The following is a 109182-nucleotide window of genomic DNA, read 5'->3' as shown; positions in this document are numbered from 1 at the left end:
TGAGATACCCAAACGGCGGCACCAGCGATCCACAGCGCGGGCGGTGGGACTCCAAGGCTGACCCGGCAGCGAGGCCCGCAGCTCGCCGAAACAAGATGATCATCCTCCGCACAACGCTCGGGGCATATGAGCTTTCGGCACAAGGCCGCAGCCTCGCCGTCGTCCCTCGACGCCAGCTCGAGCTTGTGGTCTCGTCCAACCGCATACGCCTCCTCGGGCCCGCGCGACGATCCTTGACTCCTATGGGTCATCATCAGCGCGACTGGCAAGGACCCTGTCCCTTGCACCATGCTGCCGGCCGCAGCAACGTGATCGCCGACGTACGTGATAATGGCCGCTTATCCCGTACATGAGCGATCATGGCCCCGCCTCGACCAGGAGAACCTCGCCCCCGGAGGGCACGCGACGCCGGCACGTTATCCGGTGCACCACTGAAGACATCAAGCGGCAGCCAACCTGAGCACCGCGCCGGAAGACCGCCGCGCTACGCGGCGGACAGGTCACCCCCCCACCTCGGCCGCCGATCGCGCCATGGACACACCAGGCGGTCAAGATCGGCCCACGTGCCTTACGTGCCAGACAAGGTCATATGGCTCTGACCTGCGGGAAGATGCAAACAACCCAAGATAACTATCGCCGTGACCCGGCCCAGCTGCCACGCGATCTTGATGACCTGGCGCAGCGCGGTGGCGCCAGCGACGGCGAACATGCCCCGGTACTCGACGGCTCCAGAATGAGGTTGAGCCCGGTGCGCCGGTCAAACAGATGGACGCCGAACGAGGTCTGGCCGAACCTTGAGTGGAAGCACCGAAATATCCTGCCAGAACCGACCTTGAGATGACCATGGCGCACGGCCGCCGTCCGCGTTATGCGAGGCCGGCTGGCGGTGCGTCGCCCGGCTTGGAGCCGTCTGAGGTGGGGCTTCGACCGGATGACGGACGTGCCGATTCGATGACATCGGCGGTAGCGGCGGGATCACCTGTACCGGGGCCGGCGTGTTCGGGCAGGCGTGAGCTCTCCTGCTCGTGCAGCAGGGCCTGCGCCACGGCGGCGGCTGTGATGGCCTCCTCGCGCTGGTTCTGCGCGGTCTTGAGGGCGCGCGCGGCGTCCCTGAGTTCGGCACGCAGCCGGTCGGCCTCATTGGCGGCGTTGGCCTGGGCCCGGGCGGCGGCCTCGCGGGCCTGCTCGGCCACGGCCGCCGCGGTGACCGCCCGCTCGCGTCGCCCCTGTTCGCTGGCCAATGCATCGCGGAGCCGCTCCAGCTCATGGGCATGCGCGGCAGCGGTGCCACGGGCCAGGTCGCGTTCCTGCTCGGCTTTTCGGGTCCGGTCCGCCTGTTCCTGCAGTTGGCGACGGAGGTCGGCGAGCTCGTGCTGCTGGTCGCTGGCCTGCTGTTCCAGTTCGGTGGTGCGGGCGGTCATCGTGGCGTTCAGCTCGGTGAGCTCGGTGGTTCGCCGAGTGGCGGCGTCCCGGTCGTGCTCGGCTTGACGCTGCCGGGCGGCGGCGCCAGCGGCGGCCTGCTCGGCTTGGATGCGTGCGTTCTGGTGCTCGCCGACCTTTCGCCAGGCGTCCTGCTCGCGCTCTTCGGCACGGTCGCGGGCGGCCTCGGCCTGCGTGCGGGCGCGTTCGGCGTCCGCGATCCGGATGGCGGCGGTGTTGGTCGCGGTCGTGGCGCGTTGCTCGGCCGCCGCCGCGGCGGCGCGTGCTTCTTCGGCGGCCTGTTCGGCGGCTTCGACCTGGGCCAGCGCGCCGCTGCTCAGCTCGGCCAGCTGGGCGCGCAGTGCCTCCTGGGCGGCCTGCCACTGCTCGCCCGCCGTCAGCAGCGGCGCGAGCAGATCGTGGGCGCGCAGAAGTGCGTTGGCGACGGGGACGGTGTGGAGGGTGGTACGCGCCCGGTAGGCGGCCGCCCGGCAGGCGTCGCTGCAGTATTTGGCGCGGCTGCTGCGTCCGGGCAGGGCTTTCGCGCAGCCGGGGCCGGCACATCGCAGCTGCTCAATCGTTCTGATCGTCCCGCTATCGGCCTTGTCGTCATGTTCGGCCGGTGCGTCCGCCGGCACGGTTTCCTGATCGTTCGCCACAAGCAGCAGAGTAGCGTTCGCAGCGTTCGATCGCAGTATTTCCGTGCGTTCGCAAACGCTTGTGTCGTGAGCGCTGACCCGTGATAACCTTCCTTATCGCGGGTCAGAAACGCGGCACCGGACCGGTGCCACAGCGGGCGGGAGACGGGGCGTGCACGACGAGCGGGACGAGCGGGAGGCGCTGCCGGCCCCGGTGGCGGGGGAGCGGCCGCCGATTTACCCGCTTGCAGAGAATACGGCGCACGACGGCGGGCATACCGCCGCCGACTACACGCTCAGCGCCCGCACCCGGGAGCGGATCGCCGACGGCGTGCCGGCCAACACCCGCCGCGCCTACACCCGGCAATGGGCCGCCTTCACCGCCTGGTGCGCCGAGCATGGCCGGATCGCGCTGCCCGCCACCGCGCACACGCTGGCCGAATACACCTCGGCGCTGTGCGAGGGCGGCCAGGCCCCGGCCAGCATCGAGCAGGCCATCGCCGCCGTGCGCACCATGCACCGGCTGGCCGGCCACCCCGCACAGCCCGCCACCGACTCCGCCCGCCTGGCGCTGCGCGCCTACAAACGCCAGCGCGCCGAGGCCGGCGGTCGCGGCCAGCGCGAGGCCCCGCCCGTCACCATCGACGCGCTGCGCGCCATGGTCAGCGCCTGCGACCTGGCGACGCTGATCGGGCGGCGCGACCGGCTGCTGCTGGTGCTCGGCCTGGCATTGATGGGCCGGCGCAGCGAACTCGTCGCCCTGCAGCGGGAGGACGTGCGCGAGGTCGCCGACGGCATCGAGGTCACCATCCGCACCTCCAAGACCGACAAGGACTCGGCCGGCGAGACCATCGCCATCCCGCGCGGCAGCCATCCGCTGACCGACCCGGTCGCCGCCTGGCGCGACTGGCTGCACGTGCTGGACCAGGCCGGACACACCTCCGGGCGGCTGCTGCGCCGCATCGACCGGCACGGCACGATCGGGCCCTCGCTCGGCGCCGACGCCGTCAACACCATCGTCCGCGACCTCGCCGTCCGCGCCCGCGTGCCCTCAGCCGACACCTTCACCGCGCACAGCCTGCGTGCCGGCGGCGCCACCGTGGCCTACGCCGCCGGCGTCCCGGTCGCGGTCATCGCCAAACACGGCCGCTGGGCGCCCGCCTCACCGGTGGTCTTGCGGTACATCAGGGCCGTGGACCGCTGGCGCGACAACGCCATGCGCAACGTGGGGCTCTGACCAGCAAAAACGCACAGAACAGCAGATGCGCAGGACCGAGTCAGGCTCATCCACCGCCCCCATCGACACCACCGGTATCGTGCACCTGGCCTGACCCGGGCAACCCTTCCAGGCGCCACCTGACCAGGCGTTAGGCTGCCTCGCGAGCACCCAGCCGCGAGGAGAGGCCAGCCGTGAACACCACACCGGAACCCCAGCCGGACAGGACACTGCCGGCGATCCGCCAGGCCCTGTGCCATCCCCGCGACCGGGCAGGGTTCGACGCAGAACTGCCGGTGGCCGTCGAGAAAGCCCGAGCCGCCGGCGACTGGCGCGAAATCGAAAGATTCACCCACACATAGTGGATCACCGCCTACGTCAGCAGGAAAGACCCCGCGGACCGGCAACGAGCCTGGGACATCCTCGACGACATCCGACGCAGCATCGAGCGCGGCGAGGAGATCCCCGGCGTCCCGCTGGAGGAGGTGCTCGCCTGGCGGAGCCGCCCGACGACAGACGCCCCAGCCGGACGGCGGGCACCCATGACCTGTCAGGCGCCCGAACCCACGAACGCCTGGCACGCGAATGGGCCGGGCACCACTGAACAACAACCGTGACGGATAACTGCTCGCGTCAACAGGCGGGATCCGCGCCCACCTTGATGGTACGACGGGCACCCTTTCTGCCCGTTCGGTCGTCCGTGGGCCACCTCAGCCCCCGCCGTCAACCCAGCGGTAACGCCCCCTCAGCAGCTGCCGCGCACCTTCCGACAACCCGGACACGGACAGGAACTCCTCCGGAGATGTCCGCACGCGGCCGGGACTGTGCCGCCAGGCGTATTCGACCAGGTCATCACGCCGACAGGCTCGTGCTCGACGGGCACAGGCTTCACGCGTTCGCTCACCCGGGGTCATGGGACTATCCGGCGGAAATTGAACGCTAAGCCTCCCACCACAGGTCAGGCGGAGTGAGCCGGGGTATTGCGGTGTGCATGTCCTGTCTGTAGATCATCGGCTGGATACGACCCGGTACGCTCGCGGTGAGATCGCCAGTGTTGTCCATGGGTGTTCAAGGAGACGGGTTGAGCGACAGCAGGGCTGCCGAGGCCGAGGGCGAGGCCGGTGAGAGGGTGGCGCCGCCGGCTCCTCCGTACGAACCCGTGCGGGTGGTACCGACGCGGCCGGATGGCTGGCCTGATTGGCTGGGCCGCAGGCCGATCAGTTCGGCGGACTCGGGCAGGATCCTGAAGGAGCTCAAGGGGTGCCACCGGAATACGGCAGAAACGGGCCGCGCTGTTGATCACCGGTCGATAGACTTGCTAGGTTTGCGCTGGTTGGTGGCAGTTTCCGGGGGTCTGGGTGGCGTCGATCGATCGGACGGCGTACCCAAGGTTCGCGCGGGCGGTGTCGGCGCGGGAGTTGGCGGAGGTGTTCACCCCGTCGGCTGACGAGGTGGATTGGGCGCGCGGCAAGACCCAGGACGACCAGCATCTGCTGGCGTTGCTGGTGTGGTTGAAGACCTACCAGCGGCTGGGGTACTTCCCGAAGCTGGCCGACGTTCCGGCGGTGGTCGCCGAGCACATCCGCGGTGTGGTCGGCCTGTCGGACGGCACAGTGCTGGCCGAGGCCGCGGAGCGGTCGGCGAAGCGGCACAGGAGCTTCGTGCGCTCCAAGATGGGCGTTACTTATGACGCGGCTAGGGTGCGGGCGGTGGCCGCCGAGGCGATCCGCAAGGCCGCGCAGGCGAAGGACAACCCGGCCGACTTGATCAACGTGGCGTTGGACGAGCTGGTCAAGGCCACGTGCGAGCTGCCGGGCTTCACGACGCTGGACGAGCTGACGAAGAAGATCCGCACCGAGGTGAACCGCGGGTTCTTCACCTCGGTGTCCGAGCGGGTCGACGTAGCCGCCCGAGCGAGGTTGGGCCGGCTGCTGGTGGTCGACCCGGTGACCCGGCGCAGTGAGTACGACGGGCTGAAGGACGTGGCGCAGGCCGCCTCTTTGGGAAAATTCAAAGGCCGCCTGGCGTTCCTGCAGGACCTGGATGCGTTCGGCCCGACCGAGGTCTGGCTGGAGGGCATCCCGCCGGGCAAGATTGCGCACTTCGCGGGCGAGGCGCGGGTGACCGACGTCGCGGACCTGCGCAAAGTAGTGGATGAGGACAAGCGCCTCACCCTGATCGTCAGCCTGCTCCACACGGTGCGGACCGGCGTCCGCGATGACGTGGTGACGATGTTCTGTAAGCGGATCTCAGCGATCCACAAGAAGGGCCGCGACCAGCTGGAGGCGCTGCGGGAGATCCACCGGGCGGAGTCCGAGCGGCTGCTGGGCGTGTTCGGCGACGTCCTGAACGGCGTTCGGGAAGCCATCACACCCGCCGACCATCAGGCCGACGAGGCGGCCGCCAAGACAGAGGACGCAGGCTCCCCGGAGGCGGTGGCCGAGCGGGCCGGACACCTGGTGCTCAAAGCGTTGGAACAGGCGGGCGGACTGGAGGCGCTGTCGGCCGCCCACGAGGCGGTCTCAGCGCATCACGGCAACAACTACCTGCCGCTGCTGGACCAGCACTACCGCTCCCACCGGTCGGCGCTGTTCACCTTGGTGGAGTCGATTGATCTGGAGTCGACCAACGCCGACCGGTCGGTCTTGGACGCGGTCGACTACCTGCAAGCCCAGCGGGGCGCCCGAGCCGCGTTCGTTCCCGAGCAGATCAAGGTGGAGCGGGACGGCCCGGACGGTGTCGAGGCTGTGACCTTGTCGGTCGACGTGGACGCGTTCACTTCGGCGATGTGGCGGAAGATCCTCAAGGACCCGGACCGGCCGGGGATGCTGGTGCGCCGCCACCTGGAGGTGTGCGTGTTCTCCTATCTGGCCGCAGAGCTGCGGTCGGGCGACATCGCGGTGGCCGGGTCGGACTCCTACGCCAACCTGCACGACCAGCTCATGAGCTGGGGGGAGTGCGAGCCGCAGGTCGAGGAGTTCTGCGCCGAGGCCGGGCTGCCGACAGACGCCGCCGAGCTGGCCGGCTATTACAAGCGGCTCCTAGCCGAGGTCGCCGCGGGCGTGGACGCCGGCTACCCCGGCAACACCGACCTGGTCCTGGAGGGCGGGCGGCCCGTACTGCGCCGCCGCAAGGGCGCCGAGCGGAGCAAGGAGGCCCTCAAGCTGGAAGAGGCGGTGCACGACCGGCTGCCACAGCGGGACCTGCTGGACATCCTCACCCGCACCGCCTACCAGCTCGGCTGGCACCATCACTTCGGACCGGCGTCCGGCTCCGACCCGAAGATCAAGGAAGCGCTCGGCCGATATGTGCTGACGGTCTTCACCTACGGCACCCTCCTCGGCCCGGCTCAGGTCGCTGCGCACATGCGCGGCAAGGTCAGCGCCGCCGAACTCGCCCGGGGCGCGAACCAGCACGCCACCAGCGAGAAGATCGCCAAAGCCTCCACCACGGTGATCAACGCGTTCAATCAGCTCGACATCTCCTCGGTATGGGGCGACGGCAAGACCGTGGCCGCCGACGGCTCTCAGATCGAGACCTGGGAGAACAACCTGCTCGCCGAGAGCCACATCCGGTACGGCGGCTACGGAGGCCTCGCCTACCGGCACATCTCCAACACCTATGTCGCGCTGTTCAGCCACTTCATCCCGTGCGGGGTGTGGGAGGCGGTCTACATCATCGAGGGGCTGCTGAAGAACGCTTCGGAGATCCAGTCGGACACCATCCATGCCGATACCCAAGGCCAGTCGCTTCCGGTCTTCGGCCTCGCCGCGCTTCTGGGGTTCGACCTGCTGCCCCGCATCCGCAACTGGCACGACCTGATCTTCTCCCGGCCCACCCTGGACACCGCCTACCAGCACATCGACTCACTGTTCGGCGACGAGGCGATCGACTGGCGACTCATCGAGACCCACTGGACCGACCTGCTGCGCACGGCGATCTCCATCAAGAAGAACCGGCTCTCCTCGGTCACCCTGCTACGCCGGCTCGGCAACCACTCCCGCAAGAACCGCCTCTATCGCGCCTTCCGCGAACTTGGCCGCGCCGTCCGCACGATCACGCTCCTGCGATACCTATCCGACCCGGACCTGCGCGAGCAAATCACCCAGGTCACCAACCGCAACGAGGCCTTCCACGGCTTCGCCGACTGGCTCATGTTCGGCGGCAAGCTCATCGGCCACAACGACCCCGACTACCAAGAAAAGATCATCAAGTTCAACGAGCTGCTCGCCAACTGCGTGATCTACTCCACCGCATGCGACCTCACCGACGCTGCCAACGCCATCGCCGCCGAAGGCCGCCCCGTCGACCCCGACGACCTGGCCACCATCTCGCCCTACATCACCCACGTCATCCGCCGGTTCGGCAACTGGATCCTCAACCTCACCCCGCCGACCGTCGCGCCCACGACGCACCTCGATCTCGAATCCCGCGTCTTGTTCGCCCCCTGACTGATCCGTGCAGCCGACTTCGGCGTCGTAGATAGTCAGCGATCCGGGCTCCTGGGGCTTCCATCCGGGGAGAGGGAGAGCAGAACACGACGTCGGGCAACATCCACTTCGGCGATTGCCACGGTGAGAATGTCTCCGACATCCACAGGGTGCCCAGTCGGAAGCTCGGCTTTGGGCACGAGGCCCTCGAAGCCGTCGGGGCGATCTTCGACGCGGACGAAAGCACCGAACGGCACTACCTTGGTGACGGGGCCCACGACGACGCTACCGATCCGGTGCTCGAGGTCGGTGAGTGGGTCGCGTTGGAGTGCTCTGAGGGACAGCGAGACCCGTCCGCGTTCGAGGTCGATGTCGAGGATCTCGGTGGCGATCGTCTGTCCGACGGCGACGACGTCGCCAGGGTGGTGGATGGGACGCCAGGACAGCTCAGGAATGTTGATCATCGCTGTGTAACCGCCGATGTCCACGAAGGTCACGCCAAAAGAGGCGATCTCGGTGATCGTGCCCGTGATGGTCTGGCCCCGCTGCAGGCTCTGCAGGAAGTCGATGTCGCGGTCGCTCAGCTCGGCCATTTCATTGCCGCTCAGTCACGAAGCTGAGCGTGCTGCCAGCCGCCCGATCCAGGACCCGGTAGACGGTGGCGCGGCCGACCGAGAACACCTCCATCAGTTCGGCGATGGTGTAGTCGCCGGTGGCGTGCATCCGGACGAGCTCGGCCTGCTGCCGAGCCGTCAACTTGGGCGCGCGGCCTTTGAGCCTGCCGCGGGAGCGTGCGATGGCCATGCCCTCGCGGGTGCGCATCTTCAGCAGGTCGGCCTCGAACTCGGCGAACACCGCGAGCATGTTGAAGAACATCTTCGACATCGGGTCGGACGGGTCATAGACACTGCCGCCCAGCGACAGCCGCACTCCGCGGGCGAGCAGGGTGTCGCCGATGTCCCGGGCGTCGGGCACGGACCGGGCGAGCCGGTCGAGTTTGGGGACAACCAGGGTGTCGCCGGCACGCACAGCCGCCAGTGCTTGATCGAGTCCGGGCCGGGCCCGGTTGGTGCCGGTGAGCCCCTTGTCGAGGTAGATCCGGTCGTCGGCGACCCCGAGGGAGGCGAGGATCTCGCGCTGGGCGGTGAGGTCTTGCAAGACGGTCGAGCATCTGGCGTAGCCGATGAGTTCTCCCACCCGCCAACCGTACCGAATAGCCTCCCCTCACCGGACAGATTCGCGGACAACCTATCTGAGACGACCATGTGAGCGGTGGAGCTGCGGCCCGGCCTTCTCCGCGTCCGGCTGTGCGGGTGTCCGGTTGAGGATCCCCTAACGGACAGAAGATGAGGCGCAGTCAGTACCCTGGCGAGGTGACGATGGACGCCGCCATGTCGAGGGCCACGAGTGGCACAGTCGACTCTCCTCTGATCCCTCTGCCAGAACATATCGCGGAGCTTCTGTCCGACGTGGGAAGCCCGCTGCGACTGGTGGCCCACCTGCGGGCCGTCCACGATGTCGCGCACCAACTGGTCGCCTGGTTGGAGAAGCACCGTCCCACCTTGATCTTCGACCGTGAGGCGGTGCTGTTCGGGGCCGCGACGCACGACATAGGAAAGGCCGTCCATCTCGGCGAGCTCTCCGGCCCGGGATCGGCGCATGAGGAAGCGGGGCAAGCTCTTCTGCTCGGCCGCGGCGTCAACCCGGAGCACGCCCGCTTCGCCGCAACGCACGCATCCTGGACGCGGCAGGATGTCGGCCTGGAAGACCTTCTTGTCAGCCTCGCCGACAAGATCTGGAAGAACAAACGCGTCCCGGACCTGGAGGACCTCATCGGTGGCCCGCCTGTCCGAGGCCACTGGCCGAGCGACGTGGGAGGAGTTCATCGACCTCGACGAGATCCTCTCTCACATCGGCGACCGGGCCGACGAACGACTGGCGTTTCAGGCATCCTTCCCGATCCACAGCTGAAAGCCGGCGACACACCATGACGATGAACTCCGGCGCCTCCGGTCGGATACCTCGGATTCCGCCGAGGCCAGAGCTTCCCGATCTCGCCGCTGCCCGCAGGCTCGGCCCCGCGGTGACCGTAGAGGCGCGCTGGCAGCAGTTGCTGCTCGTCTGGCGCTGGCATCACGAGCGGCATGAAGCCTTGCACCCCGGCAACGCCTACCCAGGCATCGTGGCTCTGATCGAGGCTGCCAGCGCGGAACCGAAACTCCGGCAGCTCTATCCCTTCACCAGCCATTTCAGGGTGCTGTTCAGCAGCTGCACGAGTTACCCGTGGTCGGTCCAGGCGCCGTCGATCGAACCGCTACGTGACGGCCGGTTTCGTGTCCGTCGTCCTCGAAGCTCCGAAGCCATCGGGGTCACCCACACCGCGGGCATCGCAGTGGCCCTCGCCGTCGACAACCTCCCGGCCGGGCTCGGCCCAGCTGTCGACTCTCGAGGAGATGGCAATCGTGATCTTTGAGGAAAATGCGAAGCAGCGATTCCTGATCTTGCATGACTACGGCATGGGTGGTTCGTGGTGGTGGGTCCGCGCCCATTCGGCTCGCGAGGTCCTGGAAACGTTCGCGGAAGTCGAGGTGATCGAGGCCCCGGAAGAGATCGAGCGGGCTGAGGGATGGAACCTGGACGAAGCCGATGTCGACGCGCCGACGATGCCTGCGGGCTTGGACTGCTTGCACGCCCAGCGGCAAGCACACCGGCACCTGCCCGGCTTCGGAGCGCTTGCCGATCGAACCATCGTCTACCTTCGGCGCCGCTGGGACGGAGACGACGGAGTCGACCCGGCCGACTACCTGATGGAGATCGGATCCGACGGCCGCCGGCTGAGGCAGGTAGAGCTGACCGACAACGGGGACATCTTCAAGAGCGATCCAGACGACTGGCCGTTCAACCCGCCCGTCGTGGACCTCTTCGACCCAGAACTGAAGGACCAGGAAATCAGCAGCGAAGACTTCGAGACGGCCTGGCAGCGCGCCCGCAAGGACAACCGTGACCTTTGATCACCCGCCCGGCGCCTCAGAAGCGCAGAGGTACAGTGCGGCCGATATCACCGTGCTCGAGTTCGACGCCGCCGTCCTCAAACGGCCGGGCATGTACTTCGGGGTAGGACTGGACGACCCCAGGCTGCCAGCCTTGGCGCTGTCGGCTGCGACGCGGCACGCACTACACCCAGCAACGCGAGTCGCAGAAGATCACTCCCTGACCTCAGAGATCGTTGTCCTCGGAGACCTCTGCTTCACCGTGACCATCGACCAGCAGCACTCTTGGTCAGCCTCCCCGCCCCTCGGCTACTTCGACTCCATACTCGGCCCCGAGTGGTGGCTCTTGGCAGCTATCGCGACCCTCTGCACATCGACAACGGTCGAAATGTGGAGCGACGGCCGAGGCTTCCGCCAAGAACTCGCTGGCCTGCACCCTCTCAGCCCCGTGCAGAGGGTCGACCCGCAGCCCGGAAGCGGGACTGGCATCACCTTCGCCATCGACGGCCACAACCTCCCGCCCAGCGCTGCCTTTCCCACAGACCTCGGCACCATCGACGCCCACGGCACGGACTGCACCGCAGCAGACGGACCCGGTTACGTCGTCATCCGCGACGACAGGCCGGGCAACCAGAGCAGCACCCGCCTGGCCTAGGGATCCACTATTCGCCCCATGGTGCGGCGATCCCGAGCAGGACCACCCACACCGGGTTGACCAGCGGCGATACGCCCGCCACCCAGCCCGCGGCCCGTTTCTGCCGTATTCCGGTGGCACCCGCTCAAGGCCGATCAGGATGAGCTGGATGCGGTCGGCCGGCGGGATGGTCTACGGCTGGCGCCGCTGTTCTCCTGCCTGACGATCGAGGGGTTCGGCGACCGGGGTGATCGGCGGAAGGCCGTCCGGTGGCGGGCGGCCATCAATGCGGCGTGCCGGGTCGCGGCCGGTGACCGACGCACCAGTTTCCACGCCACCGATGAGCGGATCACGATCGGGATCGCCGGGCCAGACGCGCGTGAGCGGATCGGCGTGCTTCACCAGCAGCTCAGGAAGATCAGCGGTGGTCGCGGTTGGACGATCACCGAAGATCTGAACTGGCCGGGTGCGTCGCCGCGCGGGCGTGTTCCCCTACTGCCGGGCGGAATGCGAGAGAAAGGGCCTGTGGCCGGCCTGGTGTAGCTGCAGGTCAGTGGGTTCGGCGGCGTGCTGCTGGGTCGGCCTCTGCGGTGACTTTGGCTGAGGTTTCTTCGCCGAGTTTGACGTAGCGGCCGAGGCCGGCCAGGTGCTGGTGGCGGGATTTGGCTTGGAGTTCGGGGGCGGTGCGTCCGCCTGCTGCCAGGTGTTGTAGGGCGCTGTGCCGGAGTTGGTGGAGTGTCCAGCCCTTGCCGTGTGGGTCGAACTTGGCGGTGGCCTGTTTGAATAGGTATTCGGCGCGTGGGTAGGACAGCCGTCCGCGTCCGCTGGTCAGGCAGACGTCGGCGGCCGCGGGGGCACGACGCCCTGAGGTGGGGGGCTCGCCGGTCTGCGAGGAACACGGGGCCTGAGGTCCGGCCACGCAGCAGCCGGGGCAGGGCGGTGCCGGTGGCCCAGTGCACGTATTCGACGGCGCCGCCCTTGGAGGTGACGCGGCCGCGCCGGAACTCCAGGTCAAGATCTTCGATGTTCAGGGACAGGATTTCGTCGGCTCTGGCTGCGGTCTCGTACAGCATGCGCCACAAGACCCGCTCGCGGAGATCGTTCCCATCGTCGGTGAACAGCTTCTCCAGGCGGGTGAGCGGGATCGATCTGTCGCCGCGGCGGGCGGGTTTGCGCCTCTCCAGCCGTCGTCCGGGGTTGACGGCGAGGATCTCCTGGCGTTGCGCCCAGGCGGTGAAGGAGGTGAGCGCGGACAGGTGCCGGTTCCAGGTGGCGACCGCCGCGCTGTCCCATCGGGCCATCACCGCGGCGTAGTCGTCAGGGGTCAGGGAGCCGGTGTCGCGGGCACCGGCGTGCGCGGTGAGGCGGGCGAGAGTCTCGGCGTAGCCGGCCCGGGTGGTCTTGGTCTTGATCCCGTCGAGGTAGCGGTCGACAGCGGCCGCGACGCTCTCGCGGCCCTGCGGGGTGTCCGGCGGCGGGGGGTCGGCGGGCGGCGTCGGGAAGGGGACGGCCGACACGAGGACCTCCGGAGCGTCGATGTGACACATAACGTTGCCGAGTCGGCTCCGATCCACGCGTCGCCGAGCTGGGCGTTTGTCCGGCCGAGTGGGCCAGTGTGACAGATAATCCAAGTTCTGGGGCATGACGAGCATCCGAACGAAAGTCCCGTTAGCAGAGCGGAGTTGAGCGGCTTGCCGTGACTTTCCGTTCGGATGTGTCTCGCCGAAGGGTTTTCCGCAGGTCACGGCCTATGCGGCTGGGTGGCCTCAACGGCGCAACGCGGGCGGCGTACACCCGGTGCGCCCTGCGTTCAGCCAGGCCGGCGCTGTCGGCGGCGGCAGCACTTTGCTCCAGCATGGCGCGGTGAAGTGCAAGCGGGGCCACTATGCGAACCGAAGCCGGGCCGCGGCGGATGTTCCGTCCTGAGATGCGCGGCCTTTGAGGAGAGCACCGGTAGGCTCCGAGGCCATGGATCTTCGTGGCCTTACCGTCGTCGTGGCGGGCCGATACCGTACCGAGTCCATCAAGAAGCTGAAGATGCGCCTGCAAGGCGCCGGGGTGAACGTCGTGGACGAGGTGTCTCCCGCAGTGGACGCCGTGATCGACGGCATCGACGTCACTTAACTCAACGAGCGTGTCCGCGCTGCGGAACGGCTGGGTGTGCCCGTGTTATCGGCGGAGGAGGTGCTGACCATCCGGCGGCGCGAGCCCGGCGGCTCATTCCCCGCAAGCGTGGCCCTGGAAGCGGCCCGGCACGACCCCGAAGCCTTGCTCGCACTGCTGGAGGAGGCCGACTGGCAGGCATTCGAGCCGGAACGGGATCTGCCCCCGCTGCGAGACCTGCTGGCCGACGTGGAAGCGCGGCACGGCGTCACCGACGCGCACCGGCTGGCCACCGACCGCCTGCGCGAGCGTGGCGCGCGGCTGCGTCACCCCTACACCACGTCCGGCGGCGACTTCCATGACTACGCGCTCAGCCCGTGCGGCCGCTACCTCGCCACCGCCCGGGGCATGCGGGAGAACGAGTACGACGGCGACGGCCCGTTGCAGGTGTGGGAGCTGGCCACCGGCCGCCTCGTCAACGGGTTCGACCTCCGGTACGGCGCCGGCTGGCCCGGTTACCGCGACACGGTGCAGTGGGCGGCGGACGGCACCCGGGTCGCGACGGCGTACTGCACGAACAACGTCGGCGTGTGGAACCCGTTCGGCGCGCGCCTCAACCCCTTCGGCAGCGCCGACGTGACGGATGGTCACGACGCCGCGGCGACCTTCGCCCTGGCCCCCGACGGCAGGCGGGCCTACATCATGATGCACAGCGGGCACGAGGTGATGGGCTGCGTCGCGGCGCTGGACCAGGGCGATGTCTTCTACAACGACTACCGCCTGCACAACAAGGGCCCAGAGCCCGGCATGCTGACCGCCCCACTGCCGGAGGAGGCGAAGGAACGGCTGAAGGACGACGGGTTCGGCTTCCGCCGCGTGCGGTGGTCCCGCGACGGCGGGCGGTTGCTGGGGCACGGTGGGGCGTGGGCCGCCGCCATCGACCTTCCGGACGGGCGGCTGCGCTGGCTGACGCTGACCGTCGGCGATGTCGCGTGGAGCCCGGACGACCGGCGCGCCGCAGCCCTGAGACCCGGCCGCTCGGCGCTGCTGACCGTGCTCGACGCCGACACAGGGCAGCCGACGGGCGACCCCGTGATACAGGCCGAAGGGTCCCTGCACTGGGGTATGCGCGGGGCCGAGGCCCGGCTGGCGGTCGTGGTGGACGACGGCGGCGGGGTCGATGTCTACAACGAGAACGGCGGGCACCGCTACCACCTGCCCATCGCCACCACCAGGCGCAACGGCAAGGGTTTCTTCGACGGGCAGGAGCGTCCCTGGGCCTGGGAGCCCGCGGGGGAGTTCGGCGCGTGCCTGACCGGCGACGGACGGCTGGAGGTGTGGTTCCTTGGCGACGAACCGGCCCTGGCCCGTTCGTCCGAGACGCCCGAGGGGACGAAGGCGGTGCTGTGGGGCGCGGGCGGTGTGCTCGTCCTGATCGGCGAGCGGACGCTCCGCTTCACCGACGCGTTCACCGGTGCCCTGATCGGCGACTTCGTGTTCGGCCGCTACTTCGACGGCGAACGGAGCTCCCTCGACGAGGAGTTCGCGAAGCTGTTCGGGATGTTCCACGCGGACGCCTTCCCCCTGACCGACTCCTCCTGGTGCGCCATCGCCGACCCCGCCATCGAGCCCGCCTCCGCTCTGGTGATCGCCGACGAGAACCAGCTGGACGGCCTCGACGGCGTCCTGGCCTGGACCATCGACCGCCGCTTCGCCTGGCCGGTCCGCTGGGGCTGGCTCGACGTCGTCTCGGACGTCGAGACGGCGAGGGCGTTCCTCTGCCGGTGACAGGGCATGAGCATCCGAACGAAAAGTCCCGTTAGCAGAGCAGCGTTGAGCGGCTTGCCGTGACTTTCCGTTGAGATGCGTCTCGCCGACGGATTCTCGCAGGTCATGACGGATGCAGTCGGGTGGTCTGAACGGCTGTGACACGGGCGGCGTACACGCGGTGCGCCTTGCGCTCGGTCGGGCTGGCATCGGCGAGGGCAGCGCTCTGTTCCAGTGCGGCGCGGTGGAGTGCGAGCGGGGCCGTGATGCGGACCGAGTAGCCGTGGCCGCGGCGGATGGTCTGCCCGGAGGCGAGGGTCTGGCGGACGGTTTCATCACCAGTGGTACGCAGGTGATCGGCGAGCAGTCCCGGCAGATCGAGGGTCGCGTCCGGGTCCAGCGCGGGCACGCGGTGCTGCTCGCCGGTGTCGGTTGGCGGCGCGTCGAGTTGGTTGGGCAGGTTGCGGGCGCCGGCGGCGTCCAGGACGCGGCGGATGGTCTTGGGGGCGACTTGGTGCTTCCGGGCCAGGGCCTTGATGGCGGCGCCCTGCCGGTACTCCTCGACGATGGTGGCGGCCTTGTTGGGGTCGATGGCGACGGGGCGGCCGAGGGTCTTGCCGGCGGCCTTGGCGGCGGCGACGCCTTCGCGCGTGTTCTCACTGATCATGTCGCGTTGGAACTCCAGGACGGCGGCCAGGACGGAGACCATCATTTTGGTGCCGGGGTCGTCGCTGGCCAGGTCGATGCCGGAGAGCAGTCCGGATTCGACGCGCAGGTGGAGGCCGCGGCGGATGAGCACTGGGCGCAGGGCGAGGATGTCGGCGACGGAGCGGAACAGGCGGGCGGCGTAGGCGATGCGGATGGTGTCGCCGACGGCGGCCTCGTGCAGCAGTGTGGTGAAGCCCACGCGGTCGAGGGAGAGTTGCCGACTGGAGGTGGCGGGATCTTCGTAGACCGGGGCGCCTGCGGCCAGCAGGGCGGTGAGGGCGTGCCGCTGGCGGGCGTCGGTCTGCTTGTCGGTGGAGTGCCGCAGATAGACCAGGTCAGCCACGCCTGGCATTCGCGGAGTGGTTGCCGGTGAAGGGGATCTCCGTGCCGTTCCAGTCGTTCTGCTTGAGCAGGGCCATTGTGTCTCTTCCCGAAGGCCGGCCTTGTGGTAGCCGGTGAGTGTCTGCGACCACTTTAGGGGGCGGAAAGGGGAGGCGGAAGTCTGGACCGGATTCCATTGGATCGACCGGCCGTTTCCGCAGGTGGCGGACGGCGGTTTGATTGGATCCACCTATGGGGGCGCAATCAACCGATATCGCCCCCGCGCGGACCGGACGTCTGAGGGTAGTTCGTAAAAACGATGATCACCGAGCGGGTACCGAGTACATGTGCGAACATCGGGCGATGCTGACTGAAGAGACGGTGGTTGACGCGCAGATGCCCGTTGTTCCGGTGATTTCGCCGGATGGGCGGTGGGTGGCATATGGCGTGATGCCAGGCAAGACGGTCTGGGTAGCGGGGGTGGATGCGAATGCGCCATCGAGGAAGCTGGGGAAAGGGATCGACCCCAAGTGGTCAGCTGACTCACAGTATGTCTACTTCCGGACAGAAGCGCAGCTGCATCGGGAGCGGGCCGAAGGGGGCGATCGTAGATCGTGGAAGGGCGAGGTAGGCACCTACCTGCCGCTCGCCGACTCCTACACTGTGGTCGTGCTCTCGCCGGACCCCAGCGAGAGCGATCCGTGGGTGTGGAGCGAGGCCGGGAACCATAGCCGGCTGCGGCTGCTCGATCTGCGGAGCGGTGCGGTCAAGACCCCAGAGGTCTTCCTGGGGCGGCATGTGGTCGAAGTGGCCGAGCGGCCCGGGGGCGGGATGCTCGCAGTACTCACGCAGGAGTCGGCCGATCCCGGCGAGCTGACGCCACGCCTGCACCTGTTCGACCCGGCCACCGGCGAGGTGCGGGAGCTGGGCGCGGCGGCCGTGTCGGCGGGCTCGCTCACCTGGTGGGAGGGAGCGGACGGGTGGCATGTGGCATACGTCGCGACGACACCGCCCGGTATCGCCGGCGGGAACGCTGTGCTGGACGTCGCGCTGACGGAAGGAGAGCACCGTAATCTCACCGAAGGTCTACCGGTCTGCCCGCTCAACCTGACCTCTGGCGGGTTGACTCTGGTCGCGAACGGGCTGGACTCCGCGATCCATCGCCTTGACCCGGCCACGCGAAGGCTCGTCGAGGTTCTGCCCCTGCGGGGGCTGGCGTGGTGGCTGACGGCCAGCGCGGACGGCGCGACGGTCGCGGTGGCCAGGAGCGAGGCGCACGAGGCACGATCGGTCTTCGCGGGTCCTGTCCAAGGTCCGTTGGTACGGCGCAGCGACACCGCACCCGAGCTGCGCACCATCGAGTGGGGCGCCCAAGAACGCCTTTCCTATCGCGCGAAAGACGGGCTGGAACTGGATGGCCTTCTCGTCCTGCCCCCCGGCAAGTCCCGCAAGGACGGCCCGTTCTCCTTGGTTACGATCGTGCACGGCGGGCCTTATGGACGCTGGGCCGACCAGTTGCTCCTGCACCACTACGAGCCCGCGCAGTGGTTGGCCGCCGATGGTCACGCCATCTTCCTGCCCAATCCCCGGGGCGGCCAGGGCCACGGGCACGCCTTCGCCACGAACGGCACTCTCGGCAGGGAGGAGTGGCATGACCTGCTCACCGGCATCGACCTGCTGATAGAGCAGGGGGTGGCTGACCCGGACAGGTTGGGCATCGGCGGCTACAGTCACGGCGGGTACATGGCCGCTTGGGCAGTTGGCCAGACCGACCGCTTCAAAGCAGCACTCATGGGTGCGGGGATCAGTGACTGGGGCATGCTCGCCGCGACGGGCGAACTCGGCGCGTTCGAGGCGGCGCATGGCGGCAGCACCGGCTGGGAGGGGGTGGGCCCGCACCCACATGACGAGCGGAGCCCCATCTCCTACGCCTCCAAGATCCGCACCCCGGTCCTGATCGTTCATGGCGCAAAGGACACCAACGTCCCGCTCAGCCAGGCAGAGTTCCTCCACCGGGCCCTGCGCAGCTTCGACGTCGAGCACGAGTTCGTCGTCTACCCGCGCGAGGGCCACAACATCGTCGAGCGAATCCACCGTATCGATCTGCTACGCCGTACCAGAACGTGGTTCAGCCGCCTCAACGGGTCTTGATCAGTCCAGTCGATCTCACGAGACCACCGTTTTCCAGCCCACGAAAGTACCTACTTGGGGCTCTGGGGCTAGAGAATCTCATCCTCCCAGTCCGGCTCGTCGGGGTTGCGGAGCCGCCGGACGCCGGCGGGGCCGAGATCAGGCTGGGCGAAGGAGTAGGTGCCGATCACGTTGATGTGCTGGCGGACGAAGGGTGACAAGCGTGCGACGTCTTCTTCGGCCATGGGGTAGTTCTCGGCTTTGAGCTGATCGAGAGCCCGGTCCATGTAGAAGGTGTTCCACAGCGTGACGCAGTTGAGCATCAGGCCGAGCGCGCCGAGCTGGTCTTCCATGCCCTTGTAGTAGCGCTGGTAGATCTCGCCCTTCCTGCCCTGGAAGATCCTCCCCGCCAGTGCATGGCGGGACTCTTGCAGGTTGCGCACGCCCTTGATGTCGCGCCGGTAGGGCTCCTCCACGGCATAGGTGAGGATATGGAGGGTCTTGAAGATCCGCCCGTAGTGGGCGATCGCCTCCCCGAGCGGGGTCGGGTTGCCGTCCCGCTGGATCATGCGCATCACGTCGTAGGCGCGGATCTCACCGGTGTAGATCGACACTACGACGCGCAGGATGTCGCTCCAGTGACGCTTGATCTTTTCCAGGTCGATCTTCCCGCGCGCAAACCGGGACAGGCTGCCGTAGTCGGCGTTCTGGATGCGCCCGCCCTTCTGATCGGGGATATCGGCCAGCGCGGGCCGGTACTGCATGCCCAGCAGGTGGACCAGACCGAACACGACGTCGCTATAAGATCCAGTATCGGTAACCAGCACCTCAGGGCGCGGTCCGCCATCTCTCCGGAACGCCACATCGATCATGTGGAGCGAGTCGCGCACAGTCCCGGTGACAACCTTCGCCCCGAGCCCCACCCCACGGTCGTTGATCATGTTGAGCCACGTGACACCGCGCGAGCGGCCGAAGTACTTCTTGTTCGGGCGGGTGTAGATCGAGGGCACCGGGACCACGAACCGCATCCCATCGATCGCCGCGACCAGCCCACCGCCGAGTGCCTGGGCGAAACCGATCTTGCCCTGCTCATCGATGAGCGGACCGTTGGCCAGGGTGTAGGTCTCCGCCGACAGGTAGTTCTGCACCACGTGCGACAACCGTCCGCGTTCCAACGCCGGGGTGCCCGCCTTCACCACCGGCGCGTACCCGATGTTCAGCGCTTGCGCCGTCAGGCAGGCCGCGACCGAGACGTGGAAGTCGGCGAGCTTGCTCACCCCGCCGGCCACCGAGATGAACGCGGCCTCGAACTCCGGAACCCGGCCCATCACCTCCAGCAGCAGCTCGGGCAGGTCCACCCGCGGCAGCATCGCGAGTACCCGCTTGCGCAGGTCGATCAGCGACGGCGGCTCCGGAAGGGCGGCCGGCTTGGCCACGTGCAGCCTGCCCTCCCCATCCACGCTCACATCCACACCGTCCTGTCCGACCCGGCCCGCGACATCGTTGAGCGCCAGATGCAGCACCAGCGCGTGCTCGGCGAGCAACTGCCCGGGATCCTCAGGTAGCTGCAAGTCCACCAGCGCCGGACCCTTGGCCGCCTCCCACTTCGCACCGTCCAGCAGTTGCCCGCGTGGATCCCGCCAGCGCGCCGAGGCCTCGGCATAGACGTCGCGGCGCTTGAGGTGCCGGTGAAACTGGGTGAGCACGCACATGGTGTAGGCGTTCTTATCCACGGTGCTGCCGTTCGGCAAGCTCTTGAACACCAGCCGCTTCCAGGACCCAGTCACCAGCCCGGGGTCGATGTCCGCCTCGGTCACCTTCTTCTTGCGGCCGTCCAGCAGCCGGGGCAGCTGCTTCATCGCCGCGAGCACCCGCGCGCCTTCGGCGTTGGCGCCGAATTCGATCACCGTGGTCAGCGTCTTGAGGAACCCCGACACTGTGGCGATCCGCGAGGCCAGCAGCGCCCGCATCTCCCCGTCGGCATCGACGTCGGGCGGCGGCACCATCTCGGTCACCGCCGCGACGGCGTCCCGCAGCTCCCGCCGGGGCACGATAGCGTCGATCGCCTCCCACACCTGATCCAGCCGGAGTTCCTCGCCGTACTCGGTGACCTCCAGCAGGGTCTCCACCGCCGCGGCGAGCGTGGCCGAGTGCTTGGCCAATTTCGGATGCTGGCGTACCCGCTCCTTGTCGGTCGCGGTCTCGGCCTTGCCGACCAGTTCGGTGGTGACCAGCAGGTCCAGCATCTCCAGACAGTCGTCGACCGCCTTGCCCTCCAGATAGATCACCGTGGCCAGCAACGTGGCCAGCTGGCGGGAGGGGCCATGGCGGCGCAAGGCGGTCGCCGTGGCCTGCATGCCAAGTCGACCATCCGCCGGTGCGGAACCTCCGGCGGCAGCGGCATGGCCCCCAGCCCCACACCGAGGATTTCCGCAGCGAGCTCCAGCGCCTTCTCCAGATTCCTGCCCGAGGGTGCCGCCGGGGCCCTTGCGCCAGCGCTCCAGGTCCGAGGAACGCCGGCCCTCGGGCACCTCCAGCAGCATCTCCAGGATCACCCGCTGCCGCGGGCGACAGGACCCCGCGTAGCGTGTCATAGAGACGGTCGGTGGCCTCATCCCGCACCCGGGCGACCAGCCGGGCCAGCGTGGTCACACCCGGGAGCAGCACCTTGTTGGTGCTGCAGCCACGTCACCCCGCGATAGAAGATCGTCTTCTTGCCGTCGCCGGTGTTCCACGCCCGCGCGCTCGCCCACACGATGAAATCCGCCTCCGCCTGGGAGAACTCCTTCAGCGCGTATGCCTTGCGTGTCGCCTCCTGGTGCTCGAACGGCGTGCTGCGCCGCTCGGTGTACTGGTTGATCTGCGAGACATCCTCGATCCCGAGTTGCTCGCCGAGGTACACCAGCACCTCGTCGGGCACGTCCAGCGGGTCGGTCGGAAAGCGCCCGACGTAGCGGGCTGTCGTTAATTGGAGGGCGAAGCCGAGGCGGGCGTGTGTCCCACGCCGTTCGGCGATCTGCGCCCGATCCGCGTCGTCCAGGTAGAAGAACCGTTCCAGCTCCGCCTGCGACGGAGCGCCCGAGAAGCGGCCGTACGCGGCCGCCTCACCATCACTCAAGAACTCAACCGGCATAGACGCCGAAGGTAGGGCAAGCCGGGCAAGCAGGACGAGCGGAAGATCAAATAGTTAGCTGTGGCACCCGCTAACGGCACTTTTCGTTCGGATGCTCGTCATGCCCCGTTCTGTGTCACAACTGGGATGGGCCGAAGGCTCTGCCGCGAGCACGTGTTCCTGAGTGGAGTGACGCATGTCACGTCGCGTCCTGTCATGCAGCTGCGATCCCCGGTGTCTTGAGGGCATGACCGAACACAACACATCCCACAAGGTCGTGGTCGTCGGTGGCGGCTACGCCGGAACGCTGGCGGCCAACCGTCTGCGGATGCGCGACAACGTTGACATCACTCTGGTCAATCCCCGCCCGGAGTTCGTCGAACGCATCCGGCTGCACCAGTTCGTGGCCCGTACCGGCGACGCCACGATTGACTACGGCACGCTGCTCGGCGAGGGCATCCACCTGGTCGTCGACAGCGCAACGCGCATTGACACCGCCGCCCGCACCGTGCGGCTGGCGTCGGGCCGCACGCTGGACTACGACTACATCATCTACGCCGTCGGCAGCACCGGCGCGGTCCCCTCGGTGCCAGGCGCGGCCGAATTCGCTTGGCCCATCGCGGAATTGGAGTCCGCGCAGCGGCTGCGCGCCAGGCTGGATGAGTTGCCTCTCGATGCTCCGGTCACTGTGGTCGGCGGCGGGTTGACCGGCGTCGAGACGGCCGCCGAACTGGCCGAACAAGGGCGCGAGGTCACGCTGGTGTGTGGCCGGACCCTGGCGCCCTACCTGAGTGCAGGGGGGCGCCGATACGTCGCCAAATGGCTGACCCGCCATGGTGTCGCCGTGCTCGAGGGCGGCGCGGTGACCGAGGTTCGGCCGGACGCGGTCGTCCTGGCCGACGGTTCTGCCGGCAGTGTGGTACGTCCGAGCGCGCTGACCATCTGGACGGTCGGTTTCGGCCTGCCGGAGCTGGCGGCGGCGAGCGGGCTGCGCACCGACGCGCTCGGCCGGCTGCTCACCGACGAGACGCTGACCAGTATCGACGACGACCGCATCGTCGCGGCCGGGGACGCCGCCGCACCGTCGGGCCAGCCGCTGCGGATGAGCGGCTACGCCGCCGGGCCGCTCGGGGCGCAGGCCGCCGACACCGTGCTGAGCCGCATCGCGGGGACCGAACCGGCGGTGATCAACCTGGCCTTCACGGGCGCGTGCGTCAGCCTGGGCCGGCACGCCGGCATCAGACAGATCGCCGGTAAGGACGACACCGCAGTGAACGTCTACATCCCCGGTCGCATGGGCGCAATAATCAAGGAAGTGACCTGCAAGTTGGTGGTGTCGAAGAGGATCCGCGGCGAGGCACGCAAGCCCGGTTCCATGGGCTGGCCCAAGGGTGGCCCGCGCCCCGACCAGTCGGCCTCCGCTGCGCGGGCGGTCACCTCCCCGTGAGCGCCGACGAGCACGCCGAGCGGTTCACCGTGTTGCGGCCGCTGCTGTTCACGATCGTGTACGAGATCCTTGGCTCGGCGACCGAATCCGACGACGTGCTGCAGGACAGCTATCTGCGGTGGGCCAAGGTGGATCTCGCGGCGGTGCGGGACACCAAGTCGTATCTGGCGCGGCTGGTGACCCGGCAGGCGCTCAACGCCTTGCGGGCGAGCACGCGCCGTCGCGAGGAGTACATCGGCTCCTGGCTGCCCGAGCCGCTGCTGCTGGAGGAGAACGACGCGTCGGCCGATGTGGTGCTCGCCGAGTCGGTGTCGATGGCGATGCTGGTGTTGCTCGAAACGCTCACCCCCAATGAACGCGCGGTGTTCGTGCTACGTGAGGTGTTCGGGTTCGACTACGACGAGATCGCCGCAGCGGTGGGCAAGTCCGTGGCGACGGTGCACCAGATGGCGCACCGCGCCCGCGGGCACGTACAGGCGCGGCGTAGACGTTTCGACCCCGTCGACGCTGGGACGACCACGCGGATCACCGAGCAGTTCATGTCCGCGGCGGCGACCGGTGACATGGAGGGGCTGCTGTCGCTGCTCGCGCCGGACGCCACGTGGACCGCCGACAGCGGCGGCAAGGTCACCGCGGCGCGCCAGCCGGTGGTGGGCGCGGCGAAAGTGGCCGTGCTTGTCATGGAACTGTTCCGCGTGGGGCGCTTGCCGGACTCGCGGATCGAGATGGTCAACTGCAACAACGCGCCCGCGATGGCCGCCTACGACGGCGATCACCTGGTAGGCGTCTGCCTGTTCGAGGTCGGCGACGGGAAGATCACAAACTTCTACGTCATCCGCAACCCGGACAAACTCCTCGCCCTGACGGTTCCGCGTCAGATCAGCCGGTAGGAGTCGGCAAGCCACAGCGCAGTAGGTCGCGATCGCGCATGTCTGGCGCAAGCGGAGTTGCCGCTGCAGATGCGCCGCCGCTGGTGACACGTCCTGTGGCGGTCGATGAACGCGTCTCTTTGCGGGTGTTGACCAATTCGACTGAAGGACGACCAAGGAGTTGACCATGACCGATACACAGGTAGTGATCGCCGGAGCGGGGCCGACCGGGCTGATGCTCGCGTGCGAGCTGGGGCTCGCCGGCATCGATGTGCTCGTCCTCGAGCGGCTCCCGGAGCCTCGAACGGTGGAATCGCGGGCCGGAGGCCTGCACATCCGCACGATGGAGGTGCTCGATCAGCGGGGTCTGCTCGACGGGTTCCTCGAGCGCGGACGGCCGCGGCAGGACGTGCACTTCTCCGGACTTGGTCTCGACCTATCCGATATGGCGACGCGATATCCGTACGCTCTGCTCATCTTGCAGGCCGAGGTGGAGCGGCTGCTGGAGGAGCGCGCGGCGCAGTTGGGGGTACGGCTGCGCCGCGGCGCCGAGGTGACGGGGTTCACCCAGGACGAAACGGGTGTCACGGTGGAGCTCGCGGACGGGTCGCGCGTCCGGGCGGACTACCTGGTCGGCTGCGACGGCGGCCGTAGCGTCGTGCGCGGGCTCGTCGGCATCGCCTTCCCCGGCACCCCGGCCACGATGACCGCGATGCTCGGCGACGTCGAGCTCGCCGAGCCGCCCGCGGCCGACATCTTCCAGGAGCGGCGCGAGCACGGCAGATTCTCGGTGCTGTCGTACGGCCCGGACTGGTACCGGGTGCTGACCAACGAGTTCGATCACGTCGCCGACCGGGACGAACCGATGACCCTGGAGACCCTCCGCAAGTCCTTGCTCAAGATCGCCGGGACGGACTACGGGATGCACTCACCGCGCTGGCTCTCCCGGCACGGCGACGCAGCACGCCAGGCCGACCGTTACCGAGTAGGCCGGGTTCTCCTGGCCGGCGACGCTGCGCACATCCACTTCCCGGCGGGCGGTCAGGGCCTGAACACCGGCGTGCAGGACGCGGTCAACCTCGGCTGGAAGCTCGCCGCCGTCGTCCGCGGCCACGCCCCCGACCTGCTGCTCGACACCTACCACGCCGAACGCCACCCGGTCGCCGCCCGCGTCCTGCACAACACCCGCGCCCAGACCGCCCTGTGGCGGGTGGACGACCACACCTCCGCTCTACGCCAGATGCTGGACGATCTCATCGGCATCGACGAGGTACGGCTCCGCCTGGCCGGCATGATCACGGCAACCGACCTCCGATACCCGATGGAGGGGACGGACGACCTCCTCGGCCGGCGAATTCCGGATCTCGACCTCGACCACGGCCGCGTCTACGAACTCCTGCACCGCGCCCATGCGGTTCTGCTGGATCTTGGCGGTCTTCCCCCGCTGGACGCCGTCGTGACCGGCTGGGCGGACCGAGTCGATCTCGTCCGCGCCCGTCCCGCCGAGGGCTCCGAGCTGGGCGCGGACGCCGTACTCATCCGTCCCGACGGACATGTCGCCTGGGTCACCCGCGCCGGCGAGCGGCCAGACCTGGACGCTCTCCAGACCGCCCTCACGACGTGGCTCGGCCCGGCCGGTCATCACGGTGCGCAGGTACGCCACCGGCCCGTCCGGCGGCCCACGTCAACTCCGGATTAGTGCGCAAATCCCGCCCCATGACGACGAAACCACACAGCTCAACAAGCTGACCACAGGATTGCGCCCCAACGTGTCCGCACCTGCCTGCGGACATTGTCAGCAGGGTTGCTCGCGGACGGTCCAGCCGTGTTTGGTGATGAGCTGGCAAGTGCGGCGCGTAGCTGGTCGATCCGCTGCTGGGCGTCCGGCCCGGCGATGCCGATGGTCAGGGTGGAGTCGGTGGTGTGGTATGTGGTGTGGAGCCGGCCGTCCTTGACCGTGATGGCGGGATTGGCGTCCAGGCTTTCGGCCAGCTCGCGATAGATCCCGCCCAGATCGCCGGACAGTTTCCGCAGATGCTCGGCCGGGTCGGCCGGAAGCCCGAGCGCGGTCAGGATGCTCGGCGCGTGCACGCTCCACAAGGCGTCCGGGATCAGCTTGGCCCGCGGGTCGCCGGACTTGTCCGCGCCGACGGCGTACACATCCTTGCTGCGCAGAGCCGACCACAGCCCCTCCAGGATGCAGAAGGTGTAAGCGTGCCGGTCGATCAGCCGCTCGCCGAGCTCAGGGTTGTCATACACCAGCCGCCGCCACGACCCCGCCACCAGATCCTTGTGCGCCTCGATGTGCTGCACCCCGGCGTGCTTGCCGTACGCGAGTACGCGAGGCAGACCCCGCAACGCCGCGATCACGCCGGCACCGGCGTCGGTGCCGCCCCAGGGAATCGTGTCAGCCGGCAGCTCCACGAACCCGCGCACCGAGGCGAACCGGTTCGTCAGCTCCGCCCGCCACGCCAGATCCTCATCCTCCTCCGCCGGAGGCACCAACTCCTTGATCACCGCGAGCGCCGCCTCCAACTGCTCGATCGGCACCACCGACGCCATCCGCGCGATCATCTCCAACGCGGTCGTCTCCCGCACCACCGGCCCAGACCCGGCACTCTCCCCAGCCTGACCATCGAGCTGCGCAGGCTGTTCCTGCTGGGCCATCGGGGTGTCCAGCGCCGCCCGCAGCGCCGACTCGGCCTGCAGCGCGGCCTTGCGCAACCTGGGCAGCGACTTCAGCTTCGCGTTCTTCTCATCCCGACTCGCCCTCGCCAGCAACTTCGTCGACAGCCCGTAGGCGGCCAGCTCCGTCAGCTTCACCGGAGCGACCCCGCCCACGTCGCCCGCGCCCGCACCGAACGCCCACACCGCGACCGACCGGTTCAACGCCTCCTTCATCCCCGCCCCGGACACCAGCGCCACCGCGGTGCGCATCCACTCCAACGGCGACACCTTCTTGCCCGCCGGCACAACCAGGGTCTCCAGCAGTTCCCGCCGCATCTCCACCGGCGTCTGCTCCACCAGATGCTCGTTGACCGCAGCCAGCTGCTCCGCCCGCACGTTCGTGACCAGCGGCGCCAGCGTCGTGACCCCCGGCAGCAACAACTTCGAACGGATGCACCGCAGACCGCCGGCACCTCGACCTGGGCGGGCCCGATTGGATCGGCACAGGCCGGCTTCGCCGGCCATCTACCCGTCTCGGCGAAGGTGACCGTACAGGAAGGTGTGGATGCCCGCGGTGACCGTCGCGGTGAGCTCATCGGCGGACAGCGCGGCGTGGTGGGCCGGCAGTCCGGCTGAGATCAGCAGCAGCAGGTGCAGGGCCGCGCGGTCGGGGTCGTCGATGCGCAGCAGCCCCCGCTCGGCCAGCGGTCGCAGATGGCTGGCCAGCTCGCGGCGGACGCGTCGCGGCCCGGTCTCCTGCCAGGCGTCGATCACTTCCTGAGGGATGTGGCCGGCTTCGGCGTTGATCTGGCCGACCAGGGAGAAGTGTGCGGCGCTGTCGGGCCTCGGCGTCACCCAGTCCAACCCGAACTCGACGAGGTCGGCCTCGAGGTCGGTGACCTTGCGCAGGTGACGGTCGATGACGGCGATCTGGACGTCGGCCGCCCGGGTGGCGCTCTCCTGGATCACGGCCAGGAACAACCCGGCCTTGTCGGTGAAGTGGTTGTAGATCGTCCGGGTGGACACGCCCGCCTCGTCGGAGATCGCGTCGATGCTGGCGCGGGTGTAGCCGTCGCGGGCGAACACCGCCAGGGCGCCATCCAGAATCGCCTGCCGCTTGCCTACCAGCCCCCCGCGCGGGCGCGGCTTGGTGGCGTTTTCCCTGGTCATTCCAGCTCCTCCAGCATGTTTGCAGTCATCGTTTTACTTTTTGCCATGCACGTTGTACTTTACCTCATGCTGCACCCCAGCGGCACGCCTGGAGGAGAGACACACATGATCAGGATCGCCATCGTCATCGGCAGTACCCGCCCGCGCCGCCGTACCGCAGTCGCGGCCCGCTGGGTCGCCGAGATCGCCGCCCACCACCCCGCCGTCACCGCAGGAGAGGCCGCCTTCGAGGTCGTCGACCTGGCCGAATACGGCCTGTCGGTCCTGGACGAGCCCCTGCCCGCCCTATTCGGTGACTACCACCACCCCCACACCAACCGGTGGGCCCAGACCATCGCCTCCTTCGACGGCTTCGTCTTCGTCACCCCCGAGTACAACCACTCGGCTCCGGCCGCGCTGAAGAACGCCATCGACTTCGTGTTCGCCGAGTGGAACAACAAGGCCGCCGGCTTCGTCAGCCACGGCGTGCACGGCGGCGTGCGCGCCGTGGAGCACCTGCGGCAGATCATGACCGAGCTTCAGGTGGCCAACGTGCGCACCCAGGTCGCGCTGTCGGCCTTCACCGACTTCGAGATCATCGACCCGGCCGAGCCCGGCATCATCGCTCCCGGACCGCACCAGGAGCCGACCCTGAACGAGCTGCTGGATGAGGTCATCGCCTGGTCGCGGGCGCTCAAGCCGCTGCGGGAAGCCGCCGGTCAGACGGTGGCCGCGTGAGCATGCGCTACCGGTTGCTGGGCCGTACCGGGCTGCGGGTCTCCGAGGTCTTCCTCGGCGCGATGACGTTCGGCGAGGAGCAGCTCGACGCCTACACCGAGGCGGACACGCGCGGCGGGCACGCGCACCTGGCGGCCCCGCACTCCATGCCCGCCCGGCTCACCGGCCTGTGCGCCCGCCCGCCGGTCCACGCCGGCCTCGCCGACGCCCTCAACGCGATCACCCGACCCACGCCCGACATCCTGGAGAGAACGTACGCCGACATCCTCCACTCAACGACGATCACGCACTACCGGTGAGCTGGGCGTATGGGCTTGGCGTACGCCTTCGTTCCTCCACATTCCGAGGGCCGTTTCCGGGCTGTTCCGAGGTGATGCCACCAGTTGCGGTGGAGTACGTGGCATCGCTGGTGAAGGTGGAGGCGGGGCTGCCGGCGCAGCGCTCCTGGCGCCGACCGTCAGTGGTGGAAGGCCGTGCGCTCGGCTTTGGTCGCCCGACCGCCGGTCAGCCGGTCGAGTGCGTGCCGGAGGTCGGCGACCAGCAGGGAGATCTCATCGCGGCCGATGCCGTGCCGGATCATGACTCGCTGGATGACGGTGTCCTGCTGGTCGGCCGGCAGGCGGTAGGAGGGTACCTGCCAGCCGCGCATGCGCAGCTGATCGCTGAGATCGAAGAGGCTGAAGGGAGCGTTCACCGGATCCTTGAGCGTGTACGAGACGGCCGGCAGCGCGCCCTTCCCGTCGTACAGAAGCCGGAAGGGACCCATCGCGGCGATCTCCTTGGCGAGGTACTGCGCCGTGGCGGCGCACGCCTCGGCAATTTCGCGGTAACCCTGCTTGCCCAGGCGCAGGAACAGGTAGTACTGGGCGATGATCTCCCCGCCGGGCCGGGAGAAGTTCAGCGCGAACGTGGGCATGTCGCCGCCGAGGTAGTCCACGTAGAAGATCAGGTCCTTGGGCAGCATCTCCGGCTGCCGCCAGATGATCCAGCCGACGCCCAGCGGCGCCATGCCGTACTTGTGCCCGGAGGAGTTGATGGAGACGACGCGCTCGACGAGGAAGTCCCAGGGCAGCTCCGGGTGGAGGAACGGCGCGATGAACCCGCCGGAGGCGGCGTCCACGTGGATGGGGATGTCGAGGCCCGTGCTCGCCTGGATACGGTCGAGCTCGTCAGCCAGGGCTTTGACCGGCTCGTAGTCGCAGGTGAACGTGACGCCCAGGATGGCGACGACCCCGATCGTGTTCTCGTCGACGTACTGCTCCAGCTGGTGTGGGCGCAGCCCGGTCGCGCCGCGCTCCAGCGGCACCTGGCGGAGCTCGACGTCGAAGTAGCGGGCGAACTTCTCCCAGCAGACCTGGACGGGCCCGCACACCAGGTTGGGCCTGTCGTACGGTTGGCGTTCGGCCTTACGCCGTTCCCGCCACCGCCACTTGAGCGCCAGCCCGCCGAGCATCGCGGCCTCGCTGGATCCCGTCGTCGAACACCCCATCGTGTCGTGCCCGCAGGGGGCGTGCCAGAGCCTGGCGAGGATGGCGACGCAGCGGGACTCGATGGCGGCCGTCTGGGGGTACTCGTCCTTGTCGATCACGTTCTTGTCGAGGCATTCGGCCATGAGCCGCCGCACCTGGTCCTCTGACCAGGTCGTGCAGAACGTGGCGAGGTTCTGGGCCGCGTTGCCGTCCAGCGACAACTCCTGGTGGATGGCCTCGTAGACGGCGTCGGGCCGTGCGTGTGCCTCGGGCATCGTGTCCTTGGGCAGGGGTTGAGAGCTCACGGGGCCGACGAACAGGTCACTGGAGTCGTCGATGTCCTCGGTGAATTTGACGCGGTGCAGCGCCACCAGTGCCTCCCCTGTCTGTGACCGCTAAGCGAGCGATGCCCCGATCTTGAGCAGCAAAAAGCTACACACAGGCAAAAAACGGACGATCGCTGTGAGGGGCCGCCGCCATGGCGGAGCGGCCCGTCGAAGGACTTCCAGGGGACCGCCCAGCGGAAGCGCGAAGCGATGAAGGCCCTCAGCCGAGGCGGTGCGGTGGGGGTGCGAGCTTCGTACCCCCACCGCCTCAAAGCATTCCGTGCGGGATCCGGTCGGCCTCCGGGACCGGCTGCAGGACGTCCCAGTGTTCGACGAGTTGCCCGTCGGCCAGCCGCCAGATGTCGACGACGGCGACGCCCCGCGGGTCGTCGGCGGTGGTCATGAGGTAGTGCATCACCACGAAGTCGTCTTCGGCGATGACCCGCTTGAGGTCGAGGCGGGCGCTGGCGACCGGGGCCTGGGTGATGTATGCGATGAAGGCGTCCCGCCCCGAGGGGTTGCCGGGGCTGTGCTCGATGAAATCCTCGTGCAGGAGGGTTCGGAGGACCTCGGTGTCCCCGGCGGCGAAGCGGGCGAAGCCGTCGAGGACCAGTTGCTTGTTGCTGTTCATGACGGTAACCGTCGCAGCCGCCGCCCGGCGGTGTCGATTACATGTCATGTAATCGTGCAGGCCGGGGCGGTGCCGGGATAATCATCCGCGTGACTTCCGACCAGCCGATCGGTGCGCTGCTGCGCGAGTGGCGACACCGGCGCGGGCTCAGCCAGCTCGATCTGGCGCTGCAGGCGGAGGTGTCGGCCCGGCACGTCAGCTTCGTGGAGACCGGGCGGACGATCCCCAGCAGCGCGATGGTGCTGCGGCTGGCCGAGCACCTTGGCGTGCCGCTTCGCGAACGCAACCGGTTGCTGGTCGCGGCCGGTCACGCGCCGGCCGTCCGCGAGCGGCCCCTGCAGGATCCGCAGTTGGCCGCGGCGCGCGAGGTGCTCGAACGGGTGTTGCGCGGGCACGAACCGTATCCGGCGCTGGCCGTGGACCGCCGCTGGAACCTGTTGTCGGCCAACACGGCGATCGACGTCTTCCTGGAGGGCGTCGACCCGGCGCTGCTGCGGCCGCCGGTCAACATGATGCGGCTCGGCCTGCACCCCGGCGGATTCGCGCCACGTCTGCTCAACCTCGGCCAGGTCCGCGGCTTCCTGCTGCCCCGGCTCGCCCGCCAGGTCGCGCACAGCGGTGACGCGGAGCTCAGCGTCCTGTATGACGAGGTGCTGTCTTACGGGGCCCCAGCGGAACCGCCGCCGCCCGATCCGGCCGAGATCGCGCTGCCCATCCGCATCCGCCATCGCGGAGCGGAGCTGTGCTTCATCAACACCATCACGACCTTCGGCGCCGCCTTCGACGTCACCCTCGAGGAGATCGCCGTCGAGGCATACTTCCCCGCCGACGACGCCACCGCCCGCTTCTTCGGGACGGGGGCCGCAGTGGCCTCACCCTGATATCTCACTGGCGAGTTCGGGGGCGGTGCGGCAGGCCACGACCACCACGGCCGCCACCGTCACCGCTTCTCGAGTATCTCATCGGCCAAGCGCCGCCGCGCCGAGGCCGCCGCGCCGAGGCCGCCGCGCCGAGGCCGGCGCGCGCGGTCGGCGCGAGGTGCCGGCCTTTCCGTCGCCTTCCGCACCGCATGGAAAAGGAGTCGGGCAAGCGCGGTGTCGCGCGGCCGGCATGGGAGTCGCTCCTGGCGCTGCCCAAGGCGGGCGACACGCTGAAGTTCTGGAAATCCGACCGGTGGGGCCGCACAGCGGGACACGTGCTGACCACGGTCAACGAGCTGCGCGATCACGGTATCCACGGCCGTCCGACGGTTCCTCAACCCCGGGCTTCGCTGGAGGCGCGGCCGAGGCGGCGGCGGGCGGCCTCGACGGAGACGGCGGCGTTGGCCGGATCGGTGCGGAGGTCGTCGAGATGACGAGCGAGGGTAGGTTGAACATTTGCATGGCGACCAATACGTTTGTATAGACTCTTGGACGTGCGACCAATTTCTGAAGAGGACCTGACGACGCGCGCCCGCATCCGTGACGCTGCGATGGCGCTGTTCGCCGAGCAGGGGGTCAAGGCCACCACCATCCGTGGGATCGCCGAGGCCGCGAAAGTCTCGCCCGGCCTCGTGCAGCACCACTTCGGCACCAAGGAAGCGCTGAGGCAGGCTTGCGACGAGTACGTCCTCGGCTACCTGCGCGAGCAGGTCACCGCAGGCGTCACCGACCACAACCTGGACAAGCCCGAATTCATCGAGAACGTCCATCGAACCGCGCCGCCCCTGATGAAATACCTCGGCCGCGCGCTCGTGGACGGTTCCCCCGCGGCCGCCGCCATGTTCGACGGACTCGTCCGTGTGACGGAGGAGCATCTCGCCGACGACGACCGCTCCGAGGCCGACCATCGCGCCCGCGCGACCGTGCTGACCGCGATGAAGCTCGGCATCACCGTGCTGCACGAGCACGTCTCCCGCGCGCTGGGCACGGACCTGTACGCCCCGCAGGGCGCAGTACGCGTCGGCAAGGCCCAGCTCGATCTGATCAGACCGGAATTCGTCGGCCGCGAGCTGTTCGACCAGGCGCGGACGGGCCTTGAGAAGGTCGAGGGACAACGATGAACGCCGCAGTGCACGTGGGCGGTCTGGTCAAGAGCTTCGGCCGGGCCAAGGCCCTGGACGGGCTCGACCTCACCGTCAAGACGGGCGAGGTGCACGGCTTTCTCGGGCCCAACGGCGCCGGCAAGACCACCACCATCCGTATCCTGCTCGGCCAGATGCGCGCCGACGGCGGCCAGGTCGCGTTACTCGGCGGCGACCCCTGGCGCGACGCCACCGAACTGCACCGAAGGCTCGCCTACGTGCCCGGCGACGTCACCCTGTGGCCCTCGCTGACCGGCGGCGAGGTCATCGACCTGATGGGCAGGGCCCGCGGCGGCCTTGACCCCGGGCGGCGCGCCGAGCTGCTGGAGCGCTTCGAGCTCGACCCGCGCAAGAAGTGCCGTACCTACTCCAAGGGCAACCGGCAGAAGGTGGCGCTGGTGGCCGCGTTCGCGTCCGACGCCGAACTGCTGATCCTCGACGAGCCGACCTCGGGTCTGGACCCGCTCATGGAGGCGGTCTTCAACGAGTGCGTCCTGCGGGAGAAGCGCGGCGGCCGCACCGTGCTGCTGTCCAGCCACATCCTGTCGGAGGTGGAGACGCTGTGCGACCGCGTCAGCATCATCCGCGCCGGCCGTACCGTCGAGTCCGGCAGCCTGGCCGACCTGCGCCATCTCACCCGCACGTCGGTGACCGCCGAGCTGGTCGGGCCCGCTCCCGGGCTGGCCACCCTGCCCGGCGTGCACGATCTGACCGTGGACGGCGCGCGGCTGCGCTGCCAGGTCGACGGTGACGCGCTCACCGCCGTGCTCGCCGAGCTCGCCAGAGCGGGCGTACGCGCCTTGACCACGCAGCCGCCGACGCTGGAGGAACTGTTCCTGCGCCACTACGAGGGAGCCGCCAGATGACCGGCACCATGACCGGCACAGGGACACTGATCCGGCTCATTCTGCGCCGGGACCGCGTGCTGCTGCCGGTGTGGATCGTGATCAGCGCACTGCTGCCGGCGGGCATCGCCTCCGCCACCACCGACCTGTACGCCGACCAGCCCGCTCGCGACTCCTTCGCGGCCGCCTCGGCGGGCAACCCGGCGCAGCTGGCCATGCGCGGCCCCATCTACGACGCGAGCGTCGGCGGCCTGACCGCCTGGACGCTCGGCTCCTCCCTCGCGCTGTTCGGCGGGCTCGTCAGCATCCTGCTGGTGATCAGGCACACCCGGGCCGAGGAGGAGACCGGCCGACGCGAGCTGCTGGCCTCGGCTGTCATCGGCCGTCATGCCCCGCTGACCGCCGCGCTCGCGGCCGTGCTGGCCGCCAACCTGCTCCTGGGCCTGCTGTCGGTGCCCGCCCTGGTCGCGGGCGGCCTGCCCGCGGGTTCCTCGCTGCTGTTCGGGCTGTCCACGGCCGCGGGCGGCTGGGCGTTCGCGGCCGTGGCCGCCGTCACCGGGCAGCTCACCGCCTCCTCCGGGACGGCGCGCGGCATCGCGATCGCGGTCGGCGGCCTGCTGTTCGCGCTGCGCTCGCTGGCCGACGCCGGTCACGTCGGCTGGCTGGCTTGGGTGTCGCCGTTCGGCTGGGTCCGGCTGACCAGACCCTACGCCGGGGACCAGTGGTGGGTGCTGGGGCTGATCGCGGTGTTCGTCGCCGCGCTGACGGCGGTCGCGTTCGCGCTGTCCACACGGCGTGACGTGGCCGGCGGCCTGATTCCGGTCCGCCCCGGACCCGCCGGCGGGACCCTGCCGGGCGCGTTCAGCCTGGCCGCTCGCCTGCACCGCGGCACGCTCGCGGGCTTCGCGATCGGATTCGGAGCGCTGGGCGCTCTGCTCGGCGTGGCGGCACGCGGGCTGAACACCCAGCTGGACACGCCGCAGTTCCGGGAGCTGGCCGCGACTCTCGGTGGCGCCGAGGCTCGGCTCCCGGACGTGTTCTTCACGTTCGTGATGTACGTGCTCAGCCAGCTCGTCGCGGGAGCGGCACTGGTGTCGGCGCTGCGCGCCCGTACGGAGGAGGCGGCGGGCCGGGCCGAACTGCTGTTGTCCACCCCCGTCGGCCGGCTGCGCTGGGCGCTGAGCCACCTGGTACTCGCCGTCGTGAGCCCGGTGCTGCTGCTGACCGTGCTGGGCGCGGCGGCGGGGCTCACCTTCGACGGCGACGTGGCCCGCGTCATCGGGGCCACACTGGCCTACCTGCCCGCGGTCTGGACCATGACCGGGATCGCGACGCTGATGTTCGGCCTGCTGCCACGGCTGGCTGCGGCCGTGAGCTGGACCGCGCTCGGCCTCTTCCTGGTCGTGGACCTGCTGGCGGAATTCGAACTGGCCACCGGGATCGTTCTGGACCTTTCGCCGTTCGTACACGTGCCGGCCCTGTTGCTGAGCGGTGCCTCGTCACCGGTTGCGTCGCTGCTGGGGCTGACCGTGGTAGCCATCACCCTGACCACGGCGGGGCTGGCGTTCCTGCGCCGCCGCGACCTGATGCCCTCCGCCTGAACAGCCCGGGGAGGCGCTGATGGCCGACAGCCGGCTGTGTTCATCCTGTCGATGCCGGTGAGAAGTGACGACTGGCTAGGAAGGTCCTCGCGGCCCCGGCCGACCCGGCGAGACTGCTGGCCGTGCGTGCCCTGGACCAGGTGGGGGAATCGCCCTGCACCCGGCTCCAGCAGGCGGCCCGGCCTGACGATCAGCCGGTCCACCTTCTCCCACCACCAGCGGGTGCTGCGCGAGGCCGGGGTGATCCAGGTCAGGGTGCGCGGCTCCCAGCGCATCCTGAGCCTGCGCCGCGACGACCTGGACACGTGCTTCCCCGGCCTGCTGGACGCCGTGCTCGACACCACCCCCGGACTCATCGAGACCTGACCCGGACGATCACGAGAGATCGAAGGGGGCGGGGAAGTGGCCTTCCCAGATCTGGCGGGAGGCCTGTTCGGGGTAGGGCAGAGTCTTCGGCTCGGTGTCCAGGACGCGGGTGAGGTGCTCGCCGGGCCGGTGGGCGGACCAGCCCGCGTCGCCGGTGGTGACGAAGCGGACCCATGCCTCCTGCAGTTCGCGGGAGAGCGCGACGGCCTCGGGAGTGGGCTCCTCGCCGATGAGCTGGGTGCCGACGGGGCTGTCCAGCGTGCCGAACGCCAGCGGCACGTCGAGGCTGTGGCAGGCGCCCAGGATGCCGCCGAGGGCCGGGGCGACCCAGCACAGTTCGAACAGGTACGAGGTGCCGCCGGTTGCGGTGTTCGCCTCGGCCAGCTTCTGTGACGGCATGCGGAAAAGGGCGTCGGAGTACACCGTCTCCACCAGCTCCTCCGGGCCTGCCTGCGGGAACGCGGCACGGTAGGCCCTGGCGCCGTCCGGCCGCGGGGCGAGCAGTTCCAGGGCCGCGTGGGCGTCCTCCTCGGTGAAGGTGCCGTACCGTCCGCTCATGACGCTGAAGTACCGGAATTCGTCCCGGGCGTGGCCGACGAGCAGTTCGGTCCCGCTCGCGCGCGCGCCGGTCAGCGCGGGCCAGGGCGTTTCCGGGAGGACCTCGCCGTCGACGACGGGGCACAGCGCGGTGCCGGCCTCCGTGAGGCGTCCCCAGCTCTCCCGGTGCGCGTGGAGGCCGGCGTTGAAGGAGGTGAGCTCGGCGGCCAGGTGCCATGGGTCGATGTCGCGCAGGGCCTCGGCGGTGGGGCCCGCCGCGCCGAGCCGGTCCGCGAACGCGGCGGTGACCTGCCGTGCCAGCGCGGGGGTGCTGTGCAGCCCCGGCACCGAATGGGCGATGGCCCGCCGGAACAGGCCGCGCGCGGACTTCATCGTCAGCAGGGCGGCGACCGACCCTGCCCCGGCGGACACCCCGGCCACGGTGACCCGGCCGGGGTCGCCTCCGAAGGCGGCGATGTTGCGCTGCACCCACTCCAGCGCCGCGATCTGGTCGAGGAATCCGCGGTTGGGCGGCGCGTCGTCGAGGAACGCGAAACCCTCCGCGCCCACGCGGCAGTTGATGGTCACCACGACGAGTCCCGCCTCGGCCAGCGCTGCCGGGTCGAACATCGGGTCGCTCGACGCCGCCGAGAGGTAGCCGCCCACGGGGATCCACACCAGCACCGGCAGTCCCGCGCCGCCGGGATCAGGAGTGCCGATGTTGAGCGTCAGCCAGTCGGGGCCCTGCGGGGGCACGTCGATCGGCAGGGACAGCGGCACCACGGGGCCGAACTCGACCGCCTGCCTCGTCCCCTCCCAGCGGTGCGGCGGTGCGGGCGCGGCGAAGCGGAGCGCTCCGACCGGGGGCCGGGCGTAGGGGATGCCGCGGAACACCGCGTGCCCCTGCCGCCGGAGCCCCTGCACCACGCCTTCCGTGGTCCGCACCTTTGGCTGTTCGGACATGACGACTCCTTCCCTCAAGCGGACCCCAGGATTATGGGTCAGGTGTATTATGTCAACTGTATTGGAAAGGGGCGCGAGGGAGGGACCGGCGATGCCGAAACAGGTGGATCACCGCGAACGCCGCGAAGCGATCGCCCGCGCACTGTGGCGGGTCGTGGAGCGGCGCGGTGTCACACAGCTGACGATGCGCGTGGTGGCGCAGGAGGCGGGCATGTCACTCGGGCAGCTGCAGCACTACTTCGCCTCCCGGACCGCCATGCTCTCCTTCGCCATGGACTTCGCGTCCGAGCAGACCTCGGTGCGCGTACAGCAGGGGCTCGAAAAGCTCGGTGACCGTCCGCACCCCCGTGACGTGCTGCGACTGACGCTCGCGGAAATGCTCCCCCTGCATGCCGACGCCCGCGCGACCAGCCGGATGAGCGCCGCCTACGTCCTGGAGGCGCTGCACGACGAGGCCGTGCACGAGCGGGCGCGCCGCGGTCTGGTCCAAGGGCGGGCCCTCGTCGAGCAGCTGGTCCGCCAGGCGATCGCCGACGGGCACATCGACTCCGGCCGCGACCCGGCGACCGAGACCAACCTGCTTCTCGCCCTCACCGGCTTCACCACCCTGATCGAACTCGAGGTGATCGAGCCCCAGGACGCGCTCGCCGCGATCGACGTACATCTGGACCGGCTGTTCAGGAGTACGTGACCTGCCCCCGGACACGAGGGCAGGTGGGGACAAGATCGGCTTTGCACGCTACGGGTTGCGAGTTCGCGAATCAGGATATGGGCGGGTCTGCACGCTTCGACGGGAGCGTGTGCGTCGCGGCTTGTTGTTAGCGGTCCGGCGTGGGTCGGCCGGCTTGTGGGTTGGGGCCGGGCATCCGGGTGACCTGGTGTTTGGCCAGTTCGGGGATGAGGGTGGCGAGTTCCTCGGGGCCCCAGATCGGTGCGGGCTTGCCGGGCACGGGATCGATGCCGTTGTCGAGCCAGAATTGTTCGTGACCGGCGGGGAGCATGAAGGTGAGCAGCCGGCCGGGCAGTTTTCCGGTGTTGGTGAAGCCGTGTCGGTTGCCGCGGGGGACGAAGATGGCGTCTTTGCGCGTCCAGCGCGGGTCGTCCTGATCGGGGATGGGAGGCGGGGTGCAGGTCATGCCGTCTCCTCGGTGGTGTCGAGCAGCCGGCGTAGCCAGGTTTTGCGTGCGTCGAGCATGCGGGCGGTGAGCGCAGCATGGGGTGCCATGGTGTCGAAGGTGTGGAAACCGCCCGGCCAGACGTGCAGTTCGGCTTGGACGCCGGCCGCCCACAGCGCGGAGGCGTACGCGACGTCCTCGTCCCGGAAGACTTCGGCCGAGCCGCAGTCGAGAGAGGTGACCGGCAGGCCGCCCAGGTGCTCGGCGCGGGCCGGGGCGCGTAGATGGAGACTTCGCCGGTGCCGCGGCGCTCGCCCGCAGGTCGGAGCCGGCTGATCCTGTCAGCCGCGTAAGGCACGTTGACGCTCATCCGTTCCCCTGATAGTCGGTGGTGGTGTGGCCCGTGTCGAAGGTTCGCTGCCCGCCTTCGAGGTGCTCGGCTCGTTGCGGGTGTGGATGGACGGCCAGGAGCGTGCGGTGTCCCGGCCGGCGGTGCGTCGACTGCTGGGCGCGTTGCTGCTCACGCCGGGCCGGCTGGTGGATCGGGCGCGGTTGATCGCGTTTGTCTGGGGGCCGTCGGGGTGTGAGCCTGCGGCGTTGCACAGCGCTGTGTACCGGCTGCGGGAGTGGCTGAGGCCGACCGGTATCGCGATCGTGCGGGAAGGCGATGGCTACCGCATCCAGGCCCCGCCGGAGCGGGTGGACGCGTCCTGTTTCCGTCTCGCCGTCGCCGGCGCGCGCGAGGAAGCGGATCCGGATCGCCGGACGGATGTGTTGCTGGCAGCGCTCGATTTGTGGCGGGGGCCGGTGCTGGGCACGGACCTGGAGTGGCCCCACGAGCTACCCGCGGTCGCGGAACTGCGGCAGGCCAGGATCGATGGTGCGCGGGACCTGGCGGAGGCCGCCATCGGTTGCGGGCGTGCCGCCGATGCCGTCGACCCTCTGCGGCGGCTGGCCGAGGCGTTGCCCTACGACGAGTCCGTTCACACCCAGCTGATCACGCTGCTCGGGCACGCCGACCGGCGTGCCGAAGGGTTGCGCCGCTATGAGCAGATCCGGCGCCACCTGGCCGACGACCTCGGGGTGGACCCGGGCCCGGGGCTGCGCCGGGCACATCTGGCCCTGCTCGGCGACGATCTGCCGACGCCCGGCCCGCCGCCGTCGTCGGTCTGCCTGCTACCGGGCGACCTGCCCGACTTCACCGGCCGCGAGGCGGAGCTGGAGCGCATCACCACGGCGTTGTCGGCCGAGCCCGGCACCCTGTCCACCCCGTCCATGGTGGCGATCTGCGGCATGCCGGGGGTCGGCAAGACCGCCCTGGCCCTGCGAGCCGGCCACCGGCTGCGCGGCCGGTTCCCGGACGGGCAGCTGTTCGCCGATCTGAGCGGGGCCGACGGCCGCTCTGCCGACGTGGCCCAGGTGCTGGGACGCTGGCTACGGGTGCTGGGCGAGCAGCCGCACGCCATCCCCGACGACCCGGCCGAGCGCGCCGAGTTGCTGCGTGTGCGGCTGGCCGGTCGCCGAGTGCTGGTCGTGCTGGACAACGTCGCCGACACGGTCCAGATCCAGCCGCTGCTGCCTGCCGGCCCCTCGTGCGCGGCCCTGCTGACCAGCCGGTCCGATCTCGCGGCGCTGTTCGGCATGACCCGCATCAAGTTGCCCGTCATGCCGCTACCGGAGGCGGTCGCGTTGCTGGGGCGTCTGATCGGCGGCGCCCGTACGGAGGCCGAGCCCGATCAGGTGCGGCGGCTCATCGAGGGGTGCGGCCGCCTGCCGCTGGCCTTGCGGATCGCCGGGGCGCGGCTGGCGGCCCGCCCGCACTGGACTGTGGCGCGCCTGGCCGACCAGCTCGAACGGGCCCATCGTCCGCTCGATCACCTGGCCCTGGGCGCGATGGAGGTGCGCGCTGTCCTGGCCGTCGGCTACCGCGCGCTCGATGCGCCCGAGCGCCGCCTGCTCCGGCTGTTCGGCCTGCTGGAGGCGCCCGATATCGCGGCCTGGGTCGCCGCCGCGCTCCTGGACGGACCGCTGGCCGAGGCCGAGGAAGTGCTGGAGCGCCTGGCGGACGCGCAGTTACTGGAGGCGGTACGGTCCCCGGCGGGTGAGCAGGTCCGCTACCGCCCGCACGATCTGGTCCGCGCGTTCGCCCGGGAACGCGCCGAGGCCGAAGAACCGCCGGCGAGCCGAGAAGCCGCCCTGCTGCGCGCCCTGGGCGGCTGGCTGGCGCTGACCGAGGACGCCTACGACGCGCTGTGGGGTGGCGGCTATATCGCGCTGCATGGACAGGCTGCCCGGTGGCGGGCGCGGGAGGGCGTCGACCTGGTGGCCGACCCGCTGGGCTGGTACGACAGCGAGCGGGTCAACATCGTGGCGGCGGTCGAGCAGGCCGCGCGGATCGGAGCCGTCGAGTTGTGCTGGGATCTGGCCGGTTCGGCTGTGCCCTTGTTCGAGGCCCGTTCGCATCACGACGAGTGGCGGCGGACGCACGCCGTCGCTCTGGCGGCGGCGCTGCGCGCGGGTGATGACTGGGGCGCGGCGCTGACGAGCGCGAACGAGGCGATGCTGGACAGCCACCACCGGGGCGACTATGAGCGTGCCCGCGCGAAGCTGGCCACGGCCATGAAGCTGTGCGAGCGGACCGGTAACCGAGGCGGCTGGGTTCTGGCGCACACGTTGGACGCCCGGATCGATCTGATGCAGGGCCGTTTCGATGACGTCCTGGCCCGGTACGAGCGGACCCTGGCCCACATGCGGGAGGTGGAGGACCGCGGAGGCCAGTTTCTGTCGCTGGGCGACATCGGCGAGTTGCACCTCGTCCAGGGCCGCCCGGATCTGGCTCTGCCCGTCATGGAGCGGGCCTTCGAACTGGCCCACACCGCCCCTGCGTTCGGCCCGCACCTGCGTGCCAGGTCGCTGTGGTTCGTCGGGGAGGCCAGGCTGGCGATGGGTGACCTCGACGGTGCCGAGGACGTTCTGACCGAGGCCCGCCGGCATGCGGAACAGGTGCGCACTCCGCGGTTGCTGGTGTTCGTGCTGCACGGCCTCGGGCTGATCCGGCTGCTTCGCGACCGCCTGCCGGAGGCCGAGCCGCTGCTGAGCCGCGCCCTCACCTTGTCCGTGGACATCGGCGAGCCGGTGGCCCAGGTGCGCGTTCTGCGGACTCTGGGCAAGCTCCATCGCCGCCGGGGCGACGCCGACCGGGCCGCCCACTGCTTCACCGAGGCCCTGGCAGTGAGCCGGAGCATGCGGGCACTGCTGTGGGAGGTGCGTGTGCTCAGCGACTTCGCGGCCCTGCACGAGGAGACGGGCGATGTCGAGGCCGCGGCGGCCGAACGGCTCCAGGTCCAGGCCCTGATACAGCGGAGCGACCACTACGCCGCCGGGTGAGAGCCTGGTCAGTTCTTGGTGAGTCCGGCTTGCCAGCATCGTCAATGCACACCTGAACGAGCGAACGCCGGATCGGTCAGCGCACATGGCGCAGGTGAGGGCGCAGGTCGCCGGCGTCCCAGCGTCGCGAGCATGTCGGCGTGCGCACGTACGGCTTTTCGTTCCGACCCTGACGACCATCCAGGAGAGCACCATGCATCCAGACCTGTACCTGTGGGCCGAACGCGTGCGCGCCCGTGAGCTGCGGGAGGAGGCCGACCGGCAGCGCAGAGCGCTCCTGGTCGCCCGCCCGTCGGTCATCAGCGCCATCGCCGAGCGGCTCGGATGGGTGCTGGTGAGGACGGGCCTTCGGCTGGTGGACCGCCACGCCTGCGGGCCACCAGGGTCCGGCTTCGGAAGCCCGCAGCCCGATTCGAGGAGATGATTGCGATATATCACAGGGAGTTACCTGGGCTCATCGCACGAACCCTGAACTGAAGGCCCAGTCCCGTGCCTGCCGCCGAACCCGGAGCTCGCGGGCCGGACCGGGGCGCGGCCGGTCACGGAAGGGATTTGGCGAGTACGAGCGGCTATGGCAGGCTCATGCCGCATGATCGATGATTTCGCGAAAGATCACCTGCACGGGAGACTGCGGCGGGATCGCAAGGTGCTGGTCTGGAAGCTCGACGGGCTGTCCGAGTACGACGCCCGCCGGCCCCTGACGGCGACCGGCACCAACCTCCTCGGCCTGGTCAAACACGTGGCCAGCATTGAGGCCAGGTACTTCGGCGAGGTCTTCGGCCGCCCTTCACCCGAGCCGCTGCCCCGGTGGCAGGACTCCGACGGCAGCGATCTGTGGGCGGCCGAGGACGAGACCCGCGACCAGATCATCGGGTTCTACCGGCGTACGTGGGAACACTCCGACGCGACGATCAGCGAGCTGCCCCTCGACGCCCCCGGCCACGTGCCGTGGTGGCCGGCGCCTCACGACGACACGAACCTGTTCGCCGTCCTAATCCATGTCCTCGGCGAGTCCATCCGGCATGCCGGGCACGCCGACATCCTGCGCGAGGGTCTCGACGGCCGGACCGGGCTGCGTCCCGAGCACGACACGCGGATCGACGAAGCAGCCCGTGCGGCCTACCGGGCGAAGATCGACCAGGCCGCCAGGACGGCCTGGTCAGGCGTACGCGGCCTCTAGGCAAGAGCTACTTGCCCGTTCGGGGCAGCACCATCCTGGACGCGTCGACCAGGAGGAGGCCGGCGACCCCGATGATCGGGAGCAGGGTGAGCTGCCAGAAGCCGGCGCCGTCCCAGCCGAGCGAGCCCACCAGGCGGGCGAACAGCAGCCCGGAGAAGGCGGCGGCGACGTAGTACGTGAGGATGAACAGGCCGGCGCCGCGCCCGACGTGGTGCGGGCGGACGGCTCGCTGCATGGCCGTGCTGCAGTTGGTGAACAGGAAACCGCTGGCGAACGTCCCCATCAGGAACGACAGCAGGTACTGGGTGGGTGCCGAGGTGGCGATCTGGTACATCAGGTACGCGGTGACGCCGGTGGCGACCATGGCGAACATCAGCAGGCGGGCCTGGTTGAACCGGTCGCCGAGCCAGCCGGCCGGCAGGGCCATCATGGCGCCGAGGCCGCCCATGGACACGGCGAACGCGGCCTGGTCGGGCGCGAAGCCGAGCGCCTCGCGCAGGAAGGTCGGGTAGAGGCCGAGGTAGCCGTAGAAGACCAGGCCGGAGACGGCGCAGGCGATGCCGATGCCGAGCGTGTTGCGGTTGTACGGGGAGGCCGGCACGTGCTCGTACGACGCCCCGGTCGTCTCCGCGGCGGTGCCGGTGACCGCCTCGGTCATCCGGCGTGAGACCGTCGCCGCGATGAGCAGGCTCATGAGCAGGCCGGCGGCGGCGAACAGGAAGAACGGCGCCCGCCAGGTCCCCCAGCTGTCGGCCAGCCCGTTGCCGAAGAGCGGGCCGAGGAAGACGCCGAGGCCGAAGGCCACGCCGACGACGCCGGCGGCCAGCGCGCGGCGGTGGAAGAAGAACGCGCCGATCACGGCGTACAGGGCGGTGGCCTGGATGCCCTCGCCGACGCCGGAGACCAGCCGGTAGATGCTCATGTCGACGAATCCCACGGCCAGCGGTATGGCGAGGGTGCCGAGCGAGTAGATGAGCACGCTGACGACCACGATGGCCTTGCGGGAGAGCCGGTCGGCCAGGTAGCCGGCCGGCGGCCCGGCGAGGGCGAGGCCGAGGGTGAAGCCGGTGGCCAGGAGCCCGCCCTGTTCGAGGGAGAAGCCGAGCTCGTTCCGGATCTCGGGCAGGAGGGGGTAGAAGATCTGCCGGTCCATCGCGTTGAGCATGTACGAGGCGCACAGGACCGCGAAGCCGATCGCGATGGAGGCCTTCGTCAGATGGTCGGAGTCGGAGCTCGTAGGGGCGCTCCCGCCCTCGGTGGCGCTGCTCATCAAGTGGCTCCTCTGTGGCGCAGGGGGTGAACCCTCGTCCGGCCCAGCTCCACCGGACAACCGTCCGTAGAGCGGTCGGCATTGGGTTGGCCTCAGAATGATGCGTGGTGAGGCGCCTGTCAAGGGGGTGTTGGGGCTTGTGAGGGGCACAAAGGGCACTGGGGCGGACGGGTGTCCGCCCAGCGGCACACCCAGCGCTAGGCATGGCGTCGCGCGGGCGGGAACCGGCTGCGCCCCGGAGACGGCGTCATGTACGCCGATTTCGACTATCACAGCGGCCAGTACGCCATGAACTGGCTCAAATGTCGCCGCGGCGTGCACGTCGTCGCCATCGTCACGCCCGAGCCCGCGACCCGCCAGGCCGTGCTGGACACCTACGAACGCGCCCTGCGCGACCACCCCGCGGTCAAGCTGCTCCCGCTCAGCCACATGAACAACCGCACCGGCCTGGTCGCCCCCGTCCGCGAGATCGTCGCCATGGCCCGGCGCCGCGGCGTCGACGTGATCGTGGACGCCGCGCATTCTTGGGTTAGCTCGACTCCACCCTCGCCGGCCTCGACGCGGACTTCGCCGTGTTCTCCCTGCACAAGTGGATGGGCGTGCCGCTCGGAGCCGGGTTCCTCCACATCCGCGAGCCCCGCCCGGCCGACATCGATCCCGCCTACGCCGACGAGACCTATCCGGCCACCGACATCCGCTCCCGTGTGCACCCCGGCACCGAATCTTCACCGTCGCCCGCAAGGGCATGATCGGTGGCGACGCCGTCCGCGTAGCCCCGGCCCTGTTCACCTCCGAGGCCGACGTCGACCGCCTCACGACGGCCCTGCGGGACCTCTCACGGCGCCCTTGACACGCGGATCAGACATCCTATTATCTTGCTCATATGAACAGTTCTTCAGATGGCAGGTTGTTGACGGTGGACGGCTGCACCGTCCGGGTGGTGGACGCCGACCGGGTCATCGCCGTCTCGGAGCGGATGCCCTCCGCGGCGGACCTCACCGACACCGCCGACGTCTTCGGGCTGCTGTCCGACCCCAACCGGCTGCGGCTGCTGGTGGCGCTGCTGGACGGCGAGCTGTGCGTGTGCGACCTGGCGGCGGTGACCGGGCAGAGCGAGTCGGCCGTCTCCCACGCCCTTCGGCTGCTGCGCGCGCACCGCATCGTGGCCGCCCGCCGCAGCGGCCGGATGGCGTACTACCGGCTGGAGGACCCGCACGTACGGATGCTGCTCGACCTCGCGCTCGCCCACACCGAGCACACCGAGGCCATCCACCCCGAACGCGAGGGGACCACCTGATGGGCGCCGGACACGGACACGGGCACGCGGCCGGCAGGCATCGGTGGCGGCTGGCGGTCTCCTTCGCCCTGATCGGCGGCTTCTTCGTGGTCGAGCTGGTCTTCGGCCTGCTGTCGGGCTCACTGGCGCTGCTGTCGGACGCGGGGCACATGGCCGCCGACGTGGTCACCCTCGGCGCCGCGCTGATCGCCACCAAGATCGCCACCCGCCCCGACACCACCGGCCGCCGCAGCTACGGCTCCTACCGGGCCGAGGTGTTCGCCTCGCTGCTGGCCGTCGTGCTGATGCTGGGCGTCGCGCTCTACGTCGTGGCCGAGGCCATCGGCCGCATCGGCGGGCCCGCCGAGGTGTCGTCCGGCCCGATGCTGATCGTCGGCGCCCTCGGCCTGATCGTCAACGTGATCGCGCTGCTCCTGCTGCGCGCGGGGGCCGGGGAGAGCCTCAACGTCAAGGGCGCCTACCTGGAGGTGGTCGCCGACACCGCCGGCTCCGTGGGGGTGATCGCGGCCGGCTGGCTGATCGCGGCGACCGGGCAGGCGTTCTGGGACACCGTGATCGCCCTGGCCATCGGCGCGTTCGTCGCCGTACGGTCGATCTCGCTCGGCCGTCAGGTGTTCGCCGTGCTGGGCCAGCACGTGCCCGAGAACGTCGACGCGGCCGCGGTCGCCGCCGACCTGGCCGCCATCGAGGGTGTACGCGACGTGCACGACCTGCACCTGTGGACGCTCACCTCCGGCATGAACGTGGCCACCGCCCACCTGGTCACCGCCGACGCCGGCGATCACCACGCCGTCCTGGACCAGGCTCGTGACCTGCTGCGCCGCCGCCACGGCGTCGCCCACGCCACGCTGCAGGTCGAGCCCGCCGACCACCACGGCTGCGACGAACTGAACTGGTGACCGGCTGGCCCGACGAACGCCCGGACCTGCCTGCGCGGCGGGACTGAGTCGCTCACCGATCCGCGCGGTTGAGGGCCGGCAGAGGGTCGGCGGCGTGCACGTCGAGGTTGATGTCTCCGGCCGAGGACGTCAGCTGGTGGGCGCCGTCGATGGCCCGCGAGATCGCCGGCGCCATGGCTGAGCGCTGCCCGAGCGTCTGACCGAGCGGGATCGGATCGCGGCAATAGGGTTCCGGCGTGATCGAATCGCCTCCCTTCGAACTGCTCGACGGCTTGCTGGGCCGCCGCACCGACGACCCAGGCGTCGCGCGTGCCTGACCCAGCTGGTCGAGGTGCAGAAGGCGACCATCGACCGCGTCGACGAGCTGATCGCCGTGGGGTGCGTCCCGCTCACGCCGGCCGCGCTGGCGGACGGCGTACGGTCGATCCTGGCCCGCGACGACATCTGGCGGGCGCCCGCACTGCCGAAGAACCTGAACCGGGCGCTGAGCGGCGAGGAAGCCGACCGGCTGCAGGCCCTGGCCCCCTACCTGGTCGAGTGCGCCGAACGCCTGGACGAGGCGGCCGTTCCGGCGACGATCGTGCACCGCGACTTCCACCCGGGCAACGTGGTCGTACGCGACAACGGGATCCTGCTGCGTGACTGGAGCTTCGCCACCGTCACGACCCCGCTGTTCGACCTGGCCTCATGGCTGCTCGACGCGTCCGAGCCCGACGCCGCCGACTACCTCGACGCCTGCTTCGCCGCCTGGTCCGGCACCGTTCCTCAGGAACGGATGCGGAACGCGTGGCCAAGCCGCTCGCCGCGGTGGTGGAGCTGATGAAGCTGATCGAGCTGGCCGACCTCGTCGGACCGGATCACGACTTCGATTGGCTGCCAATGACGTACGGCTGGGCCTTCGAGGAGGCTGAGTGCCGAAATTAGCGGTAGCGACCTGGGGCTTCTTCGCCTGTTAGCGGTCCGTGATGAGGCGTCCAGGGTGATCGTGCAATCTGACGATCACCTGGGTTGCCGGCGCATCTGGCCGCTGATCGCCGTTACCCCCCGCTCCTTCAGCCCCGCTCCTTCAGCATCACTGCAAAGACAGGCGCCCCCGGCAAAGGGGCTCCGCCCGAAGTCATCTCTCGATGCCGGATAGACCGGGTGTATTCCCGACGTATTCCACGCTGCTGCCGACGCGTGCAACGATCATTAATCCAGTCCGCCGATGATCACCATTACAGGCGGACGAGGAAGGGACGAAGATGGGGATCAGCAAGCGGGTGCCGGGAGTGCTGGCCGTACTCCTCTTATCCATGGGTGGACTACTGGCGCCGGTTCCGGTGCAGGCGGCGTCTGTCGCCGTGGTCGACGACGAACCCGGGGACCTCGACCCCGAGGCCGGTGGGACCGAGGACGGGCTCGCCGTGGACGCCGAGTCCTACGCCAAGGAGTTCGGGGTCACGACAGAGCAGGCGCGGGCCAGGCTCACGGCGCAGAACGACTTCGGCGCCCTGGTGGAGGAGATCGAAGCGGCCCATCCCGACACGTTCGCCGGATCGACGGTCGAACACGAGGGCACCTTCGGCCTGCGTGTCCGTTTCACCGGTGACACGGTCCCCGAGCAGGTCGCGCAGATCGTGAAGGGCGTGCCGGGGGTCACCCTCCAGACGGGTGCGCGCTACAGCCTCGTCCAAGCCGAGAAGATCATCGACTCGACGGGGACCACCCTCGACACGCACGGCGCGGTCGACGGCGTCTTCTACGACTCGACCAACGAGCGGTTCGTGCTGGACATGGTCGACGCGGCCACCGGCGACCGCTCGCAGGAGGAGGTGATCGCCTCGCTGCGGGCGACACTGCCCGCGTCCCTGCCCGCGGAGATCCGCTCCGCCGAGATCAGGCTCACGCCGCAGTCCGCCGGCGACGGCCAGCGAGGCGGACTGCGGATGGACACGTGCACCAGCGGGTTCTCCGTCAGGAACGGCGCAGGTGAGAAAGGCATCCTCACCGCCGGGCACTGCGGCAACACGCAGCGGTACCGCTACTACGGTTCCAACACCTGGGTGTCGACCTCCTTCCGGAGGCAGGAACGCAACGCCACCAGCGACGTGCAGTGGCACACCCGTCCCAACATGGTCGCCTACCCGAGGTTCCATGGCGCCAGCACCGAGGCGACGCGGCCGGTCACCGGGCGCGTGGTGCGGAGCGGTCAGAACGGCGACTACGTCTGTCACCGGGGGAAGTCCACCGGCTACAGCTGTGGCCGGGTCAGCACCATCTCCTACCGCCCGACCTGGCGCAACGCCTGCGACGGCCCCACCTGCGCGGCCACCTGGATCCGGGTGTCCGGTCCCAACCTGAAGTGCTACCCGGGTGACAGCGGAGGCCCCTGGTTCAACGCCAACCGGGCCTACGGCATCTACAAGGGCCAGTCGTCCACCGGAACCGGGACCGCCGGCTGCAACTGGGCCGTCTACATGGCGATCAACTACATCTCCAGCATCGAAGTCTCTCTACTGTACGCGTGACGCCGCCGGCCCCCGGGTAAGGTGCCTGCCGTGGCCGTTACCACCTCCATATGGCAATTCGCGCTCATTGTCGGGCTTCTCACTCTCACCCCGGGGCTGGACACCGCCCTGATCCTCAGGACCGCGGCCCTCGGACGCCACCGCAGCGCGTGGGGCGTGGTCCTGGGGATCCAGACCGGCACTCTGATGTGGGGCGCGCTCACCTCGCTCGGCGTGACGGCCCTGCTCACCGCCTCGCACATCGCGTACGAGGTGCTGCGCTGGGCCGGCGCGGCGTACCTGGTCTGGATGGGCGCCCGGATGCTGGCCGGCACCTTCCGCAGGAGGGCGGCGGACGGAGAGCCGGCCACGCCTGCGGACGGGCATCCGGTCATGTCAGGACGAGACACCATGTTCCGCGGCTTCCGGCAGGGCCTGACGACGAACCTGCTCAACCCGAAGGTGGGCGTCTTCTACGTGGCCGTGCTGCCGCAGTTCATCCCGGCACAGACCAGCCACCTGGCGATGGGGATCCTGCTCGCCTCGGTGCACGTCGCGCTCGGGCTGCTCTGGTCGACGGCCCTGGTCGCCTTCGCCCGCGGGCTGCGCGGATGGCTCCGTACGGAGCGGGCCAGGCGGCTGCTGGACCGGGTCGCCGGGACCGTGATCGCCGCCTTCGGGATCCGGCTCGCGCTCGGCGACTAGGGCCCAGGTGCTCGATCGACGTCAGGTGCCCGACGGTCGCGCGCCCACCCCGTCGAGCAGCACCTTGAGCGAACTCTCCAGCGTGCCCCGCGCGGCGATGCCGGTCAGCTCGCCCGCCAGGCGCTCCACCCGTTCGAAGCCGCGCAGGCGGGCGGTCGCCGCCATCGCGCGCCCGGCCTCCGCCTGCGCCTCGGCGTCGATGTCGCGCCGCGGCCGCTCGAACACGATGTGGCCGAAGGTGAAGGAGAAGATCCGCCAGAACGTCCGCGCCGCCTCCTCTCCGGTGATGCCGCCGTCCTCCAGGTTCGCCAGGACGTGCTCGGCCGGCCGTCCGAGACCTTCCGAGTGGGCGGGAACGCGCCGGTTCACCAGCATCTGCACCACGCTGGGATGGGCGAGGAGCAGCTCCCGCCAGGCCACCATGATGTCGATGACCCGCTGCCGCCAGTCCGAGGCGCTGCTGTGCGGCACCTCCATCCTGCTGAGCGCGAGGACGAGCATGGCGTCGATCAGCTCGTCCTTGGAGTCGACGAACCGGTAGATCGTCATCGGGGAGATGCCCAGCTCGGTGGCGACGCTGCGGATCGTCACGGCGTCGAGCCCGGACTGGCCGGCCTGTCGCACTGCTCGCCCCGAACCGCGCGGGCGTCATCCATGGAGCCACCGGCAACCCCTGGCACGACGTGCACTTCGACTGCGCGGCGCTGTTCGAGCAGGCGCGCGCCCGTGGCATCCTCACCTGCGGCATCGGCGGCGCCGGCAACGAGGCCGGCTTCGGCGGCATCCCGGAGATGGCGGCCATCCAGCCCGCGGGTGGAACGTGCCGCTGCCCCTGCGGCGCCGGGATGGCCGCCGCGGTGACGACCGATCACGTGCTCACCGCCGCCATCTCGGACTGGGGCGGGTACGCGGTCACCGCGCTCATCGCGTACCTGGTCGAACGGCCCGATTCGATCGCGGACGCCGGATACGTGGAGAACCTGCTGCGCGCCGCCGTGCGCGCCGGAGTCGTCTGCGGCTGGCCCGCCCGTCCCACGTTGAGCGACGACGGCGTGCCGCTCGACGCCCAGCGGGCCGCCGCCACCCTCATGGGAACGGCCGTCACCCAGGCTCTGACCCGGGCCCCTTCACCGTCCCACTGAACACCTCCGGAGAAGTCCGGTTGCGGAACCTGAGCGGCGGCTGCCGGGTCCCGTCGCTCACTATCGCCAACCGTGGCTGATCAGGCCGGGGCCGGTGGCCGCGTGCAGCAGCCGCCGGCCCCAGCCGTACGTCATCGGCAGCCAGTTGAAGTCGTGATCCGGTCCCACGATGTCGGCCGGCTCGATCAGCTCCATCACCGCGGCGAGCGGCTTGGCCAGGCGCCACGCGCGCCGCATCCGTTCCTGAGGGACGGTGCCGGACCAGGCGGCGAAGCAGTCGTCGAGGTGGCCGGCGGCGTCGGGCTCGGACGCGTCGAGCAGCCATGAGGCCAGGTCGAACAGCGGGTTGGTGACGGTGGCGAAGCTCCGGTCGCGCAACGGCCAGCACGGCTTCCACGGAGTCGGACGACATGAGCATGAGCACCCCCCCAGGATCGACGGGCCCCTGCGGCGGTGTTCAGGTCGTCAGGCGGCCTCGTGGGTGGGGTCGGGCTCGGGCGCGAGGCGTAGGTGGCCGGGATGGGGACGGGCCTGTTCGTCGGGGAAGACCCATCTGCGCAGCGCCCAGAAGCGGAAGACCATGGCGATCAGGGTGCCGATGACCTGGGCGCTCATGAAGTCGGCGATCTCCTGGGTGAGCAGGCTCACCGCTGGGGTGTCCAGGCCGAAGACGTACCGGGAGATCCAGAGTGGCGCGGAGCTGAGCACCAGGCCGATGGCGCTGACCAGGAAGAACAGCGCCGCCTCGTGCCGGCGCTCGCGGCCGCCTCTGGTCCGGAACGACCATTCGCGGTTGAGGACGTAGGACACGATCGTGGCCACGAGCACCGCGATGATCTTCGCGGTCACCGGCTTCGGCTCCAGGAAGGTCAGCTTGAGCCCGTAGAACACCGCGTTGTCCACTAAGAAGGTGGTCCCGCCCACCACGGCGAACTTGAGCAGTTCGCGGTGCTTCAGCACGAATGCGCGCAGCGGTTGCGGTGATCTGGCGAGGAGCGCCTCTGCTATTCGGAGCACCCTCGATCTTCTCACCGCTCGAACACTCCGCCGACCGTCACGGTCAGCATAAGACCCTTGAGCATGACTTGCGTCACATCGCTTGCCTCTGACGTCAATGTCAGGTTCTACGGTGGCGAACATGCAGATCAACGGAGCACATGTGCTGGTCACCGGAGCCAATCGCGGCCTGGGCCGGCAGTTCGTCCTTTCCCTTCTTGAGCGCGGCGCCGGCAAGGTGTACGCGACCGCGCGCCGCCCCGAGCTCATCGACGTGCCGGGAGCCGTACCGTTGCGACTCGACGTCACCGACCCGGACTCCATCGCCGAGGCGGCGGCAGCGGCGCCGGACGTCAAGATCGTCATCAACAACGCCGGCATCTCCACCGGGGCGAACCTGGTCGACGGGGACCTGGACCTGGTCCGCCGCGAGATGGACACCCACTTCTACGGCACCCTCAACGTGATCCGCGCCTTCGCGCCCCAGCTGGCCGACGGCGCGATCCTCAACGTGCTGTCCGCGGTCTCGTGGCTCGCCGTCGACGGCGCGGGCGCCTACCACGCCGCCAAGGCCGCAGAGTGGGCGCTCACCAACAACGCCCGCCTGGAGCTGGCCGGCCGGCGCACCCTGGTGACCGCCCTGCACCTGGGCGCCGCCGACACCGACATGATGGCCTGGTACACCGGCGACAAGACCGCCCCCGAGGTGATCGTGAAGGCCGCCCTCGACGGCGTCGAGGAGCACCGGACCGAGATCCTGGCCGACGACTGGAGCCGCCAGGTGAAGGCCTGGCTCGCGGAGGACTCCGACGTCATGTACAGCAAGGCCGCCGCCGCCCTTTCCACCGCCTGACCGTTCCACCTGCGGCTGCGCCCTCACGCCGCCGTATTGCGACAGCGGAAGGTCGCAGGAGTCGAACTGATCGCCGCGCTCGTCGAAGAGGTCGGCGGTGACGATGGCCATGGCGCGGTCGTTTCTGGGGGGATGGGGCAGGGTGCCAGTAGCGATCTGCTGCCGCTGGCACCCTGGGTGATGGTGTGGGTCGACGTGGTGCCCGGGTCCGTGCGGCGGCGCCCGGGCGGGGGATCAGTCCTCGGGGCCTTCCATCTCGCCGCTGCGCGGGTTGGGGCCCTGGGGGTTGGGGCCCGGCCCGGAGGCGGGCAGGCCGAGGGCGCGCTTGACCCGCGAGTTGTCGACGGATCGCAGTCCCCGCTTGTCGTAGACCCAGGCGTCGAAGTAGTTGATCGGCGGGACGAGCGTGACGTCGAAGTCGGCCAGGACCTTCATCAGCTTGGGGACCTCGGCGGGGTCGAAGGCGTAGTGCAGGCCGCCGAACAGGTTGAAGCCGCCGCGGGCGCCGATGTGGTGCGGCATGAGGGTGGTGGGGCGGAAGGTGGGCACGATCACCCGGGCCTGGGTGACCACGCGTGATTCGGGGCCTGGCTGCCACAGTTCGAAGGTTTGCAGGCCGGCGGCGCGCATGGCCTTGCCGAGGTTGCTGAGCGGTGCGCCGCGGTTCTCGCCGCCGACGATGTGTTCCTTGGTGAGCTCGGCTCCGCCGGCGCCGCTGTCGGACAGGAACATGGTGAGGGTCTTGCCGGGGGTTTGCACCTTGAACAGGAAGCCGAAGGTCTCGATGCCGCCGTCGGGGCCGCTGGTCTCGCCGACGTCGACGCTGTGGACCCATTTGATGACGTGCATCTCGACGTGCTTGCTCAGGTGGAAGACCTCGCCGCCCTTGACGGGGCGGCACTGGGAGCGGGGGACGCCGTAGGCGATGGCCGCCTCGCAGGCGGCTTGGGAGGCGATCAGCGGGACGCCGGTCTGCTTGGCCCATTCGGGGGTGTCGACCGAATGGTCGCCGTGCTGGTGGCCGAGCAGGATGTAGTCGATGGTGCCGGTCTTGGCCAGGGCGGTGCGGACCTTCTGCACGACGGCGGGGTCGGGGGTGCGGGCGGGGTAGCCGACGGCGCCGTCGAGCAGGATGCCGACGTCGCCGATCTGGTAGTGCCAGTTGGTGATGCCGAACCAGGTCATCCGGATCTCGCGGGGCATGCCCCGCTGGGGGCGGTAGTGGTCGTCGGCGTGGGCGGCGGTGGCGGTCGTGGCCAGGGTGGCGGCCACGGCGGTGGCGGGGATGCCGGCCAGGACGGCGCGACGGGGGATGTCCTGCATGGGTGCCTCTCGTACGAGAACTGGGGGTCTGCGGGGGCTTCAAGGGAATGCGGGGTCTGCGGCGCGGGCCGGTTGGGGCCCGGCGCCGTGCGGGTGGGGGGCGGAGGGGTCAGCCGGCCTTGACGGCCAGGACGGGGCAGGTGGCGTCCAGCAGGACGCGCTGGGCGGTGGAGCCCATGATCAGCTTGCCGACGGGGCTGCGGTGACGGATGCCGATGACGAGCACCGACGCGGCCAGCTCCTGCGCCAGCTCGACGAGCTGTTCGGCGGTGTCGTCGCCGCCGAAAAGCTGCCGGACGTCGTGCTCCACTCCCGAGTCCGTCAGCGCCCGGATGATGCGGTCGAGGTCGGGCTGGGGCGCCAGGTGCGGGTCGACGGGGGCCTCGCCGGTGGAGGTGTTGACCACGATCAGGGGTTCGGCCCGGCGCTGGGCTTCGGCGATGCCGGCGTGCAGGGCCGCTTCGCCTTCCGGGGTGGGGACGTAGCCGACGAGGACTGTCACGAGGGCCTCCGGACGATGCGCTTGATCAAGGGCCAGGCCAGCACGATGAGGATGATGGCGTAGATGGCGTAGGAGACGGGCCCGCCGAGCAGGCCCGACAGCTCGCCGCCGGACAGCTGCAGCGAGCGGCGGCCTTGGAGCTCGGCGCGGGGGCCGAGGATGACGCCGACGATCAGCGGCAGGACGGGCAGTCCGAAGCGGCGCATGCCGAAGCCGAGCAGCCCGAGAATGAGCAGCAGGATCAGGTCGAACGGCTGGGCGTTGACGGCGTAGGCGCCCATGGAGGCGAAGAACAGGATGCCGGCGTACAGGTAGGGACGCGGGATGCGCAGCAGCCGGGCCCAGGCGGGCGCGAGCGGCAGGTTGAGCACGAGCAGCAGCAGGTTGCCCACGAACAGGCTCGCGATCAGCGTCCAGACCAGGGTCGGCTGGCGGTCGAACAACAGCGGCCCGGGCTGGATGCCGTAGGACTCGAAAGCGGCCAGCATCACCGCGGACACGGCGGTGGTGGGCAGGCCGATGGCCAGCATCGGCACGAGCGTGCCGGCGGCGGAGGCGTTGTTGGCGGCCTCCGGCCCGGCGACTCCTTCGATGGCGCCGTGGCCGAACTCCTCCGGCCGCTTGGCCAGCCGCTTTTCGGCGGCATAGGACAGGAAGGTCGGGATCTCGGCGCCGCCGGCGGGCAGCGCGCCGAACGGGAAGCCGAGCGCGGTGCCGCGCAGCCAGGGCTTCCAGGAGCGCTTCCAGTCCTCGGCGCCCATCCACGGGCGGCCGACCGGGACGACGGGGGCGGCCTTGCGGCGCAGATGCGCGGCGACCCACAGCGCCTCGCCGACGGCGAAGATGCCGACGGCGACGACGACCACGTCGATGCCGTCCGCCAGCTGCGGGATGCCGAGCGTGAGCCGTTGCTGGCCGGTCACGCCGTCGATGCCGATCGTGCCGATGACCAGCCCGATCAGCAGCGCGGCGAAGCCGCGGACCCGGGAGCTGCCGAGCGTGGCCGAGACGGCGACGAAGGCCAGCAGCATGATGGCGAAGTAGTCGGGCGCGCCGAGGCTGATGGCGAAGCGGACCACGAACGGGGTCACGAGCACGAGCGCCAGGGTGGCGATGGTGCCGGCGATGAACGAGCCGATCGCGGCGGTGGCCAGGGCCTGGGCGGCGCGGCCGGCCTTGGCCATCTTGTTGCCCTCGATGGAGGTGATGACCGAGGAGGACTCGCCGGGGGTGTTGAGCAGGATGGAGGTCGTGGAGCCGCCGTACATGCCGCCGTAGAAGATGCCGGCGAACAGGATGAACGCCTGGGTCGGGTCCATGCCGTAGGTGATGGGCAGCAGCAGTGCGACGGTCATGGCGGGGCCGATGCCGGGCAGGACGCCGACGGCGGTTCCGGCGATCACGCCGATGAGGGCGACCAGCAGGTTGCCCGGAGACATGACGTTGGCGAAGCCGTCGAGCAGCAGGTTCAGGTTGTCCATCACAGAATGCCTTGCAGCACGCCGGCCGGGAGGTTGACGCCCAGGCCGATCGCGAACGCGTAGAAGGTGATCAGGGCCAGCGCGACGGCGATGATCAGGCCGCGCAGGTGGTGCCGGTTGCCCAGGGCGAAGGCCGCGCCCCAGAACAGGAGGGTGCCGCTGATGACCCAGCCCAGCCAGTCGATCAGCGCCGCGTTGAGCAGGAAGACGCCGATCAGCAGCAGCACGGTGCGCCGGTCGATGCGGGTGTCCAGGTCGATGTCCTCGCCGGCCTCCGGTTCGCCGCGGCCGCCGCGGGCCACGTCGATGCCGTACACCAGCGCGACGACGAGCAGGCACACGCCCAGCAGGATCGGCACCGGGCGGGGCCCGATGGGGTCGTTGCTGCTGGTCAGGTGGGTGATGCGGAGGGCGTCGGCGATCACCAGGAGTCCGGTGACGGCCAGGACCGCGCACACGCCGTACTGTGCGCGGTCCTGGACCGGCGCCGAGGTGTCCGGGCTCATGCCAGCCCGAGCTCGGACAGGATGTCGGCGACGCTCTTGTCCTGTTCGGCGAGGTAGGCGGTGAACTGCTCGCCGGTGAGGAAGGAGTCGGTCCAGCCGCGCTTGGTCAGCTCGCTCTTCCATTCCGCCGAGTCGTGCATCCGGGTGATGGCGTCGATCCACATCTTCTTGTCGGCGTCGCTGATCCCGGGCGGCGCGACGATGCCGCGCCAGTTGCTGAAGACCAGGTCGATGCCGGAGGCCTTGAGCGTGGGCACGTCCTTGACCACGTCGATCGGCTCGGCGCTGGTCACCGCGAGGATCCGCACGGTACCCGCCTCGACCTGGTCGAGGAACTCACCGTAGCCGCTCGCGCCGAAGCCGATCTTGTTGCCGAGGATCGCGGGCAGCAGTTCGCCGCCGCCGTCGTAGGAGACGAAGTTGACCTGCTTGGGGTCGATGCCGACGGCCTTGGCCAGCTGCATCGGCAGCAGGTGGTCCGGCCCGCCCGGCGAGGAGCCGCCGCCGACGGTCACCTTCTTGGGGTCCTTCTTCCACGCCTCCACCAGGTCGCCGATCGTCTGGTACGGCGAGTCCTTGGCGACGACGATCGCGCCGGCCTCCTCGATGAGCTTGGCGATCGGGGTGGTCTGGGTGAGCGTCGCCTTGGACTTCGAGGCGTAGGAGGCGCCGGCCACGCCCAGGCCCATCAACAGGGCGAGCTTGCCGTTGCCCTTCTCGTTGATGGTGCGCTGCAGGCCGACCGTGCCGCCCGCGCCGGGCAGGTTGAACACCTGCACCCCGGCGGCGATCTTGGTGTCCTCCATGACCTTGGCGGCCGTGCGGGCGGTGGTGTCGTAGCCGCCGCCGGGCGTGTTGGGCACCACGATGCGCAGCCCGGCGAGGGGCTCACCCGCCGCGCTGGCGCTGGCGCTTGTGCCATCCTGCCTGGGCGCGGTCGCCCCGCAGGCGCTGACCGCGACCATCGACAGCGCCGCCAGGGCGCCGAGCACGACGCTGATCCGATTTCTCACAATGGACTCTTTCGCATTGACAAGTGCAGCGCCATGATTATGCGAGCCCGGCCCGCGGGCCGTCTTCCTTGTGTGACCAGCGGAGATTGTGTTCATTGTGTTCATCAGACGCCGCCGCGCGACCCTGGCCGGCGAGATGCTCATCCTGCAACTGGCCATCGTCGTGGTGGTCCTGCTCGCCGTCGGCGCGATCTCGCTGGCGCAGTCCGCGGCGACGTTCGACCGGGTCGAGGGGCGGCGGGTGACCGCGCTGGCCGAGCAGCTGGCGTGGAACCCGCTGCTGCGCGCCCAGATCGACCAGCCGGCGCCGCGGGAGGTGCTCGCCCCGCTGCTGCACTCGACGCTGAACCAGTCCGGTGTCACCTCGGTGACCGTGGCCGACGTGCGCGGCACCATCATCAGCTCGACCAACACCACCCTGCTGGATACGGCGCTGCCGCTGGGCGACGCGGGCGTGGCCCGCGCGCGAGGATGGTCCGGCCACCTCGTCCTCGACGGAACCCCGGAGGTCGCCGCCCAGGTGCCGGTCCTGGACGACGCCCCGGGCAACGACGGACACCACCTCGGGACGGTCTCGATCGGGGTGGCCGCCCCCACCGTCTGGCAACGGCTGGTCGGCGCCTCCTCCTACCTGCTGACCTACCTCAGCGTCGCCAGCCTGCTCGGCGGGCTCGGATCCTGGCTGCTGGCCCGGCGGATCAAACGCCAGACCCTCGGCATGGAACCCCGCGAGATCGCCGGCCTGGCCGAACACCGCGAGGCCATGCTGCACGGCATCGCTGAAGGCGTCATCGCGCTGGACCAGCAGCGCCGGCTCACCATGGTCAACGATATGGGCCGCGCCCTGCTGGGCCTGCCCGAGCACTGCGTCGGCATGAGCCTGCCCGCGCTCGGCATCCACGAGCGCCTGTACGACGTGCTGACCGGTACCGGCGAGGCCCGGGACGAGATCGCCATCCACCGCGGACGCGTGCTGGTGATGAACCGGATGACCATCCGCGCGGACGGGCGCCGCCTCGGCTCGGTGACCACCTTGCGTGACCGCACCGAGCTGGCCCAGCTCGAACGCGAACTCGGCTCCTTCCGCAGCTCCACCGAGCTGCTGCGCGCCCAGGCCCACGAGTTCGCCAACCAACTCCACGTCATCTCCGGGCTGATCCAGGTCAAGGAGCACGACGAGGTCGTCCGCTACATCCGGGCCATCCGCAAGCACCGCGAATCCCTCGACCTGAACCTGAGCAGCCGCATCGGCGACACCTCGGTGGCGGCGCTGCTGATGGCCAAATCCTCGCTCGCCGCCGAACGCCGCGTCGAGCTGCGCCTGTCCGAGCGCGCCGCGCTGGACCGGCTCGACCCCCTGGACGCCGCGGACGTGGCCACCGTCACCGGCAACCTCGTGGACAACGCCATCGACGCCGCCGGCGGGGCGGCTGACGGTGCCTGGGTCGAGGTCGAGCTGCGCCAGGACACCTCCAGCGTCGAGATCGTCGTCCGCGACTCCGGCCCCGGCGTCGCCCCCGAGCTCGCCCGCGAGGTGTTCACCCGCGGCTTCACCACCAAAGCCGCCCAAGGCGGCGAACGCGGCATCGGCCTGGCGCTCACTCAGCTCGTCTGCCACCGCCGCGGCGGCGAGGTCACCGTCACCAACACCCCCGACGGCGCCATGTTCACCGCCCACCTGTCCATCGGACGGTACGCCGCCGACTCCTCCGAGCACGAGACGATGGAGATCCCCCGATGATCGACGTACTGGTCGTGGACGACGACTTCATGGTCGCCAAGGTCAACAGCGGCTTCGTCAATCAGGTCGACGGCTTCCGCGTGATCGGCACCGCCAGCACCGGCGAGCAGGCCCTGGACCGCATCGCCGCGCTGCGCCCCGACCTGGTGCTGCTCGACCTCTACCTGCCCGACCTGTTCGGGCTGGAGGTCATCACCCGGATGCGCGCCGCCGGCCACGACTGCGACGTCATCGTGATCAGCGCCGCGCGTGAACTGGACGCGGTGCGCGGCGCCGCCCGCCGGGGCGTCAGCAACTACCTGCTCAAACCGTTCGACTTCGACGACCTGCGGGTCCGGCTGGAACGCTACGCCACCCAGCGCGCCGCCCTCGGCACCACGGTCATCACCAGCCAGGCCGACGTGGACCGGCTCCTGGCCGCGGGCGGCTCACCCGCGCCCGCCGCGCTGCCCAAAGGCATGAGCGTCGAGACCGCCGAACTGGTCAAACGCGTCCTCACCGAGACCGGCGGCACGCTGTCGGCCACCGAATGCGCCACCCAGGTGGGCATCTCCCGGGTCAGCGCCCGCCGGTATCTCGAACACCTCACCACCATCGGCGCGGCCGAGGTCTCCCTGCGCTACGGTGGCACCGGCCGCCCGGAACGCCGCTACCGGTGGCATCATCCCGCCTAACAGAGGGTCAGGCCGGGCCCCGCTCGTACTCTTCCAGCGCGTGCGCGATCCACCCGGCGCTGCGGGCGATCACGAAGACCGCCTCGCCTGTGCCGTTGGCGAGGTCATGGGCGAAGCAAAGCGCCCCCAGCGCGAACTCGACGTTGGGGTGCAGCTGGCGCCGCTCGATCACCAGCTTCACCGTGGCCCGGATGATGTCCAGCCGCTCCGGCTTGGCCGAGGACCCGGCGAGCAGGTCCAGCAGCCGCGGCCGGCAGGTCGTACCGGAACGGGTCCAGCGCTCCGAGCATCATGGTCGTCGCCTTGATCCGGTCGAGCGGCAGGCTCGAGGCCGGCATCGCCTCCTGCACCCGGCCGATGGCCTGGCCCGCTCCGGCGTCCAGCAGCCACTCGCGGCCGCGCTCAGGTGGGCGTCCTTGAGGTGGGCGACGAAGCCGCCGACGGCAGCCGCTTGAACTGCGGATAGGCCGTCCGCTCGATCCACGTCATCCCAAGGCCGTCCCTCACCTCGATCCCGGCGTCCAGGCCCCGGAAACCGTAGCGACGATCAACCGTGCCGAACGGTCTTGTTCGCCAAACCGCAACCAAACCCACGCGGAGGGTCACGTCAGTGGACGACCAAACCTTTTGACCAGTGGCTCAGCGGCCCCCACTGCCCCTTTCACTCGTACTTCGTCTGCCGCCCTAGTTGAAGCAGTCCTGCGCGTGCAGCGCCATGCCGTACTCGCTGACCTTGCCGCGCGTGACGGTGAAGTTGTAGTACGCCTTCTTGTTGCCGGGGACCGTGATCACGTAGAAGCCGTGGAAGTCCTTCTTGATGCGCGGGTACGCGGCCTTCAACTGCTTGGTCGTGGAGCCGATCTTGATGCCCTGCGGGGTCTTCATCCCCTTCGCGGCGTAGATGGCGGCCACGCCCACGCGCGGCGAGATGTAGAGGCCCACCGAGTTCTTCGGCGTCGCGTATTTCTTCAGGTCCCAGCCGGAGCAGCCCCCGCCGCCCGGCGCCTTCTGGACCACGTCCCCGGTGGCCCTGGCCTGCTTGACGGTCATTCCGAGTTTGACGGCCCCGTAACCGTACGGCCCCAGCGTCGGCTTCGCCTGGGCGACCGCCGTACCGGCTCCGGAGACCAGCAGCGAGCCGGCGAGGAGCGAGGCCCCGATCATCGTCTTCATCATGCCTGCTTTGACGCCAGGGCGGCGGTAAAGGTTCTGAGTCACGATCATCCATTTGATCCCCATTAGCCCCTTGCGTCAGCCGGCGCGACCGATCGGAGCCAGCGTGGCCAGGTAGCCCCGGAAGAGCACGGTCATCTCCTCGGTCAGGAACACCTCGGCGAGCGTGCGCCGACACCACTCGCGCGCCTGCTCGGCGCTGTCCTCCCCACGTGCGATGGCACTGGCCACGCCGACCTCGCCCAGCACGTAGCGGAGATAGGCGTCGAACGTCATCGGCACCGCAACCTCGACGTCGACGCAGTCGAGCAGGCGCAGGCCCGTCCCGGAAAGCGGCAACTCCGGCACGGCCAGCGGCCACCAGCCGGACGGTGACGGAAACCGCTGCTCGAACGACGTGAACCACGCCGCCAGCGCGTCCCCAGTCAGGGAGTGCCGGCCTTTCGCGTAGTCGTACAGGAGGAAGATCCCGTCCGGGGTCAGGACGCGGGCCACCTCGGCGAGGGCCGGCGGAAGATCGGCGTAGTTGAGCGAGCCGGCGGCGGCGACCAGGTCGAACGACGCCGTGGCGAACGGCAGCGCCTCCGCCGTGCCGACGGCGAATCGGGCGGATGGCGCGACGGATCGCCGGTGCGCGAGCATCGCCTGGACCGGCTCCAGGCCGATGACCTGCTCGGCCGATGGCACGAGCGCGGCGGTGGAGACGCCGGCGCCGCATCCGATGTCCAAGGCCCGCCGAAAGGGACCTTTGGCGCGAACCGACGTGAGGATCTGCCGATGCACCGCAGGACGGTCGAAGGCGTAACTCGCCGCCAGCCGTTCACTGTCATAGACGCTTGTCATGGTTGATCAGCTCCACACTCGGCACAGGATCTGCGGACGATCATGTCGCAGAGCCTCATGTCCGGTAAGCGGCGGATCGGGGGCGGTGGGCGGCTATGGTTGCTCCGCATGACGCACACCGAGATCGACATCAGCGCGGACTTCGTCCGGGAACTGCTGCGTGATCAGCACCCCGACCTGGCCGATCGTCCCCTGCGGCTGGGCGCGCGTGGCTGGGACAACCAGTTGTGGCGCTTGGGCGACGACCTGGCCGTCAGGTTGCCCTGGGCGACGGAGGGCGCTGATGAGCTGCTGCTCAAGGAGCACACCTGGCTGCCCGTTCTCGCTCCGCGCCTGCCGCTGCCGGTTCCCGTTCCGCAGCGACTCGGTGAGCCGTCCGACCTGTTTCCGCGGCGGTGGATCGTCACCACCTGGGTGCCGGGGGAGCCCGCCGACCGTGCCCCCGTCAGGCGTGGCAACGGGTCGGCCGGCGCCCTGGGCGCCTTTCTGACCGCGCTGCACCGGCCCGCCCCCGACGAGGTGGACACCGCCGGCCGGGGTCGCGGCGGGCCCATGGCCGGCTCTTCGGAGTGGGTGGCCAAGCAGCTCGCCGACGCCGTCGAACGGGAGCTGATCTCCGGCCGGGACGCGGACGACGTACGCGCGGTCTGGGACGACGCCGCCGCCGCGCCCGGCTGGGCGGGCCCGCCGCTCTGGCTGCACGGCGACCTGCACGCGGCCAACGTCGTCACCGCGGACGGCGCCCTGTGCGGCGTGATCGACTTCGGCGACCTCTTCGCGGCCGACCCGGCCTCCCCCCTGCCCGCGGCCTGGACGCTGCTGCCGGACGGCGCCGCCGATCGCTGCTTCGCCGCCTACGGGCATGCCCTGGACGCCGCGACCCTGCGCCGCGCCCGCGGATGGGTCGTGATCCGCGGCCTGGCCGGCCTGCACATCGGCGACGCCGGCGTGCACGGCCGCCCGGGCGGCAAGGCCACGTGGGGGCCGGCCGGCCGAGCGGCGCTGCGGCGCGTCCTAGCAGCTGCGCACCGCTGACGGTTCATTCGAGCGGCAAGGCGTGCCGTCCGGCGACCTCGCGGATCCGCTCCAGCGGGTACGGCGTCGTCCTGCTCTCACTCTGGCGAGCGTGGTAGTAGTCGTTCAGTACGGTGACCAGCGGGCTGTGCCGCGACAGCAGGGCCGCGACCCCGTCGGGCACGCCGGCCGGCCGCGTTCCCGCCGCCCACTCCCGTACGAGTTCGCGGCGTTTCGGCCAGTCGGCGCCGTGGAGGGTTCCGGCCAGCCAGTTCACCAGGTACGCCAGCGTGAAGGTGCGGTCGTAGGTGAGATGCCGCTGGTAGAAGGCCGATTCCTCCGCCGACAGGTCGAACCGGGCCGACACGGCCTGCCCGAAGTCGGTCAGGTAGAGGCGGTGCCCGTCGGTGAGCACGTTTCCGAAGTGCGCGTCGAAGTGCAGCAGGCCGTTCGCGTTCATGAAGGACACGACCTCGCGCAGCCGCCGGTCCGCCAGGGCGCAGGCGCGGTCGGCGTCGCCCGCGCGTATCCGCTCGTCCAGCCACCGGTTCAGGTCGGTGGGGAAGTGCTCAAGGAAGAGCGTCAGGCTCGCCGGCGCCTCGGCCAGCGCTTCGAGGCGGCGGCGTACGCCGGGCGCGCCCTCCCAGAACGTGACCGCCCGATCCACGTCGGCCAGGTCGCCGTAGAGCGGGGCGGGCTCCGCGCTGGGCAGCACCCGCCAGTGGTACAGCAGCGGAAAGCCGGGAAAGCGGCCGGTCAGCACCCATTCGGTGGTCATCGTGTGCGCGGCCAGCTCGCGCCAGGCGCCGAAGCCGGGCGAGCCGATGCCGTACTGGCAGAAGGGCGGCAGACCGAACAAGTTGGCCGTCGAGTGCGGGTGGCGCAGCTCGGGCTCGGTGACGGGGACACGCTTGACGAACACCGGGGTGCCGCCGACGTCGAGCCGCGCGGACGCCCCGCCGATGCCGGTGCCGAGCGGCACGGCCTCGCGCTCCAGCAGCTCGGCCAGCGCGCGGTCGTCGTGGCGGGCCAGGGCCGTGGAGACAGCGCCGTGGGTGGTCAGCCGTGTGTCGATCATCATGATCACCCTAGTGCCCGTCACTCACTCGGGTGGCTGAGCCGATCCTGGTTGACGGTAGTTGGTATTGCGAACAAGTGTACTTCGCATTGCCAACTATACGTGTAACGAACTAAAGGTGGGGCGGTGAAGAGTGCCAACGCGACATTGTTCGCCCTTGTCACCTCGGTCTTCGGCTACGCGCTCATGCGGACGATGGTCGTCCCCGCGGTCGGCCTGCTTCAGCGCGAACTCGACACCACGCCCGGCGGGGCCTCGTGGATCATCGGCGGGTTCTTGCTGTCCAGTGCCGTGCTGACCCCGCTGCTCGGCCGGATGGGCGACCTGTACGGCAAGCGCCGGGTGCTGCTCGCCGTAGCGCGAGACGATGCCGCGCGAGCGGCTGACGTTCGCGTTCTGGCTGATCTCCGGGATCGTCGGCGCGGGCGTGCCGTCCTGCTCGGTGACCTGGGTCCCGCTCGCCAGGACCGGCGTGGCCGACGGGCTCGACAACATCGCCCGCACGGTCGGCGGCGTCGTGGGCAGCGGCCTGGCCGCCCGCCGTACTGAGCGGCGGCTACACCGACGCGGCCTTCACCACCCTGTTCTGGCTGGCCACCGCGACCAGCCTGCTCGGCGTCGCGGCCGCCCCCTTCGCGGTACGGCATGCACAGGGGAGGGAGCCTGAGCGCGTCAAGCAAGCAAGAGCCCGACCACCTGACCGGCGGGCCTTCCCTTCGGTCCGCTCTGCCGACAGGGTGAATCGCGGCAGGTCTCCACCTCTTCTCCCGAGCGGAGTCGCGATATGCGAAAGATGTTCTCCTTCATGGCGGTCAGCGCCGACGGGTACCACGCCGATCCCGACGGCGGGCTCGGCTGGCAGACCTTCGGGCCGGAGTTCAACGACTATTCGGTCGAGCAGCTCGACGAGGTCGACACGCTCGTGCTCGGCCGCACCACGTACACCGAAATGGCCGCGTACTGGACGGGAGATCTCGGCGCGAACTTCGACCGGCGCATCGCCGACCGGATGAACGGCCTGGCCAAGCTCGTCGTCTCCGACACGCTCGGCACGGTCTCGTGGGCGGGCTCTTCCATCGCGCTGACCTCGGTGGACGAGCTCGCGCAGGTCAAACGCGCCCCGGGCAAGGACATCGCGGTACTGGGCAGCTCCACGCTCACCGGCGCCCTGCTGCGCGCGAACCTCGTCGACGAGGTACGCCTGATGGTCAACCCGATCATCCTGGGCGGTGGCAGCAGGCTGTTCGCCGAGGCCGGGACGGTGCCGCTGGAGCTGGTCCGGGTGCGTCCGTTCCAGTCCGGCAACGTCCTGCTGTACTACCGCCCGCGGATCCGGCGATAGAGGCGGAAGCGTGGCTTCAGCGGAGCAGGAGATCGATGGCCACCTTGAGTCGTTCCAGGTAGGCCTCCCGTGAGGTGACCTGGTGCTTGAGGCCGATGGAGGTGCTGATCATCGTCTGGGCGAGAGCCGCCTCCCGGTCCGACTCGGTGGCGATCGCGTCGGTGATCAGTTCCTCGAAGCGTCGCCGCGGGGTCTCGATGACCTCTCCGAGCAGGTCGGGATTGTCGTCGATGACCACCGCGACGTCGCTCGTCAGCGGGCCGACGTAGCGGCCCGCCCAGTGGTCGAACGCCTCGACGAGACGGTCCCGAAGGGGTCTGCCGGGGTCGGCCAGGACGTCTTCGACCGCCGCGAGGTCGCGGTCCAGGGCCTGGCCGACCGCGGCGCGGAACAGGGTCTCCTTGGAGGAGAAGAGGAAGTAGAGGCCGGGCCTGGAGATGCGCGCCGCCCGGGCCACCTCCTCCATCGAGGTCTTCCGGTAACCGAAGCGGGCGAACGTGAGCATGGCGGAGTCCAGGACCGTGGCCCGGCGGCCGGTGTCGGCGGGTGCCGGCGACGGGTGATCGACTTCGGGGCTGCTCATGGGACGAGCATACGAGCAGTAGACTTACTAAACAAATATTGTCTGGTCTGTATAGTTGCGCCGGTGAGCACCCATCGATCACTCATCACCACGCCCTTCACCTCCACCAGCACCGCGGCCGACGTGCTGCGCGGCGCCGACCTGAGCGGCGTCCGCGCGATCGTGACCGGAGCCTCCTCCGGGATCGGGGCCGAGACGGCCCGCGCGCTGGCCAGCGCCGGAGCGGAAGTGATGCTCGCCGTCCGGAACACGACCGTTGGCGAAGCCGTCGCCGGGACGATCGCGGGGCCGGCCCGGGTCGCCCGGCTCGACCTCGCCGACCGGGCCGATGTCGCGCGCTTCGCCGCCGCCTGGCACGGCCCGCTGCACCTGCTGATCAACAACGCGGGCGTGGTCACCGGCGGCCTCGAACGCACGCGGGAGGGGTGGGAGCTGCAGTTCGCGACGAACCATCTCGGCCACTTCGCCCTGGCCGTCGGCCTGCACGACGCCCTCGCCCGGGGAGCGATCGACCGTGGCCGGGCCCGGATCGTGTCGGTCAGTTCGACCGCGCACATGCGTTCCGGCGTCGACTTCGGCGACCTCCACTTCGAACGCCGCCGCTACGACCCGCAGCTCGCCTACGCCCAGTCGAAGACGGCGAACTCCCTGTTCGCCGTCGAGGCGACCCGCCGGTGGGCGTCCGACGGCATCGTCGCCAACACGGTGAACCCCGGCGGGGTCGCGACCGGACTGCAGCGCAACTTCACCGCACAGCAGAAGGCGTCACTCGACGCGGCCGAGGCCGCCGGGATCTTCACCTACAAAACGGTCGAGCAGGGAGCCGCCACCAGCATCGTCGCGGCCGTCGCCCCGGAGTTCGCCCACTCCGGCGGCCACTATCTCGACGACGGGCAGGAGGCCTACACGGTGCCGAACGACGCCGACTTGGCGCAGCACCCGCACGGGGTGAAGGAATGGGCCCTCGACCCCGCCACCGCCAAACGCCTCTGGACGGTCTCCACCGAACTGCTCGGCACCACTTGAGGCGAGCTCGTCTGAGAAGACGGCAAGGGGTAGATGCCGCGAGGCGGGCCCAGGAGGGGCATTGCACCGCGGGTTGCGGCTTTTTGGCTCCTGTGCCCCAGGCGGGGTGGTGCGGTGAGAGGCGAAAGTCTCCGGAACTCGTTCAACGACAGGCTTGAAGTCATGGATGTCTGTGATGACGACCAGTCCGGAGTGAAGGACGCCTCGACCTCCACCGCCGTCTCGCGGCGGGAACTGCTGAACCGGGAGCACGCCGGCGCGGCGATCGTGCCGGCCGTCGGGGTGCCGGTCGGCGCGGTCAGCATCTACCTGGCCGCCAGCCTGCTGCCGACCGCGGTGGCCGACCTCGGCGGAGCCGGCTTCTACGCGTGGAACATGACGATCTACCTCGTCGCGATGGTGATCGCGACGATGCTGGTCAGCCGCTTCCTTCCGGTACGTGCTTTTCGGGTTCGCGATCGTCTGCGCGGTCGGGGCCGTCACCGCTTGTGCGGCGGCACGTACCGGCTCTCGGTGATCTAGGCCAGAGCCGGGGCGAAAAGTGCTCCCTGGTCAGAGGCGCGTGCCGGCGGGGGAGTCGGGGATGAGGTAGTCGGCGCCGCACGCCTCGGCGAGCGACGGACCGAACAGGGCGGCCGGGGTGTGCGCGCCCGGCCTGCCCTCGCCGGCCAGCAGGCGGCGGGCCACCTCGGCGGCCACCGCCGCGGTGAAGGACATCGCCTCGCCGGCGCGCAGCCAGCCCTCGCGGGTGACCCCGTCCGGCCAGTGCACGACCGCGTGGCCCCAGGAGTGCTCCCGCGGCTGCTCCCCGGGCTTGGTGGTGAGCGCGGCCAGCCGCCGCCGGGCGAACTCGCGTACCGGACCGATCGCGAGCAGGGCGGTCGCGGCCGGGAGGATCGCGCGGGCGACCGGTGAGGACGGAGCCTCGCTCGACGCCGAGACGACGTCCGGGGCGCCGCTCGCGCGCTGGGCCGCCATCAGCTCGCCGAGCGGCATGCCCGCCGCGACGACCGTCGAGCCGTCGGGCAGCGTCAGCTCGACCGCGTCGGTGCCGAGGCGGGCCGGCGCCAGGCGTCCGCCCCGGTAACGGCGCCCCTGGTAGCGGCCGCCTCCCTCCACACCGGGCAGGCCCTCGACGAGGGAGCCGGCCAGCGCCTCGCCCGTGACGCCGCCTTCGAGGGCGATCGAGGGGATCATGTCGGTCCGTACCCGGTCGGGGGTTCCGCGCCCTTCGCACAACTTGACGACCACGCTCTCGGTGGCGGCGACGCCGAAGCCTGCGCCGGTGACGACCGTACGGCCGGCGGCCGCGGCCTGATCGCCCAGCCCGAGCGTGGTCGCGAACGAGGCCAGGTCGTTGGCCAGGTCGAGATAGTGACCGGCCGGCAGACAGGCGTGCACCAGGGGCTCGGCGGTCCGGGTGAACGGGCCGACCGTGTTGACCACCACGGGCGGACGCTGCCGCCGGATCTCCGCCGCCATCGCCTCGACGTCGCCGGCCACGACCGTGCGTCCCGCGCCGGCCGCCTCGGCCAGCCGGGCGGCGTCTCGCCCGACCAGTGTGGGCTCGATGCCCTTCCGGCGGAGTTCCGCCGCTATCGCCCGGCCGGTACGCCCAGCGCCGCCCAGGATCCAGACTTCGCTCATTCCGTCACTCTCCCTAGTGATGACATCACGTGTCATCACTGTAGCCGTCATGACGTGTCGTGTCATCACTACACTTGATCGGGTGAGCAGATGGGCACCGGACGCACGGGAGCGTCTTCAGCGGGCGGCCATGGAACTCTTCGCCGAGCAGGGCTTCGCCGCGACCACCGTCCCCGAGATCACCGCCAGGGCGGGCCTGACCACCCGCACCTTTCACCGGCATTTCGCCGACAAACGCGAGGTTCTCTTCGGCGACGACGCCCGGGTGCCCGAGTTCGTGGCGGTGCTGATGGAGAGTTTTCCACCGTCCGCCGAGCCGATCACGCTGATCGTGGAGGGTCTGCGCCTGCTCATCGAGGAGCGCTTCGAGGGGCGAAAAGAAGCCCTGCGCGCCCGGCGCGACCTGGTCCGATCGGACGACGGCCTGCGGGAGCGGGACCTGCACAAGCGGGCGGTCATGGCCGAGGCGCTGCGGAGCGGGTTCCTGTCCAGGGGGATCGAGCCCACGCGGGCGGCGCTGCTGGCCGAGACCGGAGTGACCCTCATGTACGTCTCGGTGGCGGAGTGGCTGGACCGGGAGGATGATCGCAAGCTCTACGACGTCCTGCTCACGACTCTGGAGAAGATGCGCGCCGAGCTGGCCCAGTAGAGTCTCCCTCCGCATGCGAAGCCGATCACCAAGGATGGCTGCCCGTTGAGAACGCCGCCCGACATGTCCCGAAGTGCCCGCGTCCGCCGCCACGACGAGGTCGCGAGCACGTTGGCCTCGTACGGTGACCGGCGGCTCGGCGAGGCGCTGGAGCGGGCGCGGCCCCTGGGCGCGGGGATCGGTGGCACGTCGGTGCTGCTGGACGTCGGCGGCGTGCCCGTCTTCGCCAAGCGGATCCCGCTGACCGACCTGGAGCGCCGCGCGGGCAACGAGCGGTCCACCGCGAACCTGTTCGGCATGCCCGCGTTCTGCCAGTACGGGCTCACCGCCTTCGGCAGCGCCGGCTTCGGCGCCTGGCGTGAACTCGCGGCCGGCGAGATGACGACCGAGTGGGTCCTGACCGGGCGCAGCGCGGCCTTTCCGCTGCTCTATCACTGGCGGGTGCTGCCGGGCGCGCCGCCACCGGCCGACGAGCACGCCGACGTCGAGGCGGCCGTGCGTTACTGGGAGTGTTCAGCGGCCGTACGGGAGCGTCTGCACGCCCTCGCAGCTGCCTCGGCCTCGATCGTGCTGTTCCAGGAGTTCATCCCGCAGCGCCTCGACACCTGGCTCGCCGCGCAAGTCGCCGCCGGCCGGGACGCCGCGACGGCGGCGGGCGCCATGATCGAGTCGTGCCTGCTCGCCGACGTGACCTTCATGAACAACGAGGGGCTGATGCACTTCGACGGCCACTTCGCCAACCTGCTCGCCGACGGCGAACGCCTGTATCTCGCGGACTTCGGGCTGGCGACCTCCTCCCGCTTCGACCTGTCCGAGCAGGAGATCGACTTCCTGGGACGCAACCGCACCCACGACGCCGGGTATGCGCTGATGCGGCTGGTCAACTGGCTCGTCACCGCCTTCTGCGGGGTGACGGCGCCGCCGGAGCGCAACGACTTCGTGCGCGCGTGCGCGGCCGGCGCGGATCCGGCCGGCGCCCCGCCGAGCCTGGCCGGGGCGATCAGCCGGTACGCGCCCGTGGCGGCGCTCATGAACGACTTCTACTGGGACCTGTACGGCACTAGCAGGACGACGCCGTTCCCGGACGATCGGATCGAACACGCCATGGAGGTGGCGGCCGGCGTCGTCAGGACCCCGGGGCCGGAGGGCGGGGCGCCCGCTGGGAGTGGTGGTCCAGCAGGCGGGTGAGCAACCGCACGAACTGGTCGCGTTCGGCGGGCGACAGGGGAGCGAGCAGCTCGTCTTGGAGATCGTCCAGGATCCGGTCGAGGCGGCGCAGCTGACGGCGGCCCTCGGCGGTGATCGTGATGACGTTGCGGCGGCGGTCGTCGGGGTCCAGAGCCCGCTCGACGAAGCCGCGCTCGGCCAGTTCGTTGAGTACGCCGACCATGTCGCTGCGGTAGATGCCGGTACGCCGGCTCAGCGTCGCCTGGCTGCCCGGGCCGAACTCCTGCAACGAGGCGAGCACGGCGTAGTGCCACCTGCGGGCGTCGATCCGGGCCAGGCCGTCGTTCGTCAGCCGGTCCGACTGCGCGGCCACGCCTGACAGCAGGCGACCGGCCAGCCGGCGCAGCCGTTCCGGCGTCTTCGTCTCGCTGTCGGGCGGCATGTGCGCCGCGTCGGCTCCGCTGCTCATGGCGCTGATCTTACCTGGTTGCGTTAGTCGGACTAACGATGTACGTTCGTTCGTGCGATAAACGTTAGTTGGACGAACGTTAGCTCCACGAATGAAGGAATGCCTCTCATGCCCACGATCGACGTTCTCGGTTCGACGATGCACTACGAGGAGCGCGGCAACGGTCCTGCCATCGTCTTCCTGCACGGCAACCCGTCCTCCTCGCACATGTGGCGCAAGGTGCTGCCGCTGATCGGGGACGGACGGCTGATCGCCCCCGACCTGATCGGCATGGGCCGCTCGGGCAAGCCCGCCTGCGGCTACCGGTTCGCCGACCACGCCCGCTACCTCGACGCGTTCTTCGACGCGCTCGGCCTGGAGGAGGTCGTGCTCGTCGGCCACGACTGGGGCGGCTCGCTCGCCTTCGACTGGGCGGCCGGGCATCCCGATCGGGTGCGCGGTGTGGCCTTCTTCGAGGCGATCGTGCGTCCGGTCGCCTCGGCCGAGCTGTCCGAGCAGGCCCGCGCTCGTACGGTGAAGTTGCGCGGTGCTGAGGGCGAGTCCCTGATGCTCGACTCGACCTTCCTCATCGACACCGCTTACACCGGTGGCGTGCTGAACCCGCTCAGCGAGGAAGAACTCACCCCTTACCGGGCGCCGTACCCGACCCGGGAGAGCCGCCGTCCGCTGATGAACTGGGCTCGCTCGATCCCGGTCGACGGCGACCCCGCCGACGTGGCCGCCAGGATCGACGCGTACGGCACCTGGCTGGCCGTCAGCCAGGACGTCCCCAAGCTGCTGCTGACCTTCGACTCCTCACCCACGCTGCTGGTGACCCCGGAACTCGCCGCGTGGTGCAAGGACAACATCGCCGGCCTCCAGGTCGAACACCTCGGTCCGGCCGGTCACCACGCCGGCGAGGACCAGCCCGAGCCGATCGCCGCCGCCGTCTCCGCTTGGCTGGACCGTCAGCACCTCCGATGAGGCCGTGGGCTTGACCCTGACGTAGGGTCAACCTCTCAGCATGGGTCCATGACCGAGCGGAACAGCGCGACCGAGATCGCGCGGGCGTACGACGAGGGAAATCGGGGAAGCGACGGGAGGATGCGGCGGTTCACGATCGAGCACGACGGCGTCACCATCCCGGTGTCGCGCGGCGGCCGGGGGCGGCCGCTGGTGCTGTGCCCGGGGCTGAGCTCGACCCAGGCGAGCCTGCGCGAGCTGGCCGGGCTGCTGCGGCGCGACCACGACGTGGTGACCTTCGACCTGCGCGGCCACGGCCTCGCCTCGGCGGCGGACCGGTACTCGTTCGACGACTTCCTCGGCGATCTCACCGCGGTGATGGCCGCGGTGAAGGCCGACGTGACGGCCGAGACAGGAGGCCGCGACCTGCCGGGGCGCCGCGAACCGGCGGCGGAGCCCGTGCTGGTCGGCTACTCGCTGGGCGCCGACCTGGCCGTGCACTACGCGTCCGAGCATCCTGACGCCGTCGCCGGGCTGGTGCTCATCGACGGGGCTAACCCCGTGCCGGAGCCGTTCGTCACCGAGGCCGTCCTGCCGGAGTTCCGCACGATGTGGGCGGAGCAGGCGGCGCTGCAGGAGGCCGAGCGGGGCACCGAGCGCCAGGTGCTGCTCACCGCGGAGCAGCTCGCCGGCCTGAACGTCGAGATCGACGTGATCAGGTCCGGCATCCTCGACCGGTACCGGAAGATCGACCGTCCCATCAGCATGATCATGTCGACGTCCATGGCCGGCGACGACGCGGGCGAACACGCGCGCCGGTTCAACCGTAACTGGCGGGCCGGCGTCGAACGGCTCGTCCGCGAGCGGCCGGACACCACCACGACCTGGCTCGAAGCGGACCACCGGCTGGTCTTCACCCATGCCGAGGAGATCGCTCGCCTCCTCGGGTACGCGCCGGAGCAGCCAGGAGGATGATGCCATGCTGACCATCGGCGAGCTGGCGTCGTACGCCGGAGTGACGGTGCGCGCGGTGCGGCACTATCACGCCAAGGGGCTGCTGCCGGAGCCGGACCGGGACCACTCCGGCTACCGCAGGTACGACGCCGGCGCGGTGGTCGAGCTGATCAGGATCAGGACGCTGGCCGAGGCGGGAGTGCCCCTGGCCCGCGTACGTGAGCTGCTGCGGGCCGGCGAGGAGGAGTTCGCCGCGGCCGTCGCGGACATCGACCGGCGGCTGCGAGACGAGATCAGGGAACGGCAGCGGCACCGTGAACAGATCGCCCGGCTCTCCTCCGGGGACGGCCTGGCGCTGCCGCCCGAGGTGGTCGCCTATCTCGACCGGCTCAGGGAGCTCGGGGTGGACGAGCGGATCGTCCGGGCCGAGCGGGACGGCTGGATCCCGCTGGCCGCGCGGTCGCCCGAGCGGGTCGGGGAGTGGATGGCGCGCAAGCACGAGCAACTCGCCGACCCGCGCCTCGTCGCCTTCTACCTCACCCTGAGCCGGGCCCTCGACCGGCCGGAGCTCCCGGACCAGGCTCTCGACCCGGCCCGCGACCAGGCCGAGCCTCCGGGCCGGGCCGACAGCCCGGCAGGGTCCCCGAGCCGGGCCGATTCCCCGAGCGGGGCCGACGACGACCCGCGGCTGGTCGAGCTCGCCGACGAGCTGGCCGCCTACATCACGCGGATGGCCGACGAGCAGGGCGAAGACTATGTGGACGACACCGGCATGGAGCCGCCGCTCACCCCCTTGATGGACGCGCTGGCCTTCGACACCGTCCCGCCCGCACGCCGGCTGACCGAGCTGCTGAGACAGCGCGGCTGGACAGGCTGGACCAAGCTCGAACGCCTGCCCCCACCACAGCCCGAGTAGCGCGCAGGGCGGGTGTCAGAGCCGCCTGTTGTCTGCGACGGTCGCTCCGCACGCGGACGGCCGGCCCGAAGATGAGTGGGTCCATCTGGTGCTGGGCCGGCTCAACGTCGTCCAGGCGGCGCTGACCCCGCTCGGCAAAGCGGAGGCATGAGGTGCGTCCCCGCCTCTCCCTGTCCGACACCGTCGACGCCGCTGTTACGGTGACGGGATCGTCGCGCTCGTATGACGCGGGCAAAGCCGGGGTGCTGGTGGAACGGTCCCGGCGATTCCTGCGCGGGAGGTGTCGCCACGAGCTGCATGACCGGTAGTGGCCGCTCGCGAGTCTTCACCCGGATGCGCTCTGGTCTCTGGCCTCGTGGTAGCGCGCCCAGCCTTCGTCGAGAAGCCGGAACCCTGCATCGATGGTTGATTCCGGACGTGCCTCGTGGGTGGCGCTGAGCTGGATCTGCAGGGCGAAACGGACGTAGAAGCGGATCTCGTCGGTCGGCTCGGTGTGCCCGAGCTCTTTGGCGATCGCGGCAACGAGGGCGCCCTCATGGCGGAACCACATCTTCTCCGCGTAATCGATCAGGGCCGGTGTCTCTTCCATGAGGGTGAGGATCTGGCGTTGGGGCCCGGACCTCATCGCGGCGATCTCGGAGAGGTAGTGCGCCTTCAGCGCGTCGGAGATCGTCGTCCCCGGCGCACGGCCGCTGACCGCGGCCACGAGGCGCTCATGCCGTTCGTCCTCGTCGCTGAAGACGAGCGCCTCCTTCTGCGGGAAATGCGTGAAGACCGTCTTGGGTGAGACGTCCGCCTTGTCGGCGATCTCGCGAACGCTGACCCCGTCGAAGCCGCGCTCGAGAAAGAGCGTCGTTGCCGCGTCCAAGATCGCCGCCCGCGTTGCGGCCTTCTTGCGTTCCCGCCGTCCCACGGCCGTTCCGTCAACCATGACCAGATCCTACCGGCGCCGGACTCCAACTACATTGACGGTAAAAGTAGTCTCGGTATAGTAAGTGTGCGAGTGAAGTTATCGGGTGGCCGGGATCCCCACGCTGCGCCGACTCGGCACGAACCCGCCCCGGCGCCCAGCGCCATCACCGGAAAGGACCATTACCATGGCCGGTAACATCGACGCGTTCTCGAGCCTCGAACGAAACGAACCCGCGAACGACGCGAAGCCTGAAGCGCTCGTCCCCGACGCGCGCCGGCCTTGGCCGCACCGAACCGCGGCAGCCCTGCTCATCACGGGGCCGATGATCTTCTTGCTCGCCGAGTTCATCGCCGCCGCGGCATGGACGGACCCGCCCTACAGCTACACCTACCACTTCATCAGCAATCTCGGAGTCCACGGGCCCTCGACACTGTTCGGGCAGCAAATGTACTCACCGCTGGCATGGGTGATGAACACCGGCTTCTTCCTGTTCGGGATCACGATTCTGGCCGGTGTGGCCGTGCTGCGCGGTCTGCCCGGCCGGCACCGCTGGGCAGCGCTTGCGCCCGCGACGCTGCTGGCCGCCGGCGGCGTCCTGCTGGGAATGTTTCCCGGATCCGGCGAGGCGATGAACGACGGCACCGGCGACTTCCATGCCCTGGGCGCCCTGGCAGGCTTCGTCGGCGGCAACGTCCTGGCCATCGCGCTCGGGAGCATGCACCGACGCGTCGGGCTCTCCCTGAAACTCGGGCGGACGCTGGTCACGGTCGGCGCGATCGGCCTGGTCTCGATGGTGGCCTACTTCGCCGACCTCATCTCCGGGGCCAACATCCTCGTCGGCCTCATCGAACGCGGCGCCGTCCATCCGTTCCTGCTCGGCCTCAGCTGCGCGGGAGTCGCCCTCTGGCAGGGGTGCAGCCGTCCCTCAGCGACCGGCTGAGCCGGGTTGTTCACTGCCCGCCCCGCCCGGCGGGGCGCGTCAGTCGCCGGGCACGCCGTCCCAGCCGGAGACGAACCAGGTGACCTCGCCGGTGGCGGGATCGTACGCCCGCCGTCTGATCGCGGCGATGTCGCCACCGTAGACGTGGATCCCGATCGTGGGGACGGCGCCGACGGCCTCGACGGCGTGGACATCGTCGTCGGTGGTGCAGCAGACGGTGACCTGGCCCGGCACCCACACCGTCTCGCCGGCCGGCGTCAGCGGCCCGGCGGGGGCGGACCCGGTCGGCTTGAGGTAGCGGACCTCGTGCTCGGCCCCCGCGTAGACGCCGGCCACGCCCCAGGTCTCGTGCGAGTGCACGCCGGTCCGCTGGCCCACGTCCCAGACGACCGACGCCAGCGGCCAGCTTCCGTCGGCGGCGATGTGCAGCGGGTACGTCAGGTGGCGCTCCGTGGACGCGCGCGTCAGCTCGGGCGGGAGCCGGTAGCCGGCGGCCAGCAGCGCGGACAGCCGTTCGGCGACCCGGGCGGTGATCTCGTGCTCGTCGCCGGCAGTGCTCACCACAAGGTCCACGTCGTCGATGAAGGCCCGCATCAGACCGCTCTCCCGCGCGAGGCTCTTCACGATGACGCGCCTCGCAGGACCCGGTACTTCAGGTGGGTGACGCCGGCCCCCTCGACGGCCCTGATCTGCTCCAGCCGCACGTCCGCACCCGCGAGGCCGTCCAGCAGGCGGGAGCCGCCGCCGAGCAGGACCGGGACGACGTGCAGTTCGAGCTCGTCCAGCAGCCCCGCCGCAAGGTACTGGCGGGCGACGTCCCCGCCGCCCCACAGCATGACGTCCTTGCCGTCCGCGGCCTTCTTGGCCTGGTCGAGGGCGGATTCGAGGCCGTCGGTGACGAAGTGGTACGTGGTCCCGCCGCGCATCTCCACCGGCTCGCGCGAGTGGTGCGTGATCACGAACACGGGGTAGTGGTACGGCGGTTCGTCACCCCACCAGCCCTTCCACGCCCCGTCGCCCCACGGGCCGCCGCCGATGGGGCCGAACATGTTCCGGCCCATGATCCCGGCGCCGAGGTTCGCGATCGTCTCCTCGAAGACCCGCGTGCTGGCCGTCACCTCGCCGCCCTGCTCGCCGTGGGCGTCGCGGAAGGCCGCCAGCGGAACGACCCAGTCGTGCAGCCGTTCGCCGCCCTCGCCGAGCGGGTTCTCCTCGCTCTGGTCGGGGCCGGCGACGTATCCGTCCAGCGAGATCGAGATGTGGCACCTGAGCTTGCTCAACACGTTTCCCCTTCGTACGGCGTCCTCACCAGAGAGCATGGCCGGGCGATGAGATGACGTCTAATGCCAAGTCTTCGACGGACCCATTGATATCTTTGATCGATGCTGAACCTGGTGCATCTCAAGGTTCTGGCGGCGGTGGCACGGCACGGGTCGGTGACCGAGGCCGCGAAGGAGCTGCACTACTCGCAGCCGTCGGTGAGCCATCACCTGTCCCGCCTCGAAGCGGCCACCGGCGTCAAGCTCGTCCAGCGGGCCGGACGCGGCATCCGGCTGACCCCGGAAGGGCGGCTGCTGGCCAACCGGGCCTCCGAGATCGTCGGGCGGGTCGACGCGGCGGCCATCGAGCTGGCGGCGCAGGCCGGGCTGCGGGCGGGCCGGGTGCGCCTGGCCGCCAACGCCTCGCCGCTGAGCACGATCGTGCCGGCGGCGGCCGTCGCCCTGGCCGAGGCGCACCCGGGGCTGGAGCTGATCCTGATCGAGCGTCACCAGGTCGAGGCGCTGCAGCTGTTACGGGCCGGCGAGATCGACGTGGCGCTCGTCTTCCGCCACGCCGACGCCCCGGGGGAGGAGGAGGGGTTCCGGCTCGTCCACATCGGCTACGACCCGATCTACCTGGTCAGCCGGCAACCTGATGACAGCATCGCCAACCATCGCCTCTCGGCGTGGATCGGCGGCTGCGAACGCTGCCAGGAGGAGCTGGTCACCCTGTGCCGGCAGGAGGGCTTCACGCCGCGCATCGGATCGCTCAGCGACGACATGGTGGTCGTGCAGGCTCTCGTCGCCGCGGGCAAGGGCGTCACCACCCTGCCGGGTCTCGCGCTGCGTGCCCACCGCCGGCCCGACATCCACACCACCGAGCTGGCCGGGTTCACCCGCCGGCTCTACGCCGTCACGTACGGCGATCCTCCCGACCCGCCCGCCACCGTCGCGCTGATCCAGGCCCTCGCGGACGCCGCGCCCCCGGAGGCGCGGCCTGGCGGGCCCGCCGGGACCCCGTTAGAGTCGTGATCACGAAGTCGCAGGAGCGGATGATCACGGCCGGGCACCGGCTCGGCAGGCGGCTGGGGCTGCTCGTGCGGAGCCAGCTCAAGAAGGGCGATTGACGCCCCGCCGTACGGGCCGCGCCGCGCCCAGCACGATCGCGCCGAGCGTCAGCGCCACGCACGCCCAGGCGAACACGTCTCCGACGACCCGGTAAGGCGTGGACGTCCCGCGCGCCGGAACGTCCACAAGCCACGGCAGGTTGTCGCCGGGAGTGGTGTCCTGCTGCGACAGCACCCGCCCCTGGAAGTCGAAGGCCTGCGAGGAGCCGTTGAAGTCCTGCCGGACCAGCGCGTAGCCGTTCTCGATCGCCCGCAGGCTCGCCATCTTGGTGTGGATGCGCCCCATCTGCGGCCAGTCGCCGCCGGGCACGAGCATGATGTCCGCCGCGAAGTGCATCATCGCGGGGAAGTCCGCGTCGTAGCAGATCACGTTCGACAGGCGTCCGTACGGCGTCTCGACCACGGGCGCGGGACCCGTGCCCGGCTCGTAGCTCTCCAGCCCGGGGATGGGATGGCGCTTCTGGTACGTCCACAGCACCTTCCCGTCCGGCCCGACGAGCACGGTCTGGTCGCGGCCGTAGGGCGCGTCCGGCAGATAGACGTTGGCCGCGACGGAGAGGTAGATGCCCAACTGCCGGGCGAGCGCGGTGACCTGGGCGAGGAAGGCCGGTTCGTCCTCGGCGCGCACCTTGGCGGCGTTCTCCGACCAGAACACGATCTTCGCGCCCGCCTGCGCCGCCTTCCTGGTGTCGTCGAACAGCTGCCCGCTGATCACCTCGGAGGCCGCCCGCACCGTGCTCACGCCGGCGCGCGAGACGCCCGCGAGGTCGGTGGGCGCGGTGCCGAGCAGCCGTCCGGCCGCCTCTAGCGAGGCCCCGGACGGATTGATGCCCGCGACGCGCACGGTCGGCGCGCTGGGCGCGGGCGCGAACGCGAGCCTGGCCTGCCCGCCCACGAGCACCGCCGCCAGCAACCCGGCGACCGCGAGCGCCGGCCGGAACCCGCCGTTCTCCCACAGGTGGTTGGCGGCGGTCGCGACCACGCCCATGAGGAACGCGACCGCGTACGGCCCCGCCACCGAGAGCAGCTGGAGCAGCGCCAGGTTCTCGTGCTGGGTGACGGCCAGCAGCCCGTACGCGGTCCCGAACGGGTTGAAACTGCCCAGCAGGAACTCCACCGCGGTCAGCGCGGCCGGGAAGGCGAGCAGCCGGACGAGCGGCCCGACCCGCTCGTGCAGCAGCCGGTCCACGGCGAACGGCACCAGCGTGGCCGATCCCAGGGCGAACACGCCGGCGAACGTCAGCGGGGTCAGCGGGACGGCCAGCTGCACCGTCCAGAACAGGGCGCCCGCCACGCCCACCAGCCAGGCCAGGATCAGCCCCGTCAGGGGGCGTCCCGTGCGGAGGAACCTGAGCAGGAAGACCAGGAAGAGCCACGCGGCCAGCGGCAGGTCCCACCGGCCGCCGACGGCGAACAACTGCAGGAGCAGGCCAAGGGCGAACCAGACATATCTAGGCATGGTGGGAAACGTAGGGTTTCGTTCGAGGGGTTCCGAGTACCGTGCCGAGCGGATCTCATGACCGCCGCGCGCATCCCGTACCAGGCGGGGGCCGGTAGGCTGCCCCGGTGGGCGGGTCGACGCAGCCGGGCGACGTGGTGCGGCGGCTGGTGCGCGCCGGCGAGCGGCGGGGGCTCGACGTGGCCTCGCTGCTGCGCCGCAGCGGCATCCCGGCCGACGCGCTGGGCCGGCTCGGCGGCGGTTGCGTGAGCCACACCCAGCTGTCCGAGCTGACCCAGGAGCTGTGGATCCTGACCGGCGACGAGCTCTTCGGGATCGGGCCGCCGCTCCCGCTCGGCTCGTTCCGGCTCATGATGCGCTCGCTCATCCACGCACCGGACCTCGGCGCTGCGCTGCGCCGGCTGGCGGAGGCCGGCGAGGTGCTCGGCGCGCCCCGGCTGCGGGTGGCGGAGCGTCCGCCGCTGGTCGTCGTCGAGATCGACCCGCGCCGCCTCGACGACCCCGACCACCTGGCCGCCGAGCTGCTGGCCACGGTGATCCACCGCATGCTCGGCTGGGTCACCGGACGGCGCATCGCGCTGCGCGAGCTGACCCTGCCCTGGCCCGCCCCCGCCTACGCCGCCGACTACGAAGGCGTCTTCGGCCGGCATCCGGTGTTCGACGCCGACCGGCTCACCCTCGCCTTCGACCACGCCCTGCTCAGTGCCCCGCTGATCCGCGACGAACAGCAGCTCGCCGACTACCTCGCCGACCAGCCCAACGTCTGGTTCGCCACGCGGGACTACGGCTCGTCCACCGCCGACCGCGTCCGCAAGATCCTCGAACGCGGGCTGCGCGGCCACTGGCCGGCCCCCGGTGACATCGCCGCCCAGCTCGCCATGAGCACCCAGCACCTGCGCCGGCTGCTGCGGGCCGAGCACACCTCGATCGGGCAGATAAAGGAGGACCTGCTGCGCGACGCGGCCATCGCCAGCCTGCGGCGTGGTGACGAGACGGTCGAGGAGCTGGCCAGGCGGCTGGGCTTCTCCGAGGCGAGCGCCTTCCGCCGCGCCTTCCGCCGGTGGACGGGCCGGCCGCCGGGCGCGTACCGCTAAGAAGGGGGGCTCTCTACACCGCAGGCGCCTCGGTGGCGAAGATCGCTCTGGCGCCCGTGCTGACGCTGATCATCATCGCGGCCGGCTGGCGTGCCGGGCGATCTGGTCGTAGGTGCGCTGTTCGCGTCCCGAGGGGCGAGTCCTGCTGGGCCGGGCCGCGCGCTGACGGGCCGGCTCCTTCTCCAGGATCGCGGACTGCTCGCAGGTCAGCTCCAGACGGGCTTTATGCCCGCGCTGCCGTTTGACCAACTCCCGCCCGCCCATGACCAAATCCTACCGATCTAACATGTTATGGCCGAAAACAGCGGGATAAGAGCCGGCAGAAACTGTGTTTCCTGCTGCACGCCCACTTGGTTTTCGTGACCAAACTCCGGCACCAGGTGTTCACCGGCACCCACCTGACCCGCATGGAAGAGATCAGGCAAAACGTGTGCGCGGACTTCGAAACCGAACTGACCGAGTTCAACGGCGCAGACAACCACGTCCACCTGCTGGTCAACGCCCCGCCCAAGGTCGCCCTGCCCAAGCTGGTCAACTCACTGAAAGGGGTGACGTCCCGGCGGATGCGCCAAGAATTCCGCGACCTGGCCACCCACTACTACCGAACCAGCAGACCGTGGTCCGGCTCGTACTTCGCGGGAAGCGCAGGGGCCCTCCGCTGTTGTCGAGCGTGCGCCAGTACATCGAGCAGCAAAACCGCCCGGCCTGACCACAGCGACGCCGCTCCGCCCGGCAGCGAACGGCTGTTCCCGCCCCACTACGCGGGACAGTCCGCTTCACCCCCGGCCTGAAGACCGCAGCACTGCAGACAGATCCGGTAGCGCCCGGCCGGCGATCCAGACGGTCAGCGCGCAGGCCGCGTACCCGGCGCCGAGGAGGCTGGAGCCCGCCCAGCCGTGAGCGGCGAAGACGGCAGTGGTCGTCGCCGCGCCCAGGGCGGAGCCGAGGGAGTAGAAGACCATGTAGCCGCCGACGACGGTGCTGGTGCGGTCCGGATGCGCGGCGGTGAGCAGGTGCTGGTTGCTCACGTGCACGGCCTGGACCGCGAGGTCGAGCAGCACGATCCCGGCGACGAGCGCCCACAGTGCCGCCGGGAGTTGCGCGGTGGCCGCCCACGACAGGACGAGCAGGGTGAGCGCGAGCCCGGTGACCGGGCCCGCCCGGCCCGCGTCCGCCCACCGTCCCGCGCGGGCCGCGCCCAGCGCGCCGGCCAGCCCGGCGAGGCCGAGCAGCCCGATCCGGCTCTCGCTCAGCTGCCATGGAGGGCCCGCCAGCGGCAGGGACAGACCACTCCACAGGGTGCCGAAGGACGCGAAGAGGAAGAAGGCGATGAGCCCGCGCGTCAGGAAGAGCCGCCGCGTGAACAGCGCGCCGAGTCCGGCGACGGCCTGGCGGTATCCGGCGGTCCGGCCGGGACGCTCCTCCCTCGGCAAGGCGGTCCGGCCGGGGCACTCCTCCTTCGGCAGAGCGATCCGGCCGAGGCGCTCCTCCTTCGGCAGGGCGGCCAGGACGACGACGGCCAGGCCGAGCGCCGGCACCGCGAGCACGGCGTACACGCTCCGCCAGCCCCAGAGGTCGGCGAGCGCACCGGTGACGACCCGCGCGCCCAGGATGCCGGCCACGACGCCCGAGGTCACGACCCCGATGTTGCGCCCGCGTTCGGCCGGCGGGGAGATCGAGGCGGCGTAGGCCACCGTGATCTGCACCACGACCGCGAACACCCCGGCCGCCGCGAGCCCCGCGAACGCCACCCACGCGACCGGCGCCGACGCTGTCATGATCAGGCCCGCCGAGGTGAGCACCAGGTGCGCGGCGATGAGCCGCCGTCTGTCGAGCAAGTCCCCGAGCGGCACCAGCAGCACCAGCCCGGCCAGGTAGCCGAGCTGGCCGGTCGCCACGATCCAGCCGGTCAGTTCCGCCGGAACGCCGAGCTCGCGTCCCATCGGCTCCAGCACCGGCTGCGCCGCGTAGACGCTCGCCACCGCGACACCGCACACCACCGCGAGCAGCCACCGCCGCCTCCCGTCCATCGCTTCCCCCGATCAGTAGCAGATTGCAACTGTTTCGACCGTAGGACATAATGGTTTTAATTCGCAACCGATCGGGAGAGAGCTCATGGAACGCGAGTGGACCGACCCCGAGTGCCCCGTGGCCCGGGCGCTCGACCTCGTCGGCGACCGGTGGAGCCTGCTCGTCGTGCGCGACGCGATGGACGGGGCGCGCACGTTCACCGAGTTCCAGCGGCGTACCGGCATCGCCCGCAACATCCTGACCGACCGCCTGCGCCGGCTCACCGCGGCCGGGCTCCTCGCCCAGCGCACCGCGCCGTCGGGCCGGCGGCAGGAATACGCGCTCACCGACGCCGGCCGCGACCTGTTCCCGGTGATCCTCACCCTGCGGCAGTGGGGGGAACGCCACGCCTTCGCGCCGGGGGAGAGCCACTCCACCCTCGTCGACCAGCACGGCGTCCCCGTACCCGAACTCACGCCGACCGGCGCCGACGGGGCCCGCCTCGACACCGCCACCACCCGCGTGCGCAAGGTGGGGACAGACTGAAGCGGGCGTCGTCAGTTCCCGTGGACGGGGTTCCTCGCCACCCGCTTCTCCGACACCAGCAGGCGCACCGCACCCAGCCGGAAGGGTTCGGCGGCCCACACGATCCAGTGCCCGCCCACCTCGGCCGACTGCTTTCCTGGGTTCATCGAGAAGCCGTTCCCGTCGGGGGCGGGTTCGATGATCTGGAAGGTCACCTCCAGGCCGCGCTCGCGCGTCTCGGCCAGGACCTCGGCGACGGTGCGCCCGTCCGGGTCGTACCCCTCAAGAGCCTCGCCCTTCGCGCCGGCCGTCGCGTTGTTCTCGTACGGCTCCGCGGCCCTGGCGGGGCGGCCCAGGTAGAGTACGCCCCTGCCGCTGAAGCCCTTGCTGACGGTGACGGTCAGGGCGCAGCCGGGACGGCCGTACGAGCACCCCTCCGGTTCCAGACCGCCACCAATGCGGTCCTTCTCGGTCGTACCGGAGAAGCCGAGCCGGAAGACCTTGCCGACCCCGGACGGGGAGGCGGGCCGCAGGTCCAGGGCGACGTCCAGGCCCAGGGCCCGGAACGCCTCGGTGTAGCGGGCGTGGTCGGCGAAGGGATCCTTGATCGTGGCGACGTACTCGTCCCCGCGCAGCTCGATGGCGATGGCGGAGTTGGCGTAGGCGGTGGGAAGGCCGTACCCGCTGATCAGCGCCGGGCCCAGGACGGCCACGGCGGTCAGCGCGGCGGCGGCGAGCAGGCCGGTGACCACGACGGCCCCGCGGCGCCCGCGCCCGGCCGGGGGCACGGCGGCCATGGCCGTCAGCAGCCGCTCTTCCTGGGCGATCAGGGCGTCCGGTGTGGGGAGCGGCACTTCGCGGCGGAGCCGGACGAGCTCGGACATCTCATTCATGGACGGGCTCCTCGCTGATGATCCTCATGGGATTGACTCCTCCGAGCTCCCGGCGCAGCTTTCCCCGCGCCCGGTTGATGCGCGACCGCACGGTTCCGAGGCGTACGTCCAGCGCCCGCGCGACCTCCGGATAGGTCAGGCCGGCCCAGGCGACCAGGAGCAGCGCGTCCCGATGGCCCTGGGGCAGCGTCGCCAGCGCCCCCGCCAGGCGGTGGCGGGCGGCCTCGGCGCTGACCCGGTCGTCGCTGCGGTCGGTGAAGGGAGCCGTCACCGGGTCGACGCCCGTTCGTGCCAGGACCCGGAGCTGGTGCACCTCCGTACGCCGGTGGCGGCCGATCAGGTTGGTGGCGATGCCGTACAGCCAGGGGCGGGCGTCCGGGCGGCTCAGGTCGTAGCGGCCACGCTCCCGGAACGCGGTCAGGAACGTCTCCGCCACCACGTCGTCGGCGGCGTCCACTCCCAGCCTTCTGGTGACGTACCGGGTGATGTCGGGCGCATGACGGCGGAAGAGCGCGGCGAACGCCTCCGGTTCGCGCAAGGAGCGCTCGACGTGGGAGGCGTCATCGCCGTCCGCCTGGCTCATGCCGCTCATGTCGTGGCCTTTCGGCGAAATATCAGCACAGCAGTTGTTGCCAGGCCGAAGGCCCACGGTTCCCGATTCTCGTCAGCAGCGCACGGGGAGAGGGCCGGCCGTGATCCGGCGGGTCGCTTCACCCGCGTCGAGCTCCAGGTGGGAGCCGGTGAAGGCGGCCCGCAGGCGGCGGTCGTGGGTGACCATGACGAGCGCGCCCCGGTAGACGCTCAGCGCCTGCTCCAGGTCGTCCATCAGGCCGGGGGACAGGTGGTTGGTGGGTTCGTCGAGGAGCAGCAGGTCGGCCGGCTCGCTGACCACGCGGGCGAGTTCGAGCCTGCGGCGCAGGCCGGGGGAGAGGGTCGCGACCGGCGCGTCGAGCTGAGCGGCGCGGAACAGGCCCAGCGCGAGCAGCGCGTCGGCGTGCCCGTCCTGATCTCCCGGCCGCCCGGCCGCGAACGCCTCCAGCACCGTGCCCGCCCCGTACGCCGGCCCGTCGTCCTGACGTAGGTGCCCCACGCGCGGCCTCCCGCGGACCGTGCCGGAGTCAGGGGTGAGCTCGCCGGCCAGCACGCGCAGGAGCGTGGTCTTGCCCGCCCCGTTCGGACCGGTGACCAGCAGCCGGGCTCCCGGTTCGACGCGCAGCGACTCGACCCGCAGGCGTTCGCCCACCCGCACCTCCGTCAGTTCCACGAGAGGGCCCGTGGTGACGTCGGCCGCGATGCGGGCGGCGAAGCGCAGCGGCCGCGGAGGCGGCGGAACCGGGGTCAGGTGGAGCCGGCGCAGTCGTTCACGAGCACCGCGGATCCTGCTCATCGCCCCGTGCGCCCGCGATCGGGCGCGGAAGGCGCCCGCCCCGCTGAAGGCGGCCGGCGCCTTGCGCGGGATGACGGCCAGCCGTTGCGCGTGCACGTCGGCCAGGCCCTCCGCGCGGGTCACCTCGGCGCGCCACTCCTCGTGCTCACGCGCCCAGCGCGCCCTGGCCGCCGACTTGGCCGCCAGGAAGCCGGCGTAGCCGTTGCCGTAACGGCGCACGGCACGCAGGTCGCCGTCCACCTCCACGATGGCGGAGGTGACCCGTTCCAGGAACAGCCGGTCGTGCGTGACCGCGACCAGGGTGCCCCGGTGCGCGCGCAGGTGCTGCTCCAGCCAGGCCACGGCCTGGTCGTCGAGGTCGTTGGTGGGTTCGTCGAGCAGCAGCACCTCGGGGGCCGCGGCCAGGGTCGCCGCCAGCGCCAGCCGGGATCTCTGCCCGCCCGAGAGGGTGCCGAGCGGGCGAGTGCGGTCCAGGCCCGGCAGGCCGAGCGCGTCCAGCATGATCTCGACCCGGGTGCCGGCCCGGTACCCGTCGCGGGCCTCGAACCGGGCGACCAGGTCGGCGTAGTCGTCCAGTTCGGCGGGCGTGGCGTCACCCAGGCCGAGCTCGGCCTCCCCTATCCGGCGTTCCAGCTCACGCAGGTCCGCGAGCGCGAGGTCGACGGCTTCGCCGGCGGTCGCGGTGAGGGGCAGGTCCAGCGTCTGGGCCAGGTAGCCGACGCCGCCGGGCGTCGCGAGGTCGGCGGCGCCGTTGTCGGGCCGGCAGCGTCCGGCGAGCAGGCGCAGCAGGGTGGACTTGCCGGAGCCGTTGTCGCCGATCACGCCGACCTTCTCGCCGGGCTTGACCGTGAGCGAGACCTCGTTGAGCACGATCGTGTCGTCGTACCGTTTGGTGACGCCGGACAGGATGAGCCGGGTGCCGGACGAAGGAGGGCCGATGCGCATGAAACTCCCGATGGATGGACTACGAGACGATCCGTCTCGTCTCGCTGTAAGGAGGACGATAGCCGTCCGTGCCTCCCGAACGCAAGACGAACCGTCTCGTTTCATTTCTCCGGAGTCAGGACGCATTCGAAACGGGCCGCCGCGTACGGAGGCCGGCGTGTCGAGCGTGACGGTCTTCAACCACTTCCCGCGCAAGGAGGACCTGCTCCTCGATCGCGGGGAGGACGCCGTGGCGATCCTGCGCTCGGCGGTGCGCGACCGCGCCGCGGGCGCCGACGTGCTGACGTCCCTGCGCGACGCGACCCTCCGCCTCGCCGACGACCGCCACGCGCTCTCAGGGGTGAAGGACGGATCCGTCCCCTTCTCCCGGACCGTCGCGGCCTCGCCCGCGCTGATCGCCCGCGCCCGGGAGATCGCCGCCGACCCGCAGCGGGTCCTGGCGGACGAGCTCGAACGCGACCCGGACCTCGACGGCGACGCCCCGCTGCTCGCCGCCTTCTTCATCGCCGGTTACGGCAGCGTGATGGTGGAGACCGCGCGCCGCCTCGTCGCGGGAGAGCCGCAGGGGGCCGTGGTGGACGACCACCGGGCCCGCCTGGAACGCCTGTTCGCCGCCCTGCGTGACGGGGTGATCCCGCGTCCGTGAGCGCGTATCCCGGTCGACGCTCCCTCGGGACTTACGAGGTTGTCAAGGCGGGCGGTGACCTTGGAAGCTCTCCTCGACGACGCGTACGAGCTTCCAGGAGCGCCCTGTGATCATCGAGGATCTGTCCGAGCCGGAACTCGCCCTCTGGGAGGCGTTCCCCACAGCGCGTCCCGTGGGCCTTCCCGGCGCCCCCGTCCGGGCCGCGATCATCGTCAGGATGGTGCTCGGCGCCCAGGAGCGTCTCGCCGGGCAGACACCCGGCGTGCACCTGTCCGGCGCCCGGATCACGGGCCGGCTGGACCTGTCGTACGCCGAGGTGCGACACCTGCTGATCTTGACCAGGTGCGAGTTCGAGGAGACGCCGGTCTTCACCGGAGCCCGCACCGGCCTGGTGGACCTCACGGCCTCCCGGGCACCCGGGCTGGATGCCGTGGACGCTGCGATCGGAGGAGCACTGCGCCTGGAAGGCTGCGAGCTGACCGGCCCGATCCAGCTCGCCGGGGCCCACGTGTCCGGGACGCTCGATCTCGGCGGCGCGGCGATCCACGCACATCAGGCCGTCCATGCCGACGGCCTGATCGTCGACCGTGATCTGCTGTGCGCGGACGCCGTCATCGACGGTGAGTTACGCGTCGTCGGCGCCAGGATCGGCGGGACGATGACCCTCGACGGCGCACGGGTCGGGCGGCCAGGCGGCCTCAGCCTCACCGCCGAGGGAGTCGTCATCGACGGCGGGCTGTCGTGTGCCCGCGGGTTCCGTTCCTCGGGGGAGCTGAGCGTGCAGGACGCCCGGATAGGGCGCCGGTGCGTCTTCAGCGGAGCCCGGCTGTCCAACCCGGACGGCGTCGCCATGGACGCGGAGAGACTCGTCGTCGAGGGCTCTCTGCGGCTCGATGACGGCTTCTCGGCCGAAGGTGAAGTCCTCCTGCGCGGAGCCCGAGTGGCCGGTTCGCTCCGAGTCGCGCAGGCGAGTCTCGGCAACCCGGGAGGACGCGCGCTGAACGCGCCGCTGATGGAGATCGGCAGCGGGCTCCGGCTCACACCGGGTCTTGTCGCGAACGGAGAGGTCTTTCTGGACTCCACCCAGGTCCGCGGATCGGTCAACCTCGACGGCGGGACGTTGTCCAACCCGGGTGCGACGGCGCTCTCCCTGCGCCGGCTGGCGGTCACCGGCAGGCTCAGTTGCGGCGAGGGTTTCCGTGCCGACGGGGAGATCGTGCTCATCGACGCCCGGGTCGAGAGCAGCCTGGAGTTTCACGGCGCCGTCCTCAGCAATCCCGGCGGGCGGGTCCTGTCCATGTGGGAGGTGACCGCGGGCGGGGGCATCGACTGCTGCGAAGGCTTCGTGGCCACCGGAGACGTCTCGATCAGGAACTCCCGGATCGCCGCCACCCTGTGCTTCGCGGAGACCAAGATCGACGGTGACCTTCACCTCCGTGGTGTGGAAGCGGCCTCGCTGAAGATCGGGCCCGAGACGGAGCTGCTGCGGGCCGTCGACCTTCGCCACAGCCGGGTCGGCGTACTCGACGACGTCCCCAGCCAGTGGCCCGCTCACGTCCTGATGAACGGCTTCACCTATGACGGTCTGGAGGCTCCCCTGCCTGTCGAGGAGCGGCTCGACTGGCTGTCCAGGGACGACTACCAGCCGCAGCCCTATGAGCAACTGGCCGCCATCTACCGCCGGCAGGGCCACGACGAGGCCGCCCGGGACGTGCTGCTGGCCAAACAGCGTCGCCTCCGCTCTGGGCAGCGGCTCGGGGCGCGGCTGTGGGGATTCGTGCAGGACTGGACCGTCGGGTACGGCTACCGCCCCTTTCGTGCCGCGCTCTGGCTCGCAGCCCTGCTCCTGGTCGGCACGGTCGTTTTCACCGCCCAGGAGCCGCCGGCCTTCAAGCCGGGCGAGGCACCCCCCTTCAACGCCTTCCTCTACACCCTGGACCTGCTGCTCCCGATCATCAGCTTCGGGCAGGAGAGCGCCTTCGGCCCGCGCGGCGCACAACAGTGGCTCGCCGCGGCGATGATCACCGCGGGGTGGATCCTGGCCACGACCATCGTGGCCGGCCTCACTCGCGCACTCTCCCGCCAATGACGCGACCAGCCGGCCGGGAAGCGGGCCGGCTCAGGCGACCGGAAGCCCCTCAGCGGGAGGCCCCGTCCGCCTGAGCCGGCCCGTAGATCAGGTAGACGACACCGGTGGTGAAGGTCTCCGACCTGATCAGCCGCAGCGGAATGGAGTCCGCGCCCTCGTCGAACAGGCGCTCGCCCTTGCGGACGGCGATCGGGTGCACGAGCAGGTGCAGCTCGTCCACCAGCCCCGCGGCCAGCAGCTGGCGGACCACCGAGACCGACCCGCTGATGGCGATGGGGCCGCCCTGCTCGTTCTTCAGCTCCGTGACCGCCCGCACCAGGTCGCCCTGGAGCAGCTCGGAGTTGCGCCAGCTGAACTCCAGCGGCTGGCGGGACACGACGATCTTCCGCGCGTCGCCGAGCGTCTTGGCGAAGCCGGCGTCCTCGCCGCCCTCCGCCTCCCGCTCGGGCCACGCTCCGGCGAAGCTGTCGTACGTCTTGCGCCCGAGGATCAGGGTGTCGGCCATCTGCGCCGTCACGGCGGCGCCCATCTCGTCGTTGAAGTACGGGAAGTGCCAGTCCGCGGGCTCCCCGACGACGCCGTCGAGCGAGATGAACAGGCTTGCCGCGATCTTCCTCATGGTGTTTCTCCAGGTGAGGGGCGGGGCCGTCCGGCCCTGCCGTGTTGGTGTGTCTGTAGTCTCGCGGGTCCGGCTTACGGAATCCTTCAGGTCTTCCTCATGACGGGACGGCCGCGCCATAAGCTTGCTCGCTGATCACCGTCCGGCTCGGCGTTCCGTGCTGTGCGACCGGTTCGTGGACGCCGAGGCGGTCAGGCGGGGTTGACCAGCACCTGCGCCCGCAGGGGCAGCCCGCCGTCCCGGGCGCGGACGGCCGACAGGGCGCTGATCAGCGCGCCGCGGCTCTCGCCGAACACCGCGATCCTGGCCGGGTCCACGCCCCAGCGGGCGGGGTCGCGTACCACGTGCTGGAGCACGTCCCAGCCGTCGTCGGCGGCATCGGACAGCGGGGTGCCCGGTGCCCACCAGGCGGTGCTCGACGGAGACGACGACCGCGGGCAGGTGGGCGGCGAGGTAACTGTTCACCCAGTCGCGCTGCACCGCCGTACCCACGAACCCGCCACCGTGCACGTGCACCACAACCGGCAGCCCGGTCGTATCCGGCGCCGGCCGGTAGACGCGGATCGGCAGGTCACGGCCGGGCAGCCCCACCTCCTGCCACTCGATCACGGCGCCCGGATCCGGCTCCCCGGTGATCGCCCGTGCCTCCGGCGACGATCGCCTGCGATTCTCCGCCTCGCGGAAGGCGAACAGCTCCTCGGCCGTCATCGCCGCCCAGTCCGGATCCCGCCCAGGGCCTGCCGCCGCGCCTCCGTGCCGCTGACTTCACTCACGCGCCCTCCATGCCAGTTCCGCTACATGAAGTATCGATACCTATGGTAGTGAAACTTGTCCTCCTCGGCATGTGACGTCGAGCACATCGACGAGGCCGCCAGGACGCGCCCGTTCCGGCCTCAACGCCCTGGTCGAAATGGTCCTCCGCACTTCACCGAAGCCGGTACTCGCAGACCCCGCCCAGCGCGAACGACACTCCCGAGCGGCGCTGGAACAATCACCATGTGAGAAATCATCCTGAGGTCCCGGCCCGGCTCATCGTGACGGGGCACGGCCTGGTGCTGCGCGAATGGAACGAGGAAGACCTGCCTGACATGGTGGACCTGTTCGACGACCCACAGGTGGCCCTGCGGACCCCGCTCGCCGCGCCGTTCACGCTGAGCGCCGCCCGCGACTACCTGGGCCGAGCGCGAGTGCACCAGGCGGACGGCCGGCAGCTCCAGCTCGCGATCACCACCGACGGCGGCCAGGCCAAGGGGGAGGTGCGGCTCAACCGTTCCACGGGCACGATCAGCTACATCGTGGGCGCGGCACATCGCGGACAACGCCTGGCCACCCGGGCGCTGCTGCTGATGACCGAACACGCTCACGACGAACTGGGCCTGTCCCGGGTGTCGCTGGAGATCGAACCGGACAATCACCCCAGCGTCGCCGTGGCCCGAGCCGCCGGTTTCCGCCTCACCGACGCGCCTCCAGAAGTGGTCACGGTCCGGGACCGCAGCTACGCCCTCCACGTCTGGTCCCATCAACCACTCGCCTGACCCTGCGCAGGGGTTCTCGGGGCGGCCGATGGGCGGACATGCGTGCCGGTGCCCGGCATATCCGTCACGCGGCCATATCCGTCACTCGGTCGCCGGCCCAGGTCGCCTCGGTGCCTCGCCGGCATCGCCGTACGTGAATGAAGGCCACCGGTCCGCGGCCCACTCCGGCCAGCCCGCCCACCCCGGTGGCGGGCCGGGGATGTCGCCGCCGAGCTCGGCGGCATCGGGCGCCTCGAACCGTTCACGCCAGCCGCCGACGTCCGCCTCGCTCATCGGGAACGTCGTGTGCGGTGCGGTCGCCTGACGGTGTGCGATCCGGGCACGCTGGACGTCGGGGTCGATGGGCAGGTAGACGACATGGCAGTCGGCTCCGGCCATCGTCCCCAGCCTGCGCAGTGCCGAGCGTTCGTCGCGGCTCCAGAGCCCGAAGTCGAGCACGACGTCGGTGCCCAGCCGGAGCACCCGAAGGGCCAGGGCGATGAGCCGGCCTTCCAGGAGGTCGCGCTTGCCGTCGGGCTGTGACCCGTCGAACAGGGAGATCATCCACTCGTCCGGGGTCAGCCGGAGCGCGTGGTGCGTCGTGGCGAGTTCTTCGGCCCGGGTGGTCTTGCCGGCGCCGGGAAGCCCGACCATCAGAAACAGCTGGGCGCGCCGGGGCCGCACGTCATGGCCCGGCTCCCCTTTCGCGCTCGCTTGCGCTCTCGTTTTCGCTTTCGCCTGGGCGGTGGCGGCCGGCTTGTCGGCGCTGTCGGCGGCGCTGTCGTCGTCGGCGGCGGCCTGGAACGGCTCGGACGCCTGCGAGACGGGCCCTTGGCCTGCTGAATGGAACTGCTGCGCCATGGATGTGCTCCCCGGATCACACGGGACGGCCCGGCAGCACAGCGAGAGACGCGAGAGGACTGCCGGCGGGACACTGATCCGGCGGTACGCAGTGACACCCACCCCGGCGGGGCAGGCACTGAGCTCGCGGTCTACGGCGACCGCGATACCGCCGCTAAGCGGCGGCGCGGATGTTCATCGCGGCGAAGCAACCCATACCGCCACCATATCCGAGCGCACCTGCCTGGTCACCGGCCTCAGCCGCGTGCGGCGACCGTTCGGCCCTGCCGCCGCCGATCCGTTCGGTCTTGTCGCCATCGATCCGTGAGGAGAGCGAATCAGCGGAACGCCATGATGGCACCAACGGCACCGGCGTGCCCCTGCGCGTGCTCGACGTACCGATCGAAGGCATGGCGGCGCCGGGTGCCGTGATCGAGAGCGCGTCCGCCGACGTGACGGTCCTTCCGCAGGAGCTCGCGCCGCTGGTCGGCCTGCTCTACCCGCTTCTGTGGGCACCGGGCGTCGTGACCACCCTGCTCGCCCTGTTCACCGTCGTCCGCGCGCTGAGCCGGCTGGATCCTGGTCATCGGCTCGGTCCCGAGCAGACGCCGGGCCCGCCGCGGTTGAGGGAGCAGCGCTGGATGAAGGAGAGACGACCCTGAAACGCCGCCCCCACGGTCCGATGGTGGCGGTGCGGCCCGGGATCATTGACGCTTGGCGGACGTCCGCGCTCCGGCCTCTGCCTCCTCAGCGGTGCGGCCGGCACTCCAGATCATCGTCCGCTGGTGGACCCGCCGGCCGTCGTGCCGGAGGCCGGGCACCAGTGGTGCCGGGCCGTGCTCGGCGAAGCCCATGCGCTCAAAGAACCGCACCGCCCGGGTGTTCTCGACGAGGGTCTGCAGGTGGCAGCCGGGAGATCCGGCCTTCCTGAGCCGGTCAAGCCACCGGCTCATCAGCCCGTCGGCGGCACCTGTCCCTCGCGCCTCGGGTGCCACGTTGATGTGCAGGTGCGCGGGCCACCTGGCCTCGGCGAACTCGCCGACGCCAGGCTCCCTGCGAACCGCGGCCCACGCCAGATCGGCCAGGCTGCGCGCGAAGAAGGCCGCGGGTCCGGGCCGGAAGACCAGCCGGTAGGTCCGCATCGCCTTCGCCATGCGCTCGCCCTCCCCGGGGAACCTCGCACTGTCGAGGCATCCCGTCAGGTAGCCCACCAGGGCGCCCCCGGCGACGGCGACGAAGAGCGAATCCGGCTCCAGCTCCATGTAGGGATCAAGGTAGACGGCCGCCTCCGAGTCCACGTGCCCCCACAGCGACGCCGTGGGAGCGCCCTCGCCCACGCGCTCGAACAGCTCGCGCAGCTCGGCGCGGTCACTCGGTGCGAACGTACGGATCTCCATGACGCCTCCCTCACTATGTACAGCCTACTCTGTACGGTATACACGATTACTGCGCTATATGACGTACACAGGTTCCGACCGGGCGAGAGGATGTTCGATGGCAGAGCTGCCACCCGTCGTGGCGCGGATGTGGGACCGCGAACCCACCACGCGCAGAGGCCCCAGGCCGCGCCTGGACCTGGCCACGATCACGATGGCCGCCATCGAGATCGCCGACACCGAGGGGCTGGCCGCCGTCTCCATGAGCAACGTCGCCGCCCAGGTGGGCGTCGCTCCAATGGCGCTCTACCGGTACGTCGGCAGCAAGGACGAACTGCTGACCGTCATGGCCGACAGCGCCGTGCCCCCACCGCCCGAACGCGCGAACCTGTCCTGGCGCGCCTACCTCGCCACGTGGACCCGGCTCACCCGCGACCTCCTGCTGTCCCGGCCCTGGCTGCTGGACCTGCGCCAGAGCATCCCGCCCATGGGTCCGCGGCGACTGCTCTGGCTTGACCGGGCCCTGGACGCGCTGTCCGGTACCGGGCTGGACGACGGCCAGAAGTTCAACGCCGCCACAGTGCTAACCGGCTACGCCCTCACCGACGCCACGCTCAAGCACTCGCTCGGCGCCGGTGGCAAGGAGCTCGCGGCCAGGGCCAAGGGAGGAGCGACCGAGTACGGCGAGATACTCACCGAGGTCCTGGACCCCGCGACGTACCCGGCACTGTCGGCCATGATGCGCTCCGGCCTGCTGAGGGACTCCACCGGCTGGACGGAGGACGCCGACTTCCGGTTCGGCCTCGACCTCCTGCTGGACGGCATAGAGGCGCTGATCGCCCGCCCAGCCCGGTAGCCGGCGCCTGGCCGCTGGGTGCGGAGGAACGCGAATATCCCCTGGCGGCGGGGGATTTCTAGGCCGGCTCTGCTCGGTCACGTGCGGGCCGATCTTCCGCTCTCGCAGATCGGCGCCGAACGTGACCGATGCAGGACTGACCGCGACAGCCGATCCAGGCGGGTGACCCTCAAGGTGCCGCCCTCGCGCAGCAGCCGCGATACGAGAACGAACTTTGGGCGTGAGGGCTTCGCGCCCGAGGCGCGGTCGAGGTGGATGTTCTCGCGTGTCACCCCTGCGCGCATCAGCGCGTCGATCTGGTGATCGGGGTTCTGGTCCGCGGTCGACACCGGCGCGTAGCCGAACAACAAGCGTCGAAAACTACTCCGCGGACCGTTCACCGACATGGAAAACCGGTTGTCGACACATCTGAGCTGGGGCTCCGTGATCGGCTCGCGCGGTGTCGGCAGACGGTCGTTACTCGGCACTGAGATGACCGGCCTCGCGATCACACAGAGCGACAGTGGCTGCTCAGCGCTACTTTGCGGCTGGCGACGCGGACCCGAGTGGGGCCCTGATCGACGGGGTGCTGCCGATGCCGATCCACCTGCCGGCGCTCATCGGCGCGATCCTGCCCGCCTGGGGCCTGCCGGTGAACGCCTCCGAGTCGCTCGCGTGGCTGAGCCGCTACCGCACCTACCAGGCGCTGCGTCCCCTCTGGCGAGCCCTGTGCATCGCCCTCACCCCCGCCGGCCCCGCCCTGGTCGAAACTGGTGACGGTACGCGATCTCCACCTGCGTCTCTACCTCCGGGTCATCGAGATCAGGGACGGCCGCCTGGCGCTGATGCCGCACCTCGACCTGGACACCGCCACGCCCGCGCGCACCAGCGCCGCCCAGGCCGGGGTGAGCGGCCTGGCCCTGGCCGCCCGCGCCGAGGCCGCCGCGCTCCGCGCCGCCTGCACGCCAAGGCGCTCGGCGCGACCGCCGTCTCCGGCCCCGCCTCACACACTCCCGGCGGGGGCGACCTCGACAGCGACACCGTCTTCCTGCGCGACGTCGCCCGCGCCTTCCATCGGCTGGAACGCCAGTCCCACCATGGGTGAGCCCGCGCCGTCAGGAGCCCCCGTGCCCTGCGGACGAAGGTCACGACGAACAGGAGCCGTATACCGCCCTCGACCAGGTCGTCGATGTGCATCGGGGTGTGTCATGCCGCACCTCTCCCCGGGAGGTCTACCTGGCGACGATCAGGAACACAGGATGGCCGGGCGCGATCTGCTGGAACCGTTCCAGCGACGCCCCGGGACCGAGCCCGAGGTGGGGCCTGGCCCCGGGTGCGAGGGCGGCGTAGCCGCGCAGGATCGCGGCGCGCCCCTCGGGCGGGATCTCCTTCAGCACGATCGGGGTGTCACGCCCCCGGCGGTGCAGCACGGCCTGCCCGCCCGCGGCCGGTACGTTCCGCACCCAGTTCGCGTCCGGGCCGAGCATCGACACGAGGTACTCGGCACCTCGATGGCCGGTGACCACGATCGGGATCGACGTGAGGCGCCCGGTGCGGCGGCCGGGCACCTTCAGGACCGCGATCCGGCGCAGGGACAGCCACCGTGATCCGTAGACCAGCGCGTCGAGCCGGTTCGCGTGCCGCATGAGGGAGTTGGGCCGCCCGTACCGGTACATCCAGCGCTTGAGCGCCGCCACCACCCGCACGACCTGCCCGGCGCTCACCCTCGCTCGCTCCACAGCAGTACGACCGCGGCGAGCCCGGCGAGGCAGGGGAGCACCTGCAGCCAGCCGAGCATGGGTGCGAGCCCGACGCCGCCGCTGGTGTCCTGAACGGTCAGGCCGGTGAGCGCGACGCATGCGGCGATCACGAGCAGGCCGCTCGCCACCCAGCGGGCCGAGCCCTTGCCGAGGCGGACCAGCCAGGCGCTGCCGAGCCAGCCGATCAACCCCAGCGCCCCGACCACGGCCAGGATCACCGTGTACGCCATGACGGCGCTGTCGATCTCCGCCGTCTGGTAGGCGGGGTAGCCGGCCCGGATGTGCTCGGCCAGGCCGGCCCGGTCGATGAAGGCGAAGAGGGTCGCGAGCACTGTGAGGGCGGCGCCGACGTACATGGTCGCGAGAGCTCCACGCGTGCCGGACCTGGTTGCCGGGATGGTCATGAGGAGAGTCCTTCCGTGAGATGGGTGGGACCGGCCGCGACACGAGCCGGCCGAAGAGGAGGATGAGCGGCCCCGGCCGCGAGGCGAGCCTGCCCAGACGTAAGGCGGGCGGAGCTGCCCGTGACGCGAACGGACCTTGCCACGAGTCGAACCGGTCCGACCGGGAGGCAAGCGCGGCTGCCCGTGCCACGAGCCGACCCGGCTGAGAGGGGGGCAGTACCGGCCGCGGCAGTGACGAGAGCGGGACCGGCTGCGCCGCAAGCGCGGCTGGTCATGCCGCGCGCCGGCCCGACCGGGAGACGAGTGAGGCCGACTGCAGCCGGCCGTAGACGATTCTTACATCGTATGTTTGTCATGTGCCCACTATACTTACGGCGTAAGAATCGTCCATGTGAGGTAGGCCACCATGTCCCCGAACCGCACCCGCGGCCAGAACGCCGGCCTGACCCGCCAGGCCATCCTTGAGGCGGCCCTGGCGTTGGCCGATCGCGACGGGCTGAAGGCGTTGTCCATGCGGCGCATCGGGCAGGAGCTGGGGGTCGAGGCGATGTCCCTCTACCAGCATGTCGCGAACAAGGACGCCCTGCTCGACGGCCTGGTCGAGCAGATCTTCACCCAGGCCGCCCCGCCGCTCGCCGAGGCGGTCTCCTGGCAGGAGGGCCTGCGCGAGTACGCCCGCGCGCTGCTGCGCATCCTGCTCGCTCACCCGAACGTCATCTCCCTGGTGGTGAGCCGTCCCGCGATCACGCCGCAGAACCACCGCCTGATGGAGAACGCGCTCCACACGCTGCGGGCCGCCGGTCTGCCACCCGAGCGAGCGCTGGACATGCTGTACGCCGTGACCGGTTTCGTCGTCGGCCACGTCGCCATCCTGGCCGGGGGCGGTGACGAGGGGTCGCCGGCCCGGGGGATGCGGCCGATCCCCGAGGAGGAGCTGCGGCAGACTCCGCTGCTCGCGCAGGCCACCCGGGTGCGGCAGTCCTCCGGCTCCGACCCTCGCTTCGACTTCGCACTCGAGGCCATGCTGCGCGGCTTCGAGACCCTCTGAATTTTTATTTTTATTTTCCAGAAATTGATAATTGCTAGACTCCGGTACGTGACCGAAGAGACCAGCTTCGTGACGCCGTGTAGGCACTGTGGCGCGCCGATCGAGCAGCGGCGGGGCCGGGGCCGGCCGAAGTCGTACTGTCCCGACAAGGACTGCCAGGCCGCCGCCAAGCGCGAGCGGGAGCTGCGGCGGGGCACACCGGGGCTGGAAGGAGCGCTGGCCAGGGCCGAGCAGTTGTACGACCGGATGGAGGTCGGACTGGCCGCGGCCCTCGAACCGCTCGCACGGGCGCTGGCCGAGGAGCTCAGCCCCGCGGGGGTCGAAGCCAAGATCAGCGCCGTCCAGGCCGAGGCGCACACCCGCGTGGCCATCGCGCGTACCGAGCGGGAGCAGGCGTTCGAGCAGGTACGGCTCTCGCGGGAGGCCGCCGAGCACGCCAGGAGGCAGACGGCCGAGATGCGGCAGCGCCTGGAGGAGGCCGAGAGCGAGCGCGAGACCGCGCTGGCCGATGCGGAAAGGGCACGGGAGCAGGCCCTGGCCGCCCTGCGCGAGGCCGCCAGCACCGAGCGGCAGGCGTTGCAGACGGTCGAGCAGGCCAAGCGGCGTGCCGAGCTGGCCGAGCGCAGGGCCGAGGAGGCCGCCCGTCAGGTCGACATGACCGAGCAGGCCAAGGACCAGACGACACAGGAGCTGGCCGAGCGGGCCGGGCTGGCCGTCAGACAGGCGGAGGACGCGCGGGCAGAGGTCGTACAGGCTCAGCAGGCGGCCGACCTGGCGCGGGAGGAACGCGATCGGGCTCGGGAGGAGACGGCGGCCGCCGTCCGAGAGCGTGAACGCGCCGAACGCGAGGCGGTCGGGGCGAAGGCCCGGGAGGAGGTGGCGGCGCAGGAGCGCGAACGGGCCGTGGCACGAGCCGTCACGGCGGAACGAGCCGCCTACGAGGCGGAACGCGACCGCGCGATGGCTCTCAGGGACGCGACCCAGGCACAGGCCGAGGCGGAACGGCTGGCGGCGAAGGCGACGGCGGCGGAGGCCGACGGGGCGGCGGCCCTGGCCCGGGAGCGGAAGCTCGTCTCCAAGGAGCGAGCGAGGGCCGACGCGGCGGTCAAGGAGCGCGACCGGTTCCAGAGCGAGCTGCGGCTGGAGCGGATTCGGCTGGAGGACCTGCGGGCGGAACTCGAGGCGGTACGAGCGGAGGCGGCGCAACTGCGCGAACGTGCGGTGGCCGCGGAACTGCGGGAACAGGCGCTGGCGGCGCAGCTAAAGGCCCAGGTGGTGACCGACGAGCCGCGGGACTAGGGGGTCAGCAGATTTGGCACGAAGCCCGGCGTTGACGGACTTCCCGCTGGTCGGCGAGCCGAACGTTCCCTGTCTTTGAACCCGGCCCGCGCCGAATTCCGTTCGGTTCACAGCGCGGACGCGCAACTGCTGGAAGGCGCGGCCTGGGAGGCGGTCAAGGACAGCGTGCTGACCGACCTCGGCCTGCCCGAAGAGGGTTCCGGTAGCAATCGCGGATAACCCAACGAACCTATCTGAACTGCGGTTATTCGCCTTCCTGGGACGTTCAACGATCTTTGCCGCTACGGTTCGTACTCGTTGCAGCGCTTCCGTGGAGGTTGATGGGGTTGGCGCCCCAGTTCTTCTCTGATGAGCAGATGGAGCGGCTGCGGTCGTATCCGGACATCGGCCGGGAGGAACTGATCCGTTCTTCACGCTGACGCGGAAGGATCTGGGCTGTGCCGGGCTCGCGCCGCTACGCCGACCCGGGAACATATCTGTACACGCCCGAGCAGTGGGAGTCCAAGCGGGCGGAGTTCTGTCAGCTGGTCCGCAAACCCGCTCAGGCGGCCGAGGCGATCGAGCAGGTCAAGGAGGAGCTCCACCAGGCCCTGAAGGATCTGGGGGAGACGCTGGCCAACGCCTCCCCGAACGATGTCGGCGCGGTCCGGCTGGACGAGGCCGGGCGGCTGGTCATCCCGCCGCTGTCGGCCGAGGACATCCCGGCCGAGGCCAGGAAACTGCGGGAGGAGCTGTCGGGGATGCTGCCGTTCGTACCGATCGCTTCCCTGCTGATCGAGCTGGATGCCCGCACCGGCCTCCTGGACTGCTTCACCCACGCCGGCGGCCGCAAGTCGAAGCTGTCGGTGGAGCAGAAGCGCAACATCCTGGCCGTCCTGATCGCCGGGGCCACCAACCTGGGCCTGACCCGCATGTCGGAGGCGTGCGGGGTGTCCTACGACACCCTCGCCTGGTCCCAGGAGTGGTATGTGCGGGAGGAGACGCTGCGCAAGGCGAACACGGTCCTGGTCAACCACCGCTACAAGCTGGAGCTGGCCAAGAAGTTCGGCGGCGGCACCATGTCGTCCTCGGACGGGCAGCGCTCCCCCGACGAACTGCTGTCGTTCATCGCCCCCGGCCACCGCGAGAACATCAACTTCCTCGGCTTCATCGAGGTCGACATCGAAGCCGAACTCGCCAAACTGGACGACGGCTGGCGGCCGCTGCGGCCGACCCTGGTGAACGAGTCAGGCACCACCTTCCTGATCAATCCCTGATGCCCGAACCCTGGAAGAACCATGATCGTGGCCGCCTGTCGGCGTGCGGGGCCGTATGAGCGGTGGCTCACCCCTGAAGACCGCCGCAGGCTCAGCCTCTGTACTGGCCCCGTGTCGAGCTCCACGGCCGGTTCCGGTTGGACATGGACATCGAGGTCGAGGGAGCCGTCCAGGTCGCCGGGGACGGTGCCGCGCAGCGCGATCTCGTCGCCGCTCCCCGCGTCGGGGAAGCGTCCGGGAACGAGTCCGTCGCGCCACGTCGAGGACTCCACACAGCATGGATTCGGCAAGGCACTCCGTTGCCACGAAGGTCCCCGACCAGGCTGATCTACCCTTCCGGCATGGCATTTGTTATCCCGGAGATCAAGGTCGGCCTGGCCGAGCTCGGCGGCGAGCAGGGGACCTGGTGCACGAAGTGCGGCAAGCGCGCGACCCTGTACATCGTCGATCCGGAGACCGGAGGCCACGCGTTCGCCTGCACGGCCGACGTCGGCGCGGAGATCGAGGACATGCTGCTGCGGACCGCTGGTTAGCCGGAACGAAGCCTATACCGCTGGACAACGGGCAAAGGGAGATCACCGGTCGGCAGCCGTGACGTCGCGAAACATTCATCCGCCGGACGGAGGAACCGTTTACAGTGCCCACGCGCGAAAGATCCATCCGCGTGCGCCTAGACAGAAAGTTCCCCCATGCGACTCCCAGGCTTCATCGTCCAGCGGCTGCGTACCGCGCTCGTCTGCTCGGCCGCGCTGGCCGCCGTGGCGGCGACGCTCGTCTCCGCCCAGGCCGTTTCAGCGGACGCCTCGACACCACCGGAAACGGCCGCCGGCCGGCAGGTGAAGCGCGGCGAACCGGTGGTCTGGTCGCACCGGGGCGCCTCGAAGAACGCGCCGGAGGAGACGACCGCGGCCTACCAGCGGGCCCTGGCCGACGGCGCCGACGTTCTCGAAGGAGACCTGGCCCAGACCAAGGACGGCGTGCTCGTGGTCATCCACGACAACACCCTCGCCCGGACGACGAACGCCGAGGAGGTCTTCCCCGACCGCGCCCCGTGGAACGTCATCGACTTCACCCTGGCCGAGATCAAGCAGCTCGACGCCGGCTCGTGGTGGGACCCCGCCTTCGCCGGGCAGCGGATCCTCACCCTGCGCGAGTGGTTCCAGCTCACCGGCGGCCGGGCGGGCCTCGCGCCCGAGCTCAAGTCGCCGACCCTCTACCCCGGTATGGTGGAGAACCTGGTCAAGGAGCTGCGCGCCTGGGGTTACACCCATGACCTCAAGGCCAGGAACGGCGCTCCGCAGATCTGGGTCCAGTCCTTCGACGAGCCCGCGCTGCGCCAGTTCCACGCGCTGCTGCCCAAGGTGCCGACCCTGCTGCTGCGCAGCGGCTACCCGTTCATGACGGCGACCGACGAGGTGCTCACCGAGCTCGCCACCTGGACCACCGCCGTCGCTGGCAACCCGGTCCAGACGACCGCCTCCCAGGTCGCCCGGGTCCAGTCCTTCGGGCTGAAGGTCGTCAGCGAGGTCGAGGACGGCCCGTCCATCCTGAGCATGATCGAGCTGCAGGGGTACGACTACCTGTTCACCAACGTGCCGGACGTCGCCAAGGCCGTGCTGAACGACAAGACGCCGCTGCGTACGACCCACGGTGTCGTCATCGACAGCGTGGTGTACAACCCCGACGGCAGCGACGTCGAGCCCGGCGGAGGCGAGTACATCGCCCTCCGCAACACCACCCGCAGGCCGATCGAGCTGACCGGCTACACCCTGCGCGAGTTCGGCAACACCCTCCTGCGGGTGGGCGACCGCGCCGTCATCGAGCCGGGCAGCTTCTACAAGGTGTACGTCGGCCCCGGCACCGACCGGCCGGACGCGCACTTCAACGGCCTGACCACGGGAGTGCTCGCCAACACGGTCACCGACCACGTCTACCTGTACGACTCCAAGCGGGTCATGGAAGACCTGTACTCCTACCTCGCCTCCTGACGGGAAGCGCTGGAGCCAGGCGGAACCTTGTGCGCGGTCCGGGCATCTAACACGCCGTGAACGCGCTCATCGCTGGAGATCCGCAGCACATCGGCGAGTACTGGCTGGCGGGCCGGCTCGGCGCCGGTGGCCAGGGGGTCGTGTACGACGCCTACGACGGGGAGGGCCGCCGGGTCGCGCTCAAGGTGCTCCACGGGGCCGGCGACCAGGCGGGCCGTGACCGGTTCGCCAAGGAGGCGGCGGCCGCCGGCCGGGTGGCGTCGTTCTGCACGGCCAGGGTGCTGGACTCCGACCTGTCGGGCAGCCGGCCGTACATCGTCAGCGAGTACGTGCCGGGGCCGAGCCTGCGCCAGGCGATCACCCAGGGGCGCAGGTTCACCGGCGACGATCTGCACCGGCTGGCCACGGCGGTCGCCACCGCGCTGACCGCCGTGCACGACGCGGGCGTGATCCACCGCGACCTCAAGCCGGACAACGTGCTGCTCGGCCCCGACGGTCCACGGGTGATCGACTTCGGCATCGCGCGCACCGCCGACATGTCGCTGACCAGGACCGGCGAGGTGGCCGGCACGCCCACGTACATGGCGCCCGAGGTGTTCATGGGGCAGCGGGCGGGGGCTCCCGCCGACGTGTTCGCCTGGGGCGCGATCATGGTGTTCGCCGCCACCGGCGCGGACCCGTTCAGAGCCGACAATCTGGGCGGGGTCATGCACCAGGTGCTGTCGGCGCAGCCCGACCTGGACGGGCTGCCGCCGCGGCTGGCCACGCTGGTGGCCGCCGCGATGGACAAGGACCCCGCGGCCCGTCCCACCGCGCGCGACCTGCTGCTCGCGCTGGTCAGCGGCGACGGACGCGACATGCGCGGGCTGCTGACCGCGGGCAGTCACGCGGCCAGGGGCGTGCACGTGCCCGACTCGGCCGTCCCGGCGCTGGGCACGATCGCCGAGGACGCCTACGGGGCGCTCACGCCGGACGAACGCGAGCTGGCCGCCGAGGTCTTCCTGCGCATGGTGGCGGTCACCGACGACGGGCACGAGACCGTCCGCTGGGCGCTCAAGGAGGAGCTGCTGGCCGGCCGCTCCGAGCGGGAGATCGTGGCCATCGAACGCATCCTGCGCGCCTTCTCCTACCTGGTGACGCAGAAGGGCGACGCGGTGGGGCTGTCGCGTCCCGCCCTGCTGCGTGCCTGGCCCCGGCTACGGCTGTGGGTGGACGGTGACCGTGACGGGCTCGCCGTCCTGAGTCAGATCAGCGACGCGGCCCGCAGATGGGCAGAGAACGGGCACAAGGACAGCGATCTGCTGCAGGGCAGCCGGCTGGACGACGTGCTGACCTGGGCGGCCACCGGGCGCAGGCACATCACGCTGACACCGGGCGAACGCGATTTCATCGCCGCGGGCACCCGGCTGACCAGGAAGCGCATCCGCCGCAGGCGGCTGACCACGCTCGCACTCTCAGGATTGCTGGCGGTGGCGCTGGTGGCGGGCGGCATCGCGGTGCTGCAGAGCAGGCAGGTGGCCGAGCAGAGCACGCTGGTCGGCCGCCAGCGCGACCAGGCCGTGGGCCGGCAGGTCGCGGCCGAGGCCGACAAGCTGCGCACCACCGACCCGGCCGGGGCGATGCTGCTCAGCGTGGCCGGCTGGCGGCTGGCCCCGGGCACCGACACCAGGCGGAGCCTGACGACCTCGCTGACGATGCCGGAGAGCGCGGTCTTCCGCGACCCGGGCGCCAAGGGGGTCTCCGCGGCCGCGGCGGCGGCCGGCGGGCGGACGCGGGTCATCGCCGGCGAGGACGGGGTGCGGGTCTACGACACTCCCTCGCGGCGGCAGACGGCGTTCTGGACGTGGCCGGACGGGCTGCGCGCCCTGCCGGCCGCGGCCGCGCTCAGCCCGGACGGCAGCACGCTGGTGATCGTCAGCAGGGACAGGGCGTACTCCTGGGACACCATGACGGGCAGGAAGTTGCACGAGCACCGCGTGGGCGAGGGCACGCCGGGCGTGCACGTGGCCTTCGACGGGCACGAGAGCCTGGCCGCGGTGATGCGGGAACAGTCGGTGGAGTTCCTGTGGGACACCAGGACCGGCAGGTCGTACGCGCCGGAGCTGGAGGCGGACCCCGCTCCGGCCATCGCTCCTTCCGGCGCCTACATCGCCGGGGTCGGGCTTAACCAGGGCGGGCTGAAGGTGATCCGCCTGCCCGATCTCACCGTGGACACCCGGATCCCGAAGAAGTGCGGCACGGTGGTGGCGTTCACGCCGGACAGCCGGCGGCTGCTCTGCGCGAACGGCGACATCGAGGCGTGGGACCTGCGCACCGCCAGGAAACTGCCCGACGAGGACCGGCCGTTCTGGCAGAACTCGGCCGCGGACGACCTCAGCGGCGCGAGACTGCGGGTCAGCCGCGACGGCCGCCGGTTGCTGGCCGCCGACGGGCGGAGGATCCACCTGTGGGACGCGGACGAAGGCGACGAGCTCTACACCTACCAGGCGGAGGGCGAGGTCGACGAGGTCTGGCTGGACCCTGACGGCGGGTCCATCCGCTATCTGCTCGACAACTCGATCATCTCCGTCGACCCCGGCTCCCGCAGCTCCTCCCGCGAACTGCCCGGCGGGTACATCGTCGACGCGTTCAGCCAGGACGCCCGCCTGATCGCCGCCACGAAGGACGACGGCCCCGTACGCGTGGGCGACGGGCGCGGACCCGGCGTGCCGATGCGCGGCAGCGAGGGCGGCACCAGCACGCTGTTCGACCCGGCGGGCAGACGGCTGGCCGTCCTCACGACGGAGCACACGGCGATCTCCGTCTGGGACGTGGCCACGGGCACCCGGCTGTGGCGCTACGCCGTTCCGAAGGATCAGCTCGTGCTCTCGCGGGCGTTCACCCCCGACGGTGGCAAGCTGGTGCTGTCGCTCAAGGAGCTGAGCCAGCGGGACGCGCTCAACGAGCTGGTCGTGCTGGCCGCCGACAGCGGCCGCGTGCTGTCGCGGCACCCGCTCAACACCGCCACCGGGACCATCGTCTCCAACCGTGACGGTACGGCGGTGGTGAGCAGCACGGGCAAGGTGCTCGACCTGCGCACCGGCGCCGCCGTCGGCCCCGGCTTCCACGGCGAGGGGCAGACCCTCGCGGTCAGTCCCTCGGCGCCGCTGCTGGCCCTCGGCTCCACCACGGTGGAGCTGTGGGACCTCGCGAAGGGCGCCGAGCTGCCTCCCGCCCTGCGCGTGGCGAGCAACGCCCAGGTCGAGGCCGTGCTGTTCGGGCATCGTGGCGATCTGCTCGCCCTGATCAGCAGAAGCATCGGTGAGACGTTCGACGACGTCTACACCGTCCAGATCTGGGACGTCGCCTCACGGCAGCGGCTCGGCTCGTTCCCCATCGAGATCTTCGACCTGCTGGCGTTCAGCGCCGGCGACGACCGCCTCTACGTCTCGGGCAACAAGTCGGGGACCGTCACGGAGATCCCGGTCGCGGGGGACCGGATCGCCGAGCTCGTGTGCGAGCGCGCCGGTCGTACCTTGAGCGTGCGGGAGTGGGACCGGTACCTGAAGGACGTCCCGTACCGGGATGTCTGCTCGCGCTGAGCGGATCCACCCGGGGGAGCCCTCATCCACCTCAGGGTGGAGATCACGGGTCTCATGCCACGGGTTGAGGACCCCCGTACGGCGCGTGACTACCGTCTCCGATCCAGGAGGCGACATCACATGGACAAACGCAAGCTCATCGTCGGACTGCTGTGGGACGCCGGGCTGCCCACCGCGGTCTTCTACCTGTGCCGGGCGCTCGGCCTCGACCCCATGCCGGCCCTCATCGCGGGCGGGCTGGCGGCCCTGGCCCGGGTCGGATACGTCGCGGTTGTACGGCGCCGGCTGAACGGGCTCTCCGCCCTCGTGGCCGCGACCTTCCTGCTGCTGCTCGTCGTGTCGGCGCTCACCGGCGACCCCCGGCTGCTGCTGGTCAAGGAGTCGATCCTGACCGGCGCGGCGGGCCTGCTGCTGGTGGGCTCCTGCGCGCTCGGCCGGCCGGTGCTCTTCGCCCTCGTCCGGCGTCTCGGCGCGGGCGGCGACGCGGCGCCGGGGCGGTGGGAGGAACGGTGGCGGACCGAGCCGGCGCTCAGGCGGCAGTTCTTCCTGCTGAGCCTGGTGACGGGCAGCGGGCTGCTGCTCGACGCCGTCGTACGGGTGGTGCTCGTCTACCTGCTGCCCATCGACACCATGGCGGGCCTGTCGACGGCGCTGCACGTCACCACTCTGGTCCTGCTGGGCGGCTGGGTTATGTGGTACCGCCGCCGCCGCGTTCAGGCCGCCCACCCCGTTACGGAGACAGGATCGGAGCACACTCATGCGCGGTAAGGGAATCCATTACGACACCGGGACCCGCGTGACGGACGGCTGGAGCCGGCCGGCGTTCGACGTCTCGGACGTGCGCCGCGACATGCGGGCCATCGCCCGCGAGCTGCACTGCACCGCGGTGCGCGTCACCGGCAGCGACCCCGGCCGGCTGACGATCGCGGCCGAGCAGGCGGCCGAGGCGGGGCTGGAGGTGTGGTTCGCCCCGTTCCCGTGCGATCTGACCACCGGGCAACTGCTGCCGCTGTTCGCCGAATGCGCCGACCGCGCCGAGGCACTGCGCCGGGGCGGTGCCAGTGTCGTGCTGGTCACCGGCGGTGAGCTGAGCATGTTCTGCCACGGTTTCCTGCCCGGGGACGACTTCCTCACCCGCATCGCCCTGTTCACAGGGGCCAAACCTGATCCGCGGGAGCGGCTCGCCGCGCTGCCCGCGCGGATCAACGCCTTCCTCGCCGAGGCCGCCGACACGGTCCGCGCGCGGTTCGGGGGCAAGATCACGTACGCCTCCCTGCCGTTCGAGCGGGTGGACTGGGCGCCCTTCGACTACGTCGCGGCCGACGCCTACCGCGCGGCGCGCAACGCCGCCACGTTCCGTGAGGAGATCCGCGACCTGCACCGTCACGGCCGCCCGGTGGTGATCACCGAGTTCGGCTGCTGCACCTACCGCGGCGCCGCGGACAAGGGCGGGGCCGGCTTCCTGATCGTCGACCGTGACCACGAACCCTGGCGGCTGGACGGCCACTACGAACGGGACGAGGACGGGCAGGCCGCCTATCTGCGTGATCTGCTGCGCGTCTTCGAGGAGGAGGGCGTGGACACAGCCTTCTGGTACACCTTCGCCAGCTACCGCTACCCGCACCACGCCGACCCCCGATTCGACCTGGACCTGGCCGCGTTCGGGCTCGTCCGGGTCGATCCGGACCTGAGCCTCCGGCCCAAGGCCGCCTTCCACGCCCTCGCCGCCGAATACGGCGAGGAGCGAAGGTGATGATCGTCCGTCAGAAGACGCCGTTCACCTGGTTGGACTCGCTGGTGATAGTGTCGCCGGCGCCGTCGACCCACCTGGCCCGCACGAAGATCTCGTCGCCGGCGGTGTCGAGCGAGCCCCAGTCCTCGTTGAGCTGATCGTGCGTGGCGGGCAGCCGTACGCGCAGGTGGATGCCGTTGTCGTCGGCGTAGAGCGGCCCCCTCCGGTAGGTGTACGGGCCCATCTGCAGGTTGTCGAACCAGGTGTCGCGTCCCATGACCCGCAGCTCGACCCGCGCGCCGTTGTTGATGTAGCCCTGCCCGTCGTACCTGTTCGACGGGAGCCAGACGTCGATGTTGACGGCGTAGGTGTTGTTGTCGTGGCTCGGCCCGGGGAAGGTCTCGATGCTCAGGCCGACGTGCATCTCGGTCACGGCCGCCGCCGGCAGGGTCGCCACGGACAGGGCCAGGGCGAGGCCGGCTCCAGCGGCGGCCAGCCGCCGTCCGAGCCGGCCCGCCCGGCCGGAGGGTACGGCCCGCGGCCGCTGGTCACGGGTGCGGTGGATCAAGGCGAACATGGGTCTCCTCTTCGTCAAGGGCGCTGCCCCTACGCGATGGCGGCTTCACCGGGAAGACGTTCCGCGCCGTTCCAAGCCGTTCCAGCCGTCCGGGGAGCACGTGGGTTTGACCTTGACGTGGCGTCAACCTGTTCAATGAGACGCATGAGGATCGGCGAGCTCGCGGCGCTGGCCGGGGTGTCCACCCGGACCATCCGCCACTACCACCACCTGGGGCTGCTCCCCGAGCCGGAACGGCTGGCCAACGGCTATCGCGAGTACCGGTTGCGCGACGCGGTGGCGCTCGCCCGCGTGCGGCGCCTGGCCGAGCTGGGCCTGTCGCTCGACGAGGTCCGCGACGTCCTGGCCGACGACGAGGGCCAGGAGCTGCGGGAGATGCTGCTGGAGCTGGACGGCGACCTGGCCAGGGAGCAGACGGCGATCGCCGCCAGAAGGGCCCGGCTGGCGGCGCTGCTGGCGGAGGCGGACCTGCGTCCCGACTCGACGGTGTCGCCCGACATGGCGGAGGTGCTGCGCGGCCTGCCCACGGGCACCTCGGCGTTCGCCGAGTTCGACCGCGAACTGCTGACCCTGGCCGCCAGCGGGCGCGACCCGGAGGGCCGGGCCGAGTTCGCCGAGCTGCTGCGGCCGCTCACCGAGCCGGAGGCGTACGCGCGCGGGCAGGCCCTCATCGCCCGGCTCGACGAGCTCGCCGACGCCGGCCCCGATGATCCGCGCGTGGCCGCGGTCGCCGGTGACCTCGCGGCCCACCTGCCCGGCGAGATGGTCTCGGCGATGCTGGCGAGCCTTGACGACACGAGCATCGGCCACTGGCTGGAGGAGATGCTGCGCGAGCTGCCCGCCGCCCAGGCCCAGGTCTTCGAACTGCTCGTGGAGCGACTGCGGCGGGGGTGAAGGTGTTCAAAACCGGGCGGCGGCGACGGTGTCAGAGCCGGGCGGCGACGCCGACCAGCCGGGCGAGCGGGAGCGAGCGGCTGTGCGCGGGCCAGGCCAGGGTGGTGGTGACGGCGGGCGCGTCGCTCACGGGAACGGCGGCGTGCTCGGCCCACAACCAGGCGTAGGCGGAGGCGGGAATGACGATCAGGGCGAGCCCGAGCGCGACCAGCTGCGCCATCTGCGCCTGGTCCCTGACCTCGGGGCCGGGGCCGGGCGGATAGCCGCCGTCCAGCCGGGGCCAGCGGGCGATCGGCAGATCGGGTACGCCGGCCGCCTCGGCCATGGTCAGCGAGTCGCGCGTGGCCAGCGGATGCCCGGCCGGCATGACGGCGACCTGCCCCTCGGTCAGCAGGTCCTGGGTGTCGAACCCGGACAGGTCGTCGAAGGGCCGGTGCACGAGCGCCACGTCGGCCCGGCCCTCGCGCAGGAGCCTGGCCTGCTCACCGATGCCGCACATCAGCACCTCGACCTCGGCCGCCTCCGGTTCCGCGGCGTAGGCGTCGAGGAGCTTGCGCAGCAGCTCGTGGGAGGCCCCGGCCTTCGTCGCCAGCACCAGGCGGTCGCCGTGCTGGGCGGCGCGGCGGGTACGGCGGGCGGCGGCGGCCGCGGCGTCGAG

Annotated in this window: 116 protein-coding genes and 4 pseudogenes (1 of these 120 only partly in view); 71 read left to right on the top strand and 49 right to left on the bottom strand. The window is 70.4% G+C overall.

What is annotated here, in order from left to right:
- Positions 1-3 carry the end of a MarR family winged helix-turn-helix transcriptional regulator gene (locus tag ABFX54_RS11795; protein WP_346104076.1) on the top strand. The gene continues 411 nt to the left of window position 1, outside the view, so 3 of the gene's 414 nt are visible here — the last part of the coding sequence; its start codon lies beyond the left edge, outside the window; its stop codon occupies positions 1-3.
- An 863-nt stretch (positions 4-866) separates the two neighbouring features.
- Here ABFX54_RS11795 and ABFX54_RS11790 read toward each other — a convergent pair.
- The gene (locus tag ABFX54_RS11790) at positions 867-2078 is read right to left on the bottom strand and encodes a coiled-coil domain-containing protein (protein WP_346104075.1); all 1212 of its coding nucleotides are present in this window, start codon (positions 2076-2078) and stop codon (positions 867-869) included.
- A 151-nt stretch (positions 2079-2229) separates the two neighbouring features.
- Between ABFX54_RS11790 and ABFX54_RS11785 the strand changes: the two genes are divergently transcribed.
- The 3 genes from ABFX54_RS11785 to ABFX54_RS11775 all read left to right on the top strand — a co-directional run bounded on the left by ABFX54_RS11785 (position 2230) and on the right by ABFX54_RS11775 (position 7724).
- Positions 2230-3294 carry a site-specific integrase gene (locus ABFX54_RS11785; protein ID WP_346104073.1) on the top strand — a complete coding sequence of 355 codons (1065 nt, stop codon included), beginning with the start codon at positions 2230-2232 and terminating at the stop codon, positions 3292-3294.
- A gap of 173 nt (positions 3295-3467) precedes the next feature.
- Positions 3468-3635 (top strand): hypothetical protein, encoded by a 168-nt coding sequence (locus ABFX54_RS11780; protein ID WP_346104071.1) that lies wholly within the window; start codon positions 3468-3470, stop codon positions 3633-3635.
- 996 nt (positions 3636-4631) lie between these two features.
- Positions 4632-7724: a Tn3 family transposase gene (locus tag ABFX54_RS11775; protein ID WP_346104069.1), complete on the top strand. Its 3093-nt coding sequence runs from the start codon at positions 4632-4634 to the stop codon at positions 7722-7724.
- A gap of 35 nt (positions 7725-7759) precedes the next feature.
- On the opposite strand, the gene ABFX54_RS11770 is transcribed toward ABFX54_RS11775, so the two are convergent.
- On the bottom strand, positions 7760-8296 hold the full coding sequence (locus tag ABFX54_RS11770) for a S1 RNA-binding domain-containing protein (RefSeq protein WP_346104067.1): 537 nt from the start codon (positions 8294-8296) through the stop codon (positions 7760-7762).
- Between the two features lies 1 nt (position 8297).
- Complete coding sequence (locus ABFX54_RS11765; protein WP_346104065.1) at positions 8298-8900, bottom strand: recombinase family protein; 603 nt, start codon at positions 8898-8900, stop codon at positions 8298-8300.
- A gap of 176 nt (positions 8901-9076) precedes the next feature.
- Here ABFX54_RS11765 and ABFX54_RS11760 point away from each other — a divergent pair, with 176 nt between their 5' ends.
- Genes ABFX54_RS11760 through ABFX54_RS11745 form a run of 4 tightly spaced genes read left to right on the top strand, consistent with a single transcriptional unit; the run spans position 9077 to position 11348 of the window.
- Positions 9077-9694 carry an HD domain-containing protein gene (locus ABFX54_RS11760; RefSeq protein WP_346104063.1) on the top strand — a complete coding sequence of 206 codons (618 nt, stop codon included), beginning with the start codon at positions 9077-9079 and terminating at the stop codon, positions 9692-9694.
- A 2-nt stretch (positions 9695-9696) separates the two neighbouring features.
- A complete protein-coding gene (locus ABFX54_RS11755; RefSeq protein WP_346104061.1) occupies positions 9697-10176 on the top strand; it encodes a DUF6193 family natural product biosynthesis protein in 480 nt (159 codons plus the stop codon).
- Positions 10157-10714, top strand: a complete 558-nt coding sequence (locus ABFX54_RS11750; RefSeq protein ID WP_346104059.1) for a hypothetical protein — start codon at positions 10157-10159, stop codon at positions 10712-10714. The genes ABFX54_RS11755 and ABFX54_RS11750 overlap by 20 nt, the downstream gene beginning before the upstream one ends.
- Positions 10704-11348 (top strand): hypothetical protein, encoded by a 645-nt coding sequence (locus ABFX54_RS11745; protein WP_346104057.1) that lies wholly within the window; start codon positions 10704-10706, stop codon positions 11346-11348. The genes ABFX54_RS11750 and ABFX54_RS11745 overlap by 11 nt, the downstream gene beginning before the upstream one ends.
- Before the next feature lie 171 nt (positions 11349-11519).
- Here ABFX54_RS11745 and ABFX54_RS11740 read toward each other — a convergent pair whose 3' ends face one another.
- Entirely contained in the window at positions 11520-11729 is a 210-nt protein-coding gene (locus ABFX54_RS11740; RefSeq protein WP_346104055.1) for a hypothetical protein, read from the bottom strand.
- Positions 11730-12280: 551 nt separating this feature from the next.
- On the opposite strand from ABFX54_RS11740, the gene ABFX54_RS11735 reads away from it, so the two are divergent.
- The 3 genes from ABFX54_RS11735 (at position 12281) to ABFX54_RS11725 (ending at position 15218) form a co-directional block, all read left to right on the top strand.
- Positions 12281-12946, top strand: coding sequence for a hypothetical protein (locus ABFX54_RS11735; protein ID WP_346104053.1), 666 nt, complete (start codon positions 12281-12283; stop codon positions 12944-12946).
- Positions 12947-13295: 349 nt separating this feature from the next.
- The gene (locus ABFX54_RS11730) at positions 13296-13451 is read left to right on the top strand and encodes a hypothetical protein (RefSeq protein ID WP_346104051.1); all 156 of its coding nucleotides are present in this window, start codon (positions 13296-13298) and stop codon (positions 13449-13451) included.
- Between the two features lie 42 nt (positions 13452-13493).
- Complete coding sequence (locus tag ABFX54_RS11725) at positions 13494-15218, top strand: WD40 repeat domain-containing protein (RefSeq protein ID WP_346104050.1); 1725 nt, start codon at positions 13494-13496, stop codon at positions 15216-15218.
- Between the two features lie 103 nt (positions 15219-15321).
- Here ABFX54_RS11725 and ABFX54_RS11720 read toward each other — a convergent pair whose 3' ends face one another.
- Complete coding sequence (locus tag ABFX54_RS11720) at positions 15322-16248, bottom strand: recombinase family protein (RefSeq protein ID WP_346104048.1); 927 nt, start codon at positions 16246-16248, stop codon at positions 15322-15324.
- 341 nt (positions 16249-16589) lie between these two features.
- On the opposite strand from ABFX54_RS11720, the gene ABFX54_RS11715 reads away from it, so the two are divergent.
- The gene (locus ABFX54_RS11715) at positions 16590-18377 is read left to right on the top strand and encodes a S9 family peptidase (RefSeq protein ID WP_346104046.1); all 1788 of its coding nucleotides are present in this window, start codon (positions 16590-16592) and stop codon (positions 18375-18377) included.
- Between the two features lie 68 nt (positions 18378-18445).
- Here the strand turns inward: ABFX54_RS11715 and ABFX54_RS11710 are convergent, their stop codons facing one another.
- Positions 18446-20713 (bottom strand): Tn3 family transposase, encoded by a 2268-nt coding sequence (locus ABFX54_RS11710; protein WP_346104045.1) that lies wholly within the window; start codon positions 20711-20713, stop codon positions 18446-18448.
- 254 nt (positions 20714-20967) lie between these two features.
- A complete protein-coding gene (locus ABFX54_RS11705; RefSeq protein ID WP_346104043.1) occupies positions 20968-21489 on the bottom strand; it encodes a DUF4158 domain-containing protein in 522 nt (173 codons plus the stop codon).
- Between the two features lie 226 nt (positions 21490-21715).
- Here ABFX54_RS11705 and ABFX54_RS11700 point away from each other — a divergent pair, with 226 nt between their 5' ends.
- From ABFX54_RS11700 to ABFX54_RS11690, 3 genes are all read left to right on the top strand, one after another.
- Positions 21716-22915 (top strand): NAD(P)/FAD-dependent oxidoreductase, encoded by a 1200-nt coding sequence (locus ABFX54_RS11700; protein WP_346104042.1) that lies wholly within the window; start codon positions 21716-21718, stop codon positions 22913-22915.
- Positions 22912-23805 carry an RNA polymerase sigma factor SigJ gene (sigJ, locus tag ABFX54_RS11695; RefSeq protein ID WP_346104040.1) on the top strand — a complete coding sequence of 298 codons (894 nt, stop codon included), beginning with the start codon at positions 22912-22914 and terminating at the stop codon, positions 23803-23805. Before ABFX54_RS11700 ends, sigJ begins: the two co-directional genes overlap by 4 nt.
- 166 nt (positions 23806-23971) lie before the next feature.
- Complete coding sequence (locus ABFX54_RS11690; RefSeq protein ID WP_346104038.1) at positions 23972-25483, top strand: FAD-dependent monooxygenase; 1512 nt, start codon at positions 23972-23974, stop codon at positions 25481-25483.
- A 38-nt stretch (positions 25484-25521) separates the two neighbouring features.
- Here ABFX54_RS11690 and ABFX54_RS11685 read toward each other — a convergent pair whose 3' ends face one another.
- Both ABFX54_RS11685 and ABFX54_RS11680 read right to left on the bottom strand, forming a co-directional pair.
- Positions 25522-26892, bottom strand: a complete 1371-nt coding sequence (locus ABFX54_RS11685; protein ID WP_346104037.1) for a hypothetical protein — start codon at positions 26890-26892, stop codon at positions 25522-25524.
- A gap of 84 nt (positions 26893-26976) precedes the next feature.
- Positions 26977-27621 (bottom strand): TetR/AcrR family transcriptional regulator, encoded by a 645-nt coding sequence (locus ABFX54_RS11680; RefSeq protein ID WP_346104035.1) that lies wholly within the window; start codon positions 27619-27621, stop codon positions 26977-26979.
- Positions 27622-27666: 45 nt separating this feature from the next.
- Between ABFX54_RS11680 and ABFX54_RS11675 the strand changes: the two genes are divergently transcribed.
- Both ABFX54_RS11675 and ABFX54_RS11670 read left to right on the top strand, forming a co-directional pair.
- Positions 27667-28338, top strand: a complete 672-nt coding sequence (locus ABFX54_RS11675) for an NADPH-dependent FMN reductase (RefSeq protein ID WP_346104033.1) — start codon at positions 27667-27669, stop codon at positions 28336-28338.
- The gene (locus ABFX54_RS11670) at positions 28335-28637 is read left to right on the top strand and encodes a hypothetical protein (protein WP_346104031.1); all 303 of its coding nucleotides are present in this window, start codon (positions 28335-28337) and stop codon (positions 28635-28637) included. Before ABFX54_RS11675 ends, ABFX54_RS11670 begins: the two co-directional genes overlap by 4 nt.
- Before the next feature lie 158 nt (positions 28638-28795).
- Here the strand turns inward: ABFX54_RS11670 and gad are convergent, their stop codons facing one another.
- Both gad and ABFX54_RS11660 read right to left on the bottom strand, forming a co-directional pair.
- The gene (gad, locus tag ABFX54_RS11665) at positions 28796-30178 is read right to left on the bottom strand and encodes a glutamate decarboxylase (protein WP_346104029.1); all 1383 of its coding nucleotides are present in this window, start codon (positions 30176-30178) and stop codon (positions 28796-28798) included.
- Positions 30179-30401: 223 nt separating this feature from the next.
- Positions 30402-30764 carry a nuclear transport factor 2 family protein gene (locus ABFX54_RS11660; protein ID WP_346104027.1) on the bottom strand — a complete coding sequence of 121 codons (363 nt, stop codon included), beginning with the start codon at positions 30762-30764 and terminating at the stop codon, positions 30402-30404.
- Positions 30765-30853: 89 nt separating this feature from the next.
- On the opposite strand from ABFX54_RS11660, the gene ABFX54_RS11655 reads away from it, so the two are divergent.
- The 6 genes from ABFX54_RS11655 to ABFX54_RS11630 all read left to right on the top strand — a co-directional run bounded on the left by ABFX54_RS11655 (position 30854) and on the right by ABFX54_RS11630 (position 35638).
- Entirely contained in the window at positions 30854-31645 is a 792-nt protein-coding gene (locus ABFX54_RS11655; RefSeq protein WP_346104025.1) for a helix-turn-helix domain-containing protein, read from the top strand.
- Between the two features lie 188 nt (positions 31646-31833).
- A complete protein-coding gene (locus ABFX54_RS11650) occupies positions 31834-32118 on the top strand; it encodes a recombinase family protein (RefSeq protein WP_346104024.1) in 285 nt (94 codons plus the stop codon).
- 60 nt (positions 32119-32178) lie between these two features.
- Complete coding sequence (locus ABFX54_RS11645; RefSeq protein WP_346104022.1) at positions 32179-32805, top strand: TetR/AcrR family transcriptional regulator; 627 nt, start codon at positions 32179-32181, stop codon at positions 32803-32805.
- A complete protein-coding gene (locus tag ABFX54_RS11640; RefSeq protein ID WP_346104020.1) occupies positions 32802-33692 on the top strand; it encodes an ABC transporter ATP-binding protein in 891 nt (296 codons plus the stop codon). Before ABFX54_RS11645 ends, ABFX54_RS11640 begins: the two co-directional genes overlap by 4 nt.
- A complete protein-coding gene (locus ABFX54_RS11635) occupies positions 33689-35272 on the top strand; it encodes an ABC transporter permease (protein WP_346104018.1) in 1584 nt (527 codons plus the stop codon). Before ABFX54_RS11640 ends, ABFX54_RS11635 begins: the two co-directional genes overlap by 4 nt.
- A gap of 126 nt (positions 35273-35398) precedes the next feature.
- A complete protein-coding gene (locus ABFX54_RS11630) occupies positions 35399-35638 on the top strand; it encodes an ArsR/SmtB family transcription factor (protein WP_346104016.1) in 240 nt (79 codons plus the stop codon).
- Between the two features lie 9 nt (positions 35639-35647).
- On the opposite strand, the gene ABFX54_RS11625 is transcribed toward ABFX54_RS11630, so the two are convergent.
- The gene (locus tag ABFX54_RS11625; protein ID WP_346104014.1) at positions 35648-37138 is read right to left on the bottom strand and encodes a carboxylesterase/lipase family protein; all 1491 of its coding nucleotides are present in this window, start codon (positions 37136-37138) and stop codon (positions 35648-35650) included.
- A 91-nt stretch (positions 37139-37229) separates the two neighbouring features.
- On the opposite strand from ABFX54_RS11625, the gene ABFX54_RS11620 reads away from it, so the two are divergent.
- A complete protein-coding gene (locus ABFX54_RS11620) occupies positions 37230-37829 on the top strand; it encodes a TetR/AcrR family transcriptional regulator (protein WP_346104013.1) in 600 nt (199 codons plus the stop codon).
- Positions 37830-37956: 127 nt separating this feature from the next.
- Here the strand turns inward: ABFX54_RS11620 and ABFX54_RS11615 are convergent, their stop codons facing one another.
- Positions 37957-38274 carry a cupin domain-containing protein gene (locus tag ABFX54_RS11615; RefSeq protein ID WP_346104012.1) on the bottom strand — a complete coding sequence of 106 codons (318 nt, stop codon included), beginning with the start codon at positions 38272-38274 and terminating at the stop codon, positions 37957-37959.
- A gap of 155 nt (positions 38275-38429) precedes the next feature.
- A pseudogene (locus ABFX54_RS11610) lies at positions 38430-38501 on the bottom strand (hypothetical protein); the annotation flags it as partial.
- 148 nt (positions 38502-38649) lie between these two features.
- Between ABFX54_RS11610 and ABFX54_RS11605 the strand changes: the two are divergent.
- From ABFX54_RS11605 to ABFX54_RS11595, 3 genes are all read left to right on the top strand, one after another.
- Positions 38650-41640: an AfsR/SARP family transcriptional regulator gene (locus ABFX54_RS11605; RefSeq protein WP_346104010.1), complete on the top strand. Its 2991-nt coding sequence runs from the start codon at positions 38650-38652 to the stop codon at positions 41638-41640.
- Positions 41641-41833: 193 nt separating this feature from the next.
- Complete coding sequence (locus ABFX54_RS11600) at positions 41834-42064, top strand: hypothetical protein (RefSeq protein WP_346104008.1); 231 nt, start codon at positions 41834-41836, stop codon at positions 42062-42064.
- Between the two features lie 165 nt (positions 42065-42229).
- Positions 42230-42820 carry a DinB family protein gene (locus ABFX54_RS11595; protein WP_346104006.1) on the top strand — a complete coding sequence of 197 codons (591 nt, stop codon included), beginning with the start codon at positions 42230-42232 and terminating at the stop codon, positions 42818-42820.
- A 7-nt stretch (positions 42821-42827) separates the two neighbouring features.
- On the opposite strand, the gene ABFX54_RS11590 is transcribed toward ABFX54_RS11595, so the two are convergent.
- Positions 42828-44090, bottom strand: coding sequence for an MFS transporter (locus ABFX54_RS11590; RefSeq protein ID WP_346104004.1), 1263 nt, complete (start codon positions 44088-44090; stop codon positions 42828-42830).
- Between the two features lie 249 nt (positions 44091-44339).
- Here ABFX54_RS11590 and ABFX54_RS56910 point away from each other — a divergent pair.
- From ABFX54_RS56910 to ABFX54_RS11575, 4 genes and pseudogenes are all read left to right on the top strand, one after another.
- Positions 44340-44561 (top strand): annotated as a pseudogene (locus tag ABFX54_RS56910) (aminotransferase class V-fold PLP-dependent enzyme); the annotation flags it as partial.
- 101 nt (positions 44562-44662) lie between these two features.
- Entirely contained in the window at positions 44663-44839 is a 177-nt protein-coding gene (locus tag ABFX54_RS11585) for a hypothetical protein (RefSeq protein ID WP_346104002.1), read from the top strand.
- 134 nt (positions 44840-44973) lie between these two features.
- Positions 44974-45387 (top strand): ArsR/SmtB family transcription factor, encoded by a 414-nt coding sequence (locus tag ABFX54_RS11580; RefSeq protein WP_346104001.1) that lies wholly within the window; start codon positions 44974-44976, stop codon positions 45385-45387.
- Positions 45387-46286, top strand: a complete 900-nt coding sequence (locus tag ABFX54_RS11575) for a cation diffusion facilitator family transporter (protein ID WP_346103999.1) — start codon at positions 45387-45389, stop codon at positions 46284-46286. The genes ABFX54_RS11580 and ABFX54_RS11575 overlap by 1 nt, the downstream gene beginning before the upstream one ends.
- A gap of 52 nt (positions 46287-46338) precedes the next feature.
- Here ABFX54_RS11575 and ABFX54_RS11570 read toward each other — a convergent pair whose 3' ends face one another.
- Positions 46339-46461, bottom strand: a complete 123-nt coding sequence (locus tag ABFX54_RS11570) for a hypothetical protein (protein WP_346103997.1) — start codon at positions 46459-46461, stop codon at positions 46339-46341.
- Between the two features lie 156 nt (positions 46462-46617).
- Between ABFX54_RS11570 and ABFX54_RS11565 the strand changes: the two genes are divergently transcribed.
- The 4 genes from ABFX54_RS11565 to ABFX54_RS11550 all read left to right on the top strand — a co-directional run bounded on the left by ABFX54_RS11565 (position 46618) and on the right by ABFX54_RS11550 (position 49480).
- On the top strand, positions 46618-47106 hold the full coding sequence (locus ABFX54_RS11565) for an aminoglycoside phosphotransferase family protein (RefSeq protein WP_346103995.1): 489 nt from the start codon (positions 46618-46620) through the stop codon (positions 47104-47106).
- The gene (locus tag ABFX54_RS11560) at positions 47073-47210 is read left to right on the top strand and encodes a hypothetical protein (protein WP_346103993.1); all 138 of its coding nucleotides are present in this window, start codon (positions 47073-47075) and stop codon (positions 47208-47210) included. Before ABFX54_RS11565 ends, ABFX54_RS11560 begins: the two co-directional genes overlap by 34 nt.
- Before the next feature lie 320 nt (positions 47211-47530).
- On the top strand, positions 47531-48796 hold the full coding sequence (locus ABFX54_RS11555; RefSeq protein ID WP_346103991.1) for a S1 family peptidase: 1266 nt from the start codon (positions 47531-47533) through the stop codon (positions 48794-48796).
- 30 nt (positions 48797-48826) lie between these two features.
- Positions 48827-49480 (top strand): LysE family translocator, encoded by a 654-nt coding sequence (locus ABFX54_RS11550; protein ID WP_346103989.1) that lies wholly within the window; start codon positions 48827-48829, stop codon positions 49478-49480.
- Between the two features lie 21 nt (positions 49481-49501).
- On the opposite strand, the gene ABFX54_RS11545 is transcribed toward ABFX54_RS11550, so the two are convergent.
- The gene (locus ABFX54_RS11545) at positions 49502-50104 is read right to left on the bottom strand and encodes a TetR/AcrR family transcriptional regulator (RefSeq protein WP_346103987.1); all 603 of its coding nucleotides are present in this window, start codon (positions 50102-50104) and stop codon (positions 49502-49504) included.
- Here ABFX54_RS11545 and ABFX54_RS11540 point away from each other — a divergent pair.
- On the top strand, positions 50104-50622 hold the full coding sequence (locus ABFX54_RS11540; protein ID WP_346104135.1) for a glutamate cyclase domain-containing protein: 519 nt from the start codon (positions 50104-50106) through the stop codon (positions 50620-50622). The genes ABFX54_RS11545 and ABFX54_RS11540 overlap by 1 nt on opposite strands.
- A 60-nt stretch (positions 50623-50682) precedes the next feature.
- On the opposite strand, the gene ABFX54_RS11535 is transcribed toward ABFX54_RS11540, so the two are convergent.
- Together ABFX54_RS11535 and ABFX54_RS11530 are read right to left on the bottom strand one after the other, a co-directional pair.
- Complete coding sequence (locus tag ABFX54_RS11535; protein WP_346103985.1) at positions 50683-51000, bottom strand: hypothetical protein; 318 nt, start codon at positions 50998-51000, stop codon at positions 50683-50685.
- 87 nt (positions 51001-51087) lie between these two features.
- Positions 51088-51639: a GtrA family protein gene (locus ABFX54_RS11530; RefSeq protein WP_346103983.1), complete on the bottom strand. Its 552-nt coding sequence runs from the start codon at positions 51637-51639 to the stop codon at positions 51088-51090.
- Between the two features lie 121 nt (positions 51640-51760).
- On the opposite strand from ABFX54_RS11530, the gene ABFX54_RS11525 reads away from it, so the two are divergent.
- On the top strand, positions 51761-52471 hold the full coding sequence (locus ABFX54_RS11525) for an SDR family oxidoreductase (RefSeq protein WP_346103981.1): 711 nt from the start codon (positions 51761-51763) through the stop codon (positions 52469-52471).
- 234 nt (positions 52472-52705) lie between these two features.
- On the opposite strand, the gene ABFX54_RS11520 is transcribed toward ABFX54_RS11525, so the two are convergent.
- From ABFX54_RS11520 to ABFX54_RS11500, 5 genes are all read right to left on the bottom strand, one after another.
- Positions 52706-53794, bottom strand: coding sequence for an MBL fold metallo-hydrolase (locus tag ABFX54_RS11520; protein ID WP_346103979.1), 1089 nt, complete (start codon positions 53792-53794; stop codon positions 52706-52708).
- 109 nt (positions 53795-53903) lie between these two features.
- Entirely contained in the window at positions 53904-54296 is a 393-nt protein-coding gene (locus ABFX54_RS11515) for a universal stress protein (RefSeq protein WP_346103977.1), read from the bottom strand.
- Positions 54293-55777, bottom strand: a complete 1485-nt coding sequence (locus ABFX54_RS11510) for a tripartite tricarboxylate transporter permease (RefSeq protein ID WP_346103975.1) — start codon at positions 55775-55777, stop codon at positions 54293-54295. The genes ABFX54_RS11515 and ABFX54_RS11510 overlap by 4 nt, the downstream gene beginning before the upstream one ends.
- A complete protein-coding gene (locus ABFX54_RS11505; RefSeq protein WP_346103973.1) occupies positions 55777-56283 on the bottom strand; it encodes a tripartite tricarboxylate transporter TctB family protein in 507 nt (168 codons plus the stop codon). The genes ABFX54_RS11510 and ABFX54_RS11505 overlap by 1 nt, the downstream gene beginning before the upstream one ends.
- Positions 56280-57296, bottom strand: a complete 1017-nt coding sequence (locus ABFX54_RS11500) for a Bug family tripartite tricarboxylate transporter substrate binding protein (protein ID WP_346103971.1) — start codon at positions 57294-57296, stop codon at positions 56280-56282. The genes ABFX54_RS11505 and ABFX54_RS11500 overlap by 4 nt, the downstream gene beginning before the upstream one ends.
- Positions 57297-57393: 97 nt before the next feature.
- Between ABFX54_RS11500 and ABFX54_RS11495 the strand changes: the two genes are divergently transcribed.
- Both ABFX54_RS11495 and ABFX54_RS11490 read left to right on the top strand, forming a co-directional pair.
- On the top strand, positions 57394-59037 hold the full coding sequence (locus tag ABFX54_RS11495; protein WP_346103969.1) for a sensor histidine kinase: 1644 nt from the start codon (positions 57394-57396) through the stop codon (positions 59035-59037).
- Entirely contained in the window at positions 59034-59711 is a 678-nt protein-coding gene (locus tag ABFX54_RS11490) for a response regulator (RefSeq protein WP_346103967.1), read from the top strand. Before ABFX54_RS11495 ends, ABFX54_RS11490 begins: the two co-directional genes overlap by 4 nt.
- Positions 59712-59718: 7 nt before the next feature.
- Here the strand turns inward: ABFX54_RS11490 and ABFX54_RS11485 are convergent, their stop codons facing one another.
- The 3 genes from ABFX54_RS11485 to ABFX54_RS11475 all read right to left on the bottom strand — a co-directional run bounded on the left by ABFX54_RS11485 (position 59719) and on the right by ABFX54_RS11475 (position 61727).
- The gene (locus tag ABFX54_RS11485; RefSeq protein WP_346104133.1) at positions 59719-59946 is read right to left on the bottom strand and encodes a citrate/2-methylcitrate synthase; all 228 of its coding nucleotides are present in this window, start codon (positions 59944-59946) and stop codon (positions 59719-59721) included.
- Positions 59947-60395: 449 nt separating this feature from the next.
- Entirely contained in the window at positions 60396-60929 is a 534-nt protein-coding gene (locus tag ABFX54_RS11480) for a hypothetical protein (protein WP_346103965.1), read from the bottom strand.
- 33 nt (positions 60930-60962) lie between these two features.
- Positions 60963-61727, bottom strand: coding sequence for a class I SAM-dependent methyltransferase (locus ABFX54_RS11475; RefSeq protein WP_346103963.1), 765 nt, complete (start codon positions 61725-61727; stop codon positions 60963-60965).
- A gap of 108 nt (positions 61728-61835) precedes the next feature.
- On the opposite strand from ABFX54_RS11475, the gene ABFX54_RS11470 reads away from it, so the two are divergent.
- A complete protein-coding gene (locus ABFX54_RS11470) occupies positions 61836-62762 on the top strand; it encodes a phosphotransferase (protein ID WP_346103961.1) in 927 nt (308 codons plus the stop codon).
- A 4-nt stretch (positions 62763-62766) separates the two neighbouring features.
- Here the strand turns inward: ABFX54_RS11470 and ABFX54_RS11465 are convergent, their stop codons facing one another.
- A complete protein-coding gene (locus tag ABFX54_RS11465) occupies positions 62767-63822 on the bottom strand; it encodes a protein kinase family protein (RefSeq protein WP_346103959.1) in 1056 nt (351 codons plus the stop codon).
- 123 nt (positions 63823-63945) lie between these two features.
- On the opposite strand from ABFX54_RS11465, the gene ABFX54_RS11460 reads away from it, so the two are divergent.
- Complete coding sequence (locus ABFX54_RS11460) at positions 63946-64368, top strand: MFS transporter (RefSeq protein WP_346103957.1); 423 nt, start codon at positions 63946-63948, stop codon at positions 64366-64368.
- A gap of 235 nt (positions 64369-64603) precedes the next feature.
- On the top strand, positions 64604-65161 hold the full coding sequence (locus ABFX54_RS11455) for a dihydrofolate reductase family protein (protein ID WP_346103955.1): 558 nt from the start codon (positions 64604-64606) through the stop codon (positions 65159-65161).
- Positions 65162-65177: 16 nt separating this feature from the next.
- On the opposite strand, the gene ABFX54_RS11450 is transcribed toward ABFX54_RS11455, so the two are convergent.
- Positions 65178-65744 carry a TetR/AcrR family transcriptional regulator gene (locus ABFX54_RS11450; RefSeq protein ID WP_346103953.1) on the bottom strand — a complete coding sequence of 189 codons (567 nt, stop codon included), beginning with the start codon at positions 65742-65744 and terminating at the stop codon, positions 65178-65180.
- A 63-nt stretch (positions 65745-65807) separates the two neighbouring features.
- On the opposite strand from ABFX54_RS11450, the gene ABFX54_RS11445 reads away from it, so the two are divergent.
- Positions 65808-66770: an SDR family NAD(P)-dependent oxidoreductase gene (locus tag ABFX54_RS11445; protein WP_346103951.1), complete on the top strand. Its 963-nt coding sequence runs from the start codon at positions 65808-65810 to the stop codon at positions 66768-66770.
- A gap of 162 nt (positions 66771-66932) precedes the next feature.
- Complete coding sequence (locus tag ABFX54_RS11440; RefSeq protein ID WP_346103949.1) at positions 66933-67292, top strand: hypothetical protein; 360 nt, start codon at positions 66933-66935, stop codon at positions 67290-67292.
- Positions 67293-67322: 30 nt separating this feature from the next.
- Here ABFX54_RS11440 and ABFX54_RS11435 read toward each other — a convergent pair whose 3' ends face one another.
- Complete coding sequence (locus ABFX54_RS11435) at positions 67323-68417, bottom strand: saccharopine dehydrogenase NADP-binding domain-containing protein (RefSeq protein WP_346103948.1); 1095 nt, start codon at positions 68415-68417, stop codon at positions 67323-67325.
- 82 nt (positions 68418-68499) lie between these two features.
- Between ABFX54_RS11435 and ABFX54_RS11430 the strand changes: the two genes are divergently transcribed.
- The gene (locus ABFX54_RS11430) at positions 68500-69066 is read left to right on the top strand and encodes a TetR/AcrR family transcriptional regulator (RefSeq protein WP_346103946.1); all 567 of its coding nucleotides are present in this window, start codon (positions 68500-68502) and stop codon (positions 69064-69066) included.
- 63 nt (positions 69067-69129) lie between these two features.
- Positions 69130-70254, top strand: coding sequence for a protein kinase family protein (locus ABFX54_RS11425; RefSeq protein WP_346103945.1), 1125 nt, complete (start codon positions 69130-69132; stop codon positions 70252-70254).
- Here ABFX54_RS11425 and ABFX54_RS11420 read toward each other — a convergent pair.
- Positions 70193-70702, bottom strand: a complete 510-nt coding sequence (locus ABFX54_RS11420) for a MarR family winged helix-turn-helix transcriptional regulator (RefSeq protein ID WP_346103944.1) — start codon at positions 70700-70702, stop codon at positions 70193-70195. The two genes, ABFX54_RS11425 and ABFX54_RS11420, sit on opposite strands and share 62 nt — an antisense overlap.
- A gap of 108 nt (positions 70703-70810) precedes the next feature.
- Here ABFX54_RS11420 and ABFX54_RS11415 point away from each other — a divergent pair, with 108 nt between their 5' ends.
- Genes ABFX54_RS11415 through ABFX54_RS11400 form a run of 4 tightly spaced genes read left to right on the top strand, consistent with a single transcriptional unit; the run spans position 70811 to position 73665 of the window.
- The gene (locus tag ABFX54_RS11415) at positions 70811-71665 is read left to right on the top strand and encodes a haloalkane dehalogenase (RefSeq protein ID WP_346103942.1); all 855 of its coding nucleotides are present in this window, start codon (positions 70811-70813) and stop codon (positions 71663-71665) included.
- Positions 71666-71713: 48 nt separating this feature from the next.
- Entirely contained in the window at positions 71714-72619 is a 906-nt protein-coding gene (locus tag ABFX54_RS11410; RefSeq protein ID WP_346103940.1) for an alpha/beta fold hydrolase, read from the top strand.
- A gap of 4 nt (positions 72620-72623) precedes the next feature.
- Entirely contained in the window at positions 72624-73514 is an 891-nt protein-coding gene (locus tag ABFX54_RS11405; protein WP_346103939.1) for a MerR family transcriptional regulator, read from the top strand.
- A 28-nt stretch (positions 73515-73542) separates the two neighbouring features.
- Positions 73543-73665 (top strand): hypothetical protein, encoded by a 123-nt coding sequence (locus tag ABFX54_RS11400; protein ID WP_346103937.1) that lies wholly within the window; start codon positions 73543-73545, stop codon positions 73663-73665.
- Between the two features lie 174 nt (positions 73666-73839).
- Here the strand turns inward: ABFX54_RS11400 and ABFX54_RS11395 are convergent, their stop codons facing one another.
- Positions 73840-74445, bottom strand: a complete 606-nt coding sequence (locus tag ABFX54_RS11395) for a TetR/AcrR family transcriptional regulator (RefSeq protein ID WP_346103935.1) — start codon at positions 74443-74445, stop codon at positions 73840-73842.
- A 166-nt stretch (positions 74446-74611) separates the two neighbouring features.
- Here ABFX54_RS11395 and ABFX54_RS11390 point away from each other — a divergent pair, with 166 nt between their 5' ends.
- The gene (locus tag ABFX54_RS11390) at positions 74612-75367 is read left to right on the top strand and encodes a DUF998 domain-containing protein (RefSeq protein WP_346103934.1); all 756 of its coding nucleotides are present in this window, start codon (positions 74612-74614) and stop codon (positions 75365-75367) included.
- 39 nt (positions 75368-75406) lie between these two features.
- Here the strand turns inward: ABFX54_RS11390 and ABFX54_RS11385 are convergent, their stop codons facing one another.
- Together ABFX54_RS11385 and ABFX54_RS11380 are read right to left on the bottom strand one after the other, a co-directional pair.
- Positions 75407-75991, bottom strand: coding sequence for a cysteine dioxygenase family protein (locus ABFX54_RS11385; RefSeq protein WP_346103932.1), 585 nt, complete (start codon positions 75989-75991; stop codon positions 75407-75409).
- On the bottom strand, positions 75988-76647 hold the full coding sequence (locus ABFX54_RS11380; protein ID WP_346103930.1) for a dihydrofolate reductase family protein: 660 nt from the start codon (positions 76645-76647) through the stop codon (positions 75988-75990). Before ABFX54_RS11380 ends, ABFX54_RS11385 begins: the two co-directional genes overlap by 4 nt.
- 102 nt (positions 76648-76749) lie before the next feature.
- On the opposite strand from ABFX54_RS11380, the gene ABFX54_RS11375 reads away from it, so the two are divergent.
- Positions 76750-77658, top strand: a complete 909-nt coding sequence (locus ABFX54_RS11375) for a LysR family transcriptional regulator (RefSeq protein WP_346103929.1) — start codon at positions 76750-76752, stop codon at positions 77656-77658.
- A 78-nt stretch (positions 77659-77736) separates the two neighbouring features.
- Here ABFX54_RS11375 and ABFX54_RS11370 read toward each other — a convergent pair whose 3' ends face one another.
- Positions 77737-79212, bottom strand: coding sequence for a nitrilase-related carbon-nitrogen hydrolase (locus ABFX54_RS11370; protein ID WP_346103927.1), 1476 nt, complete (start codon positions 79210-79212; stop codon positions 77737-77739).
- A gap of 107 nt (positions 79213-79319) precedes the next feature.
- Here ABFX54_RS11370 and ABFX54_RS11365 point away from each other — a divergent pair, with 107 nt between their 5' ends.
- The gene (locus tag ABFX54_RS11365; RefSeq protein WP_346103925.1) at positions 79320-80306 is read left to right on the top strand and encodes an AraC family transcriptional regulator; all 987 of its coding nucleotides are present in this window, start codon (positions 79320-79322) and stop codon (positions 80304-80306) included.
- Between the two features lie 72 nt (positions 80307-80378).
- Here ABFX54_RS11365 and ABFX54_RS11360 read toward each other — a convergent pair whose 3' ends face one another.
- Entirely contained in the window at positions 80379-80570 is a 192-nt protein-coding gene (locus tag ABFX54_RS11360) for a hypothetical protein (protein ID WP_346103923.1), read from the bottom strand.
- Between the two features lie 27 nt (positions 80571-80597).
- On the opposite strand from ABFX54_RS11360, the pseudogene tnpA reads away from it, so the two are divergent.
- Positions 80598-81015, top strand: a pseudogene (gene tnpA, locus ABFX54_RS11355) (IS200/IS605 family transposase).
- 67 nt (positions 81016-81082) lie between these two features.
- On the opposite strand, the gene ABFX54_RS11350 reads toward tnpA, so the two are convergent.
- Positions 81083-82336, bottom strand: a complete 1254-nt coding sequence (locus tag ABFX54_RS11350) for an MFS transporter (protein ID WP_346103921.1) — start codon at positions 82334-82336, stop codon at positions 81083-81085.
- Positions 82337-82421: 85 nt separating this feature from the next.
- Between ABFX54_RS11350 and ABFX54_RS11345 the strand changes: the two genes are divergently transcribed.
- Entirely contained in the window at positions 82422-82862 is a 441-nt protein-coding gene (locus ABFX54_RS11345) for a winged helix-turn-helix transcriptional regulator (RefSeq protein ID WP_346103919.1), read from the top strand.
- Between the two features lie 11 nt (positions 82863-82873).
- On the opposite strand, the gene ABFX54_RS11340 is transcribed toward ABFX54_RS11345, so the two are convergent.
- The 3 genes from ABFX54_RS11340 to abc-f form a co-directional block, all read right to left on the bottom strand.
- Complete coding sequence (locus ABFX54_RS11340; RefSeq protein ID WP_346103917.1) at positions 82874-83734, bottom strand: hypothetical protein; 861 nt, start codon at positions 83732-83734, stop codon at positions 82874-82876.
- On the bottom strand, positions 83727-84326 hold the full coding sequence (locus ABFX54_RS11335) for an RNA polymerase sigma factor (RefSeq protein ID WP_346103916.1): 600 nt from the start codon (positions 84324-84326) through the stop codon (positions 83727-83729). Before ABFX54_RS11335 ends, ABFX54_RS11340 begins: the two co-directional genes overlap by 8 nt.
- A gap of 72 nt (positions 84327-84398) precedes the next feature.
- Positions 84399-86066 carry a ribosomal protection-like ABC-F family protein gene (gene abc-f / locus ABFX54_RS11330; protein WP_346103914.1) on the bottom strand — a complete coding sequence of 556 codons (1668 nt, stop codon included), beginning with the start codon at positions 86064-86066 and terminating at the stop codon, positions 84399-84401.
- A gap of 157 nt (positions 86067-86223) precedes the next feature.
- On the opposite strand from abc-f, the gene ABFX54_RS11325 reads away from it, so the two are divergent.
- Positions 86224-86712 (top strand): hypothetical protein, encoded by a 489-nt coding sequence (locus ABFX54_RS11325; protein WP_346103912.1) that lies wholly within the window; start codon positions 86224-86226, stop codon positions 86710-86712.
- A 106-nt stretch (positions 86713-86818) separates the two neighbouring features.
- Positions 86819-88801, top strand: coding sequence for a hypothetical protein (locus ABFX54_RS11320; protein WP_346103911.1), 1983 nt, complete (start codon positions 86819-86821; stop codon positions 88799-88801).
- Positions 88802-88850: 49 nt separating this feature from the next.
- Here ABFX54_RS11320 and ABFX54_RS11315 read toward each other — a convergent pair whose 3' ends face one another.
- On the bottom strand, positions 88851-89420 hold the full coding sequence (locus ABFX54_RS11315; protein ID WP_346103909.1) for a dihydrofolate reductase family protein: 570 nt from the start codon (positions 89418-89420) through the stop codon (positions 88851-88853).
- A 191-nt stretch (positions 89421-89611) separates the two neighbouring features.
- Positions 89612-89776 carry an alpha/beta hydrolase fold domain-containing protein gene (locus tag ABFX54_RS11310; RefSeq protein ID WP_346103908.1) on the bottom strand — a complete coding sequence of 55 codons (165 nt, stop codon included), beginning with the start codon at positions 89774-89776 and terminating at the stop codon, positions 89612-89614.
- Positions 89777-90418: 642 nt separating this feature from the next.
- On the opposite strand from ABFX54_RS11310, the gene ABFX54_RS11305 reads away from it, so the two are divergent.
- Positions 90419-90955: a GNAT family N-acetyltransferase gene (locus tag ABFX54_RS11305; protein ID WP_346103906.1), complete on the top strand. Its 537-nt coding sequence runs from the start codon at positions 90419-90421 to the stop codon at positions 90953-90955.
- A gap of 81 nt (positions 90956-91036) precedes the next feature.
- On the opposite strand, the gene ABFX54_RS11300 is transcribed toward ABFX54_RS11305, so the two are convergent.
- Positions 91037-91795, bottom strand: coding sequence for a P-loop nucleotide/nucleoside kinase family protein (locus ABFX54_RS11300; RefSeq protein ID WP_346103904.1), 759 nt, complete (start codon positions 91793-91795; stop codon positions 91037-91039).
- Between the two features lie 170 nt (positions 91796-91965).
- Here ABFX54_RS11300 and ABFX54_RS11295 point away from each other — a divergent pair, with 170 nt between their 5' ends.
- On the top strand, positions 91966-92436 hold the full coding sequence (locus tag ABFX54_RS11295; protein ID WP_346103903.1) for a hypothetical protein: 471 nt from the start codon (positions 91966-91968) through the stop codon (positions 92434-92436).
- A gap of 42 nt (positions 92437-92478) precedes the next feature.
- On the opposite strand, the gene ABFX54_RS11290 is transcribed toward ABFX54_RS11295, so the two are convergent.
- Positions 92479-93171, bottom strand: coding sequence for a GNAT family N-acetyltransferase (locus tag ABFX54_RS11290; RefSeq protein ID WP_346103902.1), 693 nt, complete (start codon positions 93169-93171; stop codon positions 92479-92481).
- Positions 93172-93268: 97 nt separating this feature from the next.
- Here ABFX54_RS11290 and ABFX54_RS11285 point away from each other — a divergent pair, with 97 nt between their 5' ends.
- On the top strand, positions 93269-94006 hold the full coding sequence (locus tag ABFX54_RS11285; RefSeq protein WP_346103900.1) for a TetR/AcrR family transcriptional regulator: 738 nt from the start codon (positions 93269-93271) through the stop codon (positions 94004-94006).
- A 77-nt stretch (positions 94007-94083) separates the two neighbouring features.
- Here the strand turns inward: ABFX54_RS11285 and ABFX54_RS11280 are convergent, their stop codons facing one another.
- Entirely contained in the window at positions 94084-94356 is a 273-nt protein-coding gene (locus tag ABFX54_RS11280) for a recombinase family protein (protein ID WP_346103899.1), read from the bottom strand.
- A gap of 402 nt (positions 94357-94758) precedes the next feature.
- Between ABFX54_RS11280 and ABFX54_RS56905 the strand changes: the two are divergent.
- A pseudogene (locus ABFX54_RS56905) lies at positions 94759-94956 on the top strand (DUF6545 domain-containing protein); the annotation flags it as partial.
- Positions 94957-95217: 261 nt separating this feature from the next.
- Here the strand turns inward: ABFX54_RS56905 and ABFX54_RS11270 are convergent.
- Both ABFX54_RS11270 and ABFX54_RS11265 read right to left on the bottom strand, forming a co-directional pair.
- Positions 95218-95709 carry a nitroreductase family deazaflavin-dependent oxidoreductase gene (locus ABFX54_RS11270; RefSeq protein ID WP_346103896.1) on the bottom strand — a complete coding sequence of 164 codons (492 nt, stop codon included), beginning with the start codon at positions 95707-95709 and terminating at the stop codon, positions 95218-95220.
- Complete coding sequence (locus ABFX54_RS11265; RefSeq protein WP_346103894.1) at positions 95706-96149, bottom strand: hypothetical protein; 444 nt, start codon at positions 96147-96149, stop codon at positions 95706-95708. Before ABFX54_RS11265 ends, ABFX54_RS11270 begins: the two co-directional genes overlap by 4 nt.
- Positions 96150-96555: 406 nt before the next feature.
- Between ABFX54_RS11265 and ABFX54_RS11260 the strand changes: the two genes are divergently transcribed.
- The 9 genes from ABFX54_RS11260 to ABFX54_RS11220 all read left to right on the top strand — a co-directional run bounded on the left by ABFX54_RS11260 (position 96556) and on the right by ABFX54_RS11220 (position 107074).
- The gene (locus ABFX54_RS11260) at positions 96556-97197 is read left to right on the top strand and encodes a TetR/AcrR family transcriptional regulator C-terminal domain-containing protein (RefSeq protein ID WP_346103892.1); all 642 of its coding nucleotides are present in this window, start codon (positions 96556-96558) and stop codon (positions 97195-97197) included.
- Positions 97198-97245: 48 nt separating this feature from the next.
- Positions 97246-98496 (top strand): coiled-coil domain-containing protein, encoded by a 1251-nt coding sequence (locus tag ABFX54_RS11255; protein ID WP_346103890.1) that lies wholly within the window; start codon positions 97246-97248, stop codon positions 98494-98496.
- A gap of 75 nt (positions 98497-98571) precedes the next feature.
- Positions 98572-98715: a hypothetical protein gene (locus tag ABFX54_RS11250; RefSeq protein ID WP_346103888.1), complete on the top strand. Its 144-nt coding sequence runs from the start codon at positions 98572-98574 to the stop codon at positions 98713-98715.
- A gap of 218 nt (positions 98716-98933) precedes the next feature.
- The gene (locus ABFX54_RS11245) at positions 98934-99752 is read left to right on the top strand and encodes a Tn3 family transposase (protein WP_346103886.1); all 819 of its coding nucleotides are present in this window, start codon (positions 98934-98936) and stop codon (positions 99750-99752) included.
- A gap of 341 nt (positions 99753-100093) precedes the next feature.
- Positions 100094-100285 (top strand): hypothetical protein, encoded by a 192-nt coding sequence (locus ABFX54_RS11240; protein WP_346103884.1) that lies wholly within the window; start codon positions 100094-100096, stop codon positions 100283-100285.
- A gap of 156 nt (positions 100286-100441) precedes the next feature.
- Positions 100442-101740: a glycerophosphodiester phosphodiesterase family protein gene (locus ABFX54_RS11235; RefSeq protein WP_346103883.1), complete on the top strand. Its 1299-nt coding sequence runs from the start codon at positions 100442-100444 to the stop codon at positions 101738-101740.
- Between the two features lie 56 nt (positions 101741-101796).
- Positions 101797-105321 (top strand): protein kinase domain-containing protein, encoded by a 3525-nt coding sequence (locus ABFX54_RS11230; RefSeq protein WP_346103881.1) that lies wholly within the window; start codon positions 101797-101799, stop codon positions 105319-105321.
- Between the two features lie 120 nt (positions 105322-105441).
- Entirely contained in the window at positions 105442-106089 is a 648-nt protein-coding gene (locus ABFX54_RS11225; RefSeq protein ID WP_346103880.1) for a VC0807 family protein, read from the top strand.
- Positions 106079-107074 carry a glycoside hydrolase family 113 protein gene (locus tag ABFX54_RS11220; RefSeq protein ID WP_346103879.1) on the top strand — a complete coding sequence of 332 codons (996 nt, stop codon included), beginning with the start codon at positions 106079-106081 and terminating at the stop codon, positions 107072-107074. Before ABFX54_RS11225 ends, ABFX54_RS11220 begins: the two co-directional genes overlap by 11 nt.
- Positions 107075-107084: 10 nt before the next feature.
- Here the strand turns inward: ABFX54_RS11220 and ABFX54_RS11215 are convergent, their stop codons facing one another.
- Positions 107085-107630, bottom strand: coding sequence for a hypothetical protein (locus tag ABFX54_RS11215; protein ID WP_346103878.1), 546 nt, complete (start codon positions 107628-107630; stop codon positions 107085-107087).
- A gap of 144 nt (positions 107631-107774) precedes the next feature.
- Here ABFX54_RS11215 and ABFX54_RS11210 point away from each other — a divergent pair, with 144 nt between their 5' ends.
- A complete protein-coding gene (locus ABFX54_RS11210) occupies positions 107775-108524 on the top strand; it encodes a MerR family transcriptional regulator (protein ID WP_346103877.1) in 750 nt (249 codons plus the stop codon).
- Between the two features lie 31 nt (positions 108525-108555).
- On the opposite strand, the gene ABFX54_RS11205 is transcribed toward ABFX54_RS11210, so the two are convergent.
- On the bottom strand, positions 108556-109182 hold a 627-nt coding region (locus ABFX54_RS11205), incomplete at its 5' end, for a LysR substrate-binding domain-containing protein (protein WP_346103875.1).

The sequence above is a fragment of the Nonomuraea maheshkhaliensis genome (genome assembly GCF_039529435.1).
GTDB lineage: Bacteria > Actinomycetota > Actinomycetes > Streptosporangiales > Streptosporangiaceae > Nonomuraea > Nonomuraea maheshkhaliensis.
The sequence above is the reverse complement of the archived record's forward strand: the minus strand, read 5'-3'. Positions and strand labels throughout refer to the sequence as shown.

What these genes read in the sequence shown, in the direction of transcription:
- ABFX54_RS11770 (WP_346104067.1), bottom strand. Translation starts at nt 8,296, where the DNA reads ATGGCCGAGCTGAGCGACCGCGACATCGACTTCCTGCAGAGCCTGCAG.
- ABFX54_RS11755 (WP_346104061.1), top strand. Translation starts at nt 9,697, where the DNA reads ATGAACTCCGGCGCCTCCGGTCGGATACCTCGGATTCCGCCGAGGCCA.
- ABFX54_RS11750 (WP_346104059.1), top strand. Translation starts at nt 10,157, where the DNA reads ATGGCAATCGTGATCTTTGAGGAAAATGCGAAGCAGCGATTCCTGATC.
- ABFX54_RS11730 (WP_346104051.1), top strand. Translation starts at nt 13,296, where the DNA reads ATGGATCTTCGTGGCCTTACCGTCGTCGTGGCGGGCCGATACCGTACC.
- ABFX54_RS11715 (WP_346104046.1), top strand. Translation starts at nt 16,590, where the DNA reads ATGCTGACTGAAGAGACGGTGGTTGACGCGCAGATGCCCGTTGTTCCG.
- ABFX54_RS11710 (WP_346104045.1), bottom strand. Translation starts at nt 20,713, where the DNA reads ATGCAGGCCACGGCGACCGCCTTGCGCCGCCATGGCCCCTCCCGCCAG.
- ABFX54_RS11705 (WP_346104043.1), bottom strand. Translation starts at nt 21,489, where the DNA reads ATGCCGGTTGAGTTCTTGAGTGATGGTGAGGCGGCCGCGTACGGCCGC.
- ABFX54_RS11700 (WP_346104042.1), top strand. Translation starts at nt 21,716, where the DNA reads ATGACCGAACACAACACATCCCACAAGGTCGTGGTCGTCGGTGGCGGC.
- ABFX54_RS11690 (WP_346104038.1), top strand. Translation starts at nt 23,972, where the DNA reads ATGACCGATACACAGGTAGTGATCGCCGGAGCGGGGCCGACCGGGCTG.
- ABFX54_RS11680 (WP_346104035.1), bottom strand. Translation starts at nt 27,621, where the DNA reads ATGACCAGGGAAAACGCCACCAAGCCGCGCCCGCGCGGGGGGCTGGTA.
- ABFX54_RS11675 (WP_346104033.1), top strand. Translation starts at nt 27,667, where the DNA reads ATGCACGTTGTACTTTACCTCATGCTGCACCCCAGCGGCACGCCTGGA.
- ABFX54_RS11660 (WP_346104027.1), bottom strand. Translation starts at nt 30,764, where the DNA reads ATGAACAGCAACAAGCAACTGGTCCTCGACGGCTTCGCCCGCTTCGCC.
- ABFX54_RS11650 (WP_346104024.1), top strand. Translation starts at nt 31,834, where the DNA reads ATGGAAAAGGAGTCGGGCAAGCGCGGTGTCGCGCGGCCGGCATGGGAG.
- ABFX54_RS11640 (WP_346104020.1), top strand. Translation starts at nt 32,802, where the DNA reads ATGAACGCCGCAGTGCACGTGGGCGGTCTGGTCAAGAGCTTCGGCCGG.
- ABFX54_RS11635 (WP_346104018.1), top strand. Translation starts at nt 33,689, where the DNA reads ATGACCGGCACCATGACCGGCACAGGGACACTGATCCGGCTCATTCTG.
- ABFX54_RS11625 (WP_346104014.1), bottom strand. Translation starts at nt 37,138, where the DNA reads ATGTCCGAACAGCCAAAGGTGCGGACCACGGAAGGCGTGGTGCAGGGG.
- ABFX54_RS11620 (WP_346104013.1), top strand. Translation starts at nt 37,230, where the DNA reads ATGCCGAAACAGGTGGATCACCGCGAACGCCGCGAAGCGATCGCCCGC.
- ABFX54_RS11615 (WP_346104012.1), bottom strand. Translation starts at nt 38,274, where the DNA reads ATGACCTGCACCCCGCCTCCCATCCCCGATCAGGACGACCCGCGCTGG.
- ABFX54_RS11600 (WP_346104008.1), top strand. Translation starts at nt 41,834, where the DNA reads ATGCATCCAGACCTGTACCTGTGGGCCGAACGCGTGCGCGCCCGTGAG.
- ABFX54_RS11595 (WP_346104006.1), top strand. Translation starts at nt 42,230, where the DNA reads ATGATCGATGATTTCGCGAAAGATCACCTGCACGGGAGACTGCGGCGG.
- ABFX54_RS11590 (WP_346104004.1), bottom strand. Translation starts at nt 44,090, where the DNA reads ATGAGCAGCGCCACCGAGGGCGGGAGCGCCCCTACGAGCTCCGACTCC.
- ABFX54_RS11580 (WP_346104001.1), top strand. Translation starts at nt 44,974, where the DNA reads ATGAACAGTTCTTCAGATGGCAGGTTGTTGACGGTGGACGGCTGCACC.
- ABFX54_RS11575 (WP_346103999.1), top strand. Translation starts at nt 45,387, where the DNA reads ATGGGCGCCGGACACGGACACGGGCACGCGGCCGGCAGGCATCGGTGG.
- ABFX54_RS11570 (WP_346103997.1), bottom strand. Translation starts at nt 46,461, where the DNA reads ATGGCGCCGGCGATCTCGCGGGCCATCGACGGCGCCCACCAGCTGACG.
- ABFX54_RS11555 (WP_346103991.1), top strand. Translation starts at nt 47,531, where the DNA reads ATGGGGATCAGCAAGCGGGTGCCGGGAGTGCTGGCCGTACTCCTCTTA.
- ABFX54_RS11525 (WP_346103981.1), top strand. Translation starts at nt 51,761, where the DNA reads ATGCAGATCAACGGAGCACATGTGCTGGTCACCGGAGCCAATCGCGGC.
- ABFX54_RS11520 (WP_346103979.1), bottom strand. Translation starts at nt 53,794, where the DNA reads ATGCAGGACATCCCCCGTCGCGCCGTCCTGGCCGGCATCCCCGCCACC.
- ABFX54_RS11510 (WP_346103975.1), bottom strand. Translation starts at nt 55,777, where the DNA reads ATGGACAACCTGAACCTGCTGCTCGACGGCTTCGCCAACGTCATGTCT.
- ABFX54_RS11505 (WP_346103973.1), bottom strand. Translation starts at nt 56,283, where the DNA reads ATGAGCCCGGACACCTCGGCGCCGGTCCAGGACCGCGCACAGTACGGC.
- ABFX54_RS11490 (WP_346103967.1), top strand. Translation starts at nt 59,034, where the DNA reads ATGATCGACGTACTGGTCGTGGACGACGACTTCATGGTCGCCAAGGTC.
- ABFX54_RS11475 (WP_346103963.1), bottom strand. Translation starts at nt 61,727, where the DNA reads ATGACAAGCGTCTATGACAGTGAACGGCTGGCGGCGAGTTACGCCTTC.
- ABFX54_RS11470 (WP_346103961.1), top strand. Translation starts at nt 61,836, where the DNA reads ATGACGCACACCGAGATCGACATCAGCGCGGACTTCGTCCGGGAACTG.
- ABFX54_RS11465 (WP_346103959.1), bottom strand. Translation starts at nt 63,822, where the DNA reads ATGATGATCGACACACGGCTGACCACCCACGGCGCTGTCTCCACGGCC.
- ABFX54_RS11455 (WP_346103955.1), top strand. Translation starts at nt 64,604, where the DNA reads ATGCGAAAGATGTTCTCCTTCATGGCGGTCAGCGCCGACGGGTACCAC.
- ABFX54_RS11450 (WP_346103953.1), bottom strand. Translation starts at nt 65,744, where the DNA reads ATGAGCAGCCCCGAAGTCGATCACCCGTCGCCGGCACCCGCCGACACC.
- ABFX54_RS11440 (WP_346103949.1), top strand. Translation starts at nt 66,933, where the DNA reads ATGGATGTCTGTGATGACGACCAGTCCGGAGTGAAGGACGCCTCGACC.
- ABFX54_RS11435 (WP_346103948.1), bottom strand. Translation starts at nt 68,417, where the DNA reads ATGAGCGAAGTCTGGATCCTGGGCGGCGCTGGGCGTACCGGCCGGGCG.
- ABFX54_RS11425 (WP_346103945.1), top strand. Translation starts at nt 69,130, where the DNA reads ATGTCCCGAAGTGCCCGCGTCCGCCGCCACGACGAGGTCGCGAGCACG.
- ABFX54_RS11420 (WP_346103944.1), bottom strand. Translation starts at nt 70,702, where the DNA reads ATGAGCAGCGGAGCCGACGCGGCGCACATGCCGCCCGACAGCGAGACG.
- ABFX54_RS11415 (WP_346103942.1), top strand. Translation starts at nt 70,811, where the DNA reads ATGCCCACGATCGACGTTCTCGGTTCGACGATGCACTACGAGGAGCGC.
- ABFX54_RS11410 (WP_346103940.1), top strand. Translation starts at nt 71,714, where the DNA reads ATGACCGAGCGGAACAGCGCGACCGAGATCGCGCGGGCGTACGACGAG.
- ABFX54_RS11405 (WP_346103939.1), top strand. Translation starts at nt 72,624, where the DNA reads ATGCTGACCATCGGCGAGCTGGCGTCGTACGCCGGAGTGACGGTGCGC.
- ABFX54_RS11395 (WP_346103935.1), bottom strand. Translation starts at nt 74,445, where the DNA reads ATGGTTGACGGAACGGCCGTGGGACGGCGGGAACGCAAGAAGGCCGCA.
- ABFX54_RS11390 (WP_346103934.1), top strand. Translation starts at nt 74,612, where the DNA reads ATGGCCGGTAACATCGACGCGTTCTCGAGCCTCGAACGAAACGAACCC.
- ABFX54_RS11375 (WP_346103929.1), top strand. Translation starts at nt 76,750, where the DNA reads ATGCTGAACCTGGTGCATCTCAAGGTTCTGGCGGCGGTGGCACGGCAC.
- ABFX54_RS11370 (WP_346103927.1), bottom strand. Translation starts at nt 79,212, where the DNA reads ATGCCTAGATATGTCTGGTTCGCCCTTGGCCTGCTCCTGCAGTTGTTC.
- ABFX54_RS11360 (WP_346103923.1), bottom strand. Translation starts at nt 80,570, where the DNA reads ATGGGCGGGCGGGAGTTGGTCAAACGGCAGCGCGGGCATAAAGCCCGT.
- ABFX54_RS11350 (WP_346103921.1), bottom strand. Translation starts at nt 82,336, where the DNA reads ATGGACGGGAGGCGGCGGTGGCTGCTCGCGGTGGTGTGCGGTGTCGCG.
- ABFX54_RS11345 (WP_346103919.1), top strand. Translation starts at nt 82,422, where the DNA reads ATGGAACGCGAGTGGACCGACCCCGAGTGCCCCGTGGCCCGGGCGCTC.
- ABFX54_RS11340 (WP_346103917.1), bottom strand. Translation starts at nt 83,734, where the DNA reads ATGAATGAGATGTCCGAGCTCGTCCGGCTCCGCCGCGAAGTGCCGCTC.
- ABFX54_RS11335 (WP_346103916.1), bottom strand. Translation starts at nt 84,326, where the DNA reads ATGAGCGGCATGAGCCAGGCGGACGGCGATGACGCCTCCCACGTCGAG.
- abc-f (WP_346103914.1), bottom strand. Translation starts at nt 86,066, where the DNA reads ATGCGCATCGGCCCTCCTTCGTCCGGCACCCGGCTCATCCTGTCCGGC.
- ABFX54_RS11315 (WP_346103909.1), bottom strand. Translation starts at nt 89,420, where the DNA reads ATGAGGAAGATCGCGGCAAGCCTGTTCATCTCGCTCGACGGCGTCGTC.
- ABFX54_RS11300 (WP_346103904.1), bottom strand. Translation starts at nt 91,795, where the DNA reads ATGGCGCAGCAGTTCCATTCAGCAGGCCAAGGGCCCGTCTCGCAGGCG.
- ABFX54_RS11295 (WP_346103903.1), top strand. Translation starts at nt 91,966, where the DNA reads ATGTTCATCGCGGCGAAGCAACCCATACCGCCACCATATCCGAGCGCA.
- ABFX54_RS11290 (WP_346103902.1), bottom strand. Translation starts at nt 93,171, where the DNA reads ATGGAGATCCGTACGTTCGCACCGAGTGACCGCGCCGAGCTGCGCGAG.
- ABFX54_RS11285 (WP_346103900.1), top strand. Translation starts at nt 93,269, where the DNA reads ATGGCAGAGCTGCCACCCGTCGTGGCGCGGATGTGGGACCGCGAACCC.
- ABFX54_RS11265 (WP_346103894.1), bottom strand. Translation starts at nt 96,149, where the DNA reads ATGACCATCCCGGCAACCAGGTCCGGCACGCGTGGAGCTCTCGCGACC.
- ABFX54_RS11260 (WP_346103892.1), top strand. Translation starts at nt 96,556, where the DNA reads ATGTCCCCGAACCGCACCCGCGGCCAGAACGCCGGCCTGACCCGCCAG.
- ABFX54_RS11240 (WP_346103884.1), top strand. Translation starts at nt 100,094, where the DNA reads ATGGCATTTGTTATCCCGGAGATCAAGGTCGGCCTGGCCGAGCTCGGC.
- ABFX54_RS11235 (WP_346103883.1), top strand. Translation starts at nt 100,442, where the DNA reads ATGCGACTCCCAGGCTTCATCGTCCAGCGGCTGCGTACCGCGCTCGTC.
- ABFX54_RS11225 (WP_346103880.1), top strand. Translation starts at nt 105,442, where the DNA reads ATGGACAAACGCAAGCTCATCGTCGGACTGCTGTGGGACGCCGGGCTG.
- ABFX54_RS11220 (WP_346103879.1), top strand. Translation starts at nt 106,079, where the DNA reads ATGCGCGGTAAGGGAATCCATTACGACACCGGGACCCGCGTGACGGAC.
- ABFX54_RS11215 (WP_346103878.1), bottom strand. Translation starts at nt 107,630, where the DNA reads ATGTTCGCCTTGATCCACCGCACCCGTGACCAGCGGCCGCGGGCCGTA.
- ABFX54_RS11210 (WP_346103877.1), top strand. Translation starts at nt 107,775, where the DNA reads ATGAGGATCGGCGAGCTCGCGGCGCTGGCCGGGGTGTCCACCCGGACC.